Here is an 88,236-nt window from a genome sequence, read left to right as displayed (position 1 = left end):
GCGAAACTACATGCAAACAACCTCCTTGTCAAACACTTTTTTTATTTATTTCTCATGAAAATCATAACCATTTAAAATAATTATAAAATTAATATTTGATCAAATATGTTTTTTCCTGTTTCCACTTGTTAAACTAAAAATCCTAACTGATGATGATGACAAAAATAATATTTCAGAGGATTATGAGGGTAGGCCTCCGCCCCATGTCCCCCCTTCCCAAAAAAACTCATCTCCCAAGCTGGTTTTATTTCGAACATTTGTCCTTTTGTCTTAAAAATGCTATGAAAAGCCAATCTTAAACAAAAGTTTAAAGCAGCAAAGGTAATATGCCAAATGAGAATTTATAGCTCACGAGAAGACACATTAAGAACATGTTCCCCAGTATAATGAATAAGAGATACGCATTTGCCCTGGATCTTATTAAATTTATTGCCGCATCTGCCTTTATCATCTGGCTGATGTATGCCAGCGGCAGTCATTCCAATTATAACTGGCAATGGTACCGGGTTCCCCAATATTTTGGGAAATTCAGCAATGGTTCATTTGTACAGGGTCCTCTTTTACGGGGGCTGATGGTTACCCTCCAGGTTTCCCTTGTCAGTTTTATTTTATCCAGCCTGATGGGTCTTTTCACAGCATTATGCCGTCTTTCAAAATTAATCTCTCTTCGTATTATTGCAAGAACTTACCTTGAATTAATTCGAAATACCCCGTTACTGGTCCAGCTGTTTTTCATCTATTTTGTCATTGCACCAGTGATGGATCTGAGTCGTTTTGCATCGGCGGTGCTGGCACTGTCTCTGTTTGAGGGAGCCTACGCTTCAGAAATCATCCGGGCAGGTATCATTGCCATCCCCAAGGGTCAGTGGGAGGCCTCGGCGGCTGTGGGTTTAAGCAGGTATCGTATTTACAGACATATTATTCTGCCCCAGGCCATGACCCAGATGATCCCCCCTCTGGCAGGTCTGACCATTTCCCTTGTCAAGGACTCTGCCCTTGTCAGCACCATTGCATTGTACGACCTGACCATGGAAGGCCAGATGATAATTGCGGAAACATATATGGTCTTTGAATTATGGTTTGCCATTGCCGGGGTTTATTTAGTGCTTACAATTGCACTGTCTCTTTTGACCCGGCAAATGGAAGAACATTTTGCCATTACCCCAATGTAAGGAACTCATGATTCCTGAGTTCTCATTTCTCATACCACATGTATCGATTTCAATTTTAACGAGACGCACTATGTGGTATCAAATTGGAAAATGCATGGCTGAAGAGTAAAGAATATAAACAAGCAAAAAAAAGGAGGTTTTTCATGTATTATTTTCGAAATCTTAAACAAACTTGCATCTTTTTCACCGTGCTCATGGCATTGATCCTGCTCTCTGTTCCCGGTTCTGCCACTGTCGCATCCAATCAGGACAGTGTCATTGAACAGATAATGCAACGGGGAGTACTCCGGGTGGGGATGTCCACCTTTGTGCCCTGGGCCATGAAGGACAAAACAGGAGAACTCATCGGATTTGAAATTGATGTGGCCCGCCGCCTTGCCCAGGACATGGGGGTAAAAATTGAATTTGTACCCACCAAATGGTCAGGCATCATCCCTGCCCTTCTCATGGGAAAATTTGACGTGGTCATCGGCGGAATGGGCATTCAACCCATGAGAAATCTCAAGGTCAACTTTTCCATCCCCTATGACTACACCGGCATGTCCATGGTGGCCAGCAAAAAACTGGCAGAGGGTTACAATTCCCTTGAAGCTTTCAACAAGCCCGAGGTCATTATTGCGGCAAGACTTGGCTCCACCGCTGTAACTGCCACAAAAAAATACCTGCCCAATGCCCAGATCCGCATGTTTGATGATGAATCCCAGGCCTACCAGGAAGTGATCAACGGCAGAGCCCATGCCGTTGTGGGTTCGGCTCCCACTCCGGCTTTTCAGGCCATCAAAAATCCAGACCGGCTTTTTCTGCCCCTGAAGGCAAACTTCACCCAGGAACCCATCGGGTTTGCCCTGAAAAAAGGAGATGTGGACACTTTGAATTTCTTTAATAACTGGATCATCTATGTGGAAGCAGAAGGATGGTTCAAAGAAAGAAAAGCCTACTGGTTTGAAACAAAAGACTGGGAAAGCCAGATCCAGTGATACAAGAACGCCTGAATTTCACCTGGATCGATATCGTGGTCCTGGCAATCTTTTTTTCCCTCATTGCCGGTTTTTTCATCCTGGCGGGCATGGACTTTCATTACCAATGGAACTGGAAGGCCATCCCCCAGTATTTTTTCAGGTGGGATGCCCCATTGAATCAATGGGTTCCCGGCATGCTGATGCAGGGGGTTTTTACCACCCTTCGTATCAGCATCTGGGCCACCTTTCTGGCCCTTATCCTTGGCACCATTGCAGGCCTTGCACGAACAGGCAACAGCGTTTTTTTTAAAATAATGGGAACGGGATATGTGGCACTCATCCGCAACATCCCCATCCTGGTATGGATCTTCATTGCCTATTATTTCATCGGAGACAGGGTGATTCCCCTGCTGGGCATAAATCAACTGGCAGAGCTAAAAGAAGGGCTGTTAAAAAGCACCATTGAAATGCTTACCGCACCGGTGTCCCGAATACCGGTTTTTCTTTCTGCCGTGGTTGCCCTTGCTGTCTATGAAGGGGCATATATAACAGAAATCATCCGGGCCGGCATACAATCAGTTGAAAAAGGGCAATGGGAAGCCTCCCGGGCATTGGGATTTTCACGGTTTCAGCTCATGCGCCACGTGATTCTTCCCCAGGCATTGAAAAAAATGCTGCCCCCCCTGGCAGGGCAAATCATCTCCACCATAAAGGATTCCGCCATTGTATCGGTGATATCCATCCAGGAACTCACCTTCCAAGGCATGGAACTCATGTCCGCGACATTTCTTACCTTTGAGGTGTGGACCATCATTCTGCTGATCTACTTTACCGGCTGTTTCTGCTGCTCCATGGCCGTGGCAAGGCTGGAATTCCACCTTAACAGACCCCATTGACCCGGCACAGATAATGAAGATTAAACCCGTCATGAGCCATTTCCTGCACATCAATAGCATCAAACCCAGCTTCTTTTAAAAAGGCCTCTGCTTTTTGACGTCCCCACATCATGCCAAGCCCGGCACCGTTATCATTTAAGCCCACGGGCATGCAGTGCATGAGACTGACTGTGTACAGAAAAGGCCCCATGGGATGATCCATATTACCGGCATGGCTGGACTCTGCTGCAATGTCCACCATGGAAAAAATTCCCCCCGGAGCAAGCATGGACCGGATGCTTTTCAAAGCCGAAAGAGGCTTTGACTGATCATGGATGGCGTCAAAGGCACAAATATAGTCAAACCGACCTGCAAAGCGAGGATCATCCAGCAGGCGGGCCGCATCTTCCAAATAATAGATCACATTGTCCAGGCCGATTTTGTCTGCATCTTTTTGGGCCGCTTCCAGGGCTTTTTCATGATTATCAATGCCTGCAAAACGCGATTGGGGAAAGGCCCGGGCCATGAGATTAAGAGCCACCCCTTCCCCACAGCCCAAATCACACACTTCAATACCTGTTTGCAATCTTTGTATCAGGATGCCATCATCCACTTGGGGCAGAAACTGCTCCACCAACACCTGACGATGCTTGGCATTGGACAGTTCCGCCATAAAAGATTGAAACCGGGGATAGTTTGAAAAATGAACCCCCTGACCAGAATCAAACCCCGCCGCCACCGCCTCCATGGCACACTGGGTCAATAACGGAATCTCCTGGGTATAAACCCCCAGATTGTTATTACCGGCATTTTTCGTTAAAAAGGCGGCATGTTCCGGGGGCAAATAATACAATGTTACCCCAGAATAATTTGTGGATATTTCAACCACACCCCCGGTGACCATCACCCCCAGCCACTCCTGGATATAACGCTGGTCTTGTTTACTTTTCAGTGCAATTTCTTCAATGCTGGATGGTTTTTTCAATGTTTCCATGGCATCAAATAACTTTTGCCGATAACCCAGGGCCATGGCCAGGTTCAGAGAACCATGGTTTAAAATATCCGCCATTTTTCTGCCAAAGGCAGCTTTCTTTTCATTATCCTGCTCGGGCATCTTTCACCTCAAATAATATAAAGTCATTGTCAAAGCCTGTTTGAAGAGGCTATATTTTCTTCCTTAAAGAACGTGTTGTCAATACTAGGCTGGGTCATAACATCGGTCGGCCATCATCATTGGCGGGCCAGCGGGTTCAGCCAACTCCGAAAATTGAGTTAACAGAGGAATTTATTTATGGACTTTTTTTTCAATCCCAAGGGCATCGCACTCATCGGGGCCACACCCAACCCCCTCAAAGGGGGCAATGCCATTTTAAGAAACCTTATCAAAGGATTCAATGGCGGTATTTATCCGGTGAATCCCCGGTATGATGAAATCCTTGATATTGCCTGCTACAAAAACATTGCCGATGTTCCTGATCCCGTGGATCTGGCCATTGTTTTTATCCCGGGCAAACGGGTCCCCGAAATCATAGAAGCCTGTGCAAAACGGGGTATAAAAGGCGTAATGATTGAATCCAGCGGGTTTGCCGAAAGCGGAAAAGAGGGACTAAAGATGCAAAAAGATCTTGCCGCCTTTGCAAAAAAAGCCGGTATCCGCCTGTGGGGCCCCAACTGCATGGGCCTTGTGGATGCGGTGAATAAAAATGTATTTTCCTTTGTTTCCCCGGAGCTATGGAATACTCTGCTGCCCGGAGAGGTTTCCCTTATTGTACAGAGCGGCATGCTGTCGGGGGCCTTTCTCATTGACTGCATGTCCCACGGCACCATGGGCGTCAGCAAGGTCTGTTCCATCGGCAATAAAATGGATGTGGATGAATGTGAAATCCTGGAATATATGCTCACAGATCCCCACACCCGGGTCATCGGACTTTATCTTGAATCCATCTCCCATGGCCGCAGATTCATGGAAATCTGCAGGCGATCCACCAAACCCATTGTCCTTCTAAAGGGTGGAAAAAGCGCCATGGGGGCAAAGGCAGCCATGGGGCACACGGCCAGCATGGCTGGAAACGGTGCCGTCATCCGCGGTGCCATGGCCCAGGCAGGGGTGATTGAAGCAACGGATTTTCAGCAGATGATGGATCTGTGCCGATCCCTTGCCGCATACCCCGACATCACCCCATCTGCCCCCAGGGGACGGGTGGCCATACTCACCTACAGCGGTGGTGCCGGTATTGTCTCCTCGGACTTCATGGAAAAGTTCAACCTGGAGCCAGGCATCCTCAGTGATCAGACCCGGGAGAAATTAAAAACCATATTTCCCGAGTGGATGCCCCCATCCAACCCCATTGATCTGTGGCCTGCTGTGGAGCAGCATGGTGCGGAAAAAGTCTATGGCATTGCCATTGAAGCCGCCTGCGAAGACCCTGGCATTGATGCCATTTTTATCCATTCTTTTGCCGGTGGTTTTGCCCTGAGTTTTGATCTGGAACCCCATGTTCACAAGGCAAAAAACATGGGAAAACCTGTCTTCTGCTGGCTCATCGGCAAGCAGGATGAGGCCCGGGTCTTCCAGATGAAGACCCAGGCAAAGGGTATCCCCGTTTTCCGGGAACTGTATCGTGCCGTTGAATGCATGGATGCCGTGTTTACCCATGGGAAAAGGAATGCGAACCGGGAGAAGCCCCGGAATCATAAAATCCCCAAGCTCTCCCAGGACACCATCAATGCAAATCTGAAATCAAAGGGAACGGCCCTGGACGAACAGGTTTCCAAAGCCATTCTGACGGCATGCAATATCCCTGTAACCCATGAAATAACAGTAAGCAGTCCCGAACAAGCCTGTCATGAAGCCACACACACCCTGACATTTCCAGTGGTTATGAAAGGCCTTGTTCCAGAGGAAGTACACAAAACCGAGGCCGGACGGGTGAAACTGAACCTTGAAACTCCGGGCCAGGTGGAGAAGGCCTTCAATGATCTCCACCGGGACATGAAAGGCCAGGGGAAAATACTCCTTCAGCAGCAAATCAAAGGAGATCTGGAACTCATTGCCGGGGTGGTAAAAGATCCCCAGTTCGGTGTGTGTGTCATGGTGGGGTTGGGGGGTGTCATGGCGGAAATTTTAGATGATGCCGTATTCGGGGTGGCGCCCCTGGACCATGATGATGCACTGGCTCTTATGGGGCGGCTTAAACATCAGAAACTTCTCAACGGTTTCCGGGGGGCCAACGGTGTGGATCGGGATACCCTGGCTGATATTCTTTCGGCCCTGGGACAACTGGCCCTGGAGTATCCCCAGATTAAAGAAATTGATGTAAATCCCCTGATCATTGAGCGGGGAAAGCCCATTGCCGTGGATGCGTCCATCATTGTGAGGTAAAATTTAGCTGAATCCTTTTTTTACTCGATGTTCACGTTTTTCTGCCGATTTTGCAATAACGGGTTCAGGCTTGTGTTATTAGCGTTATCGACCAACGCCGGGGTCAACACGAAACGCCACCGATAATGCCCATAACGCCAATAACACAAGCCTGAACCCTCCCCATTACATCTCAAGATAAAAAACTTGGTCATCGAGTTTTAGCAACGATGAAGGAATTGCCAATGACGGCCCATTCAAATTCCAAGGCGCTCAAGTGCCAATTTGGGGGGCATAATGCCATTTTCATGTCTCATTGTACCCGTCAAAATATGTGAATCTATAAAAAAGCAGGCAAATTCAGTATCAAAAAATCATTATTTCAAACTCGGTGTTTACCATTTCGGCAAGACCCATGTCCTCGACTTTATTAAAAATTTTATCCACCATGGCATTAACAAGGCGTTGATCCGAGCCTGTGATGGAAAAACCGATCTCTCCCCGTTCATGGACATCATTGGCTCCGATCTCCGCCACAGATGCATTAAAACTGTTTTTGATACGCCCCATGATCCCCTTGATAATTTTACGTTTCGCTTTCAAAGAATGAACCCCGTGAAGTCGCAACACGATTCTACCAACACCAATGACCATGGAAGCTTACCTCCATTATGAGTTGTTCAAATTATCCGTAACAGAATGCTCTCCAAGGGCCATGCGCACATCATCGGGAAGAGAAATGGATTTTTTAATGCTATAATCAAAATTCACCATGGTCACCTGGGCAACGGCGACTGTTTTTTCATTCTGAATCAATTGCTGCTCAAGAGTAAAGGACGCTTTCCCCAGACGTGCCACACCGGTTTTAATGGTTAGCGGACTCTGATCATACACTTCTGCCAGGTAGTTCACTTCAAGGCGGGCCACAATGACCGCTCCCTTCTTTTTTTTATCTGTGCCATTAACAATTTTATAAATTCCTTCAAATCCCTTTTCAAACCACAGGGGGAACACTGAAAAGCGCACATGACCTGCGCCACTAAGATCTCCAGAATCGGGATGAATCTGTGTGTAAAACATATTGAAAACAGTTCCTTTCTTGAAAAAACTTTCCAAATCAAAACAAGCTGCCCCCCCCCCGCCGGTTCCATCGGCCTTCAAAGGCGGCATATCAGCATTTTCAGTCTTCGTTATACCAAAAGGCAGACATGGCAGATATTAAGGATGTCACCCTCTGCCTGCAGGCTTGACAGACCCTCAACGCAAGGGTACAAAAAAGTATTATCCTATCTGTGATAGACAAAAGGGTCAACGCGGAAAAAAGAATACCTTTTGCGATGCGGATCCATAATAAAGGAGATTTTACATGAAAAAATCATCACCACTGCCTCGGTTTATATTGACCATGGGGCTTATTTTCTCCATGGGGCTTATCAACGGATGTTCCCAAGCATACTATGGTGCCATGGAAAAGGTAGGCATTCACAAACGTGATATCCTGGTGGATCGGGTGGAAAAGGCAAGGGACGCCCAGGAAAATGCCCAGGAGGAATTTAAGTCTGCCCTGACACAATTTGAATCGGTGGTACGCCTGGAAAATACCGATCTTAAAATGGCCTACGAACAAACCAATGCTGCCTATGAAGAGAGCGAAAAAGCAGCTGAAGCCGTATCAGATAGAATTTCCCGGGTGGAAGATGTGGCAGAAGCCTTGTTTCTGGAATGGGAAGCTGAGCTGGAACAATACAGCAATGCGGAGTTAAAGCGCCTCAGCCAGCAGAAAATAACAGAAACCCGGACCCGGTATCGTAGAATGCTGAAGGTAATGCACCAGGCCGAACAATCCATGGCCCCGGTACTCACCACTTTCCATGACAATGTCCTGTTTTTAAAGCATAACCTCAATGCCCAGGCCATTGGGTCCCTTAAAGGAGAATTCTCCCACCTCCAGGGTCAGATCCAGTCACTCATCGGGGAGATGAATCGCGCCATTGCCTCTTCCAATGACTTCCTGGCAGAACTACAGCAATAGCCAACACCCCCTGAGCTGAAAACTCAGGGGTTTTCTCGCCGGTTTTCCTATAACAACCATTCCCTGACGTACACAACTAATAATGAAAGTGGCATTATGCCGCCCCCGACGGGCCATCGGGCCGGCCCCGGACCGTCGGCGGCCCATTTGCCCTACCGGTCTAAAGCGCAGGAACTGCCTGCAGGTTTGTCCTCAAACAGCCTGCGCTTCTTAACGACCGGCAGGGCAAATGGGCTGATCGCCTTTGGCTCCGAATGGGCCAGTCCGATGGCCCGTCGAGGGCTCTGCTGTCGGCATTTTCATATAAAAATCTGACTCCATGAAGCCTGTTAAAAAATTGTCAGCAATATCAGACATTGATTTCTGTCAGCCAGAAATCATGCTTGTTGCAAAAACTGGTTACGAAAATTTTCCCCTTGTATCCTTCAGGCAATTCATAGCGTGATTCGGGTTTATCTGCAGGCGTAAAGGTTTTTGCCCCCTGGTAAGTCCCGTCTTCAAGAATCAGAGTATGTCTTACAATGAAATGCGCATTGGACATGGAATGATTGGTGGCAACCCGAACCGTGGTCCCAGTTACGGTCACTTGGGGGGCGTGACTGTCCACTTTCCTCGCCCATTTGCCCGGATTATCCTTGGTATAGACAATATTGGTGTACATGGCGGTGCTGCCGGCAAGGGCTGGCAAGGCTGAGCCTGCCACCATAATGGATGCGGCTGCTGCGGTGGTTGTCTTGAAGAAATCTCGTCTGTCATACATGATAGACCTCCTGACTGATGAGTTAATGAAAGAACAATGGAAGTTGGGTCAATTTGGACAAAAAACTTCTCGGACTTGGTCACAAGCCTGACCCCATTAACCTACCAAATTTAAGGCCTTGCCGATCTTGTGATTAAGCCCAATTTTTCTAACAAAAAAAGGTTATGAACAAAATCAAATCGTAACACTATCCACAGGAATTACCCAGAAAAAATTTCAGATAGAAGAATCTACCCTGGTTAATCTGATCCGAATCATATCTGATCTAAAAGGAACATTCCAATTTTATTTAAAAATTTCACACCCATAAAAAGACTAACTGCTTTTTATTCCGGGCCATCCACCTCCGAAAAGATACCTTTTCTTTTTAGTTGCTTCAATATGATTCTTTTGATATCTTTTGCATACAATTTGACGCTGGTTTTTGTATATTTTTTATTATCAGCCATTCAATTTTTCGTCAATCATAAAGCCTGCCAACTCCGGAAGTTGAGTGATAGAGACAGAACCTTGTCTTTGCATAAAATTGTTCGATAATCTTTCAAAACCCTTATCGTTGAAAAATCTCAAGACCGAAATCCAAGTATTCTACAGAATTTGATCATCAAAAGCTCCATAGATTATAAGCTCAGACCATCTGGATAAAATTGATCATAATTCTATCCAGCAGCAGGAATAAGTCCAACTTTAAATACCGCCCGTCTTGACAATGTCTGCCAACAATTACCATGAACCCCTTAACACAAGAAGGAGCCATAAATGAAATTTTGTTTAAAGCAAGCAACTATTTTTTTTACGATTTTATTTGTATTGACAACTGCGGGATGTTTTAACAGCAGTGATCATGATAAATCAGTGGAGGTGTCACGTGATGACAAGGGAGTCTGGTTCATAAAAGGAGGGCAATATGCCACCTATTTTAATATTTTTGAGGCCCAGGGATATGCAGTGGCAACAGATCGCCTCTGGCAGGCGGAACTTTATCGCAGAAGCGCGCGTGGACGACTGGCGGAGATATTAGGATCAAGCCAGCTGTCAACAGATATATATCTCAGAACAGTGGGGTTTTCCGATGAAGAACTGGTCAAACAGTTTGATGGGCTTGATGCCGAAAGTAAAGAGATCATCAACGGGTATGTGGCAGGATTCAACCGCAGAATAAACGAAATAAAAGAGAATACAAACCTACTGCCCTTTGAATTTGCTGCTGTTGGACAATCCTTGGGCAGTACGTTCGTTCCTGAAGACTGGACCGCCTCTGATGTACTGGCATGGTTAGGTCTCATGTTAAGAAATTTTGACCCCGAAGGAATAGACTCCCGGGGACAATTGGATAATGCCACATTGTTAAGTGAATTAATGGTAAAATATCCAGAAAATTATATGAGCATGTTCAATGATCTCAGATGGGTCAATGATCCCGATGCACAGACCTATATTCCTTCAGAAATGCAGACAGACGTGGCGGCTTTGAACGGTGATATACCAGTCAAAACCAGCAGATCGGTAAAAACAACTGAAATGATAAAACCCATGGCGGTCGCGGCAAACAATATTAAATCCGTGCGACAAAATGTTGAAAATAACTTGGAGAAAATAAATGCCCGATTAAAAATGGGTAGTTATGCCTGGGTCGTATCAGGAAACAAGACCGCATCGGGCAATCCCGTCATCTACTCCGGTCCCCAGATGGGCTTTTCCGTGCCCTCCATCGTCCTAGAAGGGTCTATCAATGCGGGGGGATTAAATGTCTCTGGAATGACAGTCGCCGGGATTCCCGGTATAATCATAGGAAGGACCCCCCACCATGCATGGTCCATGCAGGTGGGGCACGCCCACACAGTGGATTATTATATTGAAAGCCCGGATAATGTCAGTTTACACCGCATGGAAACCATCAAGGTTGCGGGAGAAGCTGATATCCTCCTGCCGGTTTACCGAAGCAGTCATGGCCCCATTGTCAATCCCCTGCCCTATGACCCTGACAATTATGTAGCCAGTGCCGCAAACCCCATTGTATCCTGGAAATATTCCCACTGGGGGTATGAACAATATGGAGTAAAGGCCATCACTGAGCTGGCGCGGGCACAGAGTATGGACGAATTTGGACAAGGTATAGATCAGGTGCCAGTGAGCCAGCATTTCTGCTATGCTGACCGGAACGGCAACATTGCCTATTGGATGTCAGGCCGCGACCCGGTACGTCCTGCCGGAGAATGGCGCTTTCCCCAGGGGTTTTTACCAGGAACTCCAACCCTTGAATGGGATGCTGCAATCTTGAAGGCCCGATCCACCGATAGAAACAGTGAGCAGAAATTTTACGGGGGGTGGAATAATAAGTCCAGTGATGCCTATGATAATTCATCCAATGCGCCTGTCTATTATTTTGGGCCTTTTCACCGTGCCCATGTAATTGAGGAATACCTTAACAATAACGAGAATCTTACTTTTGAAGCCATTCGGGACCTGGCGTCCAACATTGCCGCAACGGATTCCATAAGACTGGGTGGAAATCCCTGGGAATTTGTCAATTCATATTTCTCAAATTTTGTTCAGGCCAACCCAACAGAGAGTCGAATGGCAGCCATGAACAAGCTGAATGGATGGGATGGACATTTCATTGATGGCACGCTTGACGAATGGATCAACGGTACAATACGCTCCGAGGCATGGGTGTTAACGGATAAATGGATCCGGGAGGTTATTCGATTAACCTTTGAAGATGAACTGACCACGGCAACCCTCTCCTATGAAGATCAGGACCTCACTATACTTTTCAACACGATTCTTCATCTGCTCAAGGGAGAAAATTCAGGTGTGGTGGCACAATATAACTGGTTTGCGAATCTGACAAATAATAGCGCCCCCCAGAGCGCCGAAGCCATTGTGGTTACAGCCCTTGATAATGTCCTTGATTCCCTTGGTGCATCCCCCTGGAATGTTCCCCGAAGTATCCCGGGAGAAAAGGAAATTATTTATTCCCACGATTTAATCGGGAAAGTGCACGAGACCCCCTTTGGTTCCCGATCAACCTATGCCCATTGTGTGGAATTGGGATCATCCGGTCCTGTTCGCATTGAATCCATGTTTCCCCTTGGGGAGTCGGGAAATATTTCCATGGCTGAGGATGGATCTCCGGTATTTGACGATCACTTTTTCAGTATGACCCCGGAATTTGACGGATTCTCACCACGTGCGTTTCCACTGTTTAGCGAATAATTTTTTTAATCCATCCGGAGCTTTTTTTATAATATAAATGGCCGTAAGCATCTGCCGGAACCAAGCTTGAAACTCTTATTATTTGAGATATCTGGATGGAGTTTCATATAACGGGCATGTCCTGTCGGACACAACAAATATAGGGTCGTAGACGCGGAGCCAAATGGTATTATACCGCCGCCCCCCCCGACGGGCAATGGGCCCGGTCCGGAACTGTAGACAGCTCAATTGTCCGGTTCCTATTGCCCATCGGGGGGGGCGGCTCTGCTGAGGTTGCCTTGGAGGCTGACTTTCCATATAACCCACATGGCTGTAAATACCAGCCACAACGAAAAATGAAACTCTAATAATTGCAATCCTTTAGTCGGAGTTTCATATAAAAAATGCTCCGGGGATATACATCTGAATGAACGGCATCCTTGACTTATCTGTCACCGCTCACACCCGCTTCTGCACCAGCCCAATTTTCACAGGCACCCCCACTTGCTCGGCCAGGGTCTCTTCGGTGCGGACCATTAACTTTTCCAGATTCTTGATCTCATCGGAAAAAAGCACATCATCCATCACAAGTGATATTCCAAGTATTTCCGTGCCGCCCTGGCGAATCCGCTCCACGGTGCAGTCCGGGCACTGCATGCCCAGCGCCTGCCCAAGGTAAACCTTCACCTGGTCCAGAGAGACCTTGATGCCGGAGATGATGATCATATTATCCACCCGCTCCTTTAACCACTCCATTTTCATCAAAGGAGAACTGCAGCCGCAGGGCTCGGTGACAAATCGTGCCATGTCCCCGGTGCGAAAACGAATCAGGGGAAAGGCCCTGGCAGACAGGGTGGTCAACACCAGTTCGCCCTTTTCTCCCATGGGCACCGGCATTCCTGTACCTGGATCAATGATTTCCGGCAGGATGTGATCATCATTGATATGAAGCCCGCAATGACTGCCGCAGGCATGGGTATCACAACGACTGCCGCACTCATGGGCAATGGCCGGGCCGGGGATTTCACTCAGACCATAATTGAGCCATACATCCACGTGCAGTCGTTCTTCCAGGTCAGCCACGGATTTTTCATCCACGGGTTCACCCACCAGAATCACCCTTTTCAGGTTCAGCTCATTGGGATTTCGCTCCTGGTCAAACATATGCTCCATGAGCTGCTCGGCAAAGGCTGGCGTGGTCACCAGGGTGGTGGTTTTATAATCCCGCAGCACCATGAGGGTCTTGGCAAGGGAAAGGGGGGAGTTGGGAATCACACCGGCCCCCATGGCTTCCCCACCATCCTTATAATCCCGACCCCAGTTGGCAAGCCCCGGGGGCAGATGGATCTGAATAATATCAAGACTTGTGACCCCGGCAGCTTCAAAACTTCTGGCCACCAGTTTTTTCCAGATCAAGAGATCTGTCCTTGTGTATCCGCTGATGGAAGGGCTGGCACCGGTACCGGGTGCCGTATGAATCCTGACAATGTCCCTTAAGGGTACGGCAAAAAGACCGTAAGGGTAATGGGTGCCAAGATGGGTGCGATCCATGAAGGGCAATTTTTCCAGGTCTTTGAGCGAGACAATATCCTGGGGAAGAATGTTCAGTTCCAGGAACCGGTTACGATGAAAGGGCACATTTTTACAGGCCCGATTCAAGGTGCTCTGCAATCGCTCCAGTTTGAGTTGATCTTTTTCTTCCACCGTTACATCCAGCATCACTGATCCCTCCCGTCATAAAAATCACCATAATCCTGGCCCAGGTAGGCCCGCTTTACATCATCATCCAGTAAAAGCTCATCGGCACTTCCCTGGAGCACCATTTTCCCGGTCTCCAGCACATATCCCCTGTCGGCAATCTTCAGGGCAGCCCTAGCATTCTGCTCCACCAACAGAATGGTGACACCCTGGCTTCGTAAAGTGGTAATCACCCCAAAAATCATGTCCACAATTTTGGGGGCAAGCCCCATGGAAGGCTCATCCAAAACCAGCAGACGGGGCCTTGCCATCAAGGCCCTGCCAATGGCCAGCATCTGCTGCTCTCCCCCGGACAGGGTGCCTGCCAGCTGGTCCGCCCGCTCCCGAAGAATGGGAAACATGTCCATTATCATGGTAAGGTCATCTTCCACCTGGGATTTCAACCCCTTGCGATACATGGTGTAGGCCCCCATTTTCAGATTATCCATGACGCTTAAGGGAGAAAAAATCTGTCGCCCCTCGGGCACCATGCTGATCCCGGCCCGGACAATGGCCGGAGGAGACATGCCCTTAAGGTCACTGTTCCGGAAAAGGATTTCTCCGTCCCAGGTTTTCAAAAGACCGCAGATGGCCAACAGCAAGGTGCTCTTACCTGCCCCATTGGCACCTATAATGGAAATGAGCTCTCCTTCCTTCACCGAAAGGCTGACCCCATGCACAGCAACAATACTGCCATAACTGCATTTTAAATTCTTTATTCTAAGCATATATTTATATTATTCCTGCAAAGCAATCCCACCCTGATTATCCCTGCCCCAGATAGGCTTCCATCACCGCTTGATTATTCTGAATCTCCCGGGGGGTGCCTTCGGCAAGTTTGCTGCCCCGGTCAAGGACAATGAGTTTATCGGAAATTCCCATGGCAAGGCTCATGTCATGCTCCACCAGCATCATGGTAATTCCCTTTTTCTTCACCTTTTCAATCAATCGGCCAAGGGCATCGGTTTCCACAGCGTTCAGGCCAGCGGCGGGCTCATCCAGTAACAGTAACCGGGGATCAGAGGCCAGTGCCCGGGCGATTTCCGCCATTTTCTGACGTCCCACGGGAAGATCCCCGGCCGGTCGATGGGCATAGGGTGATAAACCTGTAAATTCAAGTAATTCAAAGGCTTTTTCCCGGGCATCTTTTTCTTCTTTCACCACCCATGGCAGCCGTGTCACAGCCCCCCAGAACCCACTCTTTGTTCTGACGTGCATGCCCACCAGCACATTTTCAAGCAGGGTCATGGAACCAAACAGTTCCACATGCTGAAAGGTGCGGGCAATGCCCGCCTTCACCAGCTGATACACGGCCATTTTCCGGGTGGGTCTGCCGTTGAAAATCACCTGGCCACTGTCTGGCTTATAAATCCCGGTGATCATGTTAAACAAGGTTGTCTTACCCGCGCCATTGGGACCGATTAGTCCGCACACGATCCCCGGCTCAATGGAAAAGGAGATATTGTCCTGGGCAGTAACCCCGCCAAACCGTTTGGTCAGGGAGCGTACTTCCAGCATGGCCCGGGCATTATCATTCCCGGTGGAAAATGCATGAGCCAGGTCATCATTTTCCCGGGCAGGGGGTCTCTCAAGATCTGTCATCATGATTTCTGTCTATACCTTTATATTTTTTTAAAAAAATCATCTCCTCTTGTAAATATTCGGCTTTGCTCAGTAAATGTTTGGACAGTGCCCCATATTCGCCTGTTTGGGGCTGCGCAGCATACTAATGCTATGTGGGCAGTCCCAAACAGACGAATATGGGGTGCTGATCGAATATTCACCCTTTTTTTTTCCTTGAATGCACATAAATGTCCAAAAGCCCCCGGGTGAGCCCCTGGGGCATAAAAATCATAACAAGCATGAGAATCATCCCGAAAATAATCATTTCATACTCAGCAAAACCGTGGAGCACTTCGGGCAGAAGGGTAAGCACCGATGCCCCCAGAAGGGCTCCCCATACGCTGGCCATACCGCCGATGACCACCATGGTCACCATTTTCACCGACACCATGAATCCAAAGGATTCCGGGCTGATGAACATTACAAAATGGGCATACAAAAATCCGGCAATGGCACCCAGGGCTGCGCTGAACATGAAAATCTGCAATTTTAAAAAATGGGTATTCACTCCCACGGCCAGGGAAGCGTTCTCGCCGTCATGTATGGATCGCAGCGCTCGCCCCATGCGGGAAGAAAGAATTCTGCGGCACAAAATAACGGCCAGCAAGACCACCATCCACACCAGAAAAAAATAATTCCGGCCCGACATGAAAGAAACGGAACCCGCCGTCAGCATGGGAATACCCACAAACCCCGAAGAGCCACCGGTGACACTACTCCATTCCCGGAACAGAATATTAACGATCATGCCAAATCCCAATGTGCCCATACCCAGATAGTAACCGGAAAGCTTCAGGGTGGGAAGCCCCACCACAAAGGCGATGAACACGGCACATACCACGGCACACATCAAAGCAAGCCAGGGAGACATGCCATATGTTCCCGAAAGAATGGCTGTGGTATAGGCGCCTATGCCATAAAAAGCAGCATGGCCAAGGGACACCTGACCGGCATATCCCATGAGCATGTTCAAACCCAGTGCCAGCAGGGTATTTATACCAATGAAGGTCATGATTTGCAGATAATAGGTGTTTTTAATCCACACCCCGCAGCACAGGATAATCACCAGGAATAGGGTATTTTCCAGCAGAATCTTTTTTTTATTATCATCCATAATTTAAAACCGCTTTGCCTCTTTTGCCGAAAAAAGCCCCCCGGGACAAATATAAAGAATTAACAAGAGCAGGATAAAGGCAATGGCATCCTTGGACCCCGATGAAATCAAGCCCGCCCCCAGGGATTCCAGCACTCCCAGAAGAATTCCCCCGGCAAAGGCCCCCCACAGGCTACCAAGACCGCCGATCATTGCTGCACAAAATCCTTTAAGGCCCAGCATGGTACCCATGTCATAGCTACTCATGGTAATGGGGGCAATGAATACACCGGCAACGGCACCGCACCCCGTGCTCATGGCAAAGGCCAAGACTCCCATTCTTTCAGATGGAATCCCCGACAACCAGGCCGCTTTTTTATTAACGGCACAGGCCACCATCGCCTTGCCCGTCAGTGTTTTTTTAAAGAAAAAATGAATGCCTCCGGCCAGAATGACAGCAGCCGCCACAATCCAGATACTCTGGGGAAGAAGAGCTGCTCCGGCAATCTCTATGGATTCATGGCTTGAAAAAGAAGGGACACTGAAGGGATCTTTTCCCCACACGATCATGGCCACCCCCCGCAAAAAAATGGAAGCCCCCACGGTGATGATCACAAGCACAATGGGCTGGGGATTTCCGGCGGTGCGGATGGCAATTCGTTCAAATAAAAGTCCCATGCAGCACCCCACTGCCACGGCACCGGCAAAGGCCAGCGGAAGGGGAAAGGCCATGTGCACCCACAAGGTCACAATGGCCATGGCCCCGAGCATGACAAATTCACCATGGGCAAAATTGATCAATTCCGTGGAACTGTACAGCATGGAAAGCCCCACGGCAATCACCGCATAGATGGCACCGGTGGTAACACCTGAAAAAAGATACTGAATAATCTCCTGCATGGATCTTCCTGTTTTTTTTGGGGCTTGATCGCAACAGTAAAACCCTTGTGACACTGACTGTCAAAATCAGCATCTGTTCAGATCAAGCCCTGTTTTTTTATTTAATCAACGACCAGGTACCACCCTTGATCTCCACCATGACAAAGGCATCAGGGGAAAGTCCATTGTGATCCGTGGCGGAAAAATTAAACTCGCCCGTGGCACCCACATGCTTTTGTGTGGATTCCAGAGCCTGGCGAATCTTGCTTTTATCTCCATCACTGCCCTTTAATGCCTGGGCAAGCAGATTCACCGCATCAAAGGCGTAGCCGCCAAATCCGGAAACATTTCCCTTATATTTTGCGCTGTAATCGGCCTGATAATCTTCCAGGATTTTTTTCTGGACATCATCGGCGGGCAGAAGCCCGGTGACAAGAATTTTACCCGTTGGCAACGTAATGCCTTCTGCGGCATCACCGGCAAGTTCAATAAACTTGGGGGAGGCCACGCCATGGCTCTGGTAAAGGGGGATATCAATTTTCAATTGTTTTACATTCTTGGCCACCACCGCAGGACCGGGATTGGTGCCCCAGCAGACAATGGCATCGGGGGCAGCGGATTTAATCTTGGTCAGCTGGGCTGTGGTGTCGGTATCCTTGGCACCGAAACTCTCTGCCTGTACCACTTCAAGGCCAAAATCAGCGGCCTGGGCCAGGAGTTGTGCCTTACCACTTTCACCAAAGGAATTGGCAACAGTGATGATGCCGATCTTCTTAATACCTCGGGCCTGCATGTTGTTATAAACAGCGGCCACGGCCAGAAGGTCACTTTGGGCGGTCTTGAACACCCAGGGTTTTACCGGAGAGGTGATAGCCACACCGGCCGCACAACTGATGAGAGGCACCTGGGCACGCTCCACAAAATTGACGATGGCAAGTGTGGTGGGGGTGGTGGAAGGTCCGATGATGGCAAGAACATTATCCTTATGGATCAGCTTATTCACGGCACTGACAGCCTTGGCAGGATCTCCTTCAGAATCGTAGATCACGGCTTCCAGAAGATGCCCGTCAATACCGCCTGCCGCATTGATCTTTTCAACCATCATCTCCATGGTCTTTTTTTCCGGATCTCCCAGAAAGGATGCCCTTCCGGTGGAAGAAAAAATCCCGCCCACCTTGTAAACGGAACCAGCCAGCAGAATTGCAGGGGAAAGGCAAAGCAACATGATAAGGACGCCTATTGTGGTTTTTCGCAACAACATTTGAATAATCTCCTTTGTTCAGGGTGTATTAAAATGTGAAATAAAACCCGGGCATTCAATCACCACCGAATTTGTTCCGATCCACAAACAAAAGTCCGCATCGCCAAGCAGGCAGTACGTCCATCGGTTAAGGCTCAGGGCAACATCCGGCACATATTAAAAAAGGCTGAGAGTAAACACCCACAGCCTTTAAACAAAAAAACCATGGGGGTTACTGAATCTCAGTCTGCCCATGGTTTGAATTCACGTGTGATCTTTCGACGCTTTACATAAACTCCCCATCAGCAGACCTTGTAAAATAAAAGCCGCTGAAGCAGGTAAATATAAAAAAGTAGAAATATCTATGTATCATCAGATCCTCTGTTTAAAATATATAATATTAGGATGTCAAGTCTTAATCAACCTCTTCCAAAGAGTCAAGCTTTTTTTAATAAAAAGTGCAATTCTATTCCTGTGATGAATCAGGGATCGTATCATACCAACGGCAATCCTTGGAAATCAAGGGCCTGCTCATAACTTCAATGCTCAACAAATTTTTTATATTTGTATGTGTCCTGCTTGCCCATCCAGGCTTTGAGCACCGCATGTACCAATGTGGCAAGAGGAATGGCAAGAAACAATCCCCATGCCCCCCACAATCCCCCAAAGACCAGTACCGCCATTATAATGGCCACAGGATGCAGGCTCACCACCCCGGACAAAAGCAAAGGCACCAGAAGATTACCGTCCAGGGCCTGTATAATTCCATAGGAAAGCATCAACCAGGCGGTTTTAGAAACAAATCCCCACTGAAAAAAAGCAACCAGAGCAACGGGCAGAAAAATAACGGCTGCGCCTATATAAGGAATCAACACAGACAGGCCCACCAGAAGGGAGAGGAGCAGAGAAAATTTTAAATGAAATGAAATAAAGGTGATATAGCTCACCGCCCAGACGATGAGAATCTCCCATATTTTTCCCCGTATATAATTGGTTATTTCAAGGTTCACCTCATGCCACACCATATTTGAGAGATCCCGGTTATCTGGCAGAAATCCTTTAAACCAGTCCAGAATCACCTGCTTGTCCTTCAGGAAAAAAAAGATCAGCAGAGGAACAAGCACCAGATAAACAATGATCACAATGACGTTTTTCAATGATGCCAGGGAAAAAGACAGAATCTGTTGAACCTGGTTATAAATTTCCGATGCAATGGAGGTGATCAATTCATTAATTTGTGCCCGGCTGATGAGATCCGGATATTGTTCCAGCAGGGCTTGAAGCCCTTTTTGTCCCTTGCTGAGCATGGATGGCAATTCCTGGACAAACTGTACCACCTGGCGGGACAGCAGGGGAAACAATCCCACCACCGTAATAACAAAACAGGTGATAAAAAGAATAAACACAATGAGAATGGCGGCTTTTCTGGGTACTTTCAAAGAGTGAAGCCGCTGCACAATTCCCTCCAAAAGGTATGCGATGATGACGCCCATAAAAACCGGCATCAGCATACTTCCCAAAAAATAAACCGTTAAAAACCCCACCAACAGCATGGCTCCCAGAATAATAAGCTGGGGATCTGAAAAATATCGCTGAAACCAGGAACGAAACATCTCTATCATTTTTTTCCTCGACACTCTCCGGCCTTTTTCATCAGTCCGGTTCTAAACTTTATTTCATTGAATTGACGGGGCCTGATGCACAATGTTGCCCCAATTACACGCGATGATCCAACCCACCAACTATACACCCAAATGATTAAAAGACAATGAGTTTTTAATCCAGGCACGCCCCCCCGATATCCCCTTGATTCTGATTCGGAATACTGATAGGAATCATATATAATATCATGGGCGCACTTCATTCCCGCTTTACACTTTTTAAAGCAATGTCCCTAACTGGGAGGGTGGACGTTTCATCCGCATTTTTACAAGACTTGTGGATATGCGAACGAGACGTCCTCTCTCCCGGAGATAGTAACAAGGAGCATTTCATGTCTGTGGCAAATAAGAAAAACTGGAAATCACACCTGGTGTCTCCGGCAACTGTTTTTTCCATGATCAAGCCCGGTATGACGATTTTCATCGGTACAGGGCCAGCAGCTCCCAGAACACTGATGAAAATTCTGCTGGATGCGGATGAAAGAAATATCCGGGACATTGAACTCATCCAGCTGGCAGTACAGGGGGATGTCATTCTTTCCATTGATAAAATACATGCCCGGAACTACCGGTTAAAAAGCTTTTTTTCAGGGTTTGTCTCTTCAAACACAATCTCCTCGGGCCAGATAGATCTTATTCCTGCCTATGCATCCCAGATACCGAAAATTTTAAAATCCGGCAGAATTCCCATTGATGTGGCTTTCATCCAGATTACACCGCCCAATGAGGCCGGATATTGCAGCCTGGGTCCGGCGGTAGATGTGGCAAGGGAGGTCATGGAACAGGCAAAAATCGTGGTGGGAGAAATCAATGAAGAGCTCCCCTTCACCTTTGGCGACACCTTTGTGTCCATCAAAGACTTTGATCTTCTGGTCCACTCCACCCGGGCACCGGTTATCTATGAACGATTTCGGGTCACCGAAGAAATGGACAAGGTTGCTGCCAATGTGGCTTCAATCATCAAGGATGGTGATTGCCTCAATTTTTCCCACAGCCCTCTTTTTGAAGCCTTATCCGCCCATCTAACCAGCATGAAGGATCTGGGGATACATTCCCTGTATTTCACAGATGCCCTGGCAGATCTGGTGAAAAGCGGTGCCGTGACCAATTACCGCAAATCTCCTTTCCGAGGCAAATCCCTGACATCCTATGCCCTTGGCTCCCAAGAGCTTTTAAAATGGCTGGATCGCAACCCTCTGGTGGACTTCCAAGGAACCGACTATGTGTGCAACCCACAGCTTATTGCCGAAAACCCTCAATTTACGGCTATTTATGAGTCAAGCAAGGTGGATCTTCTGGGAGGAGTTGCCTTTCCCCTTAAAGGCGCGGTGATGACAGGCCCGGGTGAAGTGGTGGATTTTCTCACGGGAGCTGAAGCTTCAAAGGACGGGGGCACCATCATTGGGCTTCCCAGCCGCAATCGCAAGGGGGAATCCAATATAATGGTCTCATTGATGGACTATCCCAATCAGCTCAGACTCCGGGAATCGGTTCACATGATTGTCACGGAATATGGTGTGGCCAACCTGAAATGGCGAACCATCAGGGAACGGGCCCAGGCCATGATTGAAATTGCTCACCCCGATGACAGGGAACATCTCATTGAACAGGCAAGACAAAAGAAAATCATCTACCCCAATCAGATTTTCATCAAGGCATCCGCCCATCTCTACCCCTCCCATATATCCAACACCGCGGAATTTAAAGGCGGAATTTCGGTGAAATTCAGGGCCATCAAACCTTCAGACGAAGAGGGTATGCGACGATTTTTCTACCGATTCTCGGATCAGATGATTTTTTATCGTTTTTTTTATCTGGTACAGACCATGACCCACGATCAGATGCAGGAGTATGTCAATGTGGATTACAGCAGAGAGATGTCCATTGTGGGGCTGGTGGGCAAGTCAGACAGTGAAAAAATCATTGCCGAAGCACGCTTTGTAAAGGACGAATCGTCAAATTATGGAGATGTGGCCTTCCTGATCGACGAGGCTTACCAGGGTATCGGAGTGGGGACCCATCTGCTCCATCTTTTAATCAAGCTGGCCCAAACCCAGGGTCTTAATGGCTTCACGGCTGAGGTTCTCCCGGAAAATCAACCCATGATGAAATTATTTGAGAAAACAAAACATTCACTGGAAAAAGGCATTTCCAATGGTGCCTGCTATGTGAAGATGCATTTCAGGGGCTGAACTGTTTCATGGGAAAGGCACCCTCAACTGAAAAAAATCCAGATGGTTCCCAACTTCCGGATTTCCCCTTTTCAAAAGGGATACGGCAGCATCAAAGCCGAAAGTTGAGCACTCATTAAATTCCAGAAATCACTGGGCCTTTATTTCATACTGAAATTCATCCACAAGCTTATTTTTGTCGACAAGGGCCTTGACTTTTATGGTGTAAATTCCAACCTGACTCAAATCCACATCCGCACCATATCCACCGGACATAGCCATGGTCATGGCCTTCTGTAAGGTACCATCAGGATTTCTTACAAGATAGCCCACCATGGCATTTGTGACGGCGGCTCCCTCGTGTTTTTTAACAAACATCATCAGGTGATGGGTAGCCGTCATCTCCGGCATGTCCTTCATCCCCTCCATGCCTTTCATCGCCTTCATTTTTTCTTTCATGTCGATGAGTTCATATGTCAATGCATAACCTTTAACCATGGATGAATAGATCATCATTCCTGCGTGAGAGGATGCCTCCATGTCGTGGGAAGACATGTCATGGCCGGGCATGGTCTCCATGGTTTTATTTCCGGTATCTGCTCCCATGCTGTGTGCTGAATGGGAGGATGATGCGGCAAGGCTGGAACCTGCTGCAGCCATTACCAGGAAAAAACAGATTGCTGTTACTATTACTGATTTTGTCATTGTGATTCTCCTTATTATTACGATATTGTTGATACCTTCTGATATTTCAGTTCCCACTGTTTCCAGATAAAATAAACTGCGGGAATAATGACAAGGGTTAATATGGTGGAAGAGATCAATCCCCCCACCATGGGTGCGGCAATGCGTTTCATCACCTGGGCGCCGGTGGCGTTTCCCCACATCACCGGCAACAGGCCGATGAGGGTTGTGGCCACCGTCATGATCTTGGGTCGAACCCTCTCGACAGCGCCTTCAATAATGGCAACCCGAAGATCCGCCGGGGACGTCATTTCCCCTGCATTCATACGGCGGTGAAAAACATCGTCCAGATAGACCAGCATGACCACACCTGTTTCAGCGGCAAGCCCCGCAAGGGCAATAAAGCCCACCACCACAGCCACGGACACATTATATCCCAGGAAATAAATCAACCAGATCCCCCCTACCATGGCAAAGGGAAGGGTTCCCATGACAATGCTTGCCTCCATAACGCTTTTAAAATGAAGAAACAGCAGAATAAAAATAATGGCCAGGGTTGCGGGGACAATGATATTCAAGGTTTTACGGGCCTTTTCCATGTATTCGTACTGCCCGGACCACACCATGGAGTACCCCGATGGAATATCGATTTCTTGATCCACGATCTCCCTGGCGTGCTTGACATAGGTCCCCAGATCCATGCCCCGAATGTCCACATAAATCCATGCCGTCCTTCTGGAATTTTCACTTTTAATACCCGCCGGCCCTTTGTGAATGGAAAAATCCACCAGCTGGGCCAGGGGGACCTGGGCACCGAAAGGGGTGGGAACCAGAACCCGCCGGAGGCGCTCAAGATCATCGCGAAGCTCTCGATTATAGCGCAGATTTATGGGATACCGCTCCAGACCCTCAATGGAATAGGTGACATTCATTCCGCCGATGGCGGTCATAATAACATCCTGCACATCCCCCACGGTGAGTCCATACCGGGCAATCTGGTCCCGGCGAATATTGAAATCCATATAATTTCCGCCCGTGACCCGCTCGGAAAATGCCGACAGTGTACCCGGAATATCCCGAACCACTGCTTCAATTTTTGAACCCAGCTCACTTAACACGGAAAGATTCGGACCCATGAGTTTTATACCCACCGGGGTTTTAATGCCCGTTGACAGCATGTCAATGCGGGTCTTAATTGGCATGGTCCAGGCATTGGTCAAGCCCGGAAACTGAATGGCGTAATCCAAATCGGCAATCAATTCATCACTTGTAATATAACGCTCTTCCGGCCATACCTTTGCCAGAGGATGTTTAATCCATCGGGGCCAGTGGGAGAAAAACCGTGGCACCTCTTTCTTACGCCATTCATGAAGAATCTTTCCCTTTATCTCTTCGGGCCAGACAAAGGCAAAGGGGGTTTTTAACCACTGGGGCCATTGGGAAAAAAAGCGTTCCACGACAATTTTTTCATATTCCACTTCGGGCCTTAACATGATGGTGGTTTCAATCATGCTTAAGGGTGCGGGATCGGTGGGGGTCTCGGCCCTGCCGATTTTTCCAAGGGTGTGGTGCACTTCAGGAAACCGCTGGATAATTTTGTCGGTCTGCTGCAAAAGTTCCCGGGCCTTGGTGATGGAGATGCCAGGCAAAGTGGTGGGCATATATAAAAGATCACCCTCATCCAGGGGCGGCATGAACTCACTGCCCAGCCGGGAAAAGGGATACCAGGTAAACAACACCACCACCAGAGCCGCCAGAGTGGTTACTTTTCTCCAGTTCAGAACCCATTCAATGAGGGGCAGGTACAGTTTCACAAAAAAACGGCTGATGGGATTCCGGGTTTCCGGGAAAATCTTCTGGGGAATCAGGCACATCACAATGAAAAACGAAAGTATCAGGGCAGCTGCAAGGCTCCAGGACGGAAGATCCAGCCCTGCTGCCCCGACCATGAGAACCCCTGCAATGGGCAGTGTGGGAAGCCCATAATAAATCAATCGTTTTTTTACAGTGGAAAGTTCCCGAGGAACCGGTCTTTCCAGCACAAAAAAAGTCATGAGAACCGGAATCACCGTCACGGCAAGCACCGAGGATGCGGCCATGGCAAAGGTTTTGGTGAAGGCCAGGGGTTTGAACATCCGCCCGGACTGTTCCCCTAGGGTGAACACCGGCAAAAAAGACACCGTGATGATCAAAAGGCTGTAGAACAACGCGGGTCCCACCTCTTTGGAGGCGTCTATGATGATCTGGATGTGGGACTTGGTGCCGGCATCCCGCTCCAGATGTTTGTGGGCATTTTCCACCATCACCACGGATGCATCCACCATCACACCAATGGCAATGGCTATGCCGCCAAGGCTCATGATATTGGCGTTAATTCCCAGGGGATAAATGATCATAAACGATATGAGTATCCCCACAGGAAGGGTGAATATGGCCACAAATGCCGATCGAAAATGCATGAGGAAAATGATGCAGATCAGGGCCACCACCATCATCTCCTCCATCAACTTGCCTTTCAGGGTCTCCACTGCTCTTTCGATGAGACCGGAACGATCATATCCGACTTCAATTACCACCCCATCGGGCAAGCCCTTTTCAAGGGCTTTTAATTTTGCCTTGACCCGGTGAATGACATCAAGGGCATTCTCTCCATAACGCATCACCACAATACCGCCCACGACCTCGCCTTCACCATTGGATTCCAATACCCCCCGGCGGAGCTCAGGCCCAATCTGAACATTGGCAATGTTTTTCATGAGAATGGGCGTGCCGTCTTTGTCCACCCCCACGGCGATGTATTCAATATCCTCCCGGGACTTGATGTAGCCAAGCCCCCGGACCATGAATTCAGTTTCCCCCATCTCCACCAGCTTTCCGCCAACATCATTATTGGAGCGCTGGATGGCCATTTTCACTTTCTGAATGGGAAGATTATAGGCCAGCAGTTTGTTGGGATCAACTTCGATCTGATACTGCTTGACAAACCCACCTATGCTTGCCACCTCGGATACACCGGGCACCGCAGTGAGTTCATATCTAAGGTACCAGTCCTGGAGACTTCTCATCTCCTGGAGATCATGCTTGCCGGAGGTGTCCTTTAACATATATTCATACACCCAGCCAACGCCTGTGGCATCGGGTCCCAGACTGGGCGTCACTCCGGCAGGGAGACGGCCGGACACAAAATTCAGGTATTCCAGAACCCGGGATCTGGCCCAGTAAAGATCTGTACCATCTTCAAAAATAATATAAACAAAGGAATAGCCAAGAAAAGAATATCCCCGCACCACTTTGGCAAAGGGTACGCTGAGCATGGCAGTGGTCAGGGGATAGGTCACCTGATCCTCCACCACCTGGGGGGCCTGACCGGAAAATTCGGTATAAACAATAACCTGAACGTCGGACAAATCGGGGATGGCATCCACAGGGATATTAACCAAGGCAAATCCCCCCCCCAGGATGGCAAACAGGGTGGCAAGGACCACCATGAACCGGTTGTTCACCGACCATTCAATTATTTTTTCAATCATTTTATACGTCCTTTCCGGTGATCACAGTACCCAGAACCTTCTTTTTAATATATCGACCATGTCGGTCTGCCGATACAAGGAATAATCAACATGGCATTATGCCGCCCCCAACAGGAACCCGAGGCGCCCCCGGACGGACCTGCCGTTGGGAGCTCTGCCATCGATAATCTGCGACTGCCGCTGCAAGGAGGACAGATTATTCCATCTCCTTGAAAAAATCATCATCAGCCTGGGCTGCCGTCACTTCATCCAGGGAGGCATTGTTTGAAATATCCATCATCTTCTTCACCGCCTCCTGGAGCTTTGATTCTGAATCCAGAAGAAACTGCCCCGAGGTCACCACAAATTCCCCCGGAGCAAGCCCGGTGAGTACCTGGATCTTATTGTCATCCAGTGCCATCCCAAGTTGCACCTCCCTCGGGGTAAATTTACCCCCCGGCCGGGAAACAAAGGCCACGTTTCGTTCACCGGATCTAAGCACCGATTCAGAAGGAATGATAATGCCCATGGTGGTACCACCGGTTTTGATCCGGACATCCCCGTACATCTGGGGTTTTAAGTCCATCTGTGAGTTGTCAAACTCCAGGCGGATCACCACATCCCGTGTTTTCTCCTGGAGATAGGGATAGACAAAAGTAACCTTGCCCAAGTAGCGCTTGCCGGGAAGATAGGGAAGAGACATTTCAGCTTCCTGACCCACCTTGACCTGATCAAGTTCATATTCGTAAATATGGGCATCCACCCACACCCGGGAAAGATCAGCGATGTTGTAAAGGGTGGTGCCGGCCTTGACATATCCCCCCTGAACCGCCTGGTTCAAGGTCACAACCCCTGAAAAGGGAGATCGAATTATCACCGTCTTTTTCACCTGGCCCGAGACTTCCATGGCACGGATCTCTTCCTCTGCCACATCAAAATAACTCAGCCTCCGCCGTGATGATTCCAGAAGAAGGCTGATCTGGGAACTTCGGCTGTCTTTCAGGGAGTGATACAGGGAAAGATATTCCTCCTGGGCAGAAAGCAGCTGGGGAGAGTAAATTTCCAGCAGCGGCTCTCCCATTTTCACTGCTTCCCCGGTGAAGTTCACACGGAGCTGTTCGATCCAACCATCCACCTTGGGACTTACCTGGGCCATGCGGGTCTCATCGTAGGTTATATGCCCATAGGTTCTGATGGTATGTTCAAGCAGAGCCTTTTCAACCACGGCCATGCGAATCCCCATGTTCTGCCGGGTCACCGGATCCACGATGACATCAACCCCGCCCACCAGTTCATCTTCATACACCGGTATCAGATCCATACCCATATTGCTCTTCCCCGGTGCATCATGGATTTCCAGGGGGTCCATGGGAGCCCGCCAGTAAACAATCTTTCTTTCTTCAACATTTTTTGGTGTGTCCTCAGCCGCCGCTTTGGGGACAAGATTCATACCGCAGATGGGACACTGGCCGGGTTCCTCGGTGATAATCCAGGGATGCATTCCGCAGGTCCACAACTGAACAGGCTTATCCTCGGCCAGGGAAATCTGGCCCTGGGAAAACTTGCTTCCATGGGGAAGATGAAATCCCATGAAATAAAAACCACCAAGGATGACGGCAGCCGTAAGTACAATGGTGGTCGCAATGGCTGTCACCGGAATATCACGTTTTTTTTGCTCACCCATATCATTTCTCCTGTGCATTCATTCCTGAAAGCCCGATTCGATAAACCTGAAAGCCGTTGATTATGCCAATGTCCAGGATGGCCGCTAGTGTTCTCAACTGCTTCCATCCCATTTAATGAGGTTTCAGAAAGACTCACAACCGTGTTCCCATGACCCGCTCAAGTTCAATTCTGGCAATGGCAATGTCGCTTACGGATCTGGCATACCCCAGGCAGGCCTGAAGCCAGTCTGAATAAGATCCGGCCACATCGGCAAAGGTGATCCGTCCTGACTCATATTCCCGTGTGGAAACGTCAAGGGCCTTACGGGACATACTCACAACGGTATTGCCATAAAGTCCTGATGCCCGCACCGCCCTGTCTAATTCATACCAGGCCAGCCTCACCATTTTACGGGTATCTGACTCCATTCCCCGTAACGCCTCCCTGCGGGAGGTGATCCGGTTCCTGGTTTCCTCCAGCCAGGAAGCACCTACCCCATACCAGGCTTTTTTAGGAAGTCCCTGTCCCATGGATGCGGTAATCTGCCGGGGAAACCCGGGAACCATGGCCTGGGACCCCACCTGGGTAATGGCGGTGTCATTGAATTGGGAAAAACCAAGATCAAAGCCCGGCATCACAAGGGTCTCCGCCATTTCCAGCATATATTCCATCCTGACGATTCGGGCGCGCATCTGCCTTAATTCCTGCCGCTTGTTTTCTGCCACTGGATAAAGAGCCTCAAGCCCGGGAACATTGAGGGAAGGGGAATTCATAACCGGGGCACCCAGGAAAACATCCGGGGGGAGATTCAAAAAAGACAGGAGGGCTGCCCGGGTGTTAAGCTGCTTTTCCCTGAGGGTTATAATTGAATCTTCCAGTACAGAAACCTTTACGGTGATCCGGGTGACATCCTGAAACCCTGTTTTGCCGGCCCGGTAAAGGCTTTCTGCCACACCGTTGAGATTTTTCAACAGGGCCAGGGTTTCCCGGGTGATGGCAAGGGCCTTTTGAAGGTACACCAGATCCCAGAAGGCCTTTTGAGCCCCGGTCACAGCCTCACGTTCCGCCATGGTCACCGCTTCTCCGGCAGCCATCACCGCCTGCCCCACCACCCGGCCCTTGAGGGCGGTCACACCGGGAAAGGGGAATATCATTTGAACCGATTGTCGCCCTTTTATCGGTCCCACCCCGTTCATAAGTCCTTCTGTGAATGCAGAATAACGCGCCAGCACAAGATCCAGATCCGCCACCTCGCTGAAGCTTGCCCGCTCTGCCGCAAGGGAACTCCTGGCTGCGGCAACACCGGGATTTCTCAAAACCGCCAGGGCCGAGATCAGATCCAGATGAACTGGACCTTGCAATAACGCCATGGCCTTATGATCATCAGTATCCGCACCGGAGAGTTTTTTTTCAAGCTCCCGGGGAATGTTAAAAAATCCGGGCGAAACCACCGATTTTTCAAAAGCAGGCTTTCCTGTGGTGCCGGCATCCTGAACAAATTCCGAAACCTCTCCAATACCCATTAATAGATGAAACTCTTTTTCCTGGGCCGGGGATAAAGGGTCCCCAGCTCCCTGTCCAGGAGAGGCAGCAGGCAAAGAAAGGCCCACGCTCCTTTCCCCGGGGGGGGAATAATGATCCAGCTGATATTTAAGCTCCTGATAATCACACCATCCCGGCTGGGGAAAAAAAAATACCACTAAAACAAACAAAGCGCGTTTAACCATTGTCCACCTCCCTGGTCCGGGATGCACCATTCCATTGGTCAATGCGTCCCCCCACAAGACGCTGGAGTTCGGCAAGGGTTTTTCCGTAATCGGCCCTTGCCCTTGCCAGAGCAAGCTGGAAATTATAGACAGCCGCCTGGGCCTCCAGAACATCTGAAAAACTGCCCTGGCCATTGCGAAACCACTCCTGGGAAACACCCAAGGCCTTCACAGCCTGGGGCATAAGCTCCTTTCCGTAAAGGATCATGAGCCTTTTTGAGTTATTCAACTTGAAATACAGAGAACGGATACGGCTATGGATCTGATTTTTTATTTCAGTCAGCATGGCTTTTTCCTGAAGGACCATGGCCCGAGCCATCTCAATATTTCCATTGTTTTTCCCGAACCACAGGGGGATATTGATCCCGAATTGAATACCCACGGCATCGTTGCCGGCATCGTGCGGGGGGGAGGGAACATCGGGGTTTCCAATGCCTGCATAAAAAAGCCCCAGCTTGAAATCAGGTTTGCCTGCATACTGTGACAGGGTCACCCCATGCTTGGCCTTTTCCACCCTTAAACCGGCAATCCGTATCCCCTCCTGATTGGCATCTGCCAGAGTGTAAAGGGTGTCCATGGAAATATTCACAAAGGTCACAGGCAATGTTTTAAGGGGGCCAAGCGTTCCGTCCGGTGGTCGATTAAGAAGGGAATTTAGAAGAGTCGTTTCCGTTTGTTCAAGTTCTTCAAGTAACAGGATATCGTACCGAAGCTGCCCCACCTGGGACTGGGCCTTGACCACGTCAATCAGTGCTGTGCGATCCCGGGCATGACCGGTTTCGGCCATCTGCCTCAACTTATCCAGAAGGATTGCATTCTCTGCGGCAATCTGCCGGGCCTTCCTGATGTATGTCAGTTCATGAAAGGACTGGGTCACCCGGGCGGTCACCTCCCGAACCCGGGCATCCGTGGCAAATTTAGCCATGGCGGCATCTGTTTTCACCACCTTTCCGGAAGTCGTCAGTTTCCCGGGGAAAGGAATGGTCTGGGACAGGGAGGCATTCCAGTCCTGGGGTCCCAGCCGGGTTTCGATGGGGCTTGGGAACCATGTGACCATCAGTTGGGGATCGGGATAGGCGCCGGCAACGCGATATTTTTCCACCATGGCACGCCACTTCTGCATTTCTGCCTGGATCGAAGGATTGTTTATGGTGGCATACTCAAGTATCCAGGAAAGACTTATTTCTCGAAAAAAAAGATCCGATGATTCTCCGGTGGCTTTTTCCTGTACGGCAAAGGCATTGCCAAGAACAGCCATGTGCATCAATAAAACAAACCAGAAACACCTGTTTTTTTTCTTGATAAAAAGCATCATATTCACCCACCTGAATGGAAAATCAAATTTCGCCGTTGCGTCCTGCCAGGCAGTCCCATGAACATCGACAAGCTCCACGTAAAACCTGATTTAGATTACAGCAAAAAATATGCCTTAAAGATGAATCCCAACAAAAATACCAATAACTCAAGCCTGAACCCACGCTGGTTAAGGATAGAACCTGAAAAATGGAAATAGGCCCGATAGCATTAAACAGATAAAATCGAGTTAATGCCCAGAATATGGAACATAAATGACGTCAACATGATAAAATTTTACGCAGTGTGCACAAATCAGGTGCGACAAAATTTCGCACCCTTGATTGAAGCATCAGGGGTTGGTCACAAGATGGGCCACCCGTCACAATTGGAGGGCCAATGGGGGCAAGCTATGTGGTACTAGATCCTGAGTTTTTTTATCAGGCTTTGATGCTTTTGACAACTACCTGCGTGTCAAGATAAATTTCAACAAAAGCGCCAATAATCGCGGTGGTGAGGGGAACGGCTGTGATTTGTTCCCCTCACCCTGTTTGTTTATATCCGGTGGGACCTGATCAAAGGCTCTGCTTTTGAAAATAGTCATATACCATGGCATTGGTACAGACTTCATAGAATGATTTATCAGTGATGGAAACCAAGGACATATCCCGTTTCCGGATATGGTGAACAGGTCCCTGCCGGATAATGATCCGCTGATATCGACCGGTGACCGTGGGAAATATCCCCGTGAAAAACAAATTTTTTTCCGATGAAACCCCGGGAATCATGCATTCAACGCTCTCAAGACGAATCTCCCGGGACAATTTTTCAAAGGCCAGGGAATGAAGTTCTATGCCATTGACATTATATCGGCTCAGAATATCATCGGCAGTGGAGGCCATGGCTTCGTCTGATTCTGTCTGGAACACATAATTATTAAAGGGAAGACTTCTGGTATTCATTTGTTTTCTTATGACCTTGGAGCATCCGGACAGACGATCAGCCAGATTAATGGCAGAAGATATCATGATCTCAAAATCTTCATCAAAAAAAAGAGTGGGAGCCTCATTGGCAAAGGTAATTCCGATACCGATCTCCAGAAGTGGAAGATGGTATTGCTGATTTCTAACATTGTAACGCTGTATGATCTGCAGAATCTGCACAGCAAGCCCACAGGCCCTGGCAACGCTGTACCATCCTTCGGGCATATCCTGACGTTCGTAGATGCCAAGGATCATGGCATCCCCTTCAATGAACACTTTAAACGCCCCATACTCGGCAAGCACCTCGGTGATGGGTTCAAACATATTCAAACTGAAGTAAGATGCCGGGTTTAAGCCCTTTTCCTTCATACGATGAACAATATCTGTGGACCCCCTGATATCTGCTTTAAGGATGGTATGGGTGATCACCGGTTTTTCCTGGGTGCTGATCTCGTGGGGAAGTAGAAATTCATAAAGGGTGTTGTTTACCCGGGATAACCGGAGATGTTTTTCATCTTGCGTCAGGTGAACCCGATCCATGGCATCTTTAAGGATTATGAAATTTTGGAAATCTCTGTGGTATCGAAAAAAACCCCTAAAAAATCGAACCAGATAGGCCTCTTTTTTTGCAGTACCAAGATATTTAATCCCCCGTTGACACCGTTTAAGGGGTCCCATGGGAAAGGGCACATGATTAATTTTTGACAATCGCTTGAGACGGTTGATAATCATTTTCCGGGAACCACGAACCAGCATGTATTGCAAAAGCACCTGGGGTACCAGAGGAGGGCAATAAACAGAACATATGGGGCGAATTTCAAAGGAGGCACAAATTCTTTTCATCACTCCGGCCCTTTGAAACTTTTTAAAAAAGAAACGCAACATGCGGTGCTGTTGTTTGGCCACCTGGGTTAATTTTTTTATTTCTTCGTTTTTATCACCCTGCTGCTTTAAAAACTTACAATGCTCACGGGTGGAAATAAAATCGAAAAGAATTTCGGCATTCTCTACCTGCTGTATCCACCCATCCACCATGTTTTCCCATATGGCCTTTCCATGGCTGGGCGAATTTTCATCATCCGTTTCCTGTCCCGGAGCCACCGGGTCTTTCTGTTGCCCGGAAAGCTCTGCCCTCCCCTTGGGGAGCATCTCCATGAATCGATTATGAATGGTGGAAAGTAAAACATCATACCGATCTGCATCATCAATTCGATTACCAGGCAGAATGTCATAGGTATCTAACATGAAATCGTCATCAATTTTACCGGCGTAAAGAAAGGGATTCAGAAAAAAGTCTTCCGGTAATAATGCATCGGTGCCAAAATTAGATTCCCTGATACCGTTGAGATCATGCTGATCAACGTCATAGATCTGGGAGAACACATGTTTTCCCACCCTGCGAACCACTTGTTTTTTATTCAATAAAATTTCAGAAAGCGCCGCCTTAAGGACTAGGGGATCTTCTCCTGTGCGCCTTCGTTCCATTTCTTTTTCCTGGATCATTTGCCGAAGGTTGGCCACAAAGGCACCAAAACCGCTGTTGATCTCCCGGATGACAAGGGCAGCAACTGCGGTGCGGACAATATAATCCACTTGAACCTGCCGCCGGACCTTTGCTTGATTAATGGCAGTGGTCATAAAGTCCCGGTAGGTTGTTTTAAATTGATCCCCGACAGCCTTGTCGCCCATACTCTTTTCAGCCCGGCCGTTTTGCTTACCGGGCATGGCCATCTCTTCCATGAGACAGAGAATAAATTCCTCCAGACTTCTGCAAAAGGCAGTGCTCAAGCAAACATCGTATCGGTTATTATCCACCCCCGGTGTCAGTCTGTCCAGGCGGAAAGGCATGGAATATTCCGTAAGATGAAAATCGTCCAGACCGGGGGGGCGGGAAAAAAGAAGGACCATTCAATTTACTCCATATTTTTTCAGTTTCAGCTGAAGCGTTCTTCTGGAAATACCCAGAATATCAGAGGTTTTTGTTCTGTTGCCCTGGGTCTCTTTCAGGGTTTTTAATATCATTTTTTTTTCCATCTCTTTCAGGGAGGTTTCCGAATTTTCCATGAAAGATGCATGATGTGGACTGGGGACTTCCGGCACTATGGATGCCGGAAGATCTTCAGGGGTAATCTGTGGCCCCCGGGTGAGAATGACGGCCCGCTCCACGGCATTTTCCAGTTCACGGATATTGCCAGGCCAGGGGTATGCAGAAAACAGATCCGCCACCGAGGCGGTGCAGCCGGTGATATGTCGCTGATTTGCCCGGCTGTATTTTTCAATGAAAAATCGGGTGAGAAGAGGGATATCCTCAGCTCTGTCCCGAAGGGGAGGCAGGGCAATACTGACAACGTTCAACCTGTAGAAAAGGTCTTCCCGAAATCGGTTTTCCTCAATTTCAGCGGCCAGAACTCTATTGGTGGCTGAAATCACCCGAATATCCACCCGGACGGTTTTTCCGGAACCAAGGGGTTCAAAGGTTTTTTCCTGGAGCACCCGGAGCAGTTTAGCCTGTATGGGCACAGCCATCTCTGCAATTTCATCCAAAAATATGGTGCCCTTGTCCGCCATGTGAAACCGGCCCTGACGACTTTTCAAGGCACCGGTAAAAGCCCCTTTTTCATGTCCAAAAAGCTCACTTTCAAGTAGTGACTCCGGTATGGATGCGCAATTGACCTTTATAAAAGGATTCTGAACCCTAGGGCTGGCGGCATGTATGGCGCTGGCAATAAGCTCCTTGCCCGTTCCGCTTTCCCCGGTAATCAACACAGATGCCTCCGAAGGGGCCACCCTGGCCACCAGATCAAACACCGTCTGCATGGCTTGACTTTCTCCTATGATCCCGGAAAAGCCATGGGGTTGTTCAATGGCTTCTTTGGGAGAATCCCCAGGCATTTTTTTCCCCCCCCGCAAGAGGATATTGTCCAGCAGGGGTATCAACGCGTCAATATCAATGGGTTTGGTGATATAATCCCTTGCTCCGATTTTCATGGCATCCACCGCCGCATCAATGGAACCAAAGGCTGTCATGAGCACAATGGGAATCCCCGGTCGCAGGGCAATCATGCGGTTCATGGCTGCAATGCCATCCATACCCTCCATCTTCACATCCATAAGCACCAGGTCAAAGGTTTCATTGGCTACTTTTTCCACCGCCGTCTCCCCGGAGCCCGCCGTGCACGCCTGGTATCCCCGTCGGGTCAACACCGCCGTGAGCATTTTTAAATGAGAGGCCTCATCATCCACCACCAGCAGTTTCATGTGTGTCATCTCCCGTGCCCTTGCCTTGACATGGGAAGGGCAATGGTGAACCGGCAACCCTTCTTTTTTCCCGGTACCGGACTTTCCACGGCCAGGGTTCCACCATGATTTTCTACTATTTTACGGGCAATAGCAAGGCCCAGCCCAGAGCCTTTATTCCCCCCACTGAAAAAGGGATTAAAAATCTGCTGATGATCCCCGAAGGCAATGCCCGGACCTTCATCTTCCACCCAGAGATATCCCCATGCAGCATCACTTTTACCCCGCCCTCCCAAGATGATGTGCTGCCCTGGTACGAGGACATTCAGGGCGTTGATCACCAGATTGAGCAGCACCTGCTTCATCTGATCCTCATCCACAACCAATGGGGGCATGCTCTCCTCAATGGTCATGGATATCCCAACCCCCTTGGAGCTGGCGTCCCCCTCCATGAGACGGAAAATATGGCACACAAGATCCGCTGCACGCACCGTTTTGAAATTCAGCTTCAGCGGTCTTGCAAAGGTGATGAGATCGGTAATCACCCCATTGATGCGGTCCAGCTCTTTGACCATGATCATGGCATATTCCCGGTGCTCCTCATGATCTTTAAACAGATGAACGAAAAACTGGGCAAACCCCCGGATGGAACTCAAAGGATTTCTGATCTCATGGGCCACACTGGCACTGAGCTGGCCGATGGCGGCGAATTTCTCATTTTTCTGAACCTGGCGCTGAAGACGTTGCATGCGCACCAAGTCTTTAAGGTAATTTCTGATTACAAAAACAAAAAACACCGCCCCGGCCCCCAGGGCCAGGAGAATGGCAATCATGATGCCTGCATGGTGAAGATCTGCCTGCCTGGCCTCCTGGTAAAGGTCCATGTTCAGTCCCATGACCACATAAAGATCTTCTCTACCATCAACTCCCGGGGAAATAGCCGCCGGACGCTGATCCATGTCTGTGGTCTCGCCAGGCCCTTGTGAAGGCGTGTCTGACAAAACAAATTTTCTTGTCAAATGCAGAATCGGTATATGTCCTTTAATTTCCCTTATTATATGGCTTTCCCGGAGCGGAGCCATGCCATGGGATTTAATCGTTTCAAAGGGAGTGCTCTGCTGACCGGAAGGGAGATAAACATCCCCGGTGCGGACATTCATGCAGTACAGATATGCTATATTTTCCGTTGCCCCAATGGTAACCATGATCTGTTCAACGGTCCTTTTAAATGATTGTCCGGTTTCTATCCTGGCACGGACATCGGTGTGCATGACATGGATGAGGGCATCCGCTTCCCGGAGAAGCCACTTAACGGCATTGTGCCGATCTCTGTCAAAATTCTGCCACGTGGACCAGGCAATAAATACAGTCATCACCACCACCACCACCAGAATAAAACCCGCTGGAAGAAAGAGTGTCACAGGAATCTTCAAATTTCCATCTGATAGATGCATACATGGTTTTATATCACACCACCGGAAAAAACTTTGAATATTTTTTTAAAAAAGAATAGTGTTTTAAACACCATGATCCTGTTTTTATATCACTTTTAAGGTCAGGAGACAGACAATGACAAAACAAGCCGTTCATCCAGGAAAACTTCTCACCCTTTCGGGTGCCTATTGGGAAACCTGTGCCCTGCACGGGGCTGTAAAGCTGGACATTTTCACCGCCATTGCTCCTGAAGGTACCACAGCCAAAGGTGTGGCCGAAGAAATCAACGCTGAACCCAGAAGCGTGGCCATGCTCCTCAATGCACTGTGCGCCATGGATCTCCTTGAAAAAAAGAAAGATCTTTACACCAACACCCCTCTTTCAAGCACTTTTTTATCCAAGGATTCCCCCCGGTATGTGGGTTTCATGATCATGCACCACCATCACCTGGTGGAATCCTGGTCTCGGCTGGACGAGGCCGTGATGTCTGGGCAGCCGGTCCGCGGCCGCATTTCCCATGAGGACGACACCCGGCGGGAAAGCTTTCTCATGGGCATGTTCAACCTGGCCATGGGAATGGCACCCACCCTGGTGCCCACCCTTGATTTAACAGGAAAAACCCGACTGCTGGATCTGGGGGGAGGCCCCGGCACCTATGCCATCCATTTTTGCATGCACAACCCGGATATCAGGGCAACGGTATTTGATCTGCCCACCACCCGTCCTTTTGCGGAAAAGACCATAAAAAAGTTTGACATGAGCCATCGTGTTGATTTTCAGGAAGGAAACTTCCTTGAAACACAGATTAAAGGCAGATACGATGTGGTGTGGATTTCCCACATATTACATGGGGATTCACCGGAAGATTGTAAGCGCATCGTTAAAAAGGCCGCCCGGGTGCTGGAACCGGGGGGCATGATGATCATACATGATTTTATTTTGAACAATGAAAAGGATGGTCCACTGTTCCCTGCCCTTTTTTCCCTGAACATGCTCCTTGGCACCCAGGGGGGGCAGGCCTATTCCGAGGATGAAATTCAAGGGATGATGGGGCTTGCGGGGATAAAAAATATTTACAGGACGTCCTATGAGGGCCCCATGATGTCGGGAATTATGGTGGGGACAAAGGATTTTGCCAGTTCATGATACATAATTTATCCCCATTTTCACCTGTCTTACCCTGCCACATAACATTTGTATGACAAGAAGCTCCCAACAGGCGAATATGGGGCACAGCCCAAAGGCCCGCATTACCAACCCGAAGATTTAGGTTCCAAGCATTGTATAGGCCACCCAGGCCAGATATGGTGGACTCCAATGTGTGAACAGCCATTGTGCTTGGATAAGCTCTGAAGATTTTAATTTATTTTTTAAAAAAAAATGAAAAAGCAGTTGCGGGTGGAACCTTTTTTTATACGCCTGCAAGACGTGTAAAAAAGTTACATCAGTCATAAATTAGCCTCAACCACTATGCTGCTAAATCCATTGATTGCTTTTTAAAGTAAATCTCATCGGGTGTCCAGTTGTTTAATGATTGATGGAATCTTTCCTGGTTGTAATAGGGGAACCAAGTTTTCAATCCGCTGCGAAGCTCAGCCCCATTTTGAAAGGTTCTCAGGTAAATGTAGTGATACTTCAAAGTCCACCATAATCGTTCGATAAAAATATTGTCCTGATAACGTCCTTTGCCATCCATACTGATTTTAATTTCATGCTTTTTAAGGGTACCGGTAAAAGCGTCACTTGTAAATTGACTCCCTTGGCCAGTGTTGAAAATGTCAGGGGGGCCAAAACGATGAATGGCTTCTTCCAAAGCATCCACACAGAAATCACTTTCCATGGTATTTGAAACACGCCAGGAAAGTACCTTATTATCCTCTTCGTTATAGAAGGGTACTACAATACTCAGATATGGCTTTGGGGGATGTGAATCCGCTGTTTTCTGCATTTGTTTTCCTGTTGTTTCATATTTTTTCCGATGGGGCAAAGGGAAAAATCACCGTGGCACTGCACCACTGTCCCGGCACACTGTCCATGATCACTCTGCCACCATGCAGAGTTGCTATCTTATCAACAATGGTAAGCCCGAGACCGGAGCCACCATACTTTTGGGATCGAGATTTTTCCACCCGGTAAAATTTTTTCAATACCTGTTTTAGTTCGGCTGTCGGTATCCCCATCCCGGTGTTCCAAACGGATATATGAATCTCATTATTTTTTTCAACACAATCCAGTTTTATTTTTCCTTCCTGCCGGTTGTATTTTACTGCATTGTCCACAAGATTAATGAGCAACCGCTGGATTTTTTCCCTGTCTCCCATCATCTGGTACCTAGAAGGCACTGCATTTTCAATTTCAATGCCGGATTGTTCAAACATTACCTCAAAATCATCCAGCATCCTGGTCACCATATGGCCCAGATCAAAACATTCAAGATGCAGGCTAGTTTTTTGATCAAGGGAGGATATATCCAGAAGATTTTTCACCAGTCGTCCCATGCGTCTTAGAATATGGGTCTGATTAATGAGTTGACTTGCGTATTCACGGGGCAGATCCCGACGTTCCATGGATCGCTCCATGAACAGCAAGAGCATGGTTATGGGGCTTTTCAGTTCATGGGCCGCATCGGCCACCAGCTGTTTTTGGCTGGCAAAGGAATGCTGCAGCCTGTCAAACATGCGGTTCAACGAATCTGCCAGATGGTACAGCTCATCAACATTTTCACCAAGGGGAATGCGCCGGGTCATGTCACTTGCACTGATCTCCGTTGCAAGGGTGTTTATTTCAATTATGGGCTGCAAAATTTTATTGGTAAGCAGATGACTCAATACCAACAGAAGAATCCCTGCCACACAAAACCCCATGACAACAATGGAAATCAATTCATCAATTTCCTGGTCAAGGGCCTCAACGGATCTTGCAATCTGAACAAAAAAAACCGTTTCAGCCACATTGATCTTGAAATGGTTGACCCTGAAAGTAAGGGTATTGTTGTCTCTTTTATTTTCCTGGTTTGACTCTCCTTGAAAAAGCAAACTGTTTTCCGGAACAGCAGCATCATAATTGTATTCTTCTTTGTTGGGTTGAAAGGGAATATCAATACGTTTTGCAAGTGTTGATGCAAACACTATTTTTTCGTTTATATCAAACACCTTTATCCAGTACTGCTGATCAAAATCAAGCAATTCTTCAAACAAATGGGCATCAAAGACGTTGCCTGGAACGTTCGCCAATGGCTTAAAATCTTCTCTTATGGCAATTTCCAGCTCTTCATCCAGTGTTTCATAGGCAAGCTCAGAGGCTTCAAACAAAATAATGGAGGCAAGCACCAGATTAATCAGCAGGCCAAGGGAGGTAATCCATAAATTTATTTTATGTCTGATCTGCACGCGTCATTCCCTTTCACTGGATGTGCAAGTTTTGGGTCTGCTCATAACATGGGCCAACGGGGTCAGGTGTGTGAGCTGGCACGCATATTTCATATCCATCCCCCCTTTGATGCTGCCAGATCAAAAATCTTCGCTTTTGGGGCTTACCACCTTTAGAAACCCGGCGGTTTTATCAAAAACCCCTTTTCGGTCACGGGTTCCGGGAACGCGTTATTCTTACCCCTCCACCATAGCCCCCTATTATGAAGAACTCATGAAGACACAAGCCATAAAGACGTATTGCATAGTCAAGGCTAAGCGTTAAGATGACAAATTCAAAAGCGTATTGCACATCGGCAATCCTAAAATGAAGTTTTGACCTTGCGGTAGACTCTTTTAAGGGAATCTGCAGTTTTCACAGCTCAGGTCGCAATTCTCCCCCCAAAGTAGCCCACGTTGTGAACAAGCCCGACAGAGAGTGTTACCTGAAGTTTATTTAACCATGGGGTGCTCAATCACAAAACCCAGCCCCCGCACGGTTTTAATAATATTTTTATCACTGGTTTTTTTACGGATATTTTTAATGTGCACGTCAATAAAATTGGACATGGTGAATGGATCAAAATCGTCTCCCCACACATGTTCGGCAATATTAAACCGGGAAACAACCCTATTTTTATTGTAAAGCAGAAACTCCAGTATTGAAAACTCCTTGGGGGTAAGAGGGATGGGAACCCCTTGCCGTGTAACACAGCGGGCAATGGTGTCCAACGCCAAATCCCCTGCCATGAGAATCGAATCGGTATTGTCTCCAGAGCGTCTCAAAAGCGCCCGGATTCTGGCCATGAGCTCATAGATGGAAAAGGGTTTGGCAAGATAATCATCGGCTCCACGGTCCAGACCCATGATTTTGTCTTCCAGGGAATCCCTTGCCGTCAGCATTAAAACAGGCGTGGTGATGTCTGCCTGCCTGGTCTCCTTTAAAACCGTCAGACCGTCAATTTTGGGGAGCATTATATCAAGCACTATCAGATCATAAACCCCATCAAAAATCTTATCCAGGGCTTCGGCACCGTCCTGGGCACTTTCAACCATGTAATGCTGCTCCACAAGGCCTTTGCTCAGATGGGATACAATTTCAGGTTCATCGTCCACAATTAATATTTTCATACATCTCCTTTAAATTATGATCGTGGAGGCCTTTAACGATAAAAACCTTATGCCTAACCTGGACAAGCCAGAACTCAAAAAGTTTCCTGATCCTCTTGCCCCAATAACACCAAAATCAGAGATAAGCGACTAATCAACGGGGCTCACAAGTTGCCTTGCAAGCCCCTGAGTCTTTAGCTCAGGGGCTGGTAATGATTATGACACATCTTGAAGGGCCATGGTCACAAAGGGGCTGGGGTCTTCATCCTGGTAGGTTTCCTTGATTTCCAGAATCTCTTTTTCCACGGCAAAGAAAGCGTCCACCACATGGGACGCAAAGTGACTCCCCCGTCCCTCACGGATGATGGCAAAGGATTTTTCCAGTGAAAACGGTTCCTTATACGGCCTCCGGGAGGTCAGGGCATCGAATACGTCGGAAATGGCCACGATCTGTCCCACCAGGGGAATTTTTTTGCCGGCAAGTCCACGGGGATAACCGCTGCCATCCCATTTTTCATGGTGGGCCAGGGCGATGATCTCGGCCAGGCGTAGATGGGGACTTTCCGCCTTCCCCAGGATGCGGGCACCCATGGTGGTGTGCTGTTTCATGATGACCCACTCCTCCGGGGTGAGTTTCCCCGGTTTGAGTAGAATTCGGTCGGGAATGCCGATTTTACCCACATCGTGCATGGGAGCGGCATGGAGAATACGAGTGCAGATATCCTTTCCGAAACCCAACTGGCGGGCCACGGCCGCTGAATAGTTGCTCATGCGCTTGATATGGGCACCGGTGTCCTCGTCCTTGTATTCCGCAGCTGTACTGAGACGATAAACGGTATCAAGGGCAGCCAGTTCCAATCTGGACATGGCAATTTTAAGATCCTGGGTTCGGCATTCCACTGCGGCTTCCAGTTCCGTCTGGTAGTGTTTCATGTAATCATGATAGGCTTTAACTTTTACCAGGGAACGAACCCGGGCAGTCAGTTCACTTTTGTCCACGGGTTTGGTTAGAAAATCATCGGCCCCGGCTTCCAGGGCTTTCACCCGGGCCGTTACATCCTGAAGGGCCGTCACCATCACAATGGGAATGGCCAGGGTTTTTTCCTGGGATTTCACCTGACGGGCCACCTCATATCCGTCCATGCCTGGCATCATCACATCCAGCAGGATCACGTCAGGAGAGATTTCATTAAGCAATTCCAAAGCCTTTTCGCCATTTTCAACCAGCTGTACCTGGCACCCCATGGGGATAAGCATGGCCTCCATGAGACGCAGGTTACGGGGCTCGTCGTCAACCACCAGTATGGTGGGAGAATCAGGGATATTTATCATTTTTCACTTTCCTTTTGTGTAGCTGAAAGTTGTTCTTGGGGATACAGGATCTCCTCATCCGGGACCAAAGGAATGGTAAAGCAGAAACAACTGCCCTTTTCCAAACCATCGCTATGCACCCATATTCGTCCTTTGTGCATCTCAACAAAGCGTCTGACCAAGGGAAGGCCCAGGCCCGTACCCGGGGTTTTGTCGGTAATACCGGCCTCCACCTGAAAAAAGCTCTCAAAAATCTTATCCAGATGATAGGGTTCAAGCCCGCTGCCCGTGTCACGAATGCAGATTTCAACACCCCGTGTACCCGGAGGTGTGCAGGTTCCCGAAATATCCGACGATGCACTCTCTTTACCAGGTACATCGGATGGCGGACAGACATCCGGCACGATACGACCAGTGATGGTTATGGTGCCGCCCTCGGGGGTGAATTTTGCGGCATTGGAGAGCAGATTGTTGAAAATCTGCTTGAGTTTGAGGGCATCGGCATGGAGACGGATGCCGCTAAACGTTTCGGGCAGCTCCCGGATCAGGCGTATCTGTTTTGCCGCCATCATGGGTCCGGTAATTTTAAGAGACGCTTCAATAACCGGATCAAGGGCCGTGGGGGCGGCTGAAAACCGCATCTGCCCGGCCTCCACCTTGGAAAGATCCAGGATATCATTGATCAGGGCCAGCAGATGACGTCCAGACTGAAGTATGTCATCCACGTACTCCGACTGACGCTCGTTCAAAGGACCAAAAAACTGATCAAACAACACCTCGGAAAATCCGATGACGGCATTAAGGGGGGTACGCAACTCATGGCTCATGCTGGCAAGGAAATTACTTTTGGCGATGTTGGCTTTTTCGGCTTCAGCTTTTGCGGTACGCAGCCGATCTTCGGCTTGTTTACGCTGGGAAATATCCTCCACCACAGATATGAAATAGCGGGGGGTGTCGTCAGGATTGCGCAACAGGGAAACGGTAAGGTTGCACCAGACTGGATACCCATTTTTGCGGATGTATCGTTTTTCCATGGAATATCGAGAAATTTTACCATCAATTACCTTTTGAAGACGTTCCATATCCACGTTCAGGTCATCGGGATGGGTAATCTCCTGGAAATCCATGAACTTCAACTCCTTTCGCTCATACCCCAGGATATTACAAAGCCGTTGATTGACGCGTATGAACCTTCCTTCGGGGGAGACATGGGCGATACCCACAGCGGCCTGTTGAAATGTGCTTCGAAACCGGGCTTCGGATTTGTGCAGAGCCACGGCCACCTTTTCCCGACGATCGATCTCCTTTTTCAGATGGTCATTGACCTGGGAAAGGTGTTGGGTCCGCTGTCGCACCTGTTCTTCCAGCACGTCATTGGCCTGCTGAATTTCCTGATACAGCTGTCGGGTAATTATTTCCGCAGCAATGTGGGTGGCAAACACCTCTATGAGTTGGAGATCTTCGGCGGTAAATCCCTTGGGATGTTCGCAGTTACTGATATAAATGGCGCCTAACAGCTTATTTTTATAAAGGATGGGGGTACCAAGGAATGAGCCCATGGGGGGATGACCATGGGGAAACCCCTGGAATCGGGGATCCTGGTGCATGTCCTCAATCAGGATGCTTTTCTGTTCCTGGAGCAGTGCCCGGACCAGCCCGGAGCGGGGCGGACAGCGGGGGATGGCCCGGTGGACCTCAGAGGAAAATCCCACGGAAAAAAACTCGGAAATTTCTCCATCCTCATCGGTCAGGCCGATGGCAGCGTACCGGGCTTTGATGAGATCCTTGGTTGATGTCAGGGCCAGGGTGAGCATTTTTTCCAAATCCAGACTGCCGGAGAGAAGACTTGTGGCCTGGAAAAGACCGTCTTTCAGGGTGAGGAGATTCTTGTGAAGCTGCGTGTTTCTTTTACGTATCACCATGTGTCGGGCCACGCCCCAGGACACCAGGGTGGCGACCCCGGTGAACACGATTAGAATAAATACAAGGCGCAGGTTCTGTGAACGCAAGGTGGCCTGGATCTGATCCCCGGGGGTATGGTAAATGATCTTCCAGGCCAACGGCTCCGGGCTGTCAACCAAAATCTCCTTACCATCGGAGTTGTTTTGTTTCAGGAAGGTGTGACAGTCCCGTACCGGATAAAGGGTGATAAAGGAGAAAAGACCATTGGGGGTCATCACCTGCCCTTCTTCCTGGTGGGCAATGGCTTTTTCCCATGCCTGGGGGAAACGGTTTTGAAAGGTAAATTCTGACCGTTCTTTGAACATGAAACCCCATTCCGTTTCCGGCCGGTCGCTGAGAAGCCAGTATCCTTCCTGGTTGATCAAGTGAGGATTGATGGAAAGTTTCCCTTCTGGGTAGGAGTGCCGCATCCGTTCAAGGAAATATTTGCCTTTGTAATTAAGAATGACCATGCCTCGGTATTGCCCGTTGCTATTGTAAAGGGGCGTGGCAATACGGATCATGGGTTTGAAGGGGCGTTCAATGACCTTATTTTCCACGTTCAGGTCCAGGGGAGACACGAAAACGGCATTGGGGGGCAGTTTTCGGGTCTCTTCCACATAATAGCGGCCCGCCTTGTTCTGCAGATCCAGCGAAGGGACCTGGAATACCGTGTGATCTGTGCTCTGGATACGGATTCGTTCCATGCCCCGGTGGTCGATGAATCGAATCTGATCATATGCCCTCTTGTTCCGGGCCATGGACAGGGCCAGGCTGCTGAAGGGAAGCAATTCCGATGAATCACCATTTTCAATAAATCGGCCCAGGTTCTCCTGCTGGGCCAGCACCATAAGATCCGAAGTGATGGAACTGAAAATGTCTACCATGGCGGTGTAGTGAATCTTCACCTCCTCCTTCTGCATTGTTTCCAATTGAAGGATAAAAGACCGGCGTTTGGCCAGGTGCTGGGGAACAAAGAGCAGAGGGGCCAGAAGAAGGCAAATGCTGAAATAGATCAGGAAAAACCCGCGCATCTCCTTGAATTGGATGGGTTGTTCCATCTGGGATGCCGTCATGTTAAGATGCATCAAAAAACCGATCCACAAGGTTAACAAAATCTCGTGTGTTAATGGGTTTGGTCATGTAATCGTCACATCCGGCTTCCAGAATGATCTTTTCATCCCCTTTCATGGCCCATGAGGTCAGGGCCACCACCGGGATGGAACGGGTTTCCGGCAATTCTTTAAGCTTGCGGGTGGCTTCCAGGCCGTCCATTACCGGCATCTGAATATCCATGAGAATCAGCTGGGGAAGATATTTTACAGCGGCCTTAATGCCTTCAAGACCATTTACCGCTTCCACGGTGCGGTATCCCTTGTACTGAAGCAGATCCTTTACCAGTTTTGCGTTTTTTTCGTTATCTTCTATGATCAAAATCAGTTTGTCGTTCATGAATCAAAGATCCTTCATTTATCGGTGATAAGCGCCTGACATCACCGTAGTCGTGGTCACGGATGATCTCCTGCTGGGGTGTGGACAGAGGACATCTTAATTATTCAGCGCCATCACAAGTAACAATTCTTAATTATTATCAATATTAGATATCAAAATCTCTATTGTTAACACGTTATAAATACAAAACATAAATGACGATAATATGCAAGTTAAGCGTCAAAAATTTACGTATACAAACACTGCTCTGAAGCCTGCATTGGAATTATTTTGACGATCCAATGCCTGGAATGCCTGGGTCACATCTCCTATCCTTGCCTGGCCATGGTCATAAAGGGGCTGTGATATTTATCATTTTTCAAGTTCCTCTTGTGTCACTGAAAATTTTTCTTGGGGGGTATGCAGACCATCCTCATCCGAGGCCAGGGGAATGGTAAAACAGATGCAGCTGCCCTTTCCCAAACCGTCACTGTTCACCCATATATGCCCTTTGTGCATCTCCACAAACCGTTTAACCAGGGGAAGGCCCAGGCCGGTGCCCGGGCTTTTGCCGGAAATGCCGTTTTCCACCTGAAAAAAGCTCTCAAAAATTTTATCCATATGCCGGGGGGCCAGACCGATGCCCGTGTCCCGGATGCAGATTTCAACACCCGGCACAGCCTGTGAGGTGATGGTTTGTGAGGCATTCAGAGGTGCATGGTCCTCTCCAGATATCTTGGATGGAGGACAGACATCCGGCACGGTTTTACCGGTGATGGTTATGGTGCCGCCCTTGGAGGTGAATTTAACGGCGTTGGAAAGCAGGTTATTGAAGATCTGCTTGAGTCTGACAGGATCGGAATGGAGATAAATCTTACTGAATTCTTCCGGCAGATCGCGGATCACCTGGATCTGTTTTTCCTTTATCATGGATTCGGTGATTTTCAGGGATTCGACCATCACCGGTTCAAGGGCGGTGGAGACGGGTGAAAAACGTGTTTCTTTTGTCTCCTGCTTGGAAAAATCCAGGATGTCATTGATCAGGGTCAGCAGATGTTGTCCCGATTGAAGGATATCGTTTAGGTATTCCACCTGTTCCTTTTTCAATGGACCGAAAAATTGATCCAGCAATACCTCGGAAAACCCGATGACGGCGTTCAGGGGGGAACGTAACTCATGACTTATGCTGTTAAGAAAATTACTTTTGGCCATGTTGGCCTCTTCTGCTTCGATTTTTGCGGCGTACAGCTGGGCTTCGGCTTTTTTGCGCTGGCTGATATCCTCCAGCACCGAGATAAAATAGTGGGGGGTGCCGTCTGAATTGCGCAGCAGGGATACACTACGGTTGCACCAGATGGGATGACCGTTTTTGTGGATGTAGCGTTTTTCCATGGCGTACCGGGAAATTTTGCCGTCAAGCACCTGCTGAACCAGGTCAAGATCCTCCGGTAGATCACTGGGATGGGTGAGTTCCTGAAGGTCCATCTGCAGCAGTTCACTGCGATCATAGCCCAGGATATGGCAGGCTCGTTCATTTATTCGGATCACTTTTCCTTCAGGGGACACATGGGAGATGCCCACGGCGGCCTGCTCAAAGGTGCTACGGAAGCGGATTTCAGATCTTTGCAGGGCCTCGGCCACCTTTGTCCGGCGCTGGATTTCCTTTTTCAGCTGCTCATTGGCCTGGGAAAGGCGCTGGGTATGCTTTATCACCATGTAGCGTGCCCCGCACCAGGACATCAGAGTGCCGCCCCCGGTGAACAGGATCAGCATGAACGCAAGGCCCATATTCTGAGAGTTCAGGGTGGCCTGGATCTGTTCCCGGGGGGTATGGAAAATGATTTTCCAGGCCAATGGGTCCAGGCGGTCCGCAAATATCACTTTAATATCGACTCTATGTTGTTTCAAGAAGGTGCGGCATTTCTGTACCGGGTAAAAGGTGGCAAAAGAAAAAAGACCATTGGGGGTCATCACATGTCCTTTTTCCTGGTGGGAAATGGCCTTTTCCCACGCCTGGGGGAAGCGGTTTTGAAAGGTGAATTTTGACCGTTCTTTCAACATGAAGCCCCATTCCGTTTCCGGCCGATCACTGAGAAACCAGTACCCTTCCCGGTTGGTCAAGTGAGGAATGATGGAAACGTGCCTGCCTGGGGTGGTTTGCTTCATACGTTCAAGGAAACCTTTGCCTTTGTAATTCAGAATGACCATGCCCCGGTATTGCCCGTTGGTATTGTAAAGGGGTGTGGCGATGCGAAGCATGGGTTTGAAGGGGCGTTCAATGAGGTTATTTTCCTTATTCAGGTCCAGAGGAGACATGAAAATGCCATTGGGGGGCAGCTTCCGGGTTTCTTCCACATAATGGTGGTGGGCCTTGTTCTGCAAATTCTTCGAAGAAACCTGAAAAACGGTGTCCCCTGTACTCTGGATACGTATTTGTTCCATGCCCCGGTAGTCGATGAATCGAATTTTATCATATACATTCTTGTACTGGTTCATGGACAGGGCCAGGCTGCTGAAGGACTCCAAATCCGCAGGGTCACCAGTTTCAATAAAGCGTTTCAGGCCCTCCTGGTGGGCCAGCACCATGAGATCTGAAGTGATGGAATTGAACATGTCCGTAATGACGGCGTAGTGAAGATTCACCTCTTCCTTCTGCATGGTTTCCAGCTGAAAGAAAAATACCCGGCGCTGGGTCAGGTACTGGGGAAGAAAAATTACAAGGGCCAGAAGAATGCAGATGCTGAAATAGATCAGGAAAAATCCGCGCATTTCCTTGAATCGGATGGGCTGTTCCATCTGGGATGTTGTCATGTTAAGAGGCATTAAAAAACCGATTCACAAGGTTAATAAAATCTCATGTGTTAATGGGTTCGGTCATATAATCGACACATCCGGCCATCATTGCTTTGCCGGCAAGGTTGCGGGTGTTTCCTGTAACAGCAGCAACTGTTCCAGCATCACGTCCAGGGTGTCGGAGTCATGCCCGGAAAAACTGGCAACCCGAAGGGGAGTGGACTGTCGGGTGGAAAACGTGTTCAGAATCCGATTAATGCGATCACAAAAAACGCTACCGCCAGAGGTGTCGGTTTCCTGGAGGATAAAGACAATGCTCTCCTTGAGCTCAAATTCCGCGTAGTCGTGGGTACGAATGCTCTTTTGCAGGGCCGTGCGCAGGGCATCACATTTCGATTGATGGATATCCTTACTGGGCCAGACCCGGCAGATGGTGTAACAGCGCTTGTGACGCCTGGACAGCGCGTGTATGCGCTGGAGATGTGTCAACAGTTCACTGTCCGGTAAGAGCCGCTCCCATTGTCTCCGGGCCTTGGAATCGGAGGCGAGTCTGTTGCCTGATGCCGTCATAATGGGCAGCTGAAGGGTAAATCGGCTGCCCTTGTCCGGTCCCGCACTGTGGGCAGTTATGGTGCCTCCATGGAGTTTGGCCATTTTTTTGCTCAGGGGCAACCCCAGGCCCGTACCTGAGGTGTTGGCCCGGATGCCCGCCGATGTCTGGTAAAATTCATCAAAAATTTGAGGCAGATCTTTGGAGGAAATACCGATGCCGGTATCTGCGATGCTGATAATCAGGCGCGACTGGTTTCCCATACGCCCGACAACCTCTCTTATCCAGTCTGGAGGGATGGGGGCGGTATCGGAAATATGACCAGGATCCAACACCATCATATCAATGGTGATAGCGCCCCCGTCCGGGGTGAATTTAACGGCATTGGAAAGAAGGTTGAAGACAATCTGTTTAAGTTTGCGTTCATCGGCGGGCAGGGTAAGTTTGTAGCACTGATCTTTAAAATCAGTTTTCACCGTAATGCCATGATGGGCTATTTTTTCTTTGAGCATGACAAGACCCGTGTGAATCACATCGGTCACCTTGACCGTTGAGATCTCCAGTGTCATTTTACCAGCCTCCACCTTGGACAGGTCCAGGACATCATTGATCAAAGATAACAGATGCCGTCCAGCACCGAGGATGTCGTCGATGTATTCACTCTGTTTATCCGTCAAAGGACCAAAAAACCTATCCTGAAGCACCTCTGAAAAGCCGATGATGGAATTCAGGGGTGTGCGCAACTCATGGGACATGCCTGCCAGAAAATCGCTTTTAGCGATGTTGGACGTCTCGGCCGCCTGCCGGGCTTTCTCCAACTCAAGAAGCATACGCTTGTTTTCGGTAATATCTTCCTTGACTGCCACATAATGGGTAATGGTGCCCCGGGAATCGCGCAGAGGAGAAATGGACGCATGTTCCCAGTACAGGGTACCATCCTTCTTTTTATTGCAGAATTCTCCCCGCCACTCCTTTCCCTGGTTCAGGGTCTCCCACATCTCCAGGTAAAAGGCTTTGGGCTGGATTTCGGCGTTGAGAAGCCGGGGATTGAGTCCGATGACCTCGGCCACGGCATATCCAGTGACTTCACAGAATTTTGAATTGACATATTCAATGGCACCATCCGCATCGGTGATTACCACAGAGGCGGGACTCTCTTCCACGGCCCGGAGGAGTTTTTTTATTTTCTCTTCCGGATGTCCGTTTATAAAAAAAGAGGGGAGCACATCACCTCCCTGCCCCTCTGCAGTTTCTTCAAGGGTGCAAAAGCTACAGGAACAGCTTCCCGCTGGTTCCGATGCTTCCTGGGGCACCGTCGGGCAGGAGGTCTCTTTGGAGGCGGCGCAGAGAAGGTCCAGCACCCTGACTGGAGTCTCTGCCTGAATCAGCAGATTTTCCCCCGGAATTTTCATGAACCCCTGATCCATGGCATGATCCAGGAAACCGGTAAGACGATTCCAATAGTGGTTAACGTTTAAAAGAGCGCAGGGTTTGACATGAAATCCCATCACGCTGAGAGTGAGTACCTCAAATAACTCCTCCAGGGTGCCAATGCCCCCGGGCAAGGCAATAAAGCCGTCAGAAAGCCTGATCATAAGACGCTTGCGCTCCTGTATGGTATTCACCACGTGAAGCCTGGACAGATCAGGATGAAAATTTTCCTTATCCTTCAGGGACTGTACCGTAACGCCCACCACCCGGCCTCCGGCACACAGGGCTTCATCTGCCAGCGCTTTCATCAGCCCGGTGTTGGCCCCCCCATATACGCAGGTCATGCCGCGGCGGGCCAGCTCCCGGCCCATGTCCCGGGCTGCCTGCACATAAAGCGGGTTGGTGCCTTCATTGGAGCCCAAAAAAACACAAATGGATTTCATCAAAATATCATACTCCATACAAAAATTTAGGATTTTGTTACACAATCAGCCATTCAGGGAAGAGATCAGGCTCACGTTATTGATACTTGTACTTAAAGTGAGCAGGCCAAATAGGGAAAGATGGGGTGCTGGCCGACTATTTAATCCAAAATTTGGCAAATTTAAATGCCCATATTAAGCGCATTTAATGCTTTTTAAGGCACCCATCATATGAACAAAAAAATAGTGTACACTTTTTAAGGAATCGGTCTTAAAACAAATTACCCATTTTGCTATATCCGGGAGCGCGGACGTCTCGTCGGCGTTCCCAGGTAAGAACATTGCTCTACTAAAGTGTAAAGCGGGAATGAAATATTCCCTTTTTAAAAAAATCCCAGAAACGAAACAGTTGGTCTTTTAATCACAAACAGGAAAATAAAAATGCCAAAAATACAATCAAACTGTCACTTATAACATGCTTTGTTTTGCATTGCCATAATAAAAGAAAGAATGATATCATCCTTGGTATAAATTATGATAAATATTCGCCCAACCCGAATATTTACAAATTGTGTGTGTCTGCATTTTGCTTTGTATGCACCTTTATCATCCGCAATACCACGCAATACCAATGGAAAAAAAATAAAACCATTGATTGATCTTAGAAGTGATAGGGTAACAAAACCCAATGAGGCCATGCGCGACTGCATGGCCCGGACCGAGGTAGGGGACGATGTTTCCGGTATTCTGGCGGCGGCCGGACTGTATGCACTGGAAAACAATGTCCAACGGCTGGCCCTTGATCATGAGAATGCCGCACGCCTTGCAACAGGTCTTTCCGCCATTGACGGCATGGACATCTCCCCGGATTCCGGGCAGACCAACATGGTATTTGTTTCCACACGGAGAAAAGGGAACGGTCTGTCATCCTTTATGAAGGAAAGAGGCATACTGATCTCCGGTGAAGATCATCTCCGGCTGGTCACCCACCTTAACATCAGCTCCAGCGTCATTGAGGGCTTTAAAGCCTTTTTCAATTCACAGAAGAGATAAACGAAACCCATTACCGAATACCCCTTATGACAGCTTCCTCCTGCAACAACCACTATTGAAAATGGCATTATGCTGACCCCAAAAGCAACCCCCAGCACTCACTTCCAAAGGCCACCCGGTCCCGCCTTTTCCATGCATGGCAAAGGCCATGTATAGAAAAGCCCTGGGTCAAAGCGAAATGACACGGAAGCGATGGGAATGTCTTTGGAAAATCGGATCATCTGATCAACACGCGTTTTTAAGCCGTTCCAGCACATAGGCCACGTAAAGATCTGCGGCATCCATACCGGTGGCCGTATGGATGCCTTTAAATCCACCAAAGGCGGACACTTCAAACACCACAGGACCTTCGGATGTCTCGGCGACATCCACGCAGGTGAAATCAAGCCCGAACAGGGCCTGGGCGCGATGGGCAAGGGCAATGATATCCGGTGACGGCTCACAGGCCCTGTATTTTCCACCGGACCGGGTGGTGGTATTCCATGAAGCCCCCTGAGCACATCTGGCATAGGTGGTAAGATATTTCCCGCCAAGAAAGACGAGCCCCAAATCCTGGCCGCCGAAATCCACTCTTTTCTGGATGTACATCATGCCATATTTTTCAGAAAAGGATTTAATTCTCTGGCGACAATCACCCGCCGGCTTCATCACTTCCATCCCCCTGGCCTTGGAAGAGAACATGGGTTTTAAAACGGCTTCCCCGTAGGTCTCCACCACTTTAAATGCCTTTTCCGTATCTTGGGTAATGGTGGTGGGCGGCATGGGAATACCCCCATTTTTCAGGGTCACGGTGCAGCTCAGCCTGTTTAATACCCCAATGATACGCCGGGGATCTGAAAAAACAGGCACCCCCCGCCCCTGAAGGAATCTTAATATTTCAAGGTTATCCAAAAGACCCGGTGAATAATGTGGCCCTGCTTTTTTAACCATAAGGGCATCCAGCCGGGAAATATCCATCTCTTCATGCCAGACATTGCCGGTGCCAAGATCCAAGGAAACGTGCTTGAAATCGATAATAAGGCGAAATCCGGTTCTCCTTTCAACGGCATCGGCCAGTCTTTCCGAAGACCAGCCCCCCGGGGTTCCCACCACCCCTATTTTTATCATGATTTTTTCTCCATTTCGAAAAACCTGAATCCAATTTTTCAGTTATAAAGCAGTATTTCCCTTGGAAATTCGAAGGTCTCCCAGGGGTTACCCTGATGATCAATTATCCGGGCCATCAACTGGCCAGCATTGCTGGACATATCCCTTGCAAAGCCCCTGTTCAACTCAAAGCGTGTGGAAGTCAAAAAACATCTGGCAAGTGCAAGGCTCAGTCTGGCCTCAAAGGTCTTATCTCCCTTGAGAAGCGCAAAACTTCGAAAGATCTCATAAAATTGATCTGAAACCCTGTTTAAGCGGGCACGAAGATCTGCCTCAAACACCGGCATCCTGAAATTTGAAATCAGAAAAACGGCGGCATCCTGAACATAATCTCCATCCTGGGAGCGGTACAGGTCAATGTAATGGATTTTTTGCTCGTCATGATTATAGACAATATTATTTGTATTAAAGTCGCCATGGATAAACACAGTGAACGGTGCTGGCAATGCGTTTTCAAGGCTCTGGCAGGTTTTCACAAGGTCGAAAGTGGGGGTGCGGTCTGGCCCCTTGCGGGAACGACGGGAGCGGAAAAATTTAGGATGAACCCGATCAACTGCGGCAAGGCGATCCATGAGCTGTTTCATGTAATCGGTCTGGAAAACCTGGGGCGTCAAGGTTTTGTTCCATACATCCATGAGGGTTTGCTCCAAAACAAATGTGACATTGTCCATCACTTCGGGACTTTCCGTTAAAAATACCTGATCCAAGGTACACCCGGCAAGATATTCCACCAAAAGGGAGGCGGTCCTGTATTTTTCATAATATCCCAGCACCTTTGGCGCAAGCCCGGGGTAAATATCCTCCCACCTTTGAATATTGCCCCTTTCCTTCTGAATCTTTCCGATCTTTCCTTCCTTGAAAATCCCCTGGGCTTTAAAACCCGATGGTTTTTTCCGGCTCACCTTGCTGATGCGACACCCCGAACGGGACCCCCAGATGGATGCAAAATCAATGTCACCCAGACTGCCTTTAAATCCCGATTCCGTCAGGGTTTTTTCCAGGGCCTCCACCTGGCGGATTTTAATGCGATCCCCCATGATGGCAAAAATAAGCGCCTCTCCAATGTTTAAAATGGAGTCTCCGATGCGTTCCAGGTATCGAAAAATAAAGATAGTGGTGACCAGGTTGGTCACCTCATCCCCTTTTTTAAGATCTTCCAGAAGAATATTAAAGGTTTGGGCCCACATGTCGTCAAGCTTAAATTCGGCGCGGCAGATCTCCAAGGCCTGGGAAAGGTTCCCATGGTCAAAGACCCAGGTAACCCTGTGTATACTGGTTTGAATTTCCATAAACATGGACTGGTAATCATATTTCTGGATAAAATCCTTACTGGTGAGGTATTGGGTCTGACGGGCAATGTTCACACAGAAATCGGCAATCCGTTCAAGATTGACACAGATAATATGAAGTGCCCGCATACGATTCAAGGGTGCCATATCCGGAGATTTTGCCATATGATAAATATTTGAAAAGCAGGCGTTTTCCACGGTGGTCTTTAAATTGTCGATGTAATCGTCCTTGGCGGTTATCTTTTCCAGCACATCAATATTAAAATCAGAAAGCAGGCCATGGGTGAGCATAATCTGATTTTCCGTCTCAATGGCGAGCAGCTTGAAATTCCCGATGATATCCTGCATGATGCGTCATTACCTTTATGGTAGATTATATGTTTTCTGGGGTTTGGTCAAAACATGGGCCACTTTGGGCTGGGGTCCGCCCTTGGCGATTTTTTATACAAAACTCATTATAACATTCTGTAATAATGAGACTTTCAATTTTCGTTGTGGCAGAGGGTTACTGCCATGCATGTTTTATATGAAAAGGCAGCCTCCAAGGCAACCTCAGCAGAGCCGCCCCCTCCGATGGGCAATAGGAACCGGACAGTTGAGCTGTCTACAATTCCGGTCCGGGACCATTGCCCGTCGGGGGGGCGGCGGCATATTGCCATTTGGCTCCGCGTCTGCGACCCATTATTCGTTGTGTCCGGCAGGACATGCCCTTTATATGGACAAGCGGATCTTATATTCTTCAATCACCCGTTTTCGGCTTACGTTACCCTTGATAAGTTGTTTTCCGATGTCAAGATCATCCCAGGGGGGCTGCACGCCTATTTCGCGTTGCGCTTTGGTGGGATCCTGGGTATCAGTATCTTTTATTTTTTCTCCAAAATGGGTATCGTCTCCCATTAATATCAGCAATTTCCGACCGAAACGGCCCTGTTTTTCGTTCATCCCCTGGATCACGGATATAAGAAAATCAGTATAGCGATGGGACTGGGGATTCCAGACCTCCACCCCGTCCACATCGTAGCCCGCCAGGAGCACTGGCCAGAACTGCTCGGGATGGGGAATGATAATTCCGGCGTTAAGCGCCCTGGCCTCTTCAATTATCTCAGAGGTTCTGAAAAAATACTTCAGAGAAAAACCGGCCTTAACGATTTTCTTCACCGCCGTCAAATAGGTCTGTACCCTGTCAATAAAGGGATCTCCATATTCAGGCCGTAACAGATCAAAAAAATTCCTCAATACCTTGTTTTTCATGGCAGATGGAGGAAGCTCGGAGTGGTTTTGATCAATGAGGGTTTCTATTTTTTTCACATATATCCGCACAAAATCAATCAAGTCAGCATCTGCACCTGTCTGGCGGGCAGCCTTTTCAATCCGATCTTCCCGGGGCCGGATAATGGTATCCATAAAGTCAAACAGCTGGGAAGAACGATACCTGAAGGTATGATCCAGCATTTTCTTCAACGTATGCGCCTTTCGGACATTGGCTTCCTTAAAATGCAGCAGCAACTGTACCTTCTGGTTAAACCCTTTGGAATAACAATCCACTTCAACACCGGCAAACCCGTCAAACGCCAGAATCTCATTGTGCTGGGTGGGAATGATCAATTCATCTTCCCGATGGGGAAAAAGTTGATCCAAACGTTGTGAAATCAACTCCATGGGAATAAATTCTGGATGCCAGTGAACAGCCAGAACCGATGTCTGACGTGGAAATCGTTTTTCGGGAAAAACAATTCTGTTTTTCTGTTCTGTATTGAGGGTAAAGGAGACCACTTCGAAGAAAAAATCATAATCCTCCTGGGTGATCTCCCGGGGAATCTTTTCAGATTTACCCCAGACAGCTTTCAGGTTCGGCTGATGCGTTGACTGTTTCATGATTTTATGTTTTTACGATTTTGGCCCGTCATCCATGGAAAATGCATCATTGAAAATGTCAATAAGCCGGGCATTCTGGCGCATCATCATCAAACAATTACCGCTGATGGCATAAAAGAGAATACTCAACCGGGTCTTGGAGGAGTCGTCTCTGATACGCTGGATCTGATTTTCATTACAGGTGTTAATCAATGTTTTCATATTGTTGAATTCTGCAATGATATTCTCATGCTGGAGCAGTTTTTTTTTATTAAATGCCTCTTCCATCATGGACAGGATGTTGACCACACAGGCTCTTATCTGCTTCAGCTCTTCTATCTGTACCGGCAAAAGCCCCGAGTGGCGGTTGCTCACATGGCGGGTGGAGCGGATAATGATATCCCTGTGGCCATCAGAAAGCTTCTGAAGACGTCGGATAATCTGATAATAATTATAGGAGGTTTTGATATCTTCCTGCTGCAGCAGTCTCAGAACCTTAAATATATTGGCAATGATGATATTGGTCCACAGCTGAAATTGCTTCACCCGGTCACGTTCCTTTCTCAAACTGTCCAGATCTTCTTCAAAAAGGGCATCAAAGCCGATAACAAGGGACTCCCGGATATTTTTAAGGAGATAGGCAAGATGATCGAATGTATCAGAAACGGCATCCTGAAAATTATTCACCTCGTTCATGGTGAAGATATTGATCTCATCTTTCTCTTGTTCACGGCTTTTATGCTTGATCTGATTTTTCCAGATAAGAAAACCTGCCATGACCACAAGGCCGATAACCCCCAGAATCTGAAAATGAAAAAGAACCAGGGCAAACACAAACGAAACCACAAATGCAATCAGGGCCGTCATGAACCAGCCCCCGATGACAGTCAGAACACCGGTCACTCTATAAACGGCACTCTCTCTGCCCCATGCCTGATCTGAAAAAGAGGAGCCCATGGCCACCATAAAGGTGACATAGGTGGTGGATAGCGGCAGTTTGTACGAAGTTGCCAGCGATACCACGGCACTGGCCACCATGAGGTTCACCGATGCACGAATAAGGTCAAATGACGGTTTATCTTTATGATTTAAGGCAACAGAAGCTGTGACGGGATTAAATCTCCTGGCCACGGTAATGCGAATCTCTTGGGGAATCAGCCGCTTTATGGAACCAAAGGTCGAATCCACCATATTAACGATTTTTCGGGAAAGCCAGATGGATTCAAATCGTTCGGTGCCCTCATCTTGCTGCCCCAGACTTATTTCTGTCTCTGTTACAGTTTTGGCTTTTCGGGAAAGCCAGAGGGTAAGAACCATGATGGCCCCGGCCAGGAGCAGAAGAACGGTATGGGAATGAATCTGTTTACTCAATGCCGTCATGGCGATACCCATGGGGTCCGTGGAGGCTATGGCCGTCTGATAGGCATTTAACCCTGCCAGGGGAACCCCGATGAAATTCACCAGGTCATTGGCGGCGAAAGCCATGGCCAGGGCAAAGGTTCCCACAAGAATAATAGGTTTTAAAATGTTCACCTTGAAAAAGCTCAACATCACCTGAAAAATAACCGCAGACACGCCAAAGATAACGCACATGATCAAAAAAGAGTGCCCTTTAATCCAGGTCACCATCCCGGGAGTCATGAAGGTGGAACCCTTGGCACCCTTGATTAAAATAAAAAAGGTAATGGCCGTCATGGCCACCCCGCCCCACACGGCACCATATTTTTTCAAACGGGGTTCATAATCAAAGGTGAAAAGCAACCGGGAAAAAAATTGAACCACGGCCCCGGAGAAAAAAGCCACAATAATGGAAAGCAAAATACCAAAAACAATCATCATTGCCTTGGCCGTATTGATGTAATCCCATATGGCCATGGTACCGTCCACAGCGGTCATGATTTTGATCAACGACACGGCTACGGCAGCACCTAAGAGCTCAAAAACAATGGATACCGTGGTGGAGGTTGGAAGTCCGTGGGTGTTAAAAAGATCCAGAAGCAAAATATCGGTGAGCATCACTGCCAGAAAAATAGTCATCAGATTGGGCATGGTGAAAAACTGGGGATGAAAAATACCTTTTCGGGCCACCTCCATCATGCCTCCAGAGAAGGTCACCCCGGCAAGAATTCCCAGGCTTGCAATGAGCATGATGGTTTTAAAAGGAGCGGCTTTTGAACCGATGGAGGAGTTAAGAAAATTAACGGCATCGTTGGATACTCCCACCACAAGATCAAACACAGCAAACAATAAAAGGATGCATACCGCAAAAAAATAAAATTCTATATTCATTTTTTATACCCGATAAGTAGATGATTTAAAAAATAGCGGACAAAATCGCCTTTTCCTGATGTTTAATAATCCAGATTGGGTATGATCACAATATTAAAACAAAATACTAACACAATACTAACAAACAAAATTTAATCAAAAACATGTAAAGAGGGGGCGCTGTCCAAAAGATTTAGAATGCCAAGCCCAATATAAAAAAAACATCTCCCATCTGTCAGAATGCATCTCCAACGGTGGCAGGGTGGAAATTATTTATGCCTATCTGGTCTGACACCGTTCGTTTTTTTCTCCAGTAACTCCATCAGCTGATCCATGGATTTTCCATTCAGAAAATTATTAAACTGGCTGCGATAATTTTTTGTCAGACTGACCCCCTCAATGATGACATCAAAGACTTTCCATTCACCATTTCTGGAAATCAATCGATAAAAAATTGGGATTTCGGTATTTTTCGATAAAATACGGGTTTGAACCTCGGCAATGTCCGCTGCCAAGGCAATCTCTTTTCCAATGGTGACTTTCTCATCTCCATAGGAAAGAATTCGATCCATATAGGTTTTTCCCAGCAATAAAGCATATAGTCTTGAAAATTGTTCCTGCTGTTCAGGTGTGATCCGGCGCCAGGTCATGCCAAGTGAATTCTGTGACAAGAGCCCATAATCAAAAACACTGTCCACAATCACCCAGAGCTTTTCTTTTTTGGTCTCCAGCTGTTTCTCATCCTTCAGCCGGGGATCTGTAAGTACCTTTAAAACAGCATCTGTTGTGACTGTCATGGTATCTGTGGCCGTTGCGGCATACACATTATGCACAGACATGGGAATCAACAGTGAAAACAACAAACATAAAACCGTAACAGTTCTCATTTAATTTCCTCCCCAAAACCGGTTTTTTCTTCACCCACGGATCCGAAGGCATATTTTCCAATAAGATCGGTGATATCCAGAGGGGATTCCGTATTGATAATGACATCCCCATGATTCAGGGGAGTGCCTGCCCCACCGGGATCAATATTTATAAACTTATCCCCGATCAATCCAGCTGTTTTAATTGAAGCAATGGCATCGGAATAAATTTCGGCACGTTTTTGAATCTTCATGGTGACAATGGCCCTTTGAACGTCCTTATCAATGTCCAGGGTATCCACATTGCCGATCTCTATACCGTACATTTCAATGGGATTGCCAGCCCGCAAACCGGATACGCTGTTAAATCTGGCTTTTAAAATAATGGTATTTTCGTCAAACAGGGAAACATCTCCCAGATTCAAGGTCATATAGACCAGAACAATTAAACCGACGAAGACAAACACGCCGGCAATGGATTCATATACGTTTTTTTTCACAGGCTGCACCTCCCGGCAACGCACTTAAAGTTTCCGATTTCAAAAAGGTTTTCACGTGCTCTTTCAAGCACGTCGTTAATGCCGTCCTTTGCGACTCTGCCCTCAGCCATTCCGGCCATAACCGTTATTTTATATACCGGGGCATCCAATGTATTAAGATCCTTGTTTTTTAACTTTATATAATCAAAGCCATGTTCCGCCAAGTCTCTGCTGAAGGCTTCGATGAGATCGCTGGCCTCACTGGCAGTGGAAAAGGGCAGTACCGTCATGAATCGACTTCTGCGCTGTCTTGTGGAAAAGCCTCCCACCGCATCAAAATGATTGCTGATGACCATGCCAAGTTCCTTGACCAGGGAGTACCCCGTGGTATGGCCCACTTTTTCGCACAGGATACCAAAATCAGAAATACTGAAAATAGCCACCACATAGGATGATTCTGCGGGTTTCAATCTAAGGGCATTTTTATAACGCAACTTGAAATTTCGCCTGGAATAAAGCTCCGGCATGTGTTGCTGAAACCCTTCAAGGCTGTGAACAAATTCATCCACATAGGGGTGATCAAAATCTTCAAAGGCATCGGGGGCTCCCTGGAACACAATCTGACCTTCATAGAGAACCAGCACCCGGTTTGAGATAAACAAAACATCTGGAAGATCATGACTGATAATAACAGCCGTAAAATTAAATTTTGATTTATATTCGGCAATCATGCTTAAAATGGCATTGCGACGAATAAGATCCTGGCCTGTGGTGGGCTCATCAAAGAGAACGATGCCGGGGTCTGTTACCAGGGCGCGACTGAAGGCCACCCTTTTCTGCATGCCGCCTGACAACTCCGAAGGAAAACGATGAACCACATCCAAAAGATCCGTTTTTTCGAGTTTATCCATGACCCGGCTCTTTATCTCATCTTTGCCTAACCGGGTGGTCTGTTCCAGGGGGAAGGCCACATTTTCAAACACGGTCATGGAATCAAAAAGTGCATTTCCCTGGAACATATAACTCATTTGCCCCAGATATTTTCGCCGTTGACGTCCTTTTAAAGAGGCAAGTTCTTGTCCCCTGTAATAAAGGGTGCCGCTGTCTGGTTCCATAAGCCCTATGAGATGTTTGAGCATGACACTTTTGCCGGTGCCGCTTTTACCGATGATGGTGGTGATCTCTCCTTCATTGAGCGTAAAACTCACGCCATCAAGAACGGTTTTATCTCCAAAGCGTTTCACTACATTTTTAAATTCTATGATGGGATTGTCCATGCACCATCCTTACCTTTACGTGATAATCCGGCGGTTTATTCTGTCATATGCTGGACAGCTAAAGCCGGGGTATCGGTCTTTGGGGCTTGGGCACAACATCTGGCCGTCATCGTAATTAATGGCGGGCCATGTTAAGATCAAGGCCCGATTTTACATGAGAAAAGAGGTTACAACATAATCTGAGATCAAAATCCAGACACAGGAAACCACCACAGCTGTGGTGGTTGAAAGACCCACTGCTTTTGCGCCGAAGCTGTCACTTCGAAGATGGGTATAAAACCCATTGTAACAGCATGCCAGAGATACAATCATGGCAAAAACAATGGATTTAATAAAACCGCCATTGATATCAACCAGGGTAATACTGGCGCGAAGACGATATATATAGGTACCGGAGTCCAGGCCCAGAAGTACAACCCCGGTGAGATACCCCCCCAGAAATCCAATAAGATCAAACAAGGCCGTTAAAATCGGGAAACTGATAACGGCGGCTGCAATCCGGGGGCTTACCAGATAACGAATGGGATTGACCCCCATGGTAAACAGGGCATCTATCTGTTCTGTAATGCGTTGAATTCCGATTTCCGTGGTTATGGCCGATCCGGCCCTTGCCGTCACCATGATGGCTGTCAGCACCGGTCCCAGCTCCCGCACAAGGGTCAGGCCAATGGCAGAGCCCAACACGCCCCCCGAGCCAAATTTAACCAGGGTATAATAGAGCTGAAGACCCAGAACCATTCCGGTGAAGAGCGCCACCAGCATGACAATGGAAATGGAGCGCACGCCAATGTAATACACATGAAGCAGAATATTTTTAAGCTGTTTTTTTGCAAAAATTCCCACCAGAGACAGCCCCATGAAAACAGCAATTTTTCCAAAGGATCTTATCATGGTCAAAAAGGCGCCTCCCATGACATTAAAAGACCGCATAACCGGATTCTGAACGAAGTCATTTTTCATAAAAAAGACAACCCACCTGATGAAAGAGTTAAGGAAATGAATACGACATACACCACCCAGATGTGGACAAGGGGCGGCTGGGATGACAAATGATCTAATCCCCCCAGAGAATGTAAACACCTCTTTTTTTGCAATTAAACGTGTTGTAATTTCCCACATCATGCTCTTTTTGTCAAAAACTTAGACATAGAAATACCGATGGCAAGTTCCATTTTAATATTGCGGAGCCCAATTATAGCTGGACAGCCCTTCCCCTAAAAAGGTAGTGTCAAAATTGCCCCGAGATTCCCATTCCGGTCAGAACAGGCCCTGGATACAACGCATTGCCATTTTCGGGTCTGGTCACAACATGGGCCACTTGGGGGGGGGCAGAAAAAGTCGGATCATCTTGTGTTATGAGTAACCCCACAAAAAAAAATAAGGATTACCATGGAAGAAAAAAAATACGTCATCACCATGCTGGTGGAAAATGAACCCGGTGTGACAGCCAGGGTCACAGGCCTGTTTGCCGGAAGGGGATATAACATCGAAACCATCTGCGGAGCACCCACAGCCAATCCGAAAATGTCCCGGATTACCATCTCTACCCGGGCAGAACCCCACCAGCTGGCCCAGTGCATGAAGCAGATCAAGCGACTCACCAATGTGATCAAAGTAAGGGACATGACCGGAAAAGATGCCGTAAAACGCGAACTGGCACTTATCTGCGTCAAAGCACCGCCGGAAAAACGCACAAATTTATTAAGGCTGGTTGAAACCTACCACGCCAAAATTGTTGACATCGGCAGTGAAAACCTCACCATTGAGGTAACAGGAAAGGCCTTTGTAATTGATGAACTGCTTGCCCTTCTGGAACCCTTCGGGGTTCAGAAACTATCCCGATCCGGCCTCCTTGCCCTCTACAGAGAATCCTGAATAATGGGCTTGATCCCCCCCGGCCACACCGGGGAGGGGTCACCCATTGATGAACCTGTAAATCCTCGGCCCATGATTTTTCAAGCACATCAAATTTCAGGACTTTATATTCATGGGAATCCCGGCCACCACCAATGTAACCACATCCGAAGCCGCGGCCACCCGTTGATTGACGAATCCGGCCATGTCCCGAAATTTCCTTGCCAGGGCATTTTCCGGAACAATACCGGAACCCACCTCGTTGGCAACCATTATCACGGGACAGCTTACCTTTTTCAAAACCCTTGTCAACTGCTCCGTTTTTTCAAGAACACCCTGGGAATCTGCCCCATGGAACATGATATTTGATACCCACAAGGTAAGACAATCCACCAGGATCACATCAACATCCGGTGCCAGCATTTCAATTTTTTCGGGGATATCCACAGGGACCTCGGCCGTCTGCCAGGAATCCCCCCTCTCCTGAACATGTTTGTTCACCCGATCCTGCATTTCCGGATCCGTGGGAACAGATGTTGCCATGAAAATTTTTTTATCTCCTGACACCTGGTTGGCCAAAGCCAGGGCATGACTGCTTTTTCCGCTTCGGCATCCGCCAAGGATCAGGGTGTTTTGTGTGTTCATATTATTTTACCTGCTAGCTTATAATCACGTTTTTGAAAATTATGCACAAGGCCTGTGCTTACAATGAAGGATCAACAAACATTAAAAATAACATGATGGTACCGTTTTCATACTTTGTTGCGTCCGTCAGGGCATGTGGGTTATACAAAATTTGAATACATCTCTTCCATTGCCACATGGGTTTCAAAATGGGCTTTCAACAGTTCATAATTTTCATTTTTCCGTAACGCCCCATCCATACCGCCGGACGTGGGAATGTCTATGCCTACGGATTTAAGCCATTTGAATTTAACAGCATCATGATCAAACAGGCCATGCATATAGGTGCCGGCAACCCTGCCGTTTTGTGAAACCGCGCCTTCCATATCCGTGCAGGCAATCCTGTTCCGGGAAACCACCTCGAAAAGCGAAGCGCCTGCCAGTCGCGTGGTATGGCCCATATGAATCTCATAGCCTTCGCCCTTGGCATCTCCCCAGGAAAATCGGCTCAGGGTGGTGGTTTTGGGAGCTTTTAAAATCGTACCAACGCTGAGCAGATCAAGCCCCGGCGTTGTTCCCGGCTGATCTTCAAGGCCCTGGGGATCTTCAACATACTGCCCGAGGATCTGGAAACCGCCACAGATGCCCAGGATATGCCCGCCAGCCTTTTCATATGCAGCTATTTTTTCCGCCCAGCCCAATTGCCTCAGCCAGTTAAGATCCGATCGTGTGTTTTTTGATCCCGGTAGAATAACCGCCTTGAATGGTGAAAGATCCCGGGGTTGTTCCACAAAAACCACCTGAATTCCCGGAGTATCGGCCAGGGAATGGAAATCGGTGAAATTGGAAATATGCTTAAGTTTTATGACGGCAATGGCAGGGATTCCGTCCACAATGGGGGCGACAGCAGGAGATTTTTCCAGCTCAACGGAATCTTCGGCATCAATTCTGAAATGATGGTACCAGGGCAATACCCCCAGCACTTTTTTCCCGGTTTTTTCCTCTATCCAGTCAACACCACCCTTAAACAGAGAAATATCCCCCCGGAACCGGTTGATGATAAACCCCTTGATCATGTCCTGGTACTTCTGGGGAAGACAGGCCAGGGTTCCCAGCAACTGGCCGAACACGCCGCCCCGGTGGATGTCCGCCACCAGTACCACATCTGCCCCGGCATATTCTGCCATGCGGAAATTGACAATGTCCGAGGCCATGAGATTCACCTCGGCACAGGAGCCGGCCCCTTCCATCACCACCATCTCATAACGATCCTGGAGGCGATCAAAGGCCTGGCAGGCCTCCTTGAAATAAATATCTTTCCGGGCATGGTATGCCGCGGCGCTGCTGTTTTCAAAGGCTTTCCCGTTGAGAACCACCTGGGACCCCATCTCTCCTGTGGGCTTCAATAACACCGGATTCATGTCCACATGGGGAGCAATGCCCGCGGCTTCTGCCTGGACAATCTGGGCGCGGCCCATTTCAAGACCTTCGGGGGTAATTCCTGAATTATTGGACATATTCTGGGCCTTGAAAGGTGCCACCCGGACACCTTTGTCGGCCAGGGATCTGCAGATGGCAGCCCCCACAATGCTTTTCCCCACATCAGACCCGGTACCAAAAACAGCAATGGGCTTCATTTTTTTCATTTTTCGATCCCGATCCTTGCCTGGACACCTGCTTTATAATAATGCTTGATCTCCGTCATCTCTGTTACAAGATCGGCACGCTCAATCACCGCCGGGGTGGCTCCCCTGCCGGTGATCACAAGCTCCACATGCTCGGGTTTCATGGCCATGAGATCCAAAAGCGCCTGCTCTGAGAAAAGGCTGCACATCACCGCCACATTGGCCTCTTCGGCAATAACAAGGTCATGTTCCCCCTTTTCCAGAACCTCCCTGAGCCGGGCATAGCCCTTTTTTCCGGCCTCAATATCTTCCGGAGATGGCTTTCCCTTGACAAACTTTCCCATGCCGTATTGTTCCACGGTGATCAACTCCTGGAAACGCCCCAGCGCCTTGATCTCAGAGTAATCCCCTTTTTTAAGGAACTGAACAATGAAGACTTTAAACCCCGCACCCGCCGCTCTGACACTGAGGCCAAGGGATGCCGTGGTCTTGCCTTTGCCGTTTCCCGTATATACCTGAACATAACCTTTTTTCATGGAACCTCCTGTTTTTGGGTAAATATTCGTCCAGTACCCCATCTTCACCTATTTGCCCTGCTTGCATAGCACTGGTACAGCTCGGCATCAATTCCATGCTGCTTTTTTTGGGGTGGAACGCCATATACGGCTTAAAGAAGTGGCTTCAATAAGCACAATTATATTTACGCCCGGCTGCACTAGTATGCTACGCAGACCCAAATACGAGAATATGGGGCACTGGCCAAATATTTACGGTACCAACCCGAATATTTACGTTTTTGAACGGTCTATTTGTTATACGTATTTCTTTATGCAAAAATGTCGACACCGGAGCTCCCAGCGGGCACCCGGCCCGGGGCCGGACCGGGTGCCCGCTGGGGGCGGCAAAATGCCTTTTTCATTCTTCGTTCTGCCAGAAAAGGTCTGCACTATATATCATATTTTTTTGAATACCCCCGGGGCGTATACATAAAATCAAGATAAGCCACCGATGCATCACTGCCCACCAGTAAAATAGTCTGCATGTCCACATGGACATCATCCATTTTTTCCAGGGTGGTGACCGACACTTTCTGCTGTTCTCTCATGGCCGAGGTTACCACGCCCACAGGGGTATTGCCATCCCGGTGTTCCAGGATCAGATCCCGGGCCCGGGCAAGCTGCCAGTCTCTTTTCTTGCTTTTAGGGTTATATATGGCAATGACAAAATCCGCAGCGGCCGCAGCAGATATGCGTTTTTCAATTTTTTCCCAGGGGGTCAACAAATCGCTTAAACTGATAACGGCAAAATCATGGGTCAGAGGTGCTCCCACAAGGGATGCGCCGGCAGCCAAGGCAGGGATCCCCGGGACCACTTCAATCTCCAGACACCTTCCCTCACTGTTTTCAGGACAGGGCTCACCGTGCCGTACCAGGGTCAGCCCCTTTTTTTCACACATTTCAAACACCAACCCAGCCATGGCATAAATACCGGAATCCCCACCGGAAACCAGCGAACAGGTGGTGCCCTTAAGGGCCTCGGCAATGGCCTTTTCCACCCGGTCCACCTCCTTCATCATACCGGTGGAAATAATGGTTTTATCTCCAATAACCTCCCGGATGAGATCGATATATGTGGTATACCCGGCAACGGAATCGGACATGCCAATAAGCGTGGCAGCCCTGGGAGCCATGTAGGAGACATCGCCGGGACCGGTTCCAATCACAAAAAGTCGGGCTCTATTCTTGACACTGCAAGGGTTGCATTGCCTTTTTTTATCTTGGGCACCACCAGTTTTCCGTTGTGTGATGCCAGAATCGCTGCTGCTTCGCATACGCTTTTAACTCCCAGATATTTTTCCACCATTTTGGATGGGTTTTGTATATTTTCAACTGAATTCAATGCGTCTTTATCATAAAATTCAAGGGGAAGATTCAAGGTCTCTGCAAGGGATAAAAGCCCCGGCTCATCTGCCTTTACCTCTGTGGTGGCAAGGGCTGCAAGGCTTTTCAATGACAAACCAAAATCTGAAAAGGAACTTGTCAGCAATGCCATGAGTTCCGTTTTTGATGTGCCCCGATTACACCCCATGCCGACCACAAGGGATCGTGGTCGCAACACAAGGGTTTCACGTGGAACCGAAAACACCCGGTCACTGCACTGAATGAACACCTCTTTTTTTACATTGGTTTCTTGCTCTGCCCAGAATCGTCGAGGAATTGCCTTGACAAGGCACGGCAGGGGATCAATGAGCCCCATCCGCTCTTTTCTCAGAAAGGCCATGTTCACCGTTTTTATCATATCAGGATTGTCAATGATCAAACCACATGCTTTGGCAATCATATCAATAGATGGCAGATCATTGACATCCGTGGCCGTCGTGATCACCGGCCTGGCCCCGGTGACACCTGCCACCCTGTGGGCCAGTTCATTGGCACCGCCCAGATGACCGGACACAAGACTTATGGCATGCATGCCTTTGTCATCCATCACCACCACCGCCGGATCATGGAGTTTGGACACGAGCAAAGGGGCCAGTAGACGTACGGCAATGCCCGTGGAAAAAATACACACATGGGCGTCATATCGCAAAAAAGATTCTGCCAGGGCAGTGCGCAATGTTTGAAATACCACCGCCCCCGGAGGCAATTCATTGCCCGCCATGGCCCCAGCGGAAACCATCATGTCACTGCCGCAAAACTTCTGATGAAGATTCATGGCAAGCCTAATGCCCCCCGGGGTGATGGCCCAAATACAGATTTTTTCAGGAACGAAAGCCATGGGTAAATCCCGCATCATAGAGCTTGGACTTTATAACTTCCGGTTTTTCATGGGCCGCTTCCACAGCCCGTCCCACCAGAATCAGGGCCTGGTGATTGAGTTTTTCCTCTGCCACCGTGGCCGCCAGGGCATTTATTTTCGTAAAGACAATGCGCTCTTGGGGATGACTGACCTTGTAGGCAACGGCGCAAATGCTTTCAGGCCCATAATTTTCAGATAAAATTTCTTCCACCCGTTTCACATGGGCAATGCTCAGATAAATGGCCATGGAACTCTGGTGGGAGGCCAGCAGCGCAAGGGCTTCCTGGTCCGGCACCGGGGTTCTGCCGGAAATCCGGGTTAGAATAAGGGTCTGGGTGACTTCCGGCAGGGTATACTCCATGGCCATGGTGGCGGCGGCGGCAAATGCGGCCGTTACCCCTGGTATCACCTTATAGGCAATATCATGTTTATCAAGGGCACGCATCTGTTCAAAGATGGCACCATAAAGAGAGGGGTCTCCGGTGTGCAGCCGCACCACTTTTTTATTTTTTCCATGGGCCATACGGATGAGCTCCACAATCTCATCCAGGTTCAAAGGCGCGCTGTCCACGGCCTCAGCTCCAGGGTTCCAGGTGAGCAGTTCCCGGGGAACCAGGGAACCTGCATATATAATAAGGTCTGCCTGCTGCAGAGCCTTCTGGCCCTTGACGGTGATGAGTTCCGGATCTCCGGGCCCTGCCCCCACAAACATGACAGGATTTGGCATGGTTGACATTGTCTATTCTTTCTCCTTTGATTTTCACGGCTCGCTAAGTGCCCCGGTGTGCGCAGCAGGAAAAGGCCCATGTTTCCACACAGCCTACCATGCTGACTCACACAAAACCCCCTGCGACCAAGTCGTTTGTTTTATGCCTGATCACGCATCTGAGTCCATTTACCCACCCGGTGCAGGTGTCCATGGCTACAGATCTTACGATCAAGTTCTTTGCTTTAGCCCTGTAATAATCCACACAGGATTCAACGCTTCAAGCCTTTCACCAAAGGGCATGGGTTTTCCCAATGACACCTGAAGCTGGATAAACCGGGTCTCAAATCCCATCTGTTTAAAGGTTTCCACTGCCATATTCATGGTCTGCAGCAACACGGTGTTCACCACAATGACCCCATCTGGGGAAAGTCTCTTGCCGGCAATTTCAATGATTTCTGAAATATTTTTCCCACCCCCCCCCACAAAAACTCTGTCCGGGTCTGGAAGATCCGCCAATAAATGGGGCAGTTTACCGTGACACACCGTTAAATTAGATACCCCGAATTTTTCAATATTCTGCTCAATGAGGGGAATTCTGTTCTCATTTTTTTCCACGGCAAACAATCGTCCCCGGCGCAGGAAACGTGAAACTTCAACGGATACCGAGCCGGAACCGGCTCCGAGATCCCAGAAGGTATAATGATCCGCATCAAGCTTGAGGCGGGACAAAACAACGCTTCTCACTTCGGATTTAGTGATGAGGCCATTCTCATGGTAAAACTGATCATCGGGCATACCCGGATAAATGGATACCCCCGGTTCACCACAGAAACCACCATCACCCTTCCCTGCCACCACAATATCCTGCCCCGGAGAGGTTTCATGGGCAGCGGCATTCTCCTGGGAATCATTATTTTGTTTTAGCAGCACAATATTTGGCATTTCAAAGGAATGATCCACCAGGGGATCAAGGGAATCAAAGGAATATATTTTTTCCTTATCACTGCCCATGCATTCAAATACATGGGCCGTAAAATTTCCCATGTCCTGGGAGATCAGACGGGCAGCCAGCCACCCCGGGGTATGAGTTCCATCGGTGAGAATGGCAATCTTATGGGAAGTCCTGATGATATCCTCCAAATTTTCCACCATCCGCCCATGAAAGCTTATCAGGCGGGCATCTTCCCAGGGCTCACAAATGGCGGCAAAGGCTGCCGCAGGCGATGAAACATTGGGATGAATCACCAACCTGTCAGGACCAAGGGCCTTCACCAGGGTGGTTCCAATGCCGTAAAAAAGCGGATCTCCCGATGCCAGCACAACTATTTTATGAGCATCCATACGTTCTTTTATGTCCCGGATAACCGAGGCAATATCCCGGGTAATCACCCGCTTTTTGACATCCGTGTTTCTAAAATAATCCAGATGACGTTGCCCTCCCACCAGCAGGTCCGCCGATTCAATGATTTTCAGATGTTTCAGGGTAAGATCCTGCCTGGAAAGCCCAAGACCGATTACATGAACCCTATGCATGAATTTTCTCCTCCTTCAAACCTGTTTTTGACGGCACTTTTTTCCAGTATTGCGGCCCTGTTAATTCCAGAGTGGCCACAATATTTGCCAGATTTGGCAGGGACAAGCATGGCGCAGAGGTGTTTACCCCGGGCAGACCTGAAAAAATACATTCAACTGTTTTATGCCACCACATAATAAATCATCCCCACCACAATAATGCTGATGATGCGGAAACATTGCCCGGACAACAACAGCTGTAATCCCATCTTCGGGGAAAAAATTCCCATGTACCGGGGCAATTGATGCCGCAGCGCCCTTATGGGGAATGCGGTGACATTGCCCATAAGCAGGGCCAGCACCGTTTGTTTGGTGGTCAGAGCCCCGGCCGCCATCAATGCACCGGCAGCGGCAAACCCGGAGGTGAACTCCGCAGCAAAACTAAGCAGAACTACGGACAGAGACTCCACCGGCAGAAACTCAATGGCAAGATGGCGAGACAATGCCGTATTCAAAAACATAAAAAAACCATTGCGGTTCAGTAGAAATACCAGGGTATAAATGGGAATGACATACACCGCAATGTTAATAATCCGGCCAGGCAATCTAGATTTGATCCTTCTAAAAATCGTTTCATGTTTCTTTTTTTCCCCAAGCGCCTCTTCTCCTTCATTGTCTAAAAGAATTGGAGTGGCATTTGAGAGATAAAAATGTCCAAAAACAAGAAAACAAACTGTCCGCAGCAAGGTTGCAAAAAACGTAAGGGTAAAATAAATCACCCCTGCAACCCCGGTTAAGGGTATCACAATAAAAAAAGTTGTGGGCAAATGCAAAAAAAAAGCTGGCAGCTGATTAACATAGTTGGTTAAAAAGAGCTGGGGCTTGGAGATTTTTTTTTCCTTGAAGAAATCCAGCAGCATGGCGTTGGATGCCACCCCGGAAAGAAAGGCTGCGGTGAAGGCGGCACTACATCGATTGCCCAGATTTGAAAACCTGAAAAAAGGCCTTGCCACCACGGAAAGATGACGTGTCCATCCGGTGGCCTCAATGATTTGCCCCAGGACAAGGCCCAGCACAATAAATCCCATGAGTCGCAACAGGGGGAAAATAAGTCGCTTTACCGCATAACCAGGGGAAAGGTTCTCCCCCCAGATCATTCCCAGGGCAAGCAGCAGCAGTGTCAGGGCAAGAGAACTTATCAGGGGGCCATATTGAAGTGAACGGTCTTTCATTTACCAGCCAGAATCAATGTCCAGTAGTCAGGTTCACGTGTTTCAAGGGTTCGGATATCCGGGATAATTTCCTCGCCTTTTCTTCCGCATTTGGTGACGGCCACGCTATTTTCCAGCATGCCTAATTCTGAAAGGGCTGCATTGTTCTTTGTGATATTTTTATAAGCCTTCATCATGACAATATTTTCAGCACTCTTGCCCACCCGCTGGAGCTGATTTCCCCCGTAGGCACCAGAAGTGATGAGCAAAGACTCTTCTCCCTCCACCAAAGTTCTGTTCAAGCGGGCCGCGGCTGCATGAAAAGACGTGATCCCGGGAATGGTGATAACTTCGGCTTCCGGCATCACTTTTTTAAGACTCTTTAAAATATACCCGAAGGTGGAATAAGTCATGGGATCACCCAGGGTGAGAAAGGCGGCATTTTTACCTTCCCTCATCACGGCGGCAATTTTTTCCGCGTTGGAATCCCAGGCCGCTTCCGTGGCCGCTTTATCCTCTGTCATGGTAAAAGACAACGATTCAATGGTAACCGAATCAGACAGGTGGGGGCGGGCAATCTCCATGGCCAGGCTGTAGGTTCTTTTGGCGGATGCAGCTGTGAAAACCGCGTCGGCCTCGTTAATTATTCTGACAGCTTTCAGGGTGAGCAGTTCCGGATCTCCGGGACCCACGCCGATTCCATATAGTTTTCCTTGTTTATTCATTATATTCAGTTCCTTATTGTATTTGGCACCCTTCATATTATTGATTTAAACACGGTTGAAACTTTTTTTTAAACCTTCCCGTAAAACAGAGAAATGCTTTGAACGCGTTTCAATCATTGGATAAAGAATGGCTTTGATTTTAAAAAAGTTTCGGATAAAGTATTTTTCCAATGGTTTCAATGCCGATGACAAGCCTGAAAACCGGTCTTGACACCAGGGCCTCATCAATTAAATAAATCTGGTTTTCTCTCACCGCCCGGATAATATGGAACCCCGGCTCCTGTTTAATAATATCAATGGAGGTGTTATTCATGACGCCGGTCTGGGCCAGGAACACATCAATTTCATGGGCATGGGCCAAAATACGTTCCTTTCCATAGATACCGATATTGGTTCCCCGGGAGGCAATGGCATCCGTTGCAACATTAACACCTCCTGCACTTTTCAGGACAAACATGGCCATGGAGCCGGGAACAAAGGTTTTCATTCGGGAATGAATAGCCTCAAAGTAAACCCGTTTCTTTGATTTCACCTGCTGGGTCAAGCGTGAGAAATCCATCACCCGGGCCTTAAAGGCATTCACCATGGCTTCTGCCTGGACTTTTCTGCCGGTCAGAGCTCCCAGTGCCAGCCAATAATCATAAAGCCCACCCACGGTGGATGGCTGTAGAGAGACAACCACAATGCCGAATTTCCTCAATCTTTGAATAAGACCGGGATATCCCCGTTCAATCATGGGACGTACCAGAACAAGATCCGGCCCGGCCACCAGAAATTTTTCAGGATCATCATGGTATGAAAACCAGGGTTTTATCTTTGCCTCGTCAGGGTAAGTCTCATTTCTGGAAACCCCGATGATCTCCTGGTCAAGACCCAGATAGAAAAGATTCTCCGTATGGGCACCATAAAGGGAAATAATTCGTTCAAAGGGACGATCAAAGTTCACTTTTTTACCGGTGGCATCCATTATTTCATCGGCCTTTACCCAGTGAACGTCTGCCATGGACAGAGAAAAGATACAAATCACCCCTAGCACCATCCGTGTCATACGCTTTAATCCCAAATATTCAAGGCATGAGCCAGGGTATGAAATCATACCAGGAACACACACGCCCCCCGCACCGCCCCTGCCCCGGAAAACAGTCAAAGCCACATGTAAAAACGCCGTCATCCCTGAAAAAAAAAACATATCATCCCGCCTTGAAACAGGCCTGTCGGGCCTGGGAATAGTCATTAAAGGCCACACGGGTCTTCACCTGAAATACCTCTTCAATGATGGCCGCATCCATGACCGCTTCCGTGGGACCTGAGGCAGCCACCCTGCCCTGCTTCATAAAAATCAGATGATCGGACCAGATGGCCGCCAGATTAATGTCATGGAACACTGAAATAACCGTGCGATTCTGATGTTTCACCTCTTCTTTAACAATATTTAAAAGTTTCAGGGTGTGGCTGATATCCATGTTGGAAAAGGCTTCATCCAGAAAAAGAATGGGGGTATCCTGGCAAAGAGCCCTGGCAAAGACGCATCTCTGCCGTTCTCCCCCGCTAAGGGCCGTTATTTTTCTGTCCTGGAACCCAACGGTATCCGTACGGGCCATGACGCTGTCCACGATATGTATATCCCTGGCATTGGGGGATGAAAACCGGGAAATCCAGGGGTGTCGCCCCATCATGACCACCTCTTTTACGGTGAAGGGAAAGTTGATATTATAATTTTGTGATACCAGGGCAATGTTTCGGGCGATTTCCTTTCTGGACCAGGTGTCCAGAGACCTTCCCCTTAAAAAAACACAACCGCTGTCCGGGGTCAGATGACCGATGAGAAGATCCAGCAAGGTGGTTTTTCCGCATCCGTTGGGCCCCAGGATGGAATAAAATTTTCCGGGCTTAAAGCAAAGATTAATATCCCTTAATACCGGCTCCTGTTCATAGGCAAACGAGAGGTTTTCAAGAAAAATATCGACACTTATCCCGGAAGTATTGGAGTTGATTTTCATTTAGCGAATGGCCCCCCGCTTGAAAATCCAGCAAAACACGGGACCGCCGATGAGGGCTGTTAAAATGCCGATGGGAATTTCGTGGGGCAGGATGGCCCGGGTGATGGTATCTGCGCCCAGCAGCAGCAAGGCCCCGGCAAAGATTGAAACGGGAACCAGATGTCGGTTGTCCGGCCCGGTGAAAAGCCTTACCATATGGGGAACCAGAAGTCCCACAAAGCCGATAATCCCCGACACGGAAACCGAAACCGCTGCCAGCATGGACCCTGTCACCAGCAGCACCAGGGTCACCCTGCGGGTATCCACCCCAAGACTTGCAGCGGATCGTTCCCCCAGGGAAATGAGATTGAGATCCCGGGCAAATACCATGGCAACCACAAGCCCCGCGCCAAGACACAGAAGGGTCACCCCCACATCCAGCCAGGTTTTGGAGGCAAAACTGCCCATGAGCCAGAAAATAATAATGGAAACCTGCTCATCAGCAGTGTATTTTAAAAAACTGATACCTGCAGACAAAATAGCAGCCACAATAATTCCGGAAAGTATGAGACTATTGGAGGAAAGGACGGCTGCGGAATTCTTACCGGTATAGGAAAGGAAAATCACAAAAAACAATGTGAGGCAGGCCCCGGCAAAGGCAAACAGGGGAACTGAGACAAAGGCAGCACCCAGATTCAACAAAATGGCAAAACAGGCACCAAAGGCAGCACCGGCAGAAACCCCGAGTGTATAGGGATCTGCCAGGGGATTTAACAAAATCCCCTGGAAAATGACCCCGGACAGCGCAAGGGCAGCCCCCACAGCAGCACATGTCAGTATCCTTGGCAGGCGCACATCCATAACAATCACCCGGGATGCCTGGGAAATGGAAATTCCAGTATTTTCCTTGCCAGAGACATGGGAAAAAATTATTTCCAGCACATCTAAAAAATCAATCTTCATATATCCAAGGGAGGCTGACAACACCACAAGGACAAACAAAAGCACAGACAAGGCACAGACAATTGTCCCTGTTTTCCTTGGAAGGCACGGCTGAATCCAGTTCACAACTACTCCCTTTAAACAACAGGCAAAAAAAAACCCATACCGATATTTAAATCGATATGGGGACGCCGTATTGTATCCTCAATGGTATAGTGGGCCTGTCCAACCGCGTGCACATTTTCGGTCCACTTGTCCCAGGCAGGTTTTCTGACTCCCGGCGTGACGTCAATGCTTTCTTTTCTTTGCATCAACCAGCCGTGGCCGGTTTTAAAAAGAAGATTTAAGACACAAAATGCCGGTTACAGCGGCGGGTCCGCTCCTGATTTTCACAGGATTCCCTGCTCATTGGGGAGTTGACAGCCATACTACCACTCCACCATGATACCTGAGACTATAATTATCCAGACAAAATAAACTGTTTCCCTCCAAAAGTCAATTTGTTTTGTACCTGTAACACGGGGACATGGGAGCATCAAAATCCAACTTTCTGATAAAATTGTTCTTCAAACAACCTGACACGTTTTATTCTCTGTGAACATAGAAATTTCCCATATAAAACATCCTCCAGAAGATTTTGCTTTTTCAAAATCTTTTGTTCCAGGAGAAAAAGAACTTCAATGGATTTATCACAGGAAGGGTAATTTTTATCATCAAGGAAAATTTTATCATTGCAATTAACAGGGATGATATTATTGATATCCACAAGTTTCAGCTCTCCTTGGCTTGTGAGAAGTAGATTGCCGTTGCCTGCAAGATCGGGAATAAATCCTTTATCCATGACCATATGCCGTGTCTTTTCAACAAAAGAGGTAATGGATTCAAACGCCTTGTTCACACTGCTTTTTTCCGGAGGCTCTCCGGGAAAATGTGTCTGGAAAAAAATTTCAAGGGGAGTTTCCTCATGGAGATACCATGGGTCCAGCACCGCTCCCTGGACATACTCCTGAAGCCCGCAAAGCAAAATCTCAGGCCCTCCGGGGCCATTATATTGAACAATAAATTCCTGGGAAACGGCAAGAAGCTCCGGTCCCAGCATTTTCAGGATCAGGGCATACTTACCCACTTCATCAAGCACCTGATCCAGTGAGGAAAAACGATTTCTCAATATTCGAAACATCCCACGGGGAACCGCCCGGGGGAACCATCGCATACCCGCTCTTATCTCCCCTTGTGTTTCCTTTAAAACATCCCCGGCATCAAGGACCTCAAAAATATGAGACCTTAACCCCTGCCGGAAATGCCTTCTGAAATGACAGGAAGTAACATTTCGAATAAAGTTCAAGGCCCGTACCTCCTCCCCGGCAAGAGCTCCGGCATCCCGTATGTCCATATCTGCGGGTATCAATTTAACTCAATCTCTTCTTTCAACATACAGCATGCAATGCGTTTGCAGGGAATACCATCTTCATTGTACGCAATATTTCCCGGTTGAATCATCTTATTCATGACACATCCTTCGGGGATGGTAAGACCAAACAGATCTGTTTCATTTATCTTACCCGTGGAAACAATGGCGTTGTCATCAATGGTGAAGCTGTGCAGGGCAAAATCCTCACAAAGGGGACAGCGATAGATACGTCCATTGGGAAAAATAAAATAGTTGTCCGCCACAAGTCCTGCGCACTGAAAGGCTTCTGTCTCATTTAAAAATACCCGGGGATAGGTCACAATAATTCCCTGCCTGGCCATGGCTTCGGCCGCATCCGGCACCACATCAAGCCATTGTTCCATGGACACCTGGAGGCCATCGTTGGTGTCCGCCGATTCCCCACGAATACCGATGACCTGGATAAAAAACCGTTCAAGCCCCCAGTCCTTAATCAAATCAGGCATCCGGTGAAGTTCGTGGATATTTTCCCCGCTCACCGTGTAAATCATGGAAGTGGAAAACCCGGCGGAAACCGCCTGCTTTAACCCTTTTATTACCTGTTCATGACAGCCTTCTCCTCGGATGGCATCGTTGGTGGCGGGGGTGGCCCCGTCCAGGGAAAAGCTGATGAAATCCACCTCATCGGGAGTCACTCTATTTAAAATATCATGGAACAGATAGCCGTTGGTATCAATGGTGATGGATTTAAATCCCAGACGTCTTGCCTCCTTCACTGCCAGGGAAAGATCCGGATGCAAGGTGGGTTCTCCCCCCAGAAAAATCACATTGATGTTTTCACACCGGTCGGCAAAAAGGTTGAGCCATTTTTTAATGGTATCAATGCCCAGGGTTTTTTCGCCATGCTCTTTTCGATTGATATAACAATGTTTACAGGACAGATTGCACTTGGTGAGCAGATGAAAAAAAAGATTGGAAGAATCCTTTGAAAAGGCTACTGTTTTCTTATTCATATCAATACGCTCCACAATGGGATTTTCTTATAACGATCATGTCGGCCTGCCGACACAACGAATAATAAAAATGGTATTATGCCGCCGCCGGGGGCTCTCTGCTGTCGGCATTTTCAGATAAACGGCCATGACTCAAAAATAAAACCCCTTGAATATTGAAATCCAAGAGGTTTTACATATTAAATAAATTTCATACTCGCAACGATATTACCCCATGCACTGTTTGGACAGATTGGGATCAAAAGCCACGGGATAACAACCGTCAAAACAGGCCTTGCAGAAGTTGTCTTCCGGGTTTTCCACTCCGCTTGCCTCCAGCATGCCCTCAATGCTGAGGTAATGCAAGGAGTCCAGTCCCAGAAATTTGGTTAATTCTTCTTCTGTCTTGGATGCGGCCACCAGTTCTCCCTTGGTGGAAAAATCAATGCCGTAATAGCAGGGGAATCGATGGGGGGGGCAGCTGATGCGCATGTGCACCTTTTTTGCACCAAGATTACGCAGTGCGGCCACACGGGTTTTGGCCGTTGTTCCCCGGATGATGGAGTCCTCAATGATAATGATTTCCTTGTTCCTTATCAACTCCCGCACCGGGTTGAGCTTCACCCGCACGGCAAAATCGCGCATGCCCTGGGTGGGCTGAATAAAGCTGCGGCCCACATAATGGTTCCGGATCATGGCCATTTCAAAGGGAATTCCCGATTCTTCGGCATACCCAATGGCAGAATAGTTTCCGGAATCGGGAAATGGCATGACCATATCGGCATCCACCGGTGCTTCCTGGGCCAGGCGTTTTCCATGGGCCTTTCTCATCTGATAAACGTTTTTCCCGTAAATGGTGCTGTCCGGACGTGCAAAATAGATGTATTCAAAAATGCACAGAGATTTTTTTTCAATGGGCGTTTCCGGCATGATACTGGTCACCCCGTCTTCATTAATGATAACGATTTCTCCGGGTTCCAGCTCCCTTACAAATTCTGCCTGGACCAGATCAAAGGCACAGGTTTCAGATGCCAGGATATAGTGTCCATTGAGCTTTCCCAAGGCCAGGGGACGAAAGCTGTTGGGGTCTTTTACACCGATGACCTCTCCCTTGCAGGTGAGCAGAATAAAGGAATAGGCACCTTGAATTTTGGCCACAGCCTTTTGAATGGCCGTCACCACATCCCCCTGTTTCAGGTTCTTAATGAACAGATGAAGAAAGACCTCACTGTCCATGGTGGTCTGAAAAATGGAACCACTTTCTTCCAGTTCTTCCTTTAAAATATGGGCATTGACCAGGTTGCCATTATGAGCCACAGCATAGGCCCTTCCCCGGTGCTGCACCACAAAGGGCTGTGCATTGGTCAGATTGGAATCTCCGGTGGTGGAATAGCGCACGTGACCGATGGCGCTGCCCCCACCGCCCTCGATATTTTTCAGCGTTTCTGTGTCAAAGATATCATGGACCAGGCCCATTCCCTTGTGAGAGAAAATTTTATCCTTTTCCCTGGCCACAGAAATTCCGGCACTTTCCTGCCCCCGATGCTGAAGTGCATAGAGTCCAAAATAAGTCAACTGGGCTGCTTCAGGATGCCTGTACAGACCAAATACCCCACATTCGTCTTTGGGTCTTTCGTTGTCAATTGTCATTAATTGCCGCCTTGCATATGATAGTCTTGAATCGCTTTGACCGTAAGGGGCTCTCTTTTGAGGGCCTTGATTGCCTTGCAGATGGCCTTGGCACCATCGGTGGTGGTTGCATAGGGAATCTTAAACCGAATGGCCGCCCGCCGGATTTCATACCCATCCCGTTTGGTCTGTCGGTTGGCACCGGTATTGAGAATTAGCTGAATCTCGCTGTTTTTCACGGCATCCACCACATGGGGACGACCGGTGGATACCTTTTCCACCACCTTGGCAGGTATGGAATGATCTTCCAGAAACATGGCTGTTCCTCGGGTGGCCAGAATCTTGAAACCCATATCATAAAAATCCCGGGCCAGGGGAAGTGCTGCCATCTTGTCACTGTCCTGAACACTGATGAACACATTGCCTTCAACGGGAAGATTCTGTCCAGCACCCAGTTGGGCTTTGGCCACAGCAGCTCCAAGGTCCGCGTCAATGCCCATGACCTCTCCAGTGGATTTCATTTCAGGTCCCAGAACAGGATCCACCTTGGCAAAGCGGTCAAAGGGCAATACTGCCTCTTTGACTGAATAATGGGAGGGAATCACCTGCTGGGTAAAGCCAAGATCCGCAAGGGATTTACCCAGCATCACCTTGGTGGCAAGTTTTGCCAGGGGAACCCCTGTAGCCTTGCTCACAAAAGGAACGGTACGGGATGCCCGGGGATTGACCTCGATAACATAGACTTTATCATCCATAATACCAAACTGGATGTTCATAAGGCCCACCACATTCAGCTCCCTGGCCAGGGCCTGAGTGGCCCGGGTCATCTCATCAATGTGTTCCTGGCCAATACTGTAAGGAGGCAGCACACAGGCGGAATCTCCAGAATGAATACCGGCCTCTTCAATGTGTTCCATCATGCCGCCAATGACGGTAATCTCTCCGTCTGATATGGCATCCACATCAAGTTCAAAGGCATCTTCCAGAAACTGGTCAATGAGAACGGGATGATCAGGAGACGCAGACACGGCAAGATCAAAATAGCCTTCAAGCTCCGCCGGATCAAACACGATCTTCATGGCCCGGCCCCCCAGCACAAAGGAAGGTCTCACCATGACGGGATAACCGATCTCTTCGGCAATCTTTTTTGCCTCTTCAAAATTAACGGCAATACCGTTGGCCGGCTGGGCAATGTCGAGCTTTTTGAGCATGGCCTGAAACAGATCTCTGTCCTCGGCCTTGTCAATGCTTTCCGGGGTGGTGCCGATGATGGGAACCCCGGCTTTTTTAAGGGCCGTTGCAAGATTAAGAGGCGTTTGCCCGCCGAACTGGACAATAACGCCGTCGGGTTTCTCCTTTTCCACAATATGGAGTACATCCTCCCGGGTCAGGGGTTCAAAATAGAGCTTGTCCGAGGTGTCATAGTCGGTACTCACCGTCTCAGGATTGCTGTTAACCATGATACTCTCCACACCCTCTTCCCGGAGGGCAAAGGATGCCTGGACACAGCAATAATCAAACTCAATGCCCTGACCGATGCGGTTGGGACCGCCACCAAGAATCATAACTTTTTTCCGATCCGACACCCTGGCTTCACACTCTTTTTCATAGGTGGAATAATAATAGGGGGTGGCTGCCCGGAACTCAGCGGCACAGGTATCCACAAGTTTGTACACCGGAACAATGCCCAATTTCTTACGCAATGTTTCTATCTTCTCCTCTGCAAGACCTGTCAGATGGGCCAACTGACGATCGGAAAAGCCCATGCGTTTGGCTTTTTCCAAAATTTCATGGGAAATATCTTTACCGGCAAGAATGATGCGTTTTTCAAACTCCACAATCTGCTTCATCTGGTACAGAAACCAGGGATCAATACCGGTGAGGGAATGGATGGTCTCCAGGGCCATGCCGTTTTCCATGGCATGCTTGATGAAAAACATACGCTGGGAATTTGGGGTGGCAAGCTTATACTCCAACTCCGTCTTGGAAACGGTTCCCGGAAGGGGGTCTTTCCCATCACCACCAAATCCGAATCGCCCGATCTCCAGGGATCTGATACCCTTTTGAAAGGCTTCTTTAAAGGTTCGACCGATGGCCATGGTCTCCCCCACGGATTTCATGGCCGTGGTCAAAATATCATCGGTTTCAGGAAACTTCTCAAAGGTCCATCTCGGGATTTTGATTACCACATAATCAATGGAGGGCTCAAAGCAGGCAAGGGTTTCACCGGTTATATCGTTTTCAATCTCGTCCAGGGTAAAACCCACGGCCAGTTTAGCGGCGATCTTTGCAATGGGAAACCCCGTGGCTTTGGAAGCAAGCGCCGAACTCCGGGACACCCGGGGGTTCATCTCCACAATGATCATTTCACCATCTTTGGGATTGATGGCAAACTGAACATTACTGCCCCCGGTGTCCACTCCGATCTCCTGCATGATGGCAATGGAAGCATCCCTTAGCATCTGATATTCTTTATCAGACAGGGTCTGGGCCGGTGCCACGGTGATGGAATCACCGGTGTGAACCCCCATGGCATCAATGTTTTCAATGGAGCAGATGATCACCACATTGCCCACACAGTCCCGCATGACCTCCAGCTCATATTCTTTCCAGCCCAACACCGATTCTTCCAGCATCACCTGGGTGATGAAGCTCGCATCCAGTCCACTTTTGGCCATGAGGGCCAGCTCTTCGGGGTTGTAGGCCACACCGCCACCGGTACCGCCCAGGGTGAAACTGGGGCGTACAATGATGGGAAAACCGATGTCGTCGGCCACTTTTTCCACCTCGTGCATATTGGTGGCAAATCCGCTTTTGGGAATTCTGAGACCGATTCTGTTCATGGCATCCCGGAACATCTCCCGGTCTTCGGCCTTGTTGATGGCTTCCACTGATGCGCCGATCATCTCCACGTTGTATTTTTCAAGCACCCCCATCTTGGCGGCTTCAATGGCGGTATTCAAGCCGGTCTGCCCACCCAGGGTGGGCAACAGTGCATCGGGCCGCTCCTTTTCAATGACCTTGGCCACGGTCTCCGGGGTCACAGGCTCAATGTACACCCTGTCTGCGGTATCGGGGTCCGTCATGATGGTGGCAGGATTGGAGTTGATCAGCACAACTTCATAGCCCTCTTCCTTCAGGGCTTTGCATGCCTGGGTACCTGAGTAATCAAACTCACAGGCCTGGCTGATGATGATGGGGCCTGCTCCAATAATGAGAATCTTTTTAATATCTGTACGTTTTGGCATTTTTACTTATCCATCATCTCGGCAAATTGGTTAAAAAGGTAGGCGGCATCATGGGGGCCGGGGGAGGCTTCGGGATGATACTGAACCGCAAAGGCCTTGAGGGAATCATTTTTAATGCCCTCCAGAGAATCCTCATTGAGATTGATGTGCGTCATGACCCCTTCACCCTGTCCCAGGGTAGTCAGATCCACAGCAAACCCGTGGTTCTGTGAGGTGATTTCCACCCGGCCCGTGGCAAAGTTCTTCACCGGTTGATTCCCCCCCCGGTGGCCGAATTTAATCTTGTGTGTCCTGGCACCCATGGCAAGCCCCAGAAGCTGCATGCCAAGGCAGATGCCAAACATGGGGCGGTACCCCAGAAGATCCCGGATGGTTTCAACGGCATAGGCAACAGGCTCAGGATCTCCCGGACCATTGGACAAAAAGATACCATCCGGTTCAAGAGACCGGATAACGGCGGCTGAGGTATCAGCGGGAAGGACAAGAACTTCACAGCCCGCTGTTTCAAGGCATCTAATAATATTGTATTTAATACCAAAATCAAGGGCCACCACGGAATGACGGTTTCCCCTGTGACGCCACATGGAAACATCCAGAAGGGTGCAGTCGTTTATGTAATCCGGTCGATTTTCCCGCCATAAATAGGGGGTTTTCGTGGTTACTTTGTCCACCAGATTGCACCCTTCCATGGGCGGTACCTGTTTTGCCTTTTCCACAAGGGAAACTGGATCCAGATCCGTGGTGGAGATCACTGCACGCATGGCACCGGCATTTCGGATATGTCGCGTCAAAGCCCTTGTATCAAGGTCTTCAATGCCCAGCACACCCTGTTTTTTAAGGTAATCTGCCAGGGTACCGGTGGATCGCCAGTTACTGGGGACATCCACATACTCCCGGACAATCAATGCCGCTGCCTGGATTCTGTCGGATTCCACATCTTCGGGACAAACCCCGTAGTTACCCATCATGGGGCAGGTCATGGTCACCATCTGTCCATGATAGGAGGGGTCTGTCAGAATCTCCTGATAGCCGGTCATGCTGGTGTTAAACACAACCTCGCCCCGGGCCTCCCCCAAACCTGTAAAACTGCGACAGGGAAATGTCCTGCCATCCTCAAGAGCCAATAACGCTTTCATAATCCTTAGTTTCCACTTGTCTTTTTTATAAGAAAATCCCTATAAATCAGGAGGATTTTCAATCTCTGTTGTGTCCGTCAGGACATGGTTGTTTATCAAAAAAATATAATTTTCATGCCCGGCACGACATGCTGTAGTTTAAAAAAAGCCTGCCGTGCCGACCATGGATCACAGGGGTGAATTGGGCACCAGGTTCCAGATACCGCAGGGACAGGCCCCAGCACAGAAACCACACCCGATGCATTGCTCCGGGTCCACCTTATATTCAAAGAATCCCGCTGCGTCTTCCACCCGTTCAATGGCCGCCTCGGGGCAGACATTTACGCAAATGCTGCAATCCCTGCAGCGACCGCAGGAGGCGCATTCTTCCCCACACTGGTGAAGGGAATCATAGGATTTCAGACGGGGATTGAAATATTCCAGGGAAACCCTGTTCTTATCTATTTCCGGCCGGATATCCATGGGCAGAGGGGAGGTACCCGAAATAATGTTGTCAATGACTTCGGCCACCCGTTTACCATCCCCAATGGCATTGGTGATGAGCCCCGGTCCCACAATGTCGCCAATGGCAAATATGGCGTCATCCGAGGTCTGATTCAGGCTATTCACCGAAACGAATCCGTTTCTTGTGGCAATGTCCGCTCCCAGAAAACGGGTATCCGGGGCATCCCCGATGGATACCACAACCGTATCGGCCTCAAGCAGTTCTCCATCGTCCAGAAGCACGCCCTTATCTGTGATCTCTTTGGTAAAACAGGGCCAATGAAAGGTGGCACCCACGGCTTCGGCATCCTCTTTTTCTTTTCCAAATGCCGCCGGTTTCTGCACATCAATGAGAGTAATGATTTGTGCCCCCAGGCGATGGGCTTCGGTGGCAACGTCACACCCCACATTACCGGCACCGATGATCACCATCTTATGGCCGGGAGAGATCGCGTCGGTCTTGGCCGCCGCTAGAAAATCATTGGCTGAAACGGCAAACTCTATGCCGGGAACAGGCAGCATCCGGGGTTTTCTGGCACCGGCGGCCACCACCACATAATCAAATTCTTTCTTGATTTTCTTAAAACTCTTGGCCGTAATTTTCTGCTCCAGACGGATATCACCAATGAGTTGTTTCACCCGATCCAGCTCATTTTCAAGGGTTTGCCGTGGTATCCGGGAATCTGGAATCACCGAGGCTATTTTCCCGCCGATGGCATCGGATTCATCCATCAATGCAACCTCATGCCCCTTAAGGGTTAAATGCCAGGCCGCAGAGATGCCCCCCGGACCAGCCCCAATGACGGCAACCTTTTTCCCCGAGGATGCTGCGATTTCAGGCAGCTGTGTATTTTCACCGGCCTGTCCCAGCAACCGGACATTCACAGGGGTCATGTACTGCAGATTTTTCGTGCAGGAAGCCATGCAGGGGCTGGGGCACAAATATCCGCACACCGTGGCCGGAAACGGCGTATATTTCAAGCCCATGGATACGGCTTCGTCCATGAGACCGTTGCGAATGAGATGCCAACGGTCCTGAACAGGAATTCCGGTGGGGCAATTGGCCTGGCAGGGAGCTTTGTACACGGCATGTTCCCACACCGGCACCATACGCCGCAGTTCCCCTTTGGTGATCAAAGGAATGGTTCCCCGGTCCAGCTGCTGCAGATCGCCAATGAGCCCTCCCCTACCCAGTTCCCTGTCCCAGACATCCTGGCGGAAGGCGGCCATGGAAGAAAGGCCGGGCCCCGTCATTTTATCCATGGGGCTTCTGGCCTTTAAAATCTGCCATTCGGATCGTTTGGAAAGGCTGTCAAACAAGGCGGTTTTTCCCACCTTATCCAGAAAAGCACCCAGATTCAGATAAAGCCAGTCCCACTCTTCATCTGAAATGGTCAGCAATCTGGCATCCTTCTGGCTGTAATCCGAACCATCCCCCCGGAAAAAAACCTTGCCGCCCACCATACCCACCAACGGGCGATAGCCCAGGGTGTTTTCGTGGGATTGTTTATCAAACCCGCACACAACAGCAATACCACCGGCCATGAACTCTCCGAAGTAATCGCCACAGGAACCCAACACCCACAGTTCCGGCGGATCAAACCGGGGGTTGTGCTTGGTCATGGTCATGCCCCTGGCGCCGATATTTCCGCCAATGAACACCTTGCCCTGGGCGGCACCGTTCATGACACCATTGGAGGCATTGCCATGTACCGTGATCTGGGCACCGGCATTGAGCCAGCCCACATCGTCGGACACCGGCCCCAGAATCTCAATTTCCGTATTCGGGCACCCCAGTGAACCGGCGCGCTGGCCCGCCTGGCCCCTGATTCTGATTTTTATGATGTCACTGCCTTCCTGCCAGAGCCTTCCACCAATACCGTGTTGCCCGAAGGCATCCACCTCTATGGCCCGGTGGCCCTGTTTGACTTCCTTTTGAATCATCTCTTCAAGGATGCGGGAAGGAATTCTTTTTTCATCGTCCCTGCCGGAAACGACTTTATATTTTATCTTTTTCATATCTTCACCTCCTAAACCACATACTTGATATTGAGACGCTGGGCCGCTTCATAATTGTTGATGCCAAGGGCATCGGACATGCCGATGGGAAGGGATGTGGAGCGTCCCAGGGGTGCAACAATTTTTTTGAGCTCAATATCAAAGGAGACAAAGAGGTCCACGATGCGCTGGGCCACCTTTTCCGGATCAAGACGTCTGTAAAGTCTGGGGTCCTGAGAGGTGATGCCCTTGGGGCAGATACCCAAGTTACAGACATTGCAACGATCACGCTCGGTTCCCACGCATCCGGCAGCGGCCTGCATCACATATTTACCGATCTGAACACCACTGGCGCCCAACATGATCAGGGCCGCCGCATTGGCCGCAATATTGCCGTTTTTGCCAATCCCGCCACCGGCAAACAGCGGAATCTCATTTTGCTTGCCGATCTTCACCAGATTGAGATAATTGTCCCGAAGGCAGGAAGCTATGGGGTGTCCCATGTGGTCCATGGACACGGAATAGGCGGCTCCGGTGCCCCCGTCCTCGCCGTCAATGGCCAAGCCCGAGGCATAATCGTTGCGGGTGAGGTTATTTAACACGGCAAGAGAGGTGGAGGATGCGGATATCTTGGGATACACCGGCACCCGGAATCCCCACGCCATGGACATAGACATGATCATCTTGGCCACGGACTCCTCAATGGAGTACTGGGTCTGGTGCGTGGGGGGACTTGGCAGACTGATGCCCTGGGGAACTCCCCGGATGGCGGCAATGAGCTTGTTCACCTTGTGCCACATGAGAAGCCCGCCGTCACCAGGTTTTGCCCCCTGGCCATACTTGATCTCAATGGCGCAGGGGTCTTCTTTCATGTGGGGAATGGCATGGATGATTTCATCCCAGCCAAAGTACCCCGAGGCAATCTGAAGAATCACATACTTTAGAAAACGGCTCTTGAGCAGCCGGGGCGGACACCCGCCTTCACCGGTGGAAATGCGAACGGGCATGCCAAGCTCTTCGTTGAGGTATGCCACCCCCATCTGCAGTCCCTCCCACATGGTGGGGGAAAGAGCCCCAAAGGACATGCCGCCGATGATAAGGGGGTAGATTTCCCGCACCGGTGGAATCCACCCTTTGTTTTTCAGGCGCTGCATGTTCTCTTTCGGGGGTAGAATCCGGCCAAGCAGGGTTCTGAGCTCAAACTCATGACGTCCGGCATCAAGGGCGGGGTCGGTGAGCATGGAAATTCTGATGAATTTTATCTGATCCAAAATGGATTCGGTGCTGTTTCTACGTCCCCCGCGGGTTCGGGGCTCACCATTCTGATTTCTGTGGAACTTGAAGCGTTCCGTACCGGGATTTCTTTCCGGCGCAATGGCATCGTTGGGACAAACCATGGAGCACATGGCGCAGCCGATGC

64 protein-coding genes and 1 riboswitch (1 of these 65 running past the window's edge) are annotated in these 88,236 nt (G+C 48.7%); of the genes, 10 read left to right on the top strand and 54 right to left on the bottom strand.

What is annotated here, in order from left to right:
- The first annotated feature begins 386 nt into the window (after window positions 1–386).
- From ACYQ2M_RS02735 to ACYQ2M_RS02725, 3 genes are all read left to right on the top strand, one after another.
- Entirely contained in the window at window positions 387–1,172 is a 786-nt protein-coding gene (locus tag ACYQ2M_RS02735; RefSeq protein ID WP_459914780.1) for an amino acid ABC transporter permease, read from the top strand.
- Window positions 1,173–1,315: 143 nt separating this feature from the next.
- Complete coding sequence (locus ACYQ2M_RS02730; protein WP_459914779.1) at window positions 1,316–2,149, top strand: transporter substrate-binding domain-containing protein; 834 nt, start codon at window positions 1,316–1,318, stop codon at window positions 2,147–2,149.
- On the top strand, window positions 2,146–3,027 hold the full coding sequence (locus ACYQ2M_RS02725) for an amino acid ABC transporter permease (protein ID WP_459914778.1): 882 nt from the start codon (window positions 2,146–2,148) through the stop codon (window positions 3,025–3,027). The genes ACYQ2M_RS02730 and ACYQ2M_RS02725 overlap by 4 nt, the downstream gene beginning before the upstream one ends.
- Here the strand turns inward: ACYQ2M_RS02725 and ACYQ2M_RS02720 are convergent.
- Window positions 3,011–4,120, bottom strand: a complete 1,110-nt coding sequence (locus tag ACYQ2M_RS02720) for a class I SAM-dependent methyltransferase (protein WP_459914777.1) — start codon at window positions 4,118–4,120, stop codon at window positions 3,011–3,013. The genes ACYQ2M_RS02725 and ACYQ2M_RS02720 overlap by 17 nt on opposite strands.
- Before the next feature lie 177 nt (window positions 4,121–4,297).
- Here ACYQ2M_RS02720 and ACYQ2M_RS02715 point away from each other — a divergent pair, with 177 nt between their 5' ends.
- Entirely contained in the window at window positions 4,298–6,388 is a 2,091-nt protein-coding gene (locus ACYQ2M_RS02715) for an acetate--CoA ligase family protein (protein WP_459914776.1), read from the top strand.
- 345 nt (window positions 6,389–6,733) lie between these two features.
- On the opposite strand, the gene ACYQ2M_RS02710 is transcribed toward ACYQ2M_RS02715, so the two are convergent.
- Window positions 6,734–7,021, bottom strand: coding sequence for a DUF503 domain-containing protein (locus ACYQ2M_RS02710; protein ID WP_459914775.1), 288 nt, complete (start codon window positions 7,019–7,021; stop codon window positions 6,734–6,736).
- Between the two features lie 15 nt (window positions 7,022–7,036).
- Window positions 7,037–7,447, bottom strand: coding sequence for an acyl-CoA thioesterase (locus ACYQ2M_RS02705; protein WP_459914774.1), 411 nt, complete (start codon window positions 7,445–7,447; stop codon window positions 7,037–7,039).
- Between the two features lie 286 nt (window positions 7,448–7,733).
- Between ACYQ2M_RS02705 and ACYQ2M_RS02700 the strand changes: the two genes are divergently transcribed.
- Window positions 7,734–8,399 (top strand): DUF2959 domain-containing protein, encoded by a 666-nt coding sequence (locus ACYQ2M_RS02700; protein WP_459914773.1) that lies wholly within the window; start codon window positions 7,734–7,736, stop codon window positions 8,397–8,399.
- A gap of 349 nt (window positions 8,400–8,748) precedes the next feature.
- Here the strand turns inward: ACYQ2M_RS02700 and ACYQ2M_RS02695 are convergent, their stop codons facing one another.
- Complete coding sequence (locus ACYQ2M_RS02695) at window positions 8,749–9,159, bottom strand: desulfoferrodoxin family protein (RefSeq protein WP_459914772.1); 411 nt, start codon at window positions 9,157–9,159, stop codon at window positions 8,749–8,751.
- A gap of 759 nt (window positions 9,160–9,918) precedes the next feature.
- Here ACYQ2M_RS02695 and ACYQ2M_RS02690 point away from each other — a divergent pair.
- Window positions 9,919–12,378: a penicillin acylase family protein gene (locus ACYQ2M_RS02690; protein WP_459914771.1), complete on the top strand. Its 2,460-nt coding sequence runs from the start codon at window positions 9,919–9,921 to the stop codon at window positions 12,376–12,378.
- A 438-nt stretch (window positions 12,379–12,816) separates the two neighbouring features.
- Here ACYQ2M_RS02690 and ACYQ2M_RS02685 read toward each other — a convergent pair whose 3' ends face one another.
- The 7 genes from ACYQ2M_RS02685 to ACYQ2M_RS02655 all read right to left on the bottom strand — a co-directional run bounded on the left by ACYQ2M_RS02685 (window position 12,817) and on the right by ACYQ2M_RS02655 (window position 20,551).
- On the bottom strand, window positions 12,817–14,076 hold the full coding sequence (locus ACYQ2M_RS02685; protein ID WP_459914770.1) for a phenylacetate--CoA ligase family protein: 1,260 nt from the start codon (window positions 14,074–14,076) through the stop codon (window positions 12,817–12,819).
- Window positions 14,076–14,822, bottom strand: coding sequence for an ABC transporter ATP-binding protein (locus ACYQ2M_RS02680; RefSeq protein ID WP_459914769.1), 747 nt, complete (start codon window positions 14,820–14,822; stop codon window positions 14,076–14,078). The genes ACYQ2M_RS02685 and ACYQ2M_RS02680 overlap by 1 nt, the downstream gene beginning before the upstream one ends.
- Before the next feature lie 37 nt (window positions 14,823–14,859).
- Entirely contained in the window at window positions 14,860–15,699 is an 840-nt protein-coding gene (locus ACYQ2M_RS02675) for an ABC transporter ATP-binding protein (RefSeq protein ID WP_459914768.1), read from the bottom strand.
- A 175-nt stretch (window positions 15,700–15,874) separates the two neighbouring features.
- Window positions 15,875–16,831: a branched-chain amino acid ABC transporter permease gene (locus tag ACYQ2M_RS02670; RefSeq protein WP_459914767.1), complete on the bottom strand. Its 957-nt coding sequence runs from the start codon at window positions 16,829–16,831 to the stop codon at window positions 15,875–15,877.
- Between the two features lie 3 nt (window positions 16,832–16,834).
- Window positions 16,835–17,710 (bottom strand): branched-chain amino acid ABC transporter permease, encoded by an 876-nt coding sequence (locus tag ACYQ2M_RS02665; protein WP_459914766.1) that lies wholly within the window; start codon window positions 17,708–17,710, stop codon window positions 16,835–16,837.
- A gap of 97 nt (window positions 17,711–17,807) precedes the next feature.
- Window positions 17,808–18,950 (bottom strand): ABC transporter substrate-binding protein, encoded by a 1,143-nt coding sequence (locus ACYQ2M_RS02660; RefSeq protein ID WP_459914765.1) that lies wholly within the window; start codon window positions 18,948–18,950, stop codon window positions 17,808–17,810.
- A 518-nt stretch (window positions 18,951–19,468) separates the two neighbouring features.
- The gene (locus tag ACYQ2M_RS02655; protein WP_459914764.1) at window positions 19,469–20,551 is read right to left on the bottom strand and encodes an AI-2E family transporter; all 1,083 of its coding nucleotides are present in this window, start codon (window positions 20,549–20,551) and stop codon (window positions 19,469–19,471) included.
- Between the two features lie 371 nt (window positions 20,552–20,922).
- Here ACYQ2M_RS02655 and ACYQ2M_RS02650 point away from each other — a divergent pair, with 371 nt between their 5' ends.
- The gene (locus tag ACYQ2M_RS02650) at window positions 20,923–22,782 is read left to right on the top strand and encodes a GNAT family N-acetyltransferase (protein WP_459914763.1); all 1,860 of its coding nucleotides are present in this window, start codon (window positions 20,923–20,925) and stop codon (window positions 22,780–22,782) included.
- Between the two features lie 129 nt (window positions 22,783–22,911).
- Here ACYQ2M_RS02650 and ACYQ2M_RS02645 read toward each other — a convergent pair whose 3' ends face one another.
- From ACYQ2M_RS02645 to ACYQ2M_RS02610, 8 genes are all read right to left on the bottom strand, one after another.
- The gene (locus tag ACYQ2M_RS02645; protein ID WP_459914762.1) at window positions 22,912–23,466 is read right to left on the bottom strand and encodes a hypothetical protein; all 555 of its coding nucleotides are present in this window, start codon (window positions 23,464–23,466) and stop codon (window positions 22,912–22,914) included.
- Window positions 23,467–23,483: 17 nt separating this feature from the next.
- A complete protein-coding gene (locus tag ACYQ2M_RS02640; RefSeq protein ID WP_459914761.1) occupies window positions 23,484–26,975 on the bottom strand; it encodes an efflux RND transporter permease subunit in 3,492 nt (1,163 codons plus the stop codon).
- 196 nt (window positions 26,976–27,171) lie between these two features.
- The gene (locus ACYQ2M_RS02635) at window positions 27,172–28,638 is read right to left on the bottom strand and encodes an efflux RND transporter periplasmic adaptor subunit (RefSeq protein WP_459914760.1); all 1,467 of its coding nucleotides are present in this window, start codon (window positions 28,636–28,638) and stop codon (window positions 27,172–27,174) included.
- Between the two features lie 133 nt (window positions 28,639–28,771).
- Window positions 28,772–30,346, bottom strand: coding sequence for a TolC family protein (locus tag ACYQ2M_RS02630; RefSeq protein WP_459914759.1), 1,575 nt, complete (start codon window positions 30,344–30,346; stop codon window positions 28,772–28,774).
- Window positions 30,339–31,700 carry a TolC family protein gene (locus tag ACYQ2M_RS02625; RefSeq protein ID WP_459914758.1) on the bottom strand — a complete coding sequence of 454 codons (1,362 nt, stop codon included), beginning with the start codon at window positions 31,698–31,700 and terminating at the stop codon, window positions 30,339–30,341. The genes ACYQ2M_RS02630 and ACYQ2M_RS02625 overlap by 8 nt, the downstream gene beginning before the upstream one ends.
- A gap of 553 nt (window positions 31,701–32,253) precedes the next feature.
- Window positions 32,254–34,569, bottom strand: a complete 2,316-nt coding sequence (locus tag ACYQ2M_RS02620) for a hypothetical protein (RefSeq protein ID WP_459914757.1) — start codon at window positions 34,567–34,569, stop codon at window positions 32,254–32,256.
- Complete coding sequence (locus ACYQ2M_RS02615) at window positions 34,570–35,928, bottom strand: sigma-54-dependent transcriptional regulator (protein WP_459914756.1); 1,359 nt, start codon at window positions 35,926–35,928, stop codon at window positions 34,570–34,572. It abuts the gene before it with no gap.
- Entirely contained in the window at window positions 35,925–37,352 is a 1,428-nt protein-coding gene (locus tag ACYQ2M_RS02610) for a two-component system sensor histidine kinase NtrB (protein ID WP_459914755.1), read from the bottom strand. The genes ACYQ2M_RS02615 and ACYQ2M_RS02610 overlap by 4 nt, the downstream gene beginning before the upstream one ends.
- Before the next feature lie 115 nt (window positions 37,353–37,467).
- Between ACYQ2M_RS02610 and ACYQ2M_RS02605 the strand changes: the two genes are divergently transcribed.
- Window positions 37,468–38,478, top strand: coding sequence for a methyltransferase (locus ACYQ2M_RS02605; protein WP_459914754.1), 1,011 nt, complete (start codon window positions 37,468–37,470; stop codon window positions 38,476–38,478).
- A 322-nt stretch (window positions 38,479–38,800) separates the two neighbouring features.
- On the opposite strand, the gene ACYQ2M_RS02600 is transcribed toward ACYQ2M_RS02605, so the two are convergent.
- The 8 genes from ACYQ2M_RS02600 to ACYQ2M_RS02565 form a co-directional block, all read right to left on the bottom strand.
- Window positions 38,801–39,280: a transposase gene (locus tag ACYQ2M_RS02600; RefSeq protein WP_459914753.1), complete on the bottom strand. Its 480-nt coding sequence runs from the start codon at window positions 39,278–39,280 to the stop codon at window positions 38,801–38,803.
- Between the two features lie 16 nt (window positions 39,281–39,296).
- A complete protein-coding gene (locus ACYQ2M_RS02595) occupies window positions 39,297–40,721 on the bottom strand; it encodes a sensor histidine kinase (protein ID WP_459914752.1) in 1,425 nt (474 codons plus the stop codon).
- Window positions 40,722–41,192: 471 nt separating this feature from the next.
- Window positions 41,193–41,870: a response regulator transcription factor gene (locus tag ACYQ2M_RS02590; RefSeq protein WP_459914751.1), complete on the bottom strand. Its 678-nt coding sequence runs from the start codon at window positions 41,868–41,870 to the stop codon at window positions 41,193–41,195.
- A 195-nt stretch (window positions 41,871–42,065) separates the two neighbouring features.
- Window positions 42,066–43,181: a response regulator gene (locus ACYQ2M_RS02585; RefSeq protein WP_459914750.1), complete on the bottom strand. Its 1,116-nt coding sequence runs from the start codon at window positions 43,179–43,181 to the stop codon at window positions 42,066–42,068.
- Entirely contained in the window at window positions 43,178–46,189 is a 3,012-nt protein-coding gene (locus ACYQ2M_RS02580; protein WP_459914749.1) for a PAS domain S-box protein, read from the bottom strand. The genes ACYQ2M_RS02585 and ACYQ2M_RS02580 overlap by 4 nt, the downstream gene beginning before the upstream one ends.
- Complete coding sequence (locus ACYQ2M_RS02575; protein WP_459914748.1) at window positions 46,179–46,553, bottom strand: response regulator; 375 nt, start codon at window positions 46,551–46,553, stop codon at window positions 46,179–46,181. The genes ACYQ2M_RS02580 and ACYQ2M_RS02575 overlap by 11 nt, the downstream gene beginning before the upstream one ends.
- A gap of 351 nt (window positions 46,554–46,904) precedes the next feature.
- Window positions 46,905–49,328, bottom strand: coding sequence for a sensor histidine kinase (locus ACYQ2M_RS02570; RefSeq protein WP_459914747.1), 2,424 nt, complete (start codon window positions 49,326–49,328; stop codon window positions 46,905–46,907).
- A gap of 102 nt (window positions 49,329–49,430) precedes the next feature.
- Entirely contained in the window at window positions 49,431–51,749 is a 2,319-nt protein-coding gene (locus ACYQ2M_RS02565) for a TIGR00730 family Rossman fold protein (protein ID WP_459914746.1), read from the bottom strand.
- A gap of 630 nt (window positions 51,750–52,379) precedes the next feature.
- Between ACYQ2M_RS02565 and ACYQ2M_RS02560 the strand changes: the two genes are divergently transcribed.
- On the top strand, window positions 52,380–52,781 hold the full coding sequence (locus tag ACYQ2M_RS02560) for a beta-eliminating lyase-related protein (protein WP_459914745.1): 402 nt from the start codon (window positions 52,380–52,382) through the stop codon (window positions 52,779–52,781).
- 225 nt (window positions 52,782–53,006) lie between these two features.
- Here ACYQ2M_RS02560 and ACYQ2M_RS02555 read toward each other — a convergent pair whose 3' ends face one another.
- The 8 genes from ACYQ2M_RS02555 to ACYQ2M_RS02520 all read right to left on the bottom strand — a co-directional run bounded on the left by ACYQ2M_RS02555 (window position 53,007) and on the right by ACYQ2M_RS02520 (window position 62,920).
- Window positions 53,007–53,888, bottom strand: a complete 882-nt coding sequence (locus ACYQ2M_RS02555) for a GAK system ATP-grasp enzyme (RefSeq protein ID WP_459914744.1) — start codon at window positions 53,886–53,888, stop codon at window positions 53,007–53,009.
- A 38-nt stretch (window positions 53,889–53,926) separates the two neighbouring features.
- Complete coding sequence (locus ACYQ2M_RS02550) at window positions 53,927–55,564, bottom strand: PhoU domain-containing protein (RefSeq protein ID WP_459914743.1); 1,638 nt, start codon at window positions 55,562–55,564, stop codon at window positions 53,927–53,929.
- 363 nt (window positions 55,565–55,927) lie between these two features.
- A complete protein-coding gene (locus tag ACYQ2M_RS02545; protein WP_459914742.1) occupies window positions 55,928–57,091 on the bottom strand; it encodes a hypothetical protein in 1,164 nt (387 codons plus the stop codon).
- Window positions 57,092–57,103: 12 nt separating this feature from the next.
- The gene (locus tag ACYQ2M_RS02540; RefSeq protein ID WP_459914741.1) at window positions 57,104–59,359 is read right to left on the bottom strand and encodes an inorganic phosphate transporter; all 2,256 of its coding nucleotides are present in this window, start codon (window positions 59,357–59,359) and stop codon (window positions 57,104–57,106) included.
- Between the two features lie 248 nt (window positions 59,360–59,607).
- On the bottom strand, window positions 59,608–60,225 hold the full coding sequence (locus ACYQ2M_RS02535; RefSeq protein ID WP_459914740.1) for an MlaC/ttg2D family ABC transporter substrate-binding protein: 618 nt from the start codon (window positions 60,223–60,225) through the stop codon (window positions 59,608–59,610).
- Window positions 60,222–60,704, bottom strand: coding sequence for an MlaD family protein (locus tag ACYQ2M_RS02530; RefSeq protein ID WP_459914739.1), 483 nt, complete (start codon window positions 60,702–60,704; stop codon window positions 60,222–60,224). The genes ACYQ2M_RS02535 and ACYQ2M_RS02530 overlap by 4 nt, the downstream gene beginning before the upstream one ends.
- Window positions 60,701–61,960: an ABC transporter ATP-binding protein gene (locus tag ACYQ2M_RS02525; protein WP_459914738.1), complete on the bottom strand. Its 1,260-nt coding sequence runs from the start codon at window positions 61,958–61,960 to the stop codon at window positions 60,701–60,703. Before ACYQ2M_RS02525 ends, ACYQ2M_RS02530 begins: the two co-directional genes overlap by 4 nt.
- A gap of 150 nt (window positions 61,961–62,110) precedes the next feature.
- Entirely contained in the window at window positions 62,111–62,920 is an 810-nt protein-coding gene (locus ACYQ2M_RS02520; protein ID WP_459914737.1) for an MlaE family ABC transporter permease, read from the bottom strand.
- Between the two features lie 429 nt (window positions 62,921–63,349).
- Between ACYQ2M_RS02520 and ilvN the strand changes: the two genes are divergently transcribed.
- Window positions 63,350–63,835: an acetolactate synthase small subunit gene (ilvN, locus tag ACYQ2M_RS02515; RefSeq protein WP_459914736.1), complete on the top strand. Its 486-nt coding sequence runs from the start codon at window positions 63,350–63,352 to the stop codon at window positions 63,833–63,835.
- A gap of 96 nt (window positions 63,836–63,931) precedes the next feature.
- On the opposite strand, the gene cobU is transcribed toward ilvN, so the two are convergent.
- The 19 genes from cobU to ACYQ2M_RS02420 form a co-directional block, all read right to left on the bottom strand.
- Window positions 63,932–64,459, bottom strand: coding sequence for a bifunctional adenosylcobinamide kinase/adenosylcobinamide-phosphate guanylyltransferase (gene cobU, locus ACYQ2M_RS02510; protein WP_459914735.1), 528 nt, complete (start codon window positions 64,457–64,459; stop codon window positions 63,932–63,934).
- Window positions 64,460–64,599: 140 nt separating this feature from the next.
- Entirely contained in the window at window positions 64,600–66,084 is a 1,485-nt protein-coding gene (locus tag ACYQ2M_RS02505) for a cobyric acid synthase (RefSeq protein ID WP_459914734.1), read from the bottom strand.
- Window positions 66,081–66,599 carry a cob(I)yrinic acid a,c-diamide adenosyltransferase gene (locus ACYQ2M_RS02500; RefSeq protein ID WP_459914733.1) on the bottom strand — a complete coding sequence of 173 codons (519 nt, stop codon included), beginning with the start codon at window positions 66,597–66,599 and terminating at the stop codon, window positions 66,081–66,083. Before ACYQ2M_RS02500 ends, ACYQ2M_RS02505 begins: the two co-directional genes overlap by 4 nt.
- Before the next feature lie 410 nt (window positions 66,600–67,009).
- Complete coding sequence (gene cobJ, locus ACYQ2M_RS02495) at window positions 67,010–67,786, bottom strand: precorrin-3B C(17)-methyltransferase (protein ID WP_459914732.1); 777 nt, start codon at window positions 67,784–67,786, stop codon at window positions 67,010–67,012.
- Window positions 67,783–68,841 (bottom strand): cobalt-precorrin 5A hydrolase, encoded by a 1,059-nt coding sequence (locus ACYQ2M_RS02490; RefSeq protein WP_459914731.1) that lies wholly within the window; start codon window positions 68,839–68,841, stop codon window positions 67,783–67,785. Before ACYQ2M_RS02490 ends, cobJ begins: the two co-directional genes overlap by 4 nt.
- Window positions 68,825–69,598, bottom strand: coding sequence for a precorrin-4 C(11)-methyltransferase (cobM, locus tag ACYQ2M_RS02485; protein WP_459914730.1), 774 nt, complete (start codon window positions 69,596–69,598; stop codon window positions 68,825–68,827). Before cobM ends, ACYQ2M_RS02490 begins: the two co-directional genes overlap by 17 nt.
- 201 nt (window positions 69,599–69,799) lie before the next feature.
- Window positions 69,800–71,104 carry a precorrin-6y C5,15-methyltransferase (decarboxylating) subunit CbiE gene (gene cbiE, locus ACYQ2M_RS02480; protein WP_459914729.1) on the bottom strand — a complete coding sequence of 435 codons (1,305 nt, stop codon included), beginning with the start codon at window positions 71,102–71,104 and terminating at the stop codon, window positions 69,800–69,802.
- 161 nt (window positions 71,105–71,265) lie between these two features.
- Window positions 71,266–72,315, bottom strand: coding sequence for a nucleoside recognition protein (locus ACYQ2M_RS02475; protein WP_459914728.1), 1,050 nt, complete (start codon window positions 72,313–72,315; stop codon window positions 71,266–71,268).
- Window positions 72,312–73,019: a precorrin-2 C(20)-methyltransferase gene (gene cobI, locus ACYQ2M_RS02470; RefSeq protein ID WP_459914727.1), complete on the bottom strand. Its 708-nt coding sequence runs from the start codon at window positions 73,017–73,019 to the stop codon at window positions 72,312–72,314. The genes ACYQ2M_RS02475 and cobI overlap by 4 nt, the downstream gene beginning before the upstream one ends.
- A gap of 139 nt (window positions 73,020–73,158) precedes the next feature.
- Window positions 73,159–74,208, bottom strand: coding sequence for an ABC transporter substrate-binding protein (locus ACYQ2M_RS02465; RefSeq protein ID WP_459914726.1), 1,050 nt, complete (start codon window positions 74,206–74,208; stop codon window positions 73,159–73,161).
- A 1-nt stretch (window position 74,209) separates the two neighbouring features.
- Complete coding sequence (locus tag ACYQ2M_RS02460) at window positions 74,210–75,019, bottom strand: ABC transporter ATP-binding protein (protein WP_459914725.1); 810 nt, start codon at window positions 75,017–75,019, stop codon at window positions 74,210–74,212.
- Entirely contained in the window at window positions 75,020–76,066 is a 1,047-nt protein-coding gene (locus ACYQ2M_RS02455; protein ID WP_459914724.1) for a FecCD family ABC transporter permease, read from the bottom strand.
- 117 nt (window positions 76,067–76,183) lie between these two features.
- A riboswitch (cobalamin riboswitch) is annotated at window positions 76,184–76,407 on the bottom strand.
- A gap of 68 nt (window positions 76,408–76,475) precedes the next feature.
- The gene (locus tag ACYQ2M_RS02450) at window positions 76,476–77,348 is read right to left on the bottom strand and encodes a hypothetical protein (protein ID WP_459914723.1); all 873 of its coding nucleotides are present in this window, start codon (window positions 77,346–77,348) and stop codon (window positions 76,476–76,478) included.
- Entirely contained in the window at window positions 77,345–78,343 is a 999-nt protein-coding gene (locus ACYQ2M_RS02445) for a radical SAM protein (RefSeq protein WP_459914722.1), read from the bottom strand. Before ACYQ2M_RS02445 ends, ACYQ2M_RS02450 begins: the two co-directional genes overlap by 4 nt.
- Before the next feature lie 207 nt (window positions 78,344–78,550).
- Window positions 78,551–79,972, bottom strand: a complete 1,422-nt coding sequence (purF, locus tag ACYQ2M_RS02440) for an amidophosphoribosyltransferase (RefSeq protein ID WP_459914721.1) — start codon at window positions 79,970–79,972, stop codon at window positions 78,551–78,553.
- Window positions 79,972–83,199, bottom strand: a complete 3,228-nt coding sequence (carB, locus tag ACYQ2M_RS02435) for a carbamoyl-phosphate synthase large subunit (protein WP_459914720.1) — start codon at window positions 83,197–83,199, stop codon at window positions 79,972–79,974. The genes purF and carB overlap by 1 nt, the downstream gene beginning before the upstream one ends.
- Before the next feature lie 2 nt (window positions 83,200–83,201).
- Window positions 83,202–84,335, bottom strand: coding sequence for a glutamine-hydrolyzing carbamoyl-phosphate synthase small subunit (gene carA, locus ACYQ2M_RS02430; protein WP_459914719.1), 1,134 nt, complete (start codon window positions 84,333–84,335; stop codon window positions 83,202–83,204).
- 168 nt (window positions 84,336–84,503) lie between these two features.
- On the bottom strand, window positions 84,504–86,837 hold the full coding sequence (locus tag ACYQ2M_RS02425) for an FAD-dependent oxidoreductase (RefSeq protein ID WP_459914718.1): 2,334 nt from the start codon (window positions 86,835–86,837) through the stop codon (window positions 84,504–84,506).
- 11 nt (window positions 86,838–86,848) lie between these two features.
- Window positions 86,849–88,236, bottom strand: partial view of a glutamate synthase-related protein gene (locus ACYQ2M_RS02420; protein ID WP_459914717.1) — the 3' portion only. Its footprint extends 247 nt past the window's final position; 1,388 of the gene's 1,635 nt are visible here — the last part of the coding sequence; its start codon lies off the right edge, out of view; the stop codon is at window positions 86,849–86,851.

Source organism: Desulfocicer niacini, assembly GCF_054657595.1.
This window is presented reverse-complemented; position numbering and strand designations above follow the sequence as displayed.

Bases quoted from the DNA above. Each gene is read 5' to 3' on its own strand.
- ACYQ2M_RS02500 (WP_459914733.1), bottom strand. From the start codon at position 66,599: ATGAAAAAAGGTTATGTTCAGGTATATACGGGAAACGGCAAAGGCAAG.
- ACYQ2M_RS02600 (WP_459914753.1), bottom strand. From the start codon at position 39,280: ATGCAGAAAACAGCGGATTCACATCCCCCAAAGCCATATCTGAGTATT.
- ACYQ2M_RS02490 (WP_459914731.1), bottom strand. From the start codon at position 68,841: ATGGCTTTCGTTCCTGAAAAAATCTGTATTTGGGCCATCACCCCGGGG.
- ACYQ2M_RS02520 (WP_459914737.1), bottom strand. From the start codon at position 62,920: ATGAAAAATGACTTCGTTCAGAATCCGGTTATGCGGTCTTTTAATGTC.
- ACYQ2M_RS02625 (WP_459914758.1), bottom strand. From the start codon at position 31,700: ATGATGCTTTTTATCAAGAAAAAAAACAGGTGTTTCTGGTTTGTTTTA.
- ACYQ2M_RS02570 (WP_459914747.1), bottom strand. From the start codon at position 49,328: ATGGAACAGCCCATCCGATTCAAGGAAATGCGCGGATTTTTCCTGATC.
- ACYQ2M_RS02565 (WP_459914746.1), bottom strand. From the start codon at position 51,749: ATGAAATCCATTTGTGTTTTTTTGGGCTCCAATGAAGGCACCAACCCG.
- ACYQ2M_RS02705 (WP_459914774.1), bottom strand. From the start codon at position 7,447: ATGTTTTACACACAGATTCATCCCGATTCTGGAGATCTTAGTGGCGCA.
- ACYQ2M_RS02650 (WP_459914763.1), top strand. From the start codon at position 20,923: ATGTCTGTGGCAAATAAGAAAAACTGGAAATCACACCTGGTGTCTCCG.
- ACYQ2M_RS02675 (WP_459914768.1), bottom strand. From the start codon at position 15,699: ATGATGACAGATCTTGAGAGACCCCCTGCCCGGGAAAATGATGACCTG.
- ACYQ2M_RS02630 (WP_459914759.1), bottom strand. From the start codon at position 30,346: ATGGTTAAACGCGCTTTGTTTGTTTTAGTGGTATTTTTTTTTCCCCAG.
- cobU (WP_459914735.1), bottom strand. From the start codon at position 64,459: ATGAACACACAAAACACCCTGATCCTTGGCGGATGCCGAAGCGGAAAA.
- ACYQ2M_RS02640 (WP_459914761.1), bottom strand. From the start codon at position 26,975: ATGATTGAAAAAATAATTGAATGGTCGGTGAACAACCGGTTCATGGTG.
- ACYQ2M_RS02660 (WP_459914765.1), bottom strand. From the start codon at position 18,950: ATGTTGTTGCGAAAAACCACAATAGGCGTCCTTATCATGTTGCTTTGC.
- ACYQ2M_RS02605 (WP_459914754.1), top strand. From the start codon at position 37,468: ATGACAAAACAAGCCGTTCATCCAGGAAAACTTCTCACCCTTTCGGGT.
- ACYQ2M_RS02535 (WP_459914740.1), bottom strand. From the start codon at position 60,225: ATGAGAACTGTTACGGTTTTATGTTTGTTGTTTTCACTGTTGATTCCC.
- ACYQ2M_RS02540 (WP_459914741.1), bottom strand. From the start codon at position 59,359: ATGAATATAGAATTTTATTTTTTTGCGGTATGCATCCTTTTATTGTTT.
- ACYQ2M_RS02635 (WP_459914760.1), bottom strand. From the start codon at position 28,638: ATGGGTGAGCAAAAAAAACGTGATATTCCGGTGACAGCCATTGCGACC.
- ACYQ2M_RS02685 (WP_459914770.1), bottom strand. From the start codon at position 14,076: ATGCTGGATGTAACGGTGGAAGAAAAAGATCAACTCAAACTGGAGCGA.
- ACYQ2M_RS02505 (WP_459914734.1), bottom strand. From the start codon at position 66,084: ATGAAAAAAATGAAGCCCATTGCTGTTTTTGGTACCGGGTCTGATGTG.
- ACYQ2M_RS02575 (WP_459914748.1), bottom strand. From the start codon at position 46,553: ATGAACGACAAACTGATTTTGATCATAGAAGATAACGAAAAAAACGCA.
- cobM (WP_459914730.1), bottom strand. From the start codon at position 69,598: ATGTCAACCATGCCAAATCCTGTCATGTTTGTGGGGGCAGGGCCCGGA.
- ACYQ2M_RS02655 (WP_459914764.1), bottom strand. From the start codon at position 20,551: ATGATAGAGATGTTTCGTTCCTGGTTTCAGCGATATTTTTCAGATCCC.
- ACYQ2M_RS02475 (WP_459914728.1), bottom strand. From the start codon at position 72,315: ATGAAAGACCGTTCACTTCAATATGGCCCCCTGATAAGTTCTCTTGCC.
- ACYQ2M_RS02590 (WP_459914751.1), bottom strand. From the start codon at position 41,870: ATGAAAATATTAATTGTGGACGATGAACCTGAAATTGTATCCCATCTG.
- ACYQ2M_RS02645 (WP_459914762.1), bottom strand. From the start codon at position 23,466: ATGACAAAATCAGTAATAGTAACAGCAATCTGTTTTTTCCTGGTAATG.
- ACYQ2M_RS02670 (WP_459914767.1), bottom strand. From the start codon at position 16,831: ATGGATGATAATAAAAAAAAGATTCTGCTGGAAAATACCCTATTCCTG.
- ACYQ2M_RS02545 (WP_459914742.1), bottom strand. From the start codon at position 57,091: ATGAAACAGTCAACGCATCAGCCGAACCTGAAAGCTGTCTGGGGTAAA.
- cbiE (WP_459914729.1), bottom strand. From the start codon at position 71,104: ATGCATAGGGTTCATGTAATCGGTCTTGGGCTTTCCAGGCAGGATCTT.
- ACYQ2M_RS02615 (WP_459914756.1), bottom strand. From the start codon at position 35,928: ATGACACACATGAAACTGCTGGTGGTGGATGATGAGGCCTCTCATTTA.
- ACYQ2M_RS02580 (WP_459914749.1), bottom strand. From the start codon at position 46,189: ATGCATCTTAACATGACGGCATCCCAGATGGAACAACCCATCCAATTC.
- ACYQ2M_RS02465 (WP_459914726.1), bottom strand. From the start codon at position 74,208: ATGTTTTTTTTTTCAGGGATGACGGCGTTTTTACATGTGGCTTTGACT.
- purF (WP_459914721.1), bottom strand. From the start codon at position 79,972: ATGACAATTGACAACGAAAGACCCAAAGACGAATGTGGGGTATTTGGT.
- ACYQ2M_RS02730 (WP_459914779.1), top strand. From the start codon at position 1,316: ATGTATTATTTTCGAAATCTTAAACAAACTTGCATCTTTTTCACCGTG.
- ACYQ2M_RS02715 (WP_459914776.1), top strand. From the start codon at position 4,298: ATGGACTTTTTTTTCAATCCCAAGGGCATCGCACTCATCGGGGCCACA.
- ACYQ2M_RS02700 (WP_459914773.1), top strand. From the start codon at position 7,734: ATGAAAAAATCATCACCACTGCCTCGGTTTATATTGACCATGGGGCTT.
- carB (WP_459914720.1), bottom strand. From the start codon at position 83,199: ATGCCAAAACGTACAGATATTAAAAAGATTCTCATTATTGGAGCAGGC.
- ACYQ2M_RS02665 (WP_459914766.1), bottom strand. From the start codon at position 17,710: ATGCAGGAGATTATTCAGTATCTTTTTTCAGGTGTTACCACCGGTGCC.
- ACYQ2M_RS02460 (WP_459914725.1), bottom strand. From the start codon at position 75,019: ATGAAAATCAACTCCAATACTTCCGGGATAAGTGTCGATATTTTTCTT.
- ACYQ2M_RS02735 (WP_459914780.1), top strand. From the start codon at position 387: ATGAATAAGAGATACGCATTTGCCCTGGATCTTATTAAATTTATTGCC.
- ACYQ2M_RS02610 (WP_459914755.1), bottom strand. From the start codon at position 37,352: ATGCATCTATCAGATGGAAATTTGAAGATTCCTGTGACACTCTTTCTT.
- ACYQ2M_RS02710 (WP_459914775.1), bottom strand. From the start codon at position 7,021: ATGGTCATTGGTGTTGGTAGAATCGTGTTGCGACTTCACGGGGTTCAT.
- ilvN (WP_459914736.1), top strand. From the start codon at position 63,350: ATGGAAGAAAAAAAATACGTCATCACCATGCTGGTGGAAAATGAACCC.
- ACYQ2M_RS02620 (WP_459914757.1), bottom strand. From the start codon at position 34,569: ATGGTCCTTCTTTTTTCCCGCCCCCCCGGTCTGGACGATTTTCATCTT.
- cobI (WP_459914727.1), bottom strand. From the start codon at position 73,019: ATGAATAAACAAGGAAAACTATATGGAATCGGCGTGGGTCCCGGAGAT.
- ACYQ2M_RS02425 (WP_459914718.1), bottom strand. From the start codon at position 86,837: ATGAAAAAGATAAAATATAAAGTCGTTTCCGGCAGGGACGATGAAAAA.
- ACYQ2M_RS02680 (WP_459914769.1), bottom strand. From the start codon at position 14,822: ATGCTTAGAATAAAGAATTTAAAATGCAGTTATGGCAGTATTGTTGCT.
- ACYQ2M_RS02585 (WP_459914750.1), bottom strand. From the start codon at position 43,181: ATGATAAATATCCCTGATTCTCCCACCATACTGGTGGTTGACGACGAG.
- ACYQ2M_RS02555 (WP_459914744.1), bottom strand. From the start codon at position 53,888: ATGATAAAAATAGGGGTGGTGGGAACCCCGGGGGGCTGGTCTTCGGAA.
- ACYQ2M_RS02525 (WP_459914738.1), bottom strand. From the start codon at position 61,960: ATGGACAATCCCATCATAGAATTTAAAAATGTAGTGAAACGCTTTGGA.
- ACYQ2M_RS02445 (WP_459914722.1), bottom strand. From the start codon at position 78,343: ATGAATAAGAAAACAGTAGCCTTTTCAAAGGATTCTTCCAATCTTTTT.
- carA (WP_459914719.1), bottom strand. From the start codon at position 84,335: ATGAAAGCGTTATTGGCTCTTGAGGATGGCAGGACATTTCCCTGTCGC.
- ACYQ2M_RS02720 (WP_459914777.1), bottom strand. From the start codon at position 4,120: ATGCCCGAGCAGGATAATGAAAAGAAAGCTGCCTTTGGCAGAAAAATG.
- ACYQ2M_RS02550 (WP_459914743.1), bottom strand. From the start codon at position 55,564: ATGCAGGATATCATCGGGAATTTCAAGCTGCTCGCCATTGAGACGGAA.
- ACYQ2M_RS02695 (WP_459914772.1), bottom strand. From the start codon at position 9,159: ATGTATGACAGACGAGATTTCTTCAAGACAACCACCGCAGCAGCCGCA.
- ACYQ2M_RS02690 (WP_459914771.1), top strand. From the start codon at position 9,919: ATGAAATTTTGTTTAAAGCAAGCAACTATTTTTTTTACGATTTTATTT.